The 111,921-nt window shown below is 66.5% G+C and carries 100 protein-coding genes, 2 tRNA genes, 1 rRNA gene and 3 riboswitches (1 of these 106 only partly in view); of the genes, 32 read left to right on the top strand and 71 right to left on the bottom strand.

Annotated features, from left to right (window positions below):
* Positions 1 to 228: the 3' portion of a MarR family winged helix-turn-helix transcriptional regulator gene (locus tag MRBLMD1_RS21570; protein WP_159635744.1), read on the top strand. The gene continues 222 nt to the left of window position 1, outside the view; the window shows 228 of its 450 coding nt (coding positions 223-450); its start codon lies off the left edge, out of view; it ends in the stop codon at positions 226 to 228.
* Between the two features lie 70 nt (positions 229 to 298).
* Here MRBLMD1_RS21570 and MRBLMD1_RS21565 read toward each other — a convergent pair whose 3' ends face one another.
* The 9 genes from MRBLMD1_RS21565 to MRBLMD1_RS21525 form a co-directional block, all read right to left on the bottom strand.
* Positions 299 to 1,738 (bottom strand): sugar porter family MFS transporter, encoded by a 1,440-nt coding sequence (locus tag MRBLMD1_RS21565; protein ID WP_364403590.1) that lies wholly within the window; start codon positions 1,736 to 1,738, stop codon positions 299 to 301.
* On the bottom strand, positions 1,735 to 2,610 hold the full coding sequence (locus MRBLMD1_RS21560; RefSeq protein WP_364403587.1) for a sugar phosphate isomerase/epimerase family protein: 876 nt from the start codon (positions 2,608 to 2,610) through the stop codon (positions 1,735 to 1,737). The genes MRBLMD1_RS21565 and MRBLMD1_RS21560 overlap by 4 nt, the downstream gene beginning before the upstream one ends.
* A gap of 77 nt (positions 2,611 to 2,687) precedes the next feature.
* The gene (locus tag MRBLMD1_RS21555) at positions 2,688 to 3,701 is read right to left on the bottom strand and encodes a Gfo/Idh/MocA family protein (RefSeq protein ID WP_364403584.1); all 1,014 of its coding nucleotides are present in this window, start codon (positions 3,699 to 3,701) and stop codon (positions 2,688 to 2,690) included.
* A gap of 30 nt (positions 3,702 to 3,731) precedes the next feature.
* Positions 3,732 to 4,643: a sugar phosphate isomerase/epimerase family protein gene (locus MRBLMD1_RS21550; RefSeq protein ID WP_159632819.1), complete on the bottom strand. Its 912-nt coding sequence runs from the start codon at positions 4,641 to 4,643 to the stop codon at positions 3,732 to 3,734.
* A 138-nt stretch (positions 4,644 to 4,781) separates the two neighbouring features.
* Positions 4,782 to 6,296, bottom strand: a complete 1,515-nt coding sequence (locus tag MRBLMD1_RS21545) for a CoA-acylating methylmalonate-semialdehyde dehydrogenase (protein WP_364403581.1) — start codon at positions 6,294 to 6,296, stop codon at positions 4,782 to 4,784.
* Positions 6,297 to 6,328: 32 nt separating this feature from the next.
* Positions 6,329 to 8,287, bottom strand: coding sequence for a 3D-(3,5/4)-trihydroxycyclohexane-1,2-dione acylhydrolase (decyclizing) (iolD, locus tag MRBLMD1_RS21540; RefSeq protein WP_414703722.1), 1,959 nt, complete (start codon positions 8,285 to 8,287; stop codon positions 6,329 to 6,331).
* 29 nt (positions 8,288 to 8,316) lie between these two features.
* Entirely contained in the window at positions 8,317 to 9,255 is a 939-nt protein-coding gene (locus MRBLMD1_RS21535; RefSeq protein ID WP_275181842.1) for a Cgl0159 family (beta/alpha)8-fold protein, read from the bottom strand.
* Positions 9,252 to 10,268 (bottom strand): 5-dehydro-2-deoxygluconokinase, encoded by a 1,017-nt coding sequence (gene iolC, locus MRBLMD1_RS21530; RefSeq protein WP_364403575.1) that lies wholly within the window; start codon positions 10,266 to 10,268, stop codon positions 9,252 to 9,254. Before iolC ends, MRBLMD1_RS21535 begins: the two co-directional genes overlap by 4 nt.
* A gap of 190 nt (positions 10,269 to 10,458) precedes the next feature.
* Positions 10,459 to 10,863, bottom strand: a complete 405-nt coding sequence (locus tag MRBLMD1_RS21525; protein ID WP_159632824.1) for a tautomerase family protein — start codon at positions 10,861 to 10,863, stop codon at positions 10,459 to 10,461.
* A gap of 149 nt (positions 10,864 to 11,012) precedes the next feature.
* Here MRBLMD1_RS21525 and MRBLMD1_RS21520 point away from each other — a divergent pair, with 149 nt between their 5' ends.
* Positions 11,013 to 11,375, top strand: a complete 363-nt coding sequence (locus MRBLMD1_RS21520; RefSeq protein ID WP_275181845.1) for an ArsR/SmtB family transcription factor — start codon at positions 11,013 to 11,015, stop codon at positions 11,373 to 11,375.
* Complete coding sequence (locus MRBLMD1_RS21515; RefSeq protein WP_364403571.1) at positions 11,372 to 11,854, top strand: SRPBCC family protein; 483 nt, start codon at positions 11,372 to 11,374, stop codon at positions 11,852 to 11,854. Before MRBLMD1_RS21520 ends, MRBLMD1_RS21515 begins: the two co-directional genes overlap by 4 nt.
* On the opposite strand, the gene MRBLMD1_RS21510 is transcribed toward MRBLMD1_RS21515, so the two are convergent.
* The 16 genes from MRBLMD1_RS21510 to MRBLMD1_RS21435 form a co-directional block, all read right to left on the bottom strand.
* Positions 11,812 to 12,630: a triose-phosphate isomerase family protein gene (locus MRBLMD1_RS21510; RefSeq protein ID WP_364403568.1), complete on the bottom strand. Its 819-nt coding sequence runs from the start codon at positions 12,628 to 12,630 to the stop codon at positions 11,812 to 11,814. The two genes, MRBLMD1_RS21515 and MRBLMD1_RS21510, sit on opposite strands and share 43 nt — an antisense overlap.
* A gap of 28 nt (positions 12,631 to 12,658) precedes the next feature.
* Positions 12,659 to 14,005: an MFS transporter gene (locus tag MRBLMD1_RS21505; RefSeq protein ID WP_159632827.1), complete on the bottom strand. Its 1,347-nt coding sequence runs from the start codon at positions 14,003 to 14,005 to the stop codon at positions 12,659 to 12,661.
* Positions 14,006 to 14,088: 83 nt separating this feature from the next.
* A complete protein-coding gene (locus MRBLMD1_RS21500) occupies positions 14,089 to 14,856 on the bottom strand; it encodes an SDR family NAD(P)-dependent oxidoreductase (RefSeq protein ID WP_364403565.1) in 768 nt (255 codons plus the stop codon).
* Positions 14,857 to 14,887: 31 nt separating this feature from the next.
* Positions 14,888 to 15,841, bottom strand: a complete 954-nt coding sequence (locus MRBLMD1_RS21495; protein WP_364403562.1) for a 3-hydroxyacyl-CoA dehydrogenase family protein — start codon at positions 15,839 to 15,841, stop codon at positions 14,888 to 14,890.
* Complete coding sequence (locus tag MRBLMD1_RS21490; RefSeq protein WP_364403560.1) at positions 15,838 to 16,332, bottom strand: ribose-5-phosphate isomerase; 495 nt, start codon at positions 16,330 to 16,332, stop codon at positions 15,838 to 15,840. The genes MRBLMD1_RS21495 and MRBLMD1_RS21490 overlap by 4 nt, the downstream gene beginning before the upstream one ends.
* Before the next feature lie 12 nt (positions 16,333 to 16,344).
* Positions 16,345 to 18,066: a dihydroxyacetone kinase family protein gene (locus MRBLMD1_RS21485; protein WP_364403557.1), complete on the bottom strand. Its 1,722-nt coding sequence runs from the start codon at positions 18,064 to 18,066 to the stop codon at positions 16,345 to 16,347.
* A gap of 43 nt (positions 18,067 to 18,109) precedes the next feature.
* On the bottom strand, positions 18,110 to 19,108 hold the full coding sequence (locus tag MRBLMD1_RS21480) for a sugar phosphate isomerase/epimerase family protein (protein ID WP_364403554.1): 999 nt from the start codon (positions 19,106 to 19,108) through the stop codon (positions 18,110 to 18,112).
* Between the two features lie 130 nt (positions 19,109 to 19,238).
* Complete coding sequence (locus MRBLMD1_RS21475) at positions 19,239 to 19,928, bottom strand: GntR family transcriptional regulator (protein WP_255174540.1); 690 nt, start codon at positions 19,926 to 19,928, stop codon at positions 19,239 to 19,241.
* A 118-nt stretch (positions 19,929 to 20,046) separates the two neighbouring features.
* Entirely contained in the window at positions 20,047 to 20,823 is a 777-nt protein-coding gene (locus tag MRBLMD1_RS21470; protein ID WP_364403549.1) for an SDR family NAD(P)-dependent oxidoreductase, read from the bottom strand.
* 9 nt (positions 20,824 to 20,832) lie between these two features.
* On the bottom strand, positions 20,833 to 22,182 hold the full coding sequence (locus MRBLMD1_RS21465) for an MFS transporter (protein WP_364403546.1): 1,350 nt from the start codon (positions 22,180 to 22,182) through the stop codon (positions 20,833 to 20,835).
* A 225-nt stretch (positions 22,183 to 22,407) separates the two neighbouring features.
* Positions 22,408 to 23,139: a FadR/GntR family transcriptional regulator gene (locus tag MRBLMD1_RS21460; RefSeq protein ID WP_159632836.1), complete on the bottom strand. Its 732-nt coding sequence runs from the start codon at positions 23,137 to 23,139 to the stop codon at positions 22,408 to 22,410.
* A 179-nt stretch (positions 23,140 to 23,318) separates the two neighbouring features.
* On the bottom strand, positions 23,319 to 24,221 hold the full coding sequence (gene sucD, locus MRBLMD1_RS21455) for a succinate--CoA ligase subunit alpha (protein ID WP_104996906.1): 903 nt from the start codon (positions 24,219 to 24,221) through the stop codon (positions 23,319 to 23,321).
* A gap of 11 nt (positions 24,222 to 24,232) precedes the next feature.
* On the bottom strand, positions 24,233 to 25,402 hold the full coding sequence (gene sucC, locus MRBLMD1_RS21450; protein WP_364403542.1) for an ADP-forming succinate--CoA ligase subunit beta: 1,170 nt from the start codon (positions 25,400 to 25,402) through the stop codon (positions 24,233 to 24,235).
* A gap of 224 nt (positions 25,403 to 25,626) precedes the next feature.
* The gene (locus tag MRBLMD1_RS21445; RefSeq protein WP_307492109.1) at positions 25,627 to 26,334 is read right to left on the bottom strand and encodes a hypothetical protein; all 708 of its coding nucleotides are present in this window, start codon (positions 26,332 to 26,334) and stop codon (positions 25,627 to 25,629) included.
* A 21-nt stretch (positions 26,335 to 26,355) separates the two neighbouring features.
* Positions 26,356 to 28,902 carry a DNA helicase PcrA gene (gene pcrA / locus MRBLMD1_RS21440; RefSeq protein ID WP_370871817.1) on the bottom strand — a complete coding sequence of 849 codons (2,547 nt, stop codon included), beginning with the start codon at positions 28,900 to 28,902 and terminating at the stop codon, positions 26,356 to 26,358.
* Between the two features lie 83 nt (positions 28,903 to 28,985).
* A complete protein-coding gene (locus tag MRBLMD1_RS21435) occupies positions 28,986 to 29,816 on the bottom strand; it encodes an inositol monophosphatase family protein (RefSeq protein ID WP_224025082.1) in 831 nt (276 codons plus the stop codon).
* Positions 29,817 to 29,848: 32 nt separating this feature from the next.
* Between MRBLMD1_RS21435 and MRBLMD1_RS21430 the strand changes: the two genes are divergently transcribed.
* Entirely contained in the window at positions 29,849 to 30,475 is a 627-nt protein-coding gene (locus MRBLMD1_RS21430; protein ID WP_307492105.1) for a hypothetical protein, read from the top strand.
* Here the strand turns inward: MRBLMD1_RS21430 and MRBLMD1_RS21425 are convergent.
* Complete coding sequence (locus MRBLMD1_RS21425; RefSeq protein WP_159632841.1) at positions 30,472 to 31,245, bottom strand: DUF998 domain-containing protein; 774 nt, start codon at positions 31,243 to 31,245, stop codon at positions 30,472 to 30,474. The genes MRBLMD1_RS21430 and MRBLMD1_RS21425 overlap by 4 nt on opposite strands.
* Before the next feature lie 85 nt (positions 31,246 to 31,330).
* On the opposite strand from MRBLMD1_RS21425, the gene MRBLMD1_RS21420 reads away from it, so the two are divergent.
* From MRBLMD1_RS21420 to MRBLMD1_RS21410, 3 genes are all read left to right on the top strand, one after another.
* A tRNA-Arg gene (locus MRBLMD1_RS21420) sits at positions 31,331 to 31,403 on the top strand.
* Position 31,404: 1 nt separating this feature from the next.
* Positions 31,405 to 31,884: a DUF6314 family protein gene (locus MRBLMD1_RS21415; RefSeq protein WP_201302458.1), complete on the top strand. Its 480-nt coding sequence runs from the start codon at positions 31,405 to 31,407 to the stop codon at positions 31,882 to 31,884.
* A complete protein-coding gene (locus MRBLMD1_RS21410; RefSeq protein ID WP_159632842.1) occupies positions 31,881 to 32,297 on the top strand; it encodes an NUDIX hydrolase in 417 nt (138 codons plus the stop codon). The genes MRBLMD1_RS21415 and MRBLMD1_RS21410 overlap by 4 nt, the downstream gene beginning before the upstream one ends.
* A 22-nt stretch (positions 32,298 to 32,319) precedes the next feature.
* On the opposite strand, the gene MRBLMD1_RS21405 is transcribed toward MRBLMD1_RS21410, so the two are convergent.
* Entirely contained in the window at positions 32,320 to 34,233 is a 1,914-nt protein-coding gene (locus tag MRBLMD1_RS21405) for an ABC transporter ATP-binding protein (protein WP_275181856.1), read from the bottom strand.
* Between the two features lie 2 nt (positions 34,234 to 34,235).
* Positions 34,236 to 35,897 (bottom strand): ABC-F family ATP-binding cassette domain-containing protein, encoded by a 1,662-nt coding sequence (locus tag MRBLMD1_RS21400; RefSeq protein ID WP_275181857.1) that lies wholly within the window; start codon positions 35,895 to 35,897, stop codon positions 34,236 to 34,238.
* A gap of 262 nt (positions 35,898 to 36,159) precedes the next feature.
* Here MRBLMD1_RS21400 and MRBLMD1_RS21395 point away from each other — a divergent pair, with 262 nt between their 5' ends.
* Together MRBLMD1_RS21395 and MRBLMD1_RS21390 are read left to right on the top strand one after the other, a co-directional pair.
* Positions 36,160 to 36,891: a hypothetical protein gene (locus MRBLMD1_RS21395; RefSeq protein ID WP_159632845.1), complete on the top strand. Its 732-nt coding sequence runs from the start codon at positions 36,160 to 36,162 to the stop codon at positions 36,889 to 36,891.
* Complete coding sequence (locus tag MRBLMD1_RS21390; protein WP_224025074.1) at positions 36,888 to 37,625, top strand: hypothetical protein; 738 nt, start codon at positions 36,888 to 36,890, stop codon at positions 37,623 to 37,625. The genes MRBLMD1_RS21395 and MRBLMD1_RS21390 overlap by 4 nt, the downstream gene beginning before the upstream one ends.
* A 221-nt stretch (positions 37,626 to 37,846) precedes the next feature.
* On the opposite strand, the gene MRBLMD1_RS21385 is transcribed toward MRBLMD1_RS21390, so the two are convergent.
* The 10 genes from MRBLMD1_RS21385 to MRBLMD1_RS21340 all read right to left on the bottom strand — a co-directional run bounded on the left by MRBLMD1_RS21385 (position 37,847) and on the right by MRBLMD1_RS21340 (position 49,113).
* On the bottom strand, positions 37,847 to 40,879 hold the full coding sequence (locus tag MRBLMD1_RS21385; RefSeq protein WP_364403533.1) for an alpha-mannosidase: 3,033 nt from the start codon (positions 40,877 to 40,879) through the stop codon (positions 37,847 to 37,849).
* 124 nt (positions 40,880 to 41,003) lie between these two features.
* A complete protein-coding gene (fdhD, locus tag MRBLMD1_RS21380; RefSeq protein ID WP_159632848.1) occupies positions 41,004 to 41,882 on the bottom strand; it encodes a formate dehydrogenase accessory sulfurtransferase FdhD in 879 nt (292 codons plus the stop codon).
* 102 nt (positions 41,883 to 41,984) lie between these two features.
* Positions 41,985 to 43,397, bottom strand: a complete 1,413-nt coding sequence (locus MRBLMD1_RS21375) for a molybdopterin molybdotransferase MoeA (protein WP_364403529.1) — start codon at positions 43,395 to 43,397, stop codon at positions 41,985 to 41,987.
* Positions 43,394 to 43,687 carry a DUF6457 domain-containing protein gene (locus MRBLMD1_RS21370; RefSeq protein WP_364403527.1) on the bottom strand — a complete coding sequence of 98 codons (294 nt, stop codon included), beginning with the start codon at positions 43,685 to 43,687 and terminating at the stop codon, positions 43,394 to 43,396. The genes MRBLMD1_RS21375 and MRBLMD1_RS21370 overlap by 4 nt, the downstream gene beginning before the upstream one ends.
* On the bottom strand, positions 43,684 to 44,400 hold the full coding sequence (gene mobA / locus MRBLMD1_RS21365) for a molybdenum cofactor guanylyltransferase (RefSeq protein ID WP_364403524.1): 717 nt from the start codon (positions 44,398 to 44,400) through the stop codon (positions 43,684 to 43,686). Before mobA ends, MRBLMD1_RS21370 begins: the two co-directional genes overlap by 4 nt.
* Before the next feature lie 76 nt (positions 44,401 to 44,476).
* Positions 44,477 to 44,977: an HNH endonuclease gene (locus tag MRBLMD1_RS21360; RefSeq protein ID WP_364403521.1), complete on the bottom strand. Its 501-nt coding sequence runs from the start codon at positions 44,975 to 44,977 to the stop codon at positions 44,477 to 44,479.
* A gap of 265 nt (positions 44,978 to 45,242) precedes the next feature.
* A complete protein-coding gene (locus tag MRBLMD1_RS21355) occupies positions 45,243 to 46,007 on the bottom strand; it encodes an NlpC/P60 family protein (protein WP_159632850.1) in 765 nt (254 codons plus the stop codon).
* A gap of 164 nt (positions 46,008 to 46,171) precedes the next feature.
* Positions 46,172 to 46,852 (bottom strand): C40 family peptidase, encoded by a 681-nt coding sequence (locus MRBLMD1_RS21350; protein WP_159635756.1) that lies wholly within the window; start codon positions 46,850 to 46,852, stop codon positions 46,172 to 46,174.
* 70 nt (positions 46,853 to 46,922) lie between these two features.
* Positions 46,923 to 47,102, bottom strand: a riboswitch (cyclic di-AMP (ydaO/yuaA leader).
* Positions 47,103 to 47,230: 128 nt separating this feature from the next.
* A complete protein-coding gene (locus MRBLMD1_RS21345; RefSeq protein WP_224027277.1) occupies positions 47,231 to 48,052 on the bottom strand; it encodes a M23 family metallopeptidase in 822 nt (273 codons plus the stop codon).
* Positions 48,053 to 48,062: 10 nt separating this feature from the next.
* A riboswitch (cyclic di-AMP (ydaO/yuaA leader) is annotated at positions 48,063 to 48,274 on the bottom strand.
* Positions 48,275 to 48,411: 137 nt separating this feature from the next.
* The gene (locus MRBLMD1_RS21340) at positions 48,412 to 49,113 is read right to left on the bottom strand and encodes a metal-dependent transcriptional regulator (protein ID WP_364403518.1); all 702 of its coding nucleotides are present in this window, start codon (positions 49,111 to 49,113) and stop codon (positions 48,412 to 48,414) included.
* A gap of 295 nt (positions 49,114 to 49,408) precedes the next feature.
* Here MRBLMD1_RS21340 and serC point away from each other — a divergent pair, with 295 nt between their 5' ends.
* Positions 49,409 to 50,539, top strand: coding sequence for a phosphoserine transaminase (gene serC / locus MRBLMD1_RS21335; RefSeq protein WP_275181862.1), 1,131 nt, complete (start codon positions 49,409 to 49,411; stop codon positions 50,537 to 50,539).
* 114 nt (positions 50,540 to 50,653) lie between these two features.
* Here the strand turns inward: serC and MRBLMD1_RS21330 are convergent, their stop codons facing one another.
* Positions 50,654 to 51,199: a DUF3027 domain-containing protein gene (locus tag MRBLMD1_RS21330; protein WP_224025058.1), complete on the bottom strand. Its 546-nt coding sequence runs from the start codon at positions 51,197 to 51,199 to the stop codon at positions 50,654 to 50,656.
* A gap of 6 nt (positions 51,200 to 51,205) precedes the next feature.
* Positions 51,206 to 51,589: a cold-shock protein gene (locus MRBLMD1_RS21325; protein WP_018762148.1), complete on the bottom strand. Its 384-nt coding sequence runs from the start codon at positions 51,587 to 51,589 to the stop codon at positions 51,206 to 51,208.
* A 224-nt stretch (positions 51,590 to 51,813) separates the two neighbouring features.
* Between MRBLMD1_RS21325 and MRBLMD1_RS21320 the strand changes: the two genes are divergently transcribed.
* From MRBLMD1_RS21320 to MRBLMD1_RS21310, 3 genes are read left to right on the top strand one after another with little or no spacing between them, the layout of a single operon-like run.
* On the top strand, positions 51,814 to 52,047 hold the full coding sequence (locus tag MRBLMD1_RS21320) for a hypothetical protein (RefSeq protein WP_364403514.1): 234 nt from the start codon (positions 51,814 to 51,816) through the stop codon (positions 52,045 to 52,047).
* 10 nt (positions 52,048 to 52,057) lie between these two features.
* On the top strand, positions 52,058 to 54,535 hold the full coding sequence (locus tag MRBLMD1_RS21315) for a helicase-associated domain-containing protein (RefSeq protein ID WP_364403511.1): 2,478 nt from the start codon (positions 52,058 to 52,060) through the stop codon (positions 54,533 to 54,535).
* A 13-nt stretch (positions 54,536 to 54,548) separates the two neighbouring features.
* On the top strand, positions 54,549 to 56,195 hold the full coding sequence (locus MRBLMD1_RS21310; RefSeq protein ID WP_364403508.1) for a DNA repair helicase XPB: 1,647 nt from the start codon (positions 54,549 to 54,551) through the stop codon (positions 56,193 to 56,195).
* An 18-nt stretch (positions 56,196 to 56,213) separates the two neighbouring features.
* Here the strand turns inward: MRBLMD1_RS21310 and MRBLMD1_RS21305 are convergent, their stop codons facing one another.
* Both MRBLMD1_RS21305 and MRBLMD1_RS21300 read right to left on the bottom strand, forming a co-directional pair.
* Positions 56,214 to 57,083: an FHA domain-containing protein gene (locus MRBLMD1_RS21305; RefSeq protein ID WP_364403505.1), complete on the bottom strand. Its 870-nt coding sequence runs from the start codon at positions 57,081 to 57,083 to the stop codon at positions 56,214 to 56,216.
* Positions 57,084 to 57,088: 5 nt separating this feature from the next.
* The gene (locus tag MRBLMD1_RS21300) at positions 57,089 to 57,346 is read right to left on the bottom strand and encodes a hypothetical protein (RefSeq protein ID WP_159632858.1); all 258 of its coding nucleotides are present in this window, start codon (positions 57,344 to 57,346) and stop codon (positions 57,089 to 57,091) included.
* A gap of 243 nt (positions 57,347 to 57,589) precedes the next feature.
* On the opposite strand from MRBLMD1_RS21300, the gene MRBLMD1_RS21295 reads away from it, so the two are divergent.
* The 4 genes from MRBLMD1_RS21295 (at position 57,590) to MRBLMD1_RS21280 (ending at position 60,780) form a co-directional block, all read left to right on the top strand.
* A complete protein-coding gene (locus MRBLMD1_RS21295) occupies positions 57,590 to 58,090 on the top strand; it encodes a DUF427 domain-containing protein (protein ID WP_224025051.1) in 501 nt (166 codons plus the stop codon).
* Between the two features lie 73 nt (positions 58,091 to 58,163).
* On the top strand, positions 58,164 to 58,874 hold the full coding sequence (locus MRBLMD1_RS21290; RefSeq protein WP_056331118.1) for a response regulator transcription factor: 711 nt from the start codon (positions 58,164 to 58,166) through the stop codon (positions 58,872 to 58,874).
* 2 nt (positions 58,875 to 58,876) lie between these two features.
* Positions 58,877 to 60,385, top strand: coding sequence for a sensor histidine kinase (locus tag MRBLMD1_RS21285; protein WP_364403501.1), 1,509 nt, complete (start codon positions 58,877 to 58,879; stop codon positions 60,383 to 60,385).
* A 107-nt stretch (positions 60,386 to 60,492) separates the two neighbouring features.
* Positions 60,493 to 60,780: a WXG100 family type VII secretion target gene (locus MRBLMD1_RS21280; RefSeq protein ID WP_159632861.1), complete on the top strand. Its 288-nt coding sequence runs from the start codon at positions 60,493 to 60,495 to the stop codon at positions 60,778 to 60,780.
* A gap of 9 nt (positions 60,781 to 60,789) precedes the next feature.
* On the opposite strand, the gene MRBLMD1_RS21275 is transcribed toward MRBLMD1_RS21280, so the two are convergent.
* The gene (locus MRBLMD1_RS21275; protein ID WP_224025044.1) at positions 60,790 to 61,866 is read right to left on the bottom strand and encodes a ribonuclease HI family protein; all 1,077 of its coding nucleotides are present in this window, start codon (positions 61,864 to 61,866) and stop codon (positions 60,790 to 60,792) included.
* Between the two features lie 196 nt (positions 61,867 to 62,062).
* On the opposite strand from MRBLMD1_RS21275, the gene MRBLMD1_RS21270 reads away from it, so the two are divergent.
* The gene (locus MRBLMD1_RS21270) at positions 62,063 to 63,373 is read left to right on the top strand and encodes an ABC transporter substrate-binding protein (RefSeq protein WP_364403496.1); all 1,311 of its coding nucleotides are present in this window, start codon (positions 62,063 to 62,065) and stop codon (positions 63,371 to 63,373) included.
* A gap of 99 nt (positions 63,374 to 63,472) precedes the next feature.
* Here the strand turns inward: MRBLMD1_RS21270 and groL are convergent, their stop codons facing one another.
* The 5 genes from groL to MRBLMD1_RS21245 form a co-directional block, all read right to left on the bottom strand.
* Entirely contained in the window at positions 63,473 to 65,107 is a 1,635-nt protein-coding gene (gene groL, locus MRBLMD1_RS21265) for a chaperonin GroEL (protein WP_159632864.1), read from the bottom strand.
* 290 nt (positions 65,108 to 65,397) lie between these two features.
* Positions 65,398 to 66,597, bottom strand: coding sequence for an ABC transporter substrate-binding protein (locus MRBLMD1_RS21260; protein WP_364403493.1), 1,200 nt, complete (start codon positions 66,595 to 66,597; stop codon positions 65,398 to 65,400).
* Positions 66,598 to 66,665: 68 nt separating this feature from the next.
* A complete protein-coding gene (locus MRBLMD1_RS21255) occupies positions 66,666 to 66,872 on the bottom strand; it encodes a cold-shock protein (RefSeq protein ID WP_141180812.1) in 207 nt (68 codons plus the stop codon).
* 65 nt (positions 66,873 to 66,937) lie between these two features.
* Positions 66,938 to 67,579, bottom strand: coding sequence for a LytR C-terminal domain-containing protein (locus MRBLMD1_RS21250; RefSeq protein WP_364403489.1), 642 nt, complete (start codon positions 67,577 to 67,579; stop codon positions 66,938 to 66,940).
* Between the two features lie 51 nt (positions 67,580 to 67,630).
* Positions 67,631 to 67,960, bottom strand: a complete 330-nt coding sequence (locus tag MRBLMD1_RS21245) for a DUF3263 domain-containing protein (protein WP_364403486.1) — start codon at positions 67,958 to 67,960, stop codon at positions 67,631 to 67,633.
* 130 nt (positions 67,961 to 68,090) lie between these two features.
* On the opposite strand from MRBLMD1_RS21245, the gene MRBLMD1_RS21240 reads away from it, so the two are divergent.
* Together MRBLMD1_RS21240 and MRBLMD1_RS21235 are read left to right on the top strand one after the other, a co-directional pair.
* Positions 68,091 to 68,861 carry a uracil-DNA glycosylase gene (locus tag MRBLMD1_RS21240; protein WP_364403483.1) on the top strand — a complete coding sequence of 257 codons (771 nt, stop codon included), beginning with the start codon at positions 68,091 to 68,093 and terminating at the stop codon, positions 68,859 to 68,861.
* Between the two features lie 13 nt (positions 68,862 to 68,874).
* Entirely contained in the window at positions 68,875 to 69,714 is an 840-nt protein-coding gene (locus MRBLMD1_RS21235) for a siderophore-interacting protein (RefSeq protein WP_159632869.1), read from the top strand.
* A 20-nt stretch (positions 69,715 to 69,734) separates the two neighbouring features.
* Here the strand turns inward: MRBLMD1_RS21235 and MRBLMD1_RS21230 are convergent, their stop codons facing one another.
* The 3 genes from MRBLMD1_RS21230 to MRBLMD1_RS21220 all read right to left on the bottom strand — a co-directional run bounded on the left by MRBLMD1_RS21230 (position 69,735) and on the right by MRBLMD1_RS21220 (position 73,868).
* The gene (locus tag MRBLMD1_RS21230) at positions 69,735 to 71,222 is read right to left on the bottom strand and encodes a threonine/serine ThrE exporter family protein (RefSeq protein WP_159632870.1); all 1,488 of its coding nucleotides are present in this window, start codon (positions 71,220 to 71,222) and stop codon (positions 69,735 to 69,737) included.
* Positions 71,223 to 71,256: 34 nt separating this feature from the next.
* Positions 71,257 to 72,573, bottom strand: a complete 1,317-nt coding sequence (locus MRBLMD1_RS21225) for a peptidoglycan bridge formation glycyltransferase FemA/FemB family protein (RefSeq protein WP_364403480.1) — start codon at positions 72,571 to 72,573, stop codon at positions 71,257 to 71,259.
* 161 nt (positions 72,574 to 72,734) lie between these two features.
* Entirely contained in the window at positions 72,735 to 73,868 is a 1,134-nt protein-coding gene (locus MRBLMD1_RS21220; RefSeq protein ID WP_364403477.1) for a lipid II:glycine glycyltransferase FemX, read from the bottom strand.
* 121 nt (positions 73,869 to 73,989) lie between these two features.
* On the opposite strand from MRBLMD1_RS21220, the gene MRBLMD1_RS21215 reads away from it, so the two are divergent.
* Positions 73,990 to 74,535 carry a TspO/MBR family protein gene (locus MRBLMD1_RS21215; RefSeq protein ID WP_364403474.1) on the top strand — a complete coding sequence of 182 codons (546 nt, stop codon included), beginning with the start codon at positions 73,990 to 73,992 and terminating at the stop codon, positions 74,533 to 74,535.
* Between the two features lie 49 nt (positions 74,536 to 74,584).
* On the opposite strand, the gene MRBLMD1_RS21210 is transcribed toward MRBLMD1_RS21215, so the two are convergent.
* The 4 genes from MRBLMD1_RS21210 to MRBLMD1_RS21195 form a co-directional block, all read right to left on the bottom strand.
* A complete protein-coding gene (locus MRBLMD1_RS21210; protein WP_364403471.1) occupies positions 74,585 to 76,024 on the bottom strand; it encodes an L-serine ammonia-lyase in 1,440 nt (479 codons plus the stop codon).
* 339 nt (positions 76,025 to 76,363) lie between these two features.
* Positions 76,364 to 77,512: a glycine cleavage system aminomethyltransferase GcvT gene (gene gcvT / locus MRBLMD1_RS21205; protein ID WP_364403468.1), complete on the bottom strand. Its 1,149-nt coding sequence runs from the start codon at positions 77,510 to 77,512 to the stop codon at positions 76,364 to 76,366.
* Positions 77,513 to 77,524: 12 nt separating this feature from the next.
* On the bottom strand, positions 77,525 to 80,371 hold the full coding sequence (gcvP, locus tag MRBLMD1_RS21200; RefSeq protein WP_364403466.1) for an aminomethyl-transferring glycine dehydrogenase: 2,847 nt from the start codon (positions 80,369 to 80,371) through the stop codon (positions 77,525 to 77,527).
* A 192-nt stretch (positions 80,372 to 80,563) separates the two neighbouring features.
* Positions 80,564 to 80,661, bottom strand: a riboswitch (glycine riboswitch).
* A gap of 91 nt (positions 80,662 to 80,752) precedes the next feature.
* Positions 80,753 to 81,289 carry a TetR/AcrR family transcriptional regulator gene (locus MRBLMD1_RS21195; RefSeq protein WP_364403463.1) on the bottom strand — a complete coding sequence of 179 codons (537 nt, stop codon included), beginning with the start codon at positions 81,287 to 81,289 and terminating at the stop codon, positions 80,753 to 80,755.
* An 83-nt stretch (positions 81,290 to 81,372) separates the two neighbouring features.
* Here MRBLMD1_RS21195 and MRBLMD1_RS21190 point away from each other — a divergent pair, with 83 nt between their 5' ends.
* The gene (locus MRBLMD1_RS21190) at positions 81,373 to 82,929 is read left to right on the top strand and encodes an MFS transporter (protein ID WP_364403460.1); all 1,557 of its coding nucleotides are present in this window, start codon (positions 81,373 to 81,375) and stop codon (positions 82,927 to 82,929) included.
* A gap of 83 nt (positions 82,930 to 83,012) precedes the next feature.
* Here MRBLMD1_RS21190 and MRBLMD1_RS21185 read toward each other — a convergent pair whose 3' ends face one another.
* A complete protein-coding gene (locus MRBLMD1_RS21185; RefSeq protein WP_275181881.1) occupies positions 83,013 to 83,492 on the bottom strand; it encodes a Dps family protein in 480 nt (159 codons plus the stop codon).
* A 221-nt stretch (positions 83,493 to 83,713) separates the two neighbouring features.
* On the opposite strand from MRBLMD1_RS21185, the gene MRBLMD1_RS21180 reads away from it, so the two are divergent.
* Positions 83,714 to 85,270: an APC family permease gene (locus MRBLMD1_RS21180; protein ID WP_364403457.1), complete on the top strand. Its 1,557-nt coding sequence runs from the start codon at positions 83,714 to 83,716 to the stop codon at positions 85,268 to 85,270.
* Positions 85,271 to 85,341: 71 nt separating this feature from the next.
* Here MRBLMD1_RS21180 and MRBLMD1_RS21175 read toward each other — a convergent pair whose 3' ends face one another.
* The 7 genes from MRBLMD1_RS21175 to araB all read right to left on the bottom strand — a co-directional run bounded on the left by MRBLMD1_RS21175 (position 85,342) and on the right by araB (position 91,862).
* On the bottom strand, positions 85,342 to 85,893 hold the full coding sequence (locus MRBLMD1_RS21175; RefSeq protein ID WP_364403454.1) for an AMIN-like domain-containing (lipo)protein: 552 nt from the start codon (positions 85,891 to 85,893) through the stop codon (positions 85,342 to 85,344).
* Positions 85,894 to 86,080: 187 nt separating this feature from the next.
* Positions 86,081 to 86,383, bottom strand: coding sequence for a DUF4193 domain-containing protein (locus tag MRBLMD1_RS21170; protein WP_018762118.1), 303 nt, complete (start codon positions 86,381 to 86,383; stop codon positions 86,081 to 86,083).
* 92 nt (positions 86,384 to 86,475) lie between these two features.
* Entirely contained in the window at positions 86,476 to 86,679 is a 204-nt protein-coding gene (locus MRBLMD1_RS21165; protein ID WP_364403451.1) for a hypothetical protein, read from the bottom strand.
* 76 nt (positions 86,680 to 86,755) lie between these two features.
* The gene (locus MRBLMD1_RS21160; RefSeq protein WP_159632883.1) at positions 86,756 to 87,787 is read right to left on the bottom strand and encodes a LacI family DNA-binding transcriptional regulator; all 1,032 of its coding nucleotides are present in this window, start codon (positions 87,785 to 87,787) and stop codon (positions 86,756 to 86,758) included.
* A 39-nt stretch (positions 87,788 to 87,826) separates the two neighbouring features.
* On the bottom strand, positions 87,827 to 89,347 hold the full coding sequence (gene araA, locus MRBLMD1_RS21155) for an L-arabinose isomerase (RefSeq protein WP_364403448.1): 1,521 nt from the start codon (positions 89,345 to 89,347) through the stop codon (positions 87,827 to 87,829).
* Between the two features lie 29 nt (positions 89,348 to 89,376).
* Positions 89,377 to 90,105, bottom strand: coding sequence for an L-ribulose-5-phosphate 4-epimerase (locus tag MRBLMD1_RS21150; RefSeq protein ID WP_364403446.1), 729 nt, complete (start codon positions 90,103 to 90,105; stop codon positions 89,377 to 89,379).
* Positions 90,102 to 91,862, bottom strand: a complete 1,761-nt coding sequence (araB, locus tag MRBLMD1_RS21145; RefSeq protein ID WP_364403444.1) for a ribulokinase — start codon at positions 91,860 to 91,862, stop codon at positions 90,102 to 90,104. Before araB ends, MRBLMD1_RS21150 begins: the two co-directional genes overlap by 4 nt.
* 267 nt (positions 91,863 to 92,129) lie before the next feature.
* Here araB and chvE point away from each other — a divergent pair, with 267 nt between their 5' ends.
* The 3 genes from chvE to mmsB all read left to right on the top strand — a co-directional run bounded on the left by chvE (position 92,130) and on the right by mmsB (position 96,178).
* The gene (chvE, locus tag MRBLMD1_RS21140) at positions 92,130 to 93,257 is read left to right on the top strand and encodes a multiple monosaccharide ABC transporter substrate-binding protein (protein ID WP_224025006.1); all 1,128 of its coding nucleotides are present in this window, start codon (positions 92,130 to 92,132) and stop codon (positions 93,255 to 93,257) included.
* Between the two features lie 106 nt (positions 93,258 to 93,363).
* The gene (mmsA, locus tag MRBLMD1_RS21135; RefSeq protein WP_224025004.1) at positions 93,364 to 94,893 is read left to right on the top strand and encodes a multiple monosaccharide ABC transporter ATP-binding protein; all 1,530 of its coding nucleotides are present in this window, start codon (positions 93,364 to 93,366) and stop codon (positions 94,891 to 94,893) included.
* A 4-nt stretch (positions 94,894 to 94,897) separates the two neighbouring features.
* Positions 94,898 to 96,178, top strand: coding sequence for a multiple monosaccharide ABC transporter permease (mmsB, locus tag MRBLMD1_RS21130; RefSeq protein ID WP_159632888.1), 1,281 nt, complete (start codon positions 94,898 to 94,900; stop codon positions 96,176 to 96,178).
* A gap of 101 nt (positions 96,179 to 96,279) precedes the next feature.
* Here the strand turns inward: mmsB and MRBLMD1_RS21125 are convergent, their stop codons facing one another.
* From MRBLMD1_RS21125 to MRBLMD1_RS21105, 5 genes are all read right to left on the bottom strand, one after another.
* Complete coding sequence (locus tag MRBLMD1_RS21125) at positions 96,280 to 97,530, bottom strand: MFS transporter (RefSeq protein ID WP_224025002.1); 1,251 nt, start codon at positions 97,528 to 97,530, stop codon at positions 96,280 to 96,282.
* A 39-nt stretch (positions 97,531 to 97,569) separates the two neighbouring features.
* Positions 97,570 to 99,741 (bottom strand): elongation factor G-like protein EF-G2, encoded by a 2,172-nt coding sequence (locus tag MRBLMD1_RS21120; protein ID WP_364403440.1) that lies wholly within the window; start codon positions 99,739 to 99,741, stop codon positions 97,570 to 97,572.
* A gap of 85 nt (positions 99,742 to 99,826) precedes the next feature.
* A complete protein-coding gene (locus MRBLMD1_RS21115; protein WP_364403437.1) occupies positions 99,827 to 100,252 on the bottom strand; it encodes a ChaB family protein in 426 nt (141 codons plus the stop codon).
* Between the two features lie 68 nt (positions 100,253 to 100,320).
* Positions 100,321 to 100,397: transfer RNA gene (locus tag MRBLMD1_RS21110), tRNA-Thr, on the bottom strand.
* A gap of 148 nt (positions 100,398 to 100,545) precedes the next feature.
* A complete protein-coding gene (locus MRBLMD1_RS21105) occupies positions 100,546 to 101,433 on the bottom strand; it encodes a DsbA family protein (RefSeq protein ID WP_364403434.1) in 888 nt (295 codons plus the stop codon).
* Between the two features lie 178 nt (positions 101,434 to 101,611).
* On the opposite strand from MRBLMD1_RS21105, the gene MRBLMD1_RS21100 reads away from it, so the two are divergent.
* The 4 genes from MRBLMD1_RS21100 (at position 101,612) to MRBLMD1_RS21085 (ending at position 106,810) form a co-directional block, all read left to right on the top strand.
* Complete coding sequence (locus tag MRBLMD1_RS21100) at positions 101,612 to 103,114, top strand: alpha,alpha-trehalose-phosphate synthase (UDP-forming) (RefSeq protein ID WP_275181889.1); 1,503 nt, start codon at positions 101,612 to 101,614, stop codon at positions 103,112 to 103,114.
* Complete coding sequence (gene otsB / locus MRBLMD1_RS21095; protein ID WP_364403431.1) at positions 103,104 to 103,940, top strand: trehalose-phosphatase; 837 nt, start codon at positions 103,104 to 103,106, stop codon at positions 103,938 to 103,940. The genes MRBLMD1_RS21100 and otsB overlap by 11 nt, the downstream gene beginning before the upstream one ends.
* 217 nt (positions 103,941 to 104,157) lie before the next feature.
* Entirely contained in the window at positions 104,158 to 105,240 is a 1,083-nt protein-coding gene (locus tag MRBLMD1_RS21090; RefSeq protein ID WP_159632896.1) for an ABC transporter ATP-binding protein, read from the top strand.
* A gap of 151 nt (positions 105,241 to 105,391) precedes the next feature.
* A complete protein-coding gene (locus MRBLMD1_RS21085; protein ID WP_364403427.1) occupies positions 105,392 to 106,810 on the top strand; it encodes a DUF4032 domain-containing protein in 1,419 nt (472 codons plus the stop codon).
* 3 nt (positions 106,811 to 106,813) lie between these two features.
* Here the strand turns inward: MRBLMD1_RS21085 and MRBLMD1_RS21080 are convergent, their stop codons facing one another.
* Entirely contained in the window at positions 106,814 to 108,184 is a 1,371-nt protein-coding gene (locus MRBLMD1_RS21080) for an FAD-binding oxidoreductase (RefSeq protein WP_364403424.1), read from the bottom strand.
* Positions 108,185 to 108,373: 189 nt separating this feature from the next.
* Between MRBLMD1_RS21080 and MRBLMD1_RS21075 the strand changes: the two genes are divergently transcribed.
* Both MRBLMD1_RS21075 and MRBLMD1_RS21070 read left to right on the top strand, forming a co-directional pair.
* Positions 108,374 to 110,107, top strand: a complete 1,734-nt coding sequence (locus MRBLMD1_RS21075) for a glycoside hydrolase family 13 protein (RefSeq protein WP_414703721.1) — start codon at positions 108,374 to 108,376, stop codon at positions 110,105 to 110,107.
* A 2-nt stretch (positions 110,108 to 110,109) separates the two neighbouring features.
* Entirely contained in the window at positions 110,110 to 111,165 is a 1,056-nt protein-coding gene (locus tag MRBLMD1_RS21070) for a LacI family DNA-binding transcriptional regulator (RefSeq protein WP_224024992.1), read from the top strand.
* Here the strand turns inward: MRBLMD1_RS21070 and MRBLMD1_RS21065 are convergent.
* Both MRBLMD1_RS21065 and rrf read right to left on the bottom strand, forming a co-directional pair.
* Positions 111,162 to 111,689 carry a hypothetical protein gene (locus MRBLMD1_RS21065; RefSeq protein ID WP_275181894.1) on the bottom strand — a complete coding sequence of 176 codons (528 nt, stop codon included), beginning with the start codon at positions 111,687 to 111,689 and terminating at the stop codon, positions 111,162 to 111,164. The two genes, MRBLMD1_RS21070 and MRBLMD1_RS21065, sit on opposite strands and share 4 nt — an antisense overlap.
* Positions 111,690 to 111,793: 104 nt before the next feature.
* Positions 111,794 to 111,910: ribosomal RNA gene (gene rrf / locus MRBLMD1_RS21060) — 5S ribosomal RNA — on the bottom strand.
* Positions 111,911 to 111,921: the final 11 nt, after the last annotated feature.

Below are 111,921 nucleotides of genomic sequence, written 5' to 3'. Positions count from 1 at the left end.
ACCCGGCTGGTCAACCGCCTGGAGGACCGTGGCCTGCTGACCAGGATTCTGTGCGACGACGACCGCCGCGGCATCTACACCGAGCTCACCGCCAGTGGAAGCAGCCTGCTCGCGGAAGCGCGGCCGGTCCACGACGCCACGCTGGAGCGTGCCCTGGACGCGGCCCTGGCCATTCCGGAACTGGCACCGCTGGTGGATGCGCTGCCGCGGCTGCACGCACGCACCTAGGACAACAGCAACGCCCCCGCGAGGATCCTCATGGGGGCGTTGCTGTGGGGAACCGGGCGTGCTGGTCCGGTCAGGAAACCTGTGCGGTGGACACCTCGGCTTTGCCGCCTGCAACGTTCTTGAAGTAGTGCTCCAGGTCCTCAAGGCTCTTGTCCTTGGTCTCGGGAACGTATTTCGCGGCGAAGGCAATGGCCCCCACACCCAGGACCGCGAAGACGAAGAACGTGTTGGAGATGCCGATGGCGGCCAGCAGCTGCGGGAAACCGAACCCGATCAGGAAGTTCACGATCCACAGCAGGAAGGCGGACGCCCCCATGCCCAGGCCGCGGATCTTCAGCGGGAAGATTTCCGAGAGCATCAGCCACGTCACCGGGGAAATGGCACCCTGCTGGAACGCCAGGAACGTCACGGTCAAAGCCAGGATGACGAAGCCCCGGGCGGAGCCTTCCGGCAGGATCAGCGAGAAGAAGCCGATCAGCAGCAGCGCCGTGGTGGTTCCCACCTGCCCGGTGATCAGCATCCTGCGCCGCCCCACCTTGCCCAGCAGCCAGATCCCCACGAACGTGGCCAGTACCGAAATGACCCCGTTGGCGATGTTGGCCGTCAAGGCAGCTTCCCGGCCGAAACCGGACTGCGAGAGGATCTGGGTGCCGTAGTACATGATCGAGTTCACGCCCGTGATTTGCTGGATCACCGCGAGGCCCAGGCCCACTACGAAGATCCTGCGGAGCCACGGGATGCCCAGGTCCTTCCATGAACCCATTTTGGACTTGTAGTCCTCCACGGCCATGGCCTTGACTTCCTCGAACTCCTTACGGGCCTCCTCCTGCGACCGGATCCGCTGCAGCACGCTGAGCGTCTCGCCGAAGCTGCCGATGGAAGCCAGCCAGCGGGGACTCTCGGGCATGAAGTTCATCCCGATCCACAGCGCGATGGCCGGCAGGGTGGCAATGACCAGCATCCAGCGCCAGATGCCGTGCGATTCACCGAAGGAGTTGCCCAGGTAGGCGTTGAAGATGAACGCAAGCAGCTGCCCGGTGACGATCATGAGCTCGTTCTGGCTGACGATCCGGCCGCGCCGGTGGCTCGGCGAGACCTCCGCCAGGTACACGGGGACCGTCACCGATGCCCCGCCCACGGCGAGTCCCAGGACGAACCGGGCGGCGATCATTACCTCGGTATTGGGCGAGAACGTGCAGCCGATGGTGCCCGCGAGGAAGATGACCGCCAGCACCATGATCATTTTGCGACGGCCGTTGCGGTCGGCCAGGCGTCCGCCGAACAGGGCGCCGAAGGCGGCGCCGAACAGCAGGGATGAGGTGACCAGGCCTTCGGTGAGCGGGGTCAGGCCCAGGTCCTCCTGCATGTACGGCAGGGCGCCGTTGATCACGCCGGTGTCGTAGCCGAACAGCAGGCCGCCGAAGGTGGAGATGATGGTGACGGTCCGCAGGGCCCGCTGATGGTTGCCGGGCTGCTTGACAGCTGCCTTTCCGGAAACAGGCGAACTCATAGGCTTACCTTTTGGACGTACTGCTTCATGGTCTCCAGCTGGTACCGGGACACTTCTTCGGCGTTCTCGTCCTCAGCGAAGACGCTGGACACCATCACCGTGTCCTCCCGGTCGAGGAAGCCGATTTCCTTCAGGCCGCCGAAGAATTCGTCCCAATTGACGTCGCCGTCACCGATCTTCAGGTGCTGGTGGACGCGGACCGGGTTGCCCGGCGGATTGGTGATGTACCGCAGTCCGTGCGAGGCGTGGTGGTCCATGGTGTCGGCCACGTGGACCAGGCGCAGCTTGTCCCCCGCGGCCCGCATGATGTCCAGCGGAGAGTTCTTCATGTGGAAGCTGTGCGAGGCCACGTAGACCATGCCCACGTTCTTCGAGTTCACGCCCCGGATCACGCGGATGGCGGCCAGGCCTTCCTCCACGAAGTCGTCCGGGTGCGGGTCAATGAGCAGGTCGATGCCTTCACGCTCGATGATCGGCAGCAGTTCCTCCATGGACCGGTAGAACGCCCGCTCGGACTCCTCCGCCTTCTCGGGCCGGCCGCTGAACTCGGTGTTCATGGTGCTGACCCCCAGGTCCACGGCGATCTGGATGGCGCGCTTCCAGTAGCGGACGGCGGCTTCGCGGGCGTCCTCGTCGGGCCCGGACCAGCGGAGCACGGGGAGGATGGAGGCGATTTCAATCCCGGCGTCCTTGCAGGCCTTGCCCAGCTGGCCCACCAGTTCGTCGTCCGCTTTGGGGTGGTTGTAGAACGGGATGAAGTCCGCGTGCGGGGTCATCTGCATGTACTTGTAGCCGAGGTCGGCCACCACCTTGGGGAACTCCAGCAGGCTGTGCGAGTGATGGAACGGGGTGGGGTCAAGTGCGATTTTCACGTAAACACTCCATTGTGGATCAGGAAGGGTGGAGACACGAAAGGGGACGGATGGCTCCGCCCCCTTTCCGGTCCTGGTTACTTGTAAAGGTCGGGTTTCGGAGCCAGCTTCACGGCGACCTTTTCGCCGTTCTTCTGCGCTTCGACGCCTGCCTCGCAGCAGGCGGCGGTGGCGTACCCGTCCCAGGCGGAGGGGCCGCCGACTCCGCCCTTAAGTGCCGCGTCCACCCAGGACTGGATTTCGACGTCGTACGCCGCTCCGAAGCGCTCCTCGAAGCCGGGGGTGACGTTGCCGCCCCAGCGGCCGGAGCTGCGGGTGTAGGGGCCCTTGTCGCCGCCGATGCTGACGATGCCGTCTTCGAAGGAGGCCTGGGTAGCCACCTCATAGCCAAACTTGGCGTTGACGTAGATTTCGACGTCGGCCAGGACGCCTGATTCGGTCTCCAGCAGGACGTGCTGGGGGTCATGCTGGCCGGACGGCGCGTTCTTGGTGGCCTTGCCCAGGCGGACCTGGACACTGGTGATTTCCTCGCCGGTGAAGAAGCGGATGGCGTCGAACTCGTGGACCACGGAGTCGTTGATGAGCATCTCGTTGGTGAAGCCCTCAGGGGTGCTCGGGTTGCGGTGCTGGTGGTGCAGCATCAGCAGCTCGCCGAGTTCGTGGTTGCGGATGATCGAACCCAGCGTGGCGTATTCGGCGTCGAAGCGGCGCATGAAGCCCACCTGGATCCGCTGGTGGCCCAGCGCCACCTCGGCTTCGACGATCTTCCAGGACGATGCGGCGTCGGGCGTGAGCGGCTTTTCGCAGAGGATCGGGATGTCCCTGGTGAGGGCCTTGAGCAGGATGTCCTCGTGCAGGAATCCGGGGGTGGCGATCAGGACGGCGTTGACGTCGCCGTTGTTCAGGGCCTCGTCAGCGTCCGCCAGGGCCACGGCGCCCGGGATGCCTTCAATAGCGGCCTGGGCGCGGGCAAGATCCACGTCCACGACGGCGGCAACTTCGGCTCCGTGGATGCGCTTGCTGATGCGCTGGATGTGGTCGGCGCCCATGCGGCCTGCGCCGATGACGGCAACGCGGAGGGTTTCAGTCATTGTTCTGTCCTTTGTGGTGTCTGGGGCGGGTTAGCTGACGGCGGTGCGGGAACCGCAGGACAGCAGGTAGTTGCGGGTGCGCTTGGCGATGGGCATCGGTACATCGAAGGCCACCGGATACATGTCTTGTTCCACGATGCCGAAGATGGGCCGGTTGAGCGCTTCCACGGCTTCGATGACCGCGCGCAGGTCCGGCAGGCCGTTGGGCGGTTCGGTCATGACGCCGGCCAGGTTGGCAGCTGCCCAGGTCATGTTCTCCTCGTTGACCTTCCTGAGGATGTCCGGGTTGATCTGCTTCAGGTGCAGGTAGCCGATCCGGTCCGGGTAGTTCTTGATCAGTTCCAGGCTGGAGGCGCCGCAGTACTCGGCGTGGCCGGTGTCCAGGCAGAGGTTCAGGTACTGGGGATCGGTGGCGGCCAGCAGCGTTTCGATGTCCGTCTGCGCGCCAACGTGGGAGTCGGCGTGGGAGTGGAACTGCTGCTTCAGGCCGAAGTCTTCCAGGAGGGTCTTGCCCAGGCGGTTGTGGCCGGCGAACAGGTCGTCCCAGGCCTTTTCACTCAGCGTGCCGCTTTCCACGGCTTCGCCGGTGACGTCGTCCCGCCACATGGCCGGGATGACCACGATGTGCCCGCCGCCCATGGCCGCGGTGAGTTCGGCGACCTTGCGGGCCGGTTCCCAGGCGGTTTCCCACTGGTCCAGGCCGCGGTGGAAGGCGGTGAAGACGGTGCCGGCGGAGATCTGCAGGTCGCGCTGCTTCAGTTCTTCCGCCAAGCGGGTGGGGTCGGTGGGCAGGTAGCCGTACGGGCCCAGTTCGATCCACTTGTAGCCGGACTCGGCCACCTCGTCGAGGAAGCGTTCCCATGGGGTCTGCTTGGGGTCGTCCGCGAACCAGACGCCCCAGGAGTCCGGCGCCGTGCCGATGATCAGCTTGTTCTCAGTCATTGTCTTTTCCTTTGCATCGGCTGCTCCGTAATTGTCGTTTTGGACGCTCAAAACGACAATTACGGAGCAATCGACGGGTAGGGCCCACGCCGCCAGGGTTCCCTGGCCGAGCTTGCGAGGCGAGGGCGGCGGTGGGGACTAGTTGGAGGGGAAGTTGTAGGAGGCGCCGGAGGCGTGGTGGGTTTCGGGCCAGCGGGAAGTGACTACCTTGCCGCGGGTGTAGAAGCTGACGCCTTCGGGTCCGTAGATGTGCTTATCGCCAAAGAGGGAGGCCTTCCAGCCGCCGAAGGAGTGGTAGGCCACCGGCACCGGCAGGGGGACGTTGATGCCGATCATGCCCACCGTCACGGAGCGCTGGAACTTGCGGGCGGCCGCGCCGGAGGAGGTGAAGATGGCGGTGCCGTTGCCGTAGGGGTTGGCATTGATCAGCGTGATGCCGTCCTCAAGGGTGTCGACGCGGACCACCACCAGGACGGGTCCGAAGATTTCCTCCCGGTAGGCGCTCATTTCGGTTTTGACGTGGTCCAGGACGGTGGGGCCAACCCAGAAGCCGTTCTCGTGGCCGGGGACCACCAGGTCGCGGCCGTCCACCACCATGGCGGCGCCCGCGGTTTCAGCTTCGGTGACGATCTTGACGATGCGTTCCTTGGAGGCGGGGGTGATGACCGGGCCCATTTCGGCGCCGGGTTCGGTGCCGTTGTTGACCTTGACGGCTTCGGCGCGTTCCTGGACCTTGGCGACCAGGGCATCGGCGGCGTCTCCGACGGCGACCGCGACGGAGATGGCCATGCAGCGTTCCCCGGCGGAGCCGAACGCGGCGGCCGCGAGGTGGTCGGCGGCGTTGTCCAGGTCGGCGTCGGGCAGGATGATCGCGTGGTTCTTCGCACCGCCCAGGGCCTGGACGCGCTTGCCGTGCTTGGTGGCGGTTTCGTGAACGTACTGCGCGATCGGGGTGGACCCAACAAAACTAATGCCGTCCACGTCGGGGTGGGTCAGCAGCCCGTCAACGGTTTCCTTGTCGCCGTGCAGGACCTGGAACACACCGTCCGGCAGCCCGGCTTCCTTCCACAGCTTGGCCAGCAGCAGCGAGGCGGAGGGGTCGCGTTCGGAGGGCTTGAGGATGAAGGCGTTGCCGGTGGCGATGGCCATCGGGGCCATCCACAGCGGCACCATCACGGGGAAGTTGAACGGCGTGATGCCGGCGACCACGCCGAGGGGTTCGCGGAAGGAGAAGACGTCGATGCCGGTGGAGACCTGGTCGGAGTAGTCGCCCTTGAGCAGGGTGGGGATCCCGCAGGCGTACTCGACCACTTCCAGGCCGCGGCCGATCTCGCCCTTGGCGTCGGAGAGGACCTTGCCGTGCTCGGCGGTGACCAGCTGGGCGAGTTCGTCCACGTGGGCGGCGACGAGTTCGCGGAACTTGAACAGCACCGCGGTGCGCCTGGCCAGGGAAATGTCACCCCAGGTGTCGGCGGCCTTGCGGGCGGCGGCGACGGCGGTGTCCAGGTCAGCGCGGTTGGCCAGGCGCAGTTCGCCGGTCACGGCGCCGGTGGCCGGGTTGTACACGTTCGTGGTGCGGTCGCCTTCGCCGGCGGTCTCGGCGCCGTTGATGAAGTGGTTGATGACCGTTGTTTCGGTGGTGATGGCAGTCATGGGACTCTTCCTTGAGTAGTGAAAAAGCGTGGTTAGCCGAGCAGTTTGCGCTGGCGTGACTTGTGGTCGACGTAGGTCTGGAAGGCCTGTTTGGTGGAGTCCAGTTCGGAGACCTGGGAGACAGGGACGTCCCACCAGGATTCGGAGGACGGTGCGTCCAGGAGGGGGTCGGATTCGACGTGGATCAGGATCGGGCCACTGTTCTCGGGGGCGGCCTTCGCATCCCGGATGGCCTGTTCGAGTTCGGCGATGACCTTTTCCCCCGGTTCGATCCGGATGACCTTCACGCCCAGGGACTCGGCGTTCAGGGCCAGGTCCACGGGCAGGGTCTCGCCCTCGTCGAAGCTGTGCTGTTCCTCGTTCAGCGCCCGGTACTGGGTGCCGAACCGCTGTGAACCGAGGGATTCGGACAAGGAGCCGATGGAGGCGTAGCCGTGGTTCTGGATCAGGACCACGATCAGCTTGATGCGTTCGGCGACGGCGGTGACCAGTTCGGTGTGCATCATCAGGTAGGAGCCGTCCCCCACCATCACGACGACGTCCCGCACCTGGGCCGCTTCCCCACCAACGCCGCCTGCCGCCGTCGTGCCGGCCGCTTCGGCGATTGCTGCACGCTTGACGCCCAGGCCGCCGGGGATCTCGTAGCCCATGCAGGAGTAGGCATATTCGACGTGGTAGCCGAACGGGTCCCGGACCCGCCACATCTTGTGCAGGTCACCGGGCAGGGACCCGGCGGCGCAGATGACCACGTCGCGGGCGTCCATGGCCCGGTTGGTGGCGCCGATGATCTCGTTCTGGGCCGGCAGCGGGGTGTAGCGGGTGTCGAAGGCTTCGTCCACCGTGGCGTTCCAGCGCTTCTTCTCCGCGGCGATCTTCTGTTCCAGGTCTGCGCCGACCCGGTAGCCGCCCAGGGCGGCGTTGAGCTTGACCAGGGCCTTGCGGGCGTCGGCGACGATCGGCAGCGTGGTGCCGTGCTTGTACGCGTCGATGGGGGCGACGTTGATGTTCACGAAGCGCACGTCCGGGTTCTGGAACGCGGTCCGGGACGCGGTGGTGAAGTCCTCGTAGCGGGTGCCGATGCCGATGATCAGGTCCGCTTCGGCGGCGATGGCGTTGGCCGCCGTCGTGCCGGTGGAGCCAATCGCGCCCAGGGAGTACTGGTGGTCCCAGGGCAGGACGCCGACGCCGGCCTGGGTGTTGCCCACCGGGATGCCGGTCAGTTCGGCGAACCTGGCCAGTTCATCGTTGGCGTAGGCGTAGAGGACGCCCCCGCCGGCGATGATGAGCGGGCGCTTCGCTGCGCGGATGGCTGCGGCGACGCGGGCGATGTCGTCGTCGTCGGCGTCGGGGCGGCGGATCCGCCACTCACGCTCGGCCAGGAACTCTTCGGGAACATCGAAGGCTTCGGCCTGGACGTCCTGCGGCAGCGAGATGGTCACCGCGCCGGTCTCGGCCGGGTCGGTCAGGACGCGCAGGCCGTGGTGGAACGCGGAGAACAACTGCTCGGGCCGGGTGACCCGGTCGAAGAACTTGGACAGCGGCCGGAACGCGTCGTTGACCGTGATGTCGTAGGCGTAGGGCTGTTCGAGCTGCTGAAGCACGGGGTCGGCGGCGCGGGTGGCGAACGTGTCGGACGGCAGCAGCAGCACCGGGAGCCGGTTGGTGGTGGCCAGCGCGGCACCGGTGAGCAGGTTGGAGGAACCCGGGCCGATGGAGGTGCTGATGGCGTAGGTCTGTCGGCGGCGGGTGTGCCGGGCGTAGCCCACGGCCTGGTGGACCTGGGCCTGTTCATTGCGTCCCTGGTAGTACGGCATCAGGGTGGGGTCCTGCTGCTGGTACTGCTTCAGGGCTTGGCCCACGCCGGCCACGTTGCCGTGCCCGAAGATCCCGAACGTGCCCGGGATGAGCCGCTCACGGTAGTCAACGCCGCCCACCGTGTCCACGGTGTACTGCCGGGAAAGGTATTCGACGACGGCCTGCGCCACCGTCATTCTGCGCGTTCCTGTTGGTGTGCCCATGGCTAGTTCTCCGGAAGTTCTGTGGTGTGGTGCAGGAGCGAGGCTGCCGCGGCAACGGCGCCGGCGACGTCCCCGTCTGCGGGGTAGAGCAGCGTCCGGCCCACCGTCAGGCCCTGGACACCGGGGAGGGCCAGCGCGGCACCCCAGGTGGCGAAGACCTCGTCCTGGGACCCGTCCGGGTCACCGCCCAGCAGGACGGTGGGCATGGTGGTGGCGGCCATGACGCGTTCCATCTCCGCCACCACGGGAAGCTTCATCCAGGTGTAGGCGCTGGTGGATCCCAGGCCCTCGGCGATGGCGATGGACTTGATGACGGCGTTGGGAGACAGGTCGTTGCGGACCCGGCCGTTCTCGCGGACCGACAGGAACGGCTCCACCATGGCGATCAGCTTCCGCTCCGCCAGCGAGTCGATGGCCTTGGCGGTCGCTTCCAGGGTCACCACGGTGTCCGGGTCGCCCAGGCAGATACGGGTCAGCATCTTGCCGCCGTCCGCACCCAGGGCCGCCAAAGCGGCGGCGGTGTGGCCGGTGAAGCGGTCATCGAACTCGTTGACCAGGCCGGACAGCCCGCCGCGGTTCATCGATCCGAACACCAGCTTCCCGTCCAGGGCGCCCAGCAGGAGCAGGTCGTCCATGATGTCCGGGGAGGCCAGGACACCGTCCACGGCCGGGTTGGCCAGGGCGATCTGCAGCCGGTCCAGCAGCTGCCGGCGGTCCGCCATGGCCACCGGATCGCTGCCGACAGCCAGGGCGCCGCGGGCGGGGTGGTCGGCGGCGACGATGAAGTTCTGGCGGCCGGCCTTTACGCCGGGGTGGCGGCGGCGTGCCTTCGCGGCACGGGCTACGGCGTCCGGGTCTTCGAGGCGGATGGTGCTCAGGTGCTCATAGCGGCGGGGATCATCATCCACGGCGTGGTTCGAGGCGAGGGGGGTGAGGGTCACAGTGCTGCTCCTTCGGGAATGGAAGCGCCGGAGACCGTACCCGGCACGGTACGTCCGCGTTCGGCCAGCAGCGAGGTGACCTCGTCCGGCGTCGGCATCGCATCGGCGCAGGACAGGCGGGAGGCCACAATGGCGCCGGCGGCGTTGGCGTAGTCCAGGACCTGTTCCAGCGGCCAGCCGGACAGCAGTCCGTGGCAGAACGCGCCGCCGAAGGAATCGCCGGCGCCGAGGCCGTTAAGGGTTTCAACCGGGACGGGGGCGGAGACCACGCGCTCGGTGCGCGTCTTGGCCATCACGCCTTCAGCACCAAGCTTGACGACGGCGATTTCCACGCCGGCGGCCAGCAGCCGGTCCGCCTGCTCGTCAGGGGTTCCCTCCCCTACGGCGACGGCGCATTCCTTGTCATTGCCGATGGCGACGGTGACGTGCGGGAGGACCCTGGCCACCTCTGCGCGGGCTTCCTCTTCGGACGCCCAGAACATGGGACGGTAGTCCAGGTCCAGGACAGTGAACTGCCCTTCGGCCAGTTCGGTGCGGGGACGGGCCTGGTGCGCGGCGATGTGCGCGGACCGGGAAGGCTCCTGGCACAGGCCGGTCACGGTGGACCAGAAGATGCCGGCCCCGCGGATGGCCTCCAGGTCCAGTTCTTCAGCCTTGATCTGCAGGTCCGGAGCGGTGGGGAAACGGCCGTAGAAGTACAGCGGGAACTCGTCCGTGGCGGGCTTGATCGCGCAAAATGTCACCGGTGTCTGCAGGCCGGCGACCGGCGTAACGAATGTGTCGTCGACGTTGAACTTGTGCAGTTCCCGGTGGAGGTAGGTGCCGAACGCATCGTCCCCGGTGCGGGTGATGACGCCGGTCCGGCGTCCGTGCCGGGCAGCGGCAACGGCAACGTTGGACGGTGAACCGCCAAGGTATTTGCCGAAGGAGTTGACGTCCTCCAGGCCAACCCCGATGTCGTTCGGGTAGATATCAACGCTGATGCGCCCGATCGTAAGAAGCTCGTGGGTCACGGGAATCGTGGACCTTTCTGGTGTGGAACTCGGATCCTTTGAGGAGCAGGAGTTCCGGGACTGGCAGGCCGTGGCGTGGGCCACAGGAACTACTTTGCCCTAGATCGAATGTCCTGTCAAAGGTTTGTACTGACATACTTACAACAAGCGTTGGATCGCTCCCATCCCGCCACGGATGGGAACGTTGGCACTACTTCCGGGGAACGGCCAACTCGCCGGTCATGTACTGGGCACGGCCAAACCCGAAGGACCAGTCGCCGGCAGTGTTTTCGACATAGCCAATGAAGACGTCCTCGCCGGCGACCCCCACTTCCGCAAGCTTTTCAGCCACCGCGGCAAAGAGCCGCTGCTTGGCCTCCTGGGACCGGCCACCCTGGGTAAAGATCTGGATCATCACCACTCCCCCGGTGCGCTCGAAGCCCAGGCCGGCGTCCTGGGCGAAGATCTGGCCCTGCGGGTGTTCGGTGAGGATGTGGAAGTAGTCCCGCTCCGGGATGCCGTACTCCGCAAGGATGGCATCGTGGATGCCGCGGCTCAGCTGCTGCAGCTCATCGGCAGTGCGGCCTTCGTTGACGTCAATGCGAACCAGTGGCATGAAGCTTCTCCTCTAATAGTTTGTACTGACATACTAACAAACTCAACTTTGACACCGCAAGATCCCCTTGCGCAGGTAAACGGAGCGGGCGTACTCTTAATCAACCAAAAGATTGATAAAGCTCTAGGTTGATTAGAAGAAAGGCGGGAATGGTGGCAGATGACGACGCGGCTTTGGACGGGGCTTTCCTTGCCCTGGCCGACCCCGTTCGTCGACGCATCATTGCCCGGCTAAGCCGTGGCCCGGCCACGGTTAACGAGCTGGCCGAGCCGTTCGAGATTTCCAAGCAGGCAGTCTCGAAGCACATCCAGGTACTCGAGCAGGCGAATCTGGTCACCCGCAGCAGGGACGCCCAGCGCAGGCCCGTCCACCTGAACCCCGCACGGCTGGAGGCGCTCACTGCCTGGATCGACCAGTACAGGCTGGTCCGGGAAGGGCAGTTCCGCAGCCTCGATGCGGTGCTTGAATCCAGCGCCGGGCAAACGGCGCCCAAGGCAAAGGACAGGAAATGACCAACCAACTGAAGATCACGGCCCCCGAGGGACTCCCCTACATCGACTTCGAGCGGGAGTTCGACTTTCCGGTAGCGGGCGTGTTCCGGGCCCATAAGGACCCGGAACTGGTGGCCCAATGGCTGGGTCCGCGGGGCATGAAAATGGAAATGGACCACTACGACTTCCGTACCGGCGGGAGCTACCGGTACATTCACACGGGTCCGGAGGGGGTGCCGTACGAGTTCCGTGGCATCTTCCATACGGTGCGCGAGAACGAGTTCGCCCTGCAGACCTTCGAGTTCGGCGGCTATCCGGACTCGGTCAGCCTGGAGTCCATGACGTTTGAGGAGCTCGACGGCGGCCGGTGCAGGCTGCGGGGCCACGCCATGTACCAGAGCATGGAGGCGCGGGACGGCATGCTGCACTCAGGCATGGAGGGCGGCATGTCCGAAGGCTATGAGCGGCTGGACGAACTGTTGGCGGGCGCGTCGGTCTGACGCAGGAGGAGGGCTTCGTCCAGCACGCGGCCAAGGTTGGCGGCATCGTGGGCGAAGCGGCCCAGGAAGAGTCCGTCCGCGGCCGGCAGCCGGGGAAGCAGCCCGGGCCCGGCGCTGCCGCCGTAGATCAGCGGGCAGGCAGGGCCAAGGGCTGCGCGGATCTGCGCCAGGACGGCGTTGACGTGACGCGGCGCGGCGGGCTCCTGCGCACCGATGGCCCAGACCGGTTCGTAGGCCAGGACCAGGCGGTTCAGCAGGGCCGGGTCGCCGTCCGTGGCGGCGCGGACCTGCTGGACGCAAAAGGCGGCGGCAGCTCCGGCGTCGAGCCTGTCCGGCTCGCCGATGCAGAGCAGCGGGGTGAGGGAATGGCCGACGGCGGCACGCACCTTGCGTGCCACCACGGCGTCATCCTCGCCAAACAGCCGGCGGCGTTCGGCATGGCCGATCTCGACGAGTGAGACGCCGAGCTCGGCCAGCATGCCGGGGCTGACTTCACCGGTCAGCGGCCCGTCGCCCCAGGCGCAGTTCTGGGCGCCGAGGAGTACGGGCGAACCTGCCAGGATCCGCGCGGCGGGCTCCAGGACAGGGAAGGACGGGATGGCGAAGACCCGGACCGGGGACTCCTTGGCGGATTCCATGCCCAGTCCGGGCCTGTCATCGACGATGGAACGCACCTCCGACAGCCAGCGCAGGCTTGCCTGGTAGCCCAAGTACATCTTGGTGCTGACACCGATGTAGAGGGGGCCCTTGCCTGTGCTGCTGCCGGAGGTGCTCATCGTTTTCCTTGCGTGGGTGGTGGTGTGCTCAGTCGAGCAGGTCGTCGGCCTTGTTCTTGAACCGCCTGGTGGCGAACATCATCGCTGCCGCCACGAACGGCAGGACACCCAGGGCATAGACGCCCATGGACCCCGTTGGTGATTGCGTGGCTTCGTTGACTGCGGTCCGCAGGATGGGTGCCACGAAGCCGCCCAGGTTGCCCAGCGAGTTGATCAGCCCAATGCCTGCCGCGGCAGCGGAACCGGCGAGGAACGCCGTGGGATAGGACCACACCACGGGGCCGACCGCCAGGAAGCTGCAGACTGCCAGGGTTATGAAGATCATGCCCAGGACCGGCTGGTGGTTGGTTCCCGCCCAGGCCGAGCCGAAGATGCACAGGCCGGTGGAGATGAACAGGATGGTGCCGAATTTGCGTCGCTTGGCCACGGTGTTGGCCGCCTTGCCGATGAAGTAGCAGGCAAAGATGCCGAAGAACCACGGGACGGCGATGAGGAGGCCGACGGCGAGTCCCACCTTCTGCCCGGTCAGGGAGGACACCTGCTGCGGCAGGAAGAACGTCACACCGTAGACGGCGATCTGCAGGCAGAAGTAGATGACCGTGAAGTACCAGACGCGGCCGTTGCGCATGGCGGCGAGGATGCCGCGGGGGCCGTGCTCGTCCTTGATGTTGTCCTCAAGTGCCATGACCTCCTTCAGCGCGTACTTTTCCTCGCGGCTGAGGAACTTGGCCTTCTCCGGTCCGTTGATCAGGAAGAAGAACGCCGCAATGCCTGCCAGGACGGCGAGCATGCCTTCGACGAAGAACATGACCTGCCAGCCGCGCAGGCCCGGCACCTGGTCGCCAATGTTGATCAGCCAGCCGGACAGCGGGTTGCCGATCATCTGGGAGAACGGCTGGGCAAGGTAGAAGATGGCGAACATCTGGACGCGCACCTTGTTGGGGAACCATTCGGCGAGGTACATGATGACGCCGGGGAACAGCCCGGCCTCGGTGACGCCCAGGAGGAAACGCAGGATCACGAACGAGGTCTCGCCCTGCACGAACGCGAAGCACGCGGAGACGATGCCCCAGGTGATGGCGATGCGCGCCAGCCAGATCTTGGCACCGACCTTCTTGAGCAGCAGGTTGCTGGGGATCTCGAAGATGGCGTAGCCAATAAAGAAGATACCGGCGCCCAGGGCGAAGGCCGCGGCGGACACCCCCTTGTCCGCCCCCAGTGCCGCCTCGGCGAAGCCGACGTTGGTGCGGTCCAGGAACGAAACGACGTAGAGGATGACCAGCATCGGCATGAGCCGGCGGGCCGCCTTGGAAATCGCGGACTTCAGGACCGGACGGGCCAGGAGTTCCTTGGATGTTGCGGTGGTTTCTGACACAACACTCTCCTTCGAGTGGTGACGTTGGTGGTTCCCCGCAGGCCGGCGGCCTGCGGGGCTTGTGGCATCCGGGGCGGATGCCGTCAGTGCATGTACAGGCCGCCGTCGACGTTCAGCGTCTGGCCGGAGATGTAGCCGGCGTCCTCACCGATGAGGAAGGAAATGGCCGCCGCGATGTCGCGGGTGGTGCCTACCCGGTTCACCACCAGGTCCTTCACGAGTTCATCCTTGCGTTCCTCGCTGAGGGTGCCGCCCATGATGTCGGTGTCGATCGGACCGGGTGAGATGGCATTGACCGTGATGTCGTACTCGCCCAGTTCGCGGGCGGTGGCGCGGGTCAGGCCGATGACGCCGGCCTTCGCCACGGAGTACGGGGTCTTGCTGAAGGTTCCGCCGCCGCGCTGCGCGGAGACGGAGGAGATGTTGACGATCCGTCCCACCCGGTTCCTGGCCATCGATTCGGCCGCGCGGCGGGTGGCGTAGTGGACGCCGTTCATGTTGATGTTCACGACGCGGTCCCACTCGGCGCTGTCCAGCTCCAGGTAGGGAACCGGGGAGCTGACGCCCGCGACGTTTGCCAGTGCCACCAGTTGGGGAAGCTCGGCTTCGATCTCGTCGATGGCGGCACGCACCGAAGCTTCGTCGCCGATGTTGGCGCCGGCGCCATGGGCTTTGACGCCGTGCTTTTCGGCCAGTTCCCTGGCCAGGTCCTTGCTGGCGGCGTCGTCGAGGTCGATCACGCCGATGTTCCAGCCGCGCTCGGCGAGGTAGTCCGCGGTGGCGCGGCCGATGCCGCGTTCAGAGACTGCGCCGGTGACGATCACCGTGCGCTCTGCGGGGAAAACTGTCATGGAATGTTCCTTCTGGTTGAGGAAAGCAGGGCTAGGACAGCGGGGCCGGGCCCAGGTCCTCGATGAGCTTTTGCATGGCGACGTAGGCCTTGTTCCGGTAGGCAACCAGGGCGGCGGTGCGCTCTGCCGGGACATCAAGGAAGCCGGAACCGGTCTTGGTGCCCAGCTGGCCGGCGTCGACCTTTTCCTGGAGGATCTGCGGGGTGGCGAACCGCTCCGGGAAGCCGGTCTGCAGTGACTTGTAGCAGAAGGCGTACACGTCCAGGCCTGCCATGTCGGCGATGGCGAAGGGGCCGAAGAACGGCAGGCGGAAGCCGAAGGTGGTGCGGACCAGGGTGTCCACGTCCTCGGCGGTGGCGATGCCTTCCTCCACCACCTGCGCGGCTTCGTGGAAGAGGGCGTACTGGAGCCGGTTCAGCACGAAGCCGGTGACGTCCTTGACGGTGGCGGTTTCCTTGCCGGTCTCCCCCACGATGGTGCGGGCGGCCTGGACGGTTGCCTCGGAGGTCCCCTCGTGCGGGATGACTTCCACGCCGGGGATGAAGGGTGCCGGGTTGGAGAAGTGGACGCCCAGGAAGCGCTCCGGGTTGTCCACCACTTCGGCGAGCTTGGCGATGGAGATGGTGGAGGTGTTGGAGCCGATAATGGCGTCCCGCCGGGCGGCGGCGCTGATCCTGCCCAGGGTGGCGTGCTTGATTTCGAGGACTTCAGGCACGGCCTCCTCGATGTATTCGGCGTCCGCTACGGCTTCTTCGATGTCCTTGGCTGCCCAGAGGTTTTCCTTGAGCAGGTCCGTGGCGTTGGCCGGGAAGAGCCCTGCTGCCACAAACTCGTCAGATTCCTTCAGCAGCCGTTCGTAGTTGCTTTGGGCGATTTCGGCGGAGACGTCTGCCAGGGCCACGCGGGCTCCGGCAAGTGCCAGGACCTGGGCGATTCCGCCGCCCATGTAGCCGGAGCCGACGACGGCGATGTTACGGGTGCTCATGTGGTTTCAAGTCCTTCCGACGCGCCCTCATAGGAGCAGATGGCGTTTACTTTGGCCGCGGATGCGGAGTTTTCATCGAAGCGGTAGTTGAGCCACTCACCCACCAGCTTCTTGGCCAGTTCCAGGCCGATGACGCGCTGGCCCATGGTCAGGACCTGGGCGTTGTTGGACAGCACGGAGCGTTCCACGGAGTAGCTGTCGTGCGCGGTGACGGCCCGGATGCCCGGTACCTTGTTGGCGGAGATGGCGACCCCCAGGCCGGTCCCGCAGATCAGGAGGGCGCGGTCCGCTTCTCCGGCGGCCACTTTGCGGGCAGCAGCGACGGCCAGGTGGGGGTAGGCGGTGGTGTCATCGGCGCCGACTCCCACGTCCTCCACCGAGGCGACGCGGGGGTCCGCCTCCAGCAGTTCGCGCAGGGCGTTCTTGTATTCGACTCCGGCTTCGTCATTGCCGACGACGATGCGCCAGCCTGGCTGGGATTGCTCTGTCATAAGGGTTCTCCTTTAGTGGCTTTCGATGGTGGCGGCGTAATCGGCCACCCTGCGGGCGATGAGGCCGAAGGACACAGCACCGGGGTCGGGGTGGCCCAGGCTCTTTTCAGCCAGGGGGCGGGCACGGCCCTTCTTCGGGCTGAGCCCGGCGGTCTCGTCAGCGGCTTTTGCTGCCGCCTCCGCTGCCGCACGGAGGCTCCCGGCCAGGCTGCCGCCGTCGTCTATTGCCCGGTTGAAGGTCTCGGCGAACGGAAGCAGCGCGTCCACCATGGTCTTGTCCCCGGCTTCGGCCTTGCCCAGGGTGATAATGGCGTCGCGGAGGGCGTTGACGGCGGCGGCCGCGTCTGCCGCGGTGTAGGAATCCTTGCTGCCAAGGGTCCTGCCGACGGCGGTGACGGCAGCGCCCCAGAGGGCCCCGGAGGTTCCGCCGGCGCGTTCGGCCCACTGCTCCCCCGCTGCGGTGAGGAGTTCCTCGAGCCCCGCGCCGGCCGCGTGGGACTTCTCGGCGGCGGCGACGGCGGCATCAACGCCGCGGCGCATGCCGATGCCGTGGTCGCCGTCCCCGGCGATGGCGTCCAGTTTCCCAAGCGCGTCCTCATGTTCGACGACGACGGACCGGGCTTCCTTCAGCGCGCCCACCGCCGTGGCGGCCAGGGCTGTCGACGCCGGGGTGGCGGCCAGCGCCGGCGCCGTTCCCGCCTCGGCGAGGGACTCCACGGACCGGGCACGGCGCGGGGCCAGGTTGCCTTTGCGGAAGGCGGGGGTGTCGGCCGGCGCGGCCCAGAATTTCTCCAGTTCCGCGTCCAGCCAGAACAGCGTCAGGGACAGTCCGGACATGTCCAGGCTGGTTACCAGTTCGCCGCACTCCGGTTCCACGATCTCCAGTCCGGCCCCGGTCAGCAGCGCCTCGATCTTGCCGAACAGCAGGAAGAGTTCGTCATACTTGACCGTTCCCAGGCCGTTCAGGATCGGCACCACCCTGGTGCCCGCGGCGTCCGGCTTGTCCTTGAGCAGCCCGTCCACCAGGAGCCGGGCAAGTTCGCTGGCGGTGGGCAGGGGCTGCTCGGAGATGCCGGGTTCACCGTGGATGCCGAGCCCCACGGACATCATGCCGTCGGGCACGGTGAACAGAGGTTCGGCTGCTCCGGGCAGGGTGCAGCCGGCAAAGGCAACGCCGAGCGAGCGGGTGTGGTGGTTGGCTTTGATGGCGAGGCGCTCCACCTCGTCCAGGTCCAGGCCGGCTTCCGCTGCCGCGCCGGCCACTTTGAAGACTGTCAGGTCCCCGGCGATGCCGCGGCGCTTGGCGATTTCCTTTAGTGGAGCGCTGGCGATGTCGTCGGTGACCAGGACGGTCCGGGTTTCGATGCCTTCGGCGTTCAGTTTGTCCTGGGCCTGGCCGAAGTGGAGGACGTCGCCGGCGTAGTTTCCGTAGCTGAGCAGGACTCCCCCGCCGGCCTGGGATGCCTTGGCCACGCGGTACACCTGTCCCGCTGAGGGGGACGCAAACATGTTGCCGCAGGCGCTTCCTGCCGCCAGCCCGGCACCCACCAGGCCGGCGAAGGCCGGGTAGTGGCCGGAGCCCCCGCCGATGACCAGTGCCACCTGGCCGGCGGGTGACTCGGTGGAGCGGACAACGCCGCCGTCAACGCGCGCAACATACTGTCGGTTGGCGGCCACGAAGCCGTCGAGGGCGTCGTCTGCGAACTGCGCTGGATCGTCAAATATCTTTGTCATGATTCCTCGTTGAACCGGTTGTCTCGGTTGGGATGCCTGCCGGCTAGCGTGCGGGGACTGCCGCCGGAGTTTGCCGGCCCTGGGCCACCAGGCTGGTGCCCAGGGCGTAGCCGTCGCGCTTGGGGAGGACCTGGCGGCGCAGGTAGTCCTGGTTGGCGGCGGTGACGCTCAGGCCGTCGCCACCGTAGTGTTCCGTGCAGATGACGCCCTGGAAGCCGACGGAGATGGCGAACTGGAAGGCCTCGCGGTAGCTGATGAGGCCTGATTCCATGGGGGCCGGCATGGCGACGTACTGGTTCCGGGCCTGGTTTTCATCGCGGATGTAGTTCTTGACGTGCCAGTAGTTGGAGTACGGCAGGGTCTTGTGCACCAGTTCGCGCCAGTCCTCGATGGGGCGGTGCAGCCGGATCAGGTTGCCCAGGTCCGGGTTCAGCCCCACGTTGGGCAGGTCGATGTCCTGGACCAGCTGCACGGAGGAATCGCCGGTGCCCAGGTAGGTGTCCTCATACATTTCCAGGGATACCAGGAGGCCAAGTTCGGCCGCGTGCTTGCCCACTTCGCGGATGCGGGTGACGGCGTTGTTCCAGCTTTCCTTGTCACCCACCGGATCCTTGTGGCCCTCGACGGTCCAGAACCACAGCTGCTTCCGCTGCTCGGGGGTGATGGCCTGGTGGAGCCCGATCGAGACAACCTCGCAGCCAAGCTGTGCTGCGGCTTCGAGGGTGCGGTGGGTGTAGGCCAGGTTGTCTTCCCAGTTGCCTTCCTCGATCACGCTGCGGCGGATGGCGGAAATGGAGGGAAGTCCAAGGCCGGCGGCCGTGGCGGCGGCCTTCAGTTCGTCCAGGCGGGCGCTGGAAAGGTCGCCGGGGCGGACCCAGCTGTCGGTGAGGTCGGCGTTGGTGAAACCGGCGTCGGCCACTTCTTCGAAGACCTGCTGCCAGTCGCCGGCAGGGGCGTCCTGGGCGGCGGTTCCGTCCGGCCGGGTTCCGGGGAACTGCAGCAGGGCGGCGGCGATGGGCCAGTTTTCAGCGGTGTACGGCATTGTCACTCCAGATCATGAATCACATTTCCTATAGGATCTACGCTGGCAATGGATCCTGTCAAGGGTTTTGTTGGTGGACTCCCCGGGGTGGAGTCGGGGATGAGGGGGCCGCCGGCCCCTGGGCGTGCTGCTAGCTGCGCACTTCGCTGTCGTGCTGCGAGCGCTGCTTGACGCCCTCGATGTGGTCGATCATTTTTTGCCGGGCGAGTTCGGCGTCGCCGGCTTCAAAGGCCTTGAGGATCTCGGTATGTTCCGCGATGGCGTAGTCCGCGTCCGTTACGCCCAGGCCGCCAAAAAAGCGGAAACGCTGCACTTGGCCACCCAGTGCATTGTATGCCGACAGCAGGAACTGGTTGTCCGCCGATTCGGCGATGAGCCGGTGGAACCGTTCATCCGCTTCCCAGTACGCGCGGAACTCGGCGAACGACGGGCCGCGAGGCGCGGCCTTGAGGTCCTCTATGGCCTGCTGGAGCTGCCCGGTCAGCTCCTGGTCCGCGTGCTTGCAGGCCATGAAGGCGTTCGCCGGTTCGATCACCAGCCGGGCGTCCATCAGGTCCGCCAGCTCTTCCGGAGAGAACAGCGGGGCTACCCGGTAGCCGCGCAGGGCCATCCTTCGAACCATGCCGGTGGCTTCCAGCCGGGCAAGCGCCTCCCGCACGGGCGTTGGTGAGACGTCCAGTTCCCTGGCCATCCCGTCGATACTGACCGGGGTGCCTGCTTCCAGCCGGCCGTCCATGAGGGCAACCAAAAGCGCCTCATAGACGTGGTCCGCGAGGACCTGCCTGCTCACCCCGCCGGTGGCCTGGTTCTTGGTTGCCATGTAGAAATCCTATAGCCGCTGCAGGGCGGGACGTTGCGGATGACGCGCCCCGGGCACGGTACCGTGCGGCCGCTGGGCCGTGCGGCACCGTGCCCGGGGCGCCGGGAAAGCAGGGGCGTCAGGAAACCTGCAGGCCGCCATTGATGTCATAGGTCGCGGCCGTGATGTAGCCGGCATCCTCGCTGAGGAGGAACCCGATCAGGGCAGCCACTTCCTCCCGGGTTCCCACCCGGCCCATCATGATCCCCTCGGACATCTGGGCCTTGCGCTCATCGCTCAGCGTTCCGCCCATGATGTCCGTGTCGATCGGGCCCGGTGCGATGGCGTTCACCGTGATGTTGTGCTCACCGACTTCACGTGCCAGGGCGCGGGTGAACCCGAGGATGCCGGCCTTGGAGGCACTGTAGGCAACCTTGGAGTAGGTTCCACCGCCACGCTGGGCGGAGATGGAGGAGATGCTGACGATCCGCCCCAGCTCCCGCTCAATCATTCCCTTGAGCACGCGCTGGGACACCACGAAGGTGCCACGCATGTTGATCGCGAAGACCTTGTCCCATTCCGCCACGGTGGTTTCCATGAAGGGCGTGGGGGAACTGATTCCGGCCAGGTTGACCAGCCCCACGATGGGCGGAAGGGACTGCTCGATTTCCGTGATGGCACGGTCCACCGACGCCTCGTCCGAGACGTCGGCACCCACGCCGACGGCCTTGACGGCCCGGCTGGAGCCAATTTCCGCCGCGGCCGCCTTGGCGTCTTCGGCGTTGATGTCCAGGATGGCGATGGACCAGCCCTGGCTGGCCAGCCGGTCTGCGGTGGCGCGGCCAATGCCCCGGGCGGATGCCGCCCCGGTCAGGACCGCGGTACGTTCTGTGGGGAATTCGTGCTCTTTAGTCATTGCAGTTTCCTAATGGGTTTCGGCGGCAGGAGCGGTGGCTGCGGGGGCGGAGACACCTTCAGGCCGGTTGCGTGCATAGAGGTAAGTGGCGACGGCGGTCACCGCGAGGCAGGCAGCCAGGAACACCAGGCCCGTCTGGCTGTTTCCGGTCGCGTCCTTGAGGATGCCGACGATGTAGGGGGCCACGAAGCCGCCCAGGTTGCCGAGCGAGTTGACCATGGCCAGTCCGGCTGCTGCCGCGGCGCCGGTGAGCGCGGCGGACGGCATGGCCAGGAAGGGCGCAATCGCGGAGTAGATGCCCATGGCTGCCAGGGTCAGGAAGACCATGGCGAGCAAGGCATTGACGGGAAGCAGGAAGCCGGCGCCCAGGAGGCCGACGGCGGCAAGCACCATGCTGACGCTGGCATGCCACACGCGGTTGCCTGTACGGTCGGACCGCTTGCTCCAGAAGTAGACGAACACCGCTGCGATGGCGTACGGGATGAAGACAATGAACCCCACCTGCGTTGAGTCAAACTTGCCCAGCGCCTTGACGATGGTGGGCAGCCAGAGTCCCAGGCCGTAAATGCCGCACACCAGGCCGAAGTACAGCGCCGAGTAGGCAATGGTGCGGGGGTCCTTCAGGCCGGCCAGGAAGTTGTGGTTTCCGGACTTTTGCTTGTGGGCCAGTTCAGCGGCCATGGTGGTGGAGAGCCATTCACGCTCTTCGGGCTTGAGCCACTTGGCGTGTTCGGGGCGGTCCGTCATGACGAACGGCGTGATGATGCCCAGGATGATGGCCGGGATGCCCTCGAGGATGTAGAGCCACTGCCAGCCGTGCAGGCCTGCAACGCCTTCCAGGTTCAGGAGCATGCCCGATACCGGTGCGCCCAGGGCATTCGAGATGGGCTGGGCGAGGATGAAGATTCCCAGCACCGTCACGCGCTGGGCCGCCGGGAACCACAGCGTCAGGTAGAAGAGGATCGCCGGGAAGAAGCCGGCCTCTGCCGCGCCGAGGAGGAAGCGGATGACGTAGAACGTGGTTTCACCGTTCACCAGGAACATGGCAGTTGCGAAGATTCCCCAGGTGATGAGGATCCTGGCGATCCATTTGCGGGCACCATACCGGTACATGCCGCCGTTGCTGGGGATCTCAAGCAAGGCGTAGCCAAGGAAGAAGATGCCGGCGCCCAGGCCGTACGCGGCTTCCGTCAGGCCGATGTCGCCCTGCATGCCGAGCTTGGCAAAGCCGACATTGTTCCGGTCGAGGTAGGCGATGAAGTACAGCAGGACGATCAGGGGCATCAGCCGGTGGCGCACCTTGCGGAGGGTGGTCTCGCCCAGCTGGCTGAGTGCGGGGGCAGTGGTGCGGGAGGTCATCGCAGGCCTCCAGGAGTGGTGTGGGGACCCTCAAAAGGGGAATGCGCGCGCATGAAGACTCCTTTGGCTGGCGGCATTTTGGGGGGTGATATCAGATGTCTGATGTCTGACTGAGATTCTAATCACAGGTGGTTGTGGGCGTCAACATAATCGCCGTGCACGCGGACAGGGAGGCAGGCCACCGGGTCCCGGGCCTGCCGGGCGGGGTTCCTGGCGGGCGAGCCTCTAGCGGCCGGTGGTTCCGCTGCGGCTGGACATGGCAAGGAACTGCTCGTAGTCCTCAAAGGTCTGGGTGATGTGGGCATCCATGGTGGACCGCGCCGTGGCGGGATCGCCCGCAGCGATGGCCGCCAGGACCATCTTGTGGTGGTGGATCGCGTGGCGCTGCACGTCCGGGAAGGCCGAGGTTTCCCGCCGCATGGCGTACAGCAGGGTGGAAAGCTGTCCCAGCAGGGCGGGTACGAACGGGTTGCCGGATGCACGCAGCACGGTGTCATGGAAGGCGATATCGGCCACGGTCAGTGCATCGACGTCTCCGGCCAGGTGCGCGGCTTCCATTTGCTCCACGCTGTCCTGCAGCGCCGCGAGGTCAACCGGGCGGTGGCGGGAGGCAGCGAGTTCGGCTGCCCCGGTCTCCACCATGCGGCGGACCTCCAGCAGGCGGAGCGCCACCTGGTCCGAGGCCACTCCCCTGGAGGCTGCACGCATGATGGCGTCCAGCCCCGTCCAGCGCTCGGGTGGGTTGACGAAAGTGCCCCGGCCGCGCTTTACGTAGACAACGTCCTGCGCTTTGAGCACCTTCATGGCCTCCCGGGCCGTCAGCCTGCTGACACCCGATTCCTTGGCGATGTCGGCCTCCGGCGGCAGGGCGTCGTCGGCCTGTATTTCACCGCTGATGATGTGCTCAAGGACCTTGTCCACGACGGCGTCGACCAGGGTGGGTCGCTTTTCTGCCATCGTCAATCCCCTGCCTGCGCGCCCGGGGCGCCCGTTTTTCCTGTCCCAACATTACTCGACCGGGTTGGGCAGGCGCCGCCCGCCGTCGTCATCCGTTAAAGAGCGAACGCGGGGCCACCCGAAGGTCCGTCCCATGACTGGAAACGGACCGGGGGTGGCCCCGCGTCGTGACGTGCTGCCTAGAGGGCGGCGTAGACCTCGCGGAGCAGCTTGGCGGTCTCGGACGGCGTCTTGCCGACCTTCACGCCGGCAGCCTCGAGGGCTTCCTTCTTGGCCTGGGCGGTACCGGCGGAGCCGGAGACGATGGCGCCTGCGTGGCCCATGGTCTTGCCTTCGGGGGCGGTGAAGCCGGCAACGTAGCCGACGACCGGCTTGGTGACGTTGGCCTTGATGAAGTCGGCTGCGCGCTCTTCGGCGTCGCCGCCGATCTCGCCGATCATGACGATGGCCTTGGTCTCGGGGTCAGCCTCGAACGCGGCCAGGGCGTCGATGTGCGTGGTGCCGATGATGGGGTCGCCGCCGATGCCGATGGCGGTGGAGAAGCCCAGGTCGCGCAGTTCGTACATCATCTGGTAGGTCAGCGTGCCGGACTTGGAAACCAGGCCGATGGGGCCCTTGCCAGTGATGTTGGCCGGGGTGATGCCAACCAGTGCTTCGCCGGGGGTGATGATGCCGGGGCAGTTCGGGCCGATGATGCGGGTGACCTGGTTGCCGTCGGCGTCCACCTTGGACTGGGCCAGGGCCCAGAATTCGGCGGAGTCCTGGACGGGAACGCCCTCGGTGATGACCACGACCAGGCCGATGCCGGCCTCGATGGCTTCGACAACAGCGTTCTTGGTGAATGCCGGCGGCACGAAGACGATGGAGACGTCGGCGCCGGTTTCAGCCATGGCTTCCTTGACGGTGCCGTAGACGTTGATTTCCTTCTCACCGTGCAGGACCGTGGTGCCGGCCTTGCGGGCGTTGACGCCGCCAACGATGTTGGTGCCGGCCTTGAGCATCAGGGCGGTGTGCTTGGTGCCTTCGCCGCCGGTGATGCCCTGGACGATGACCTTGGAGTCTTTGTTCAGATAGATAGACATGGTGCGTCCCTTTACTTCGCTGCGTTGGCGAGCTCGGCGGCCTTGTCGGCGCCCTCGTCCATGGTGGCGGCCAGGGTAACCAGCGGGTGGTTGGCCTCGTTGAGGATGCGGCGGCCTTCCTCGACGTTGTTGCCGTCGAGGCGGACTACCAGCGGCTTGTTGGCGGTGTGGCCCAGTTCGGCCAGTGCGCCGACGATGCCCTTGGCGACCGCGTCGCATGCGGTGATTCCGCCGAAGACGTTGACGAACACGGACTTGACCTGCTCGTCGCCCAGGATGACGTCCAGGCCGGCGGCCATGACCTCGGCCGAGGCGCCGCCGCCGATGTCCAGGAAGTTGGCGGGCTTGACGTTGCCGTGGTTTTCACCGGCGTAGGCGACGACGTCCAGGGTGGACATGACCAGGCCTGCACCGTTGCCGATGATGCCTACTTCGCCGTCGAGCTTGACGTAGTTGAGGTCCTGCGCCTTTGCCTTGGCCTCAAGCGGGTCTGCAGCGTCCTTGTCCTCGAGCTGCGCGTGCTTGGCGTGGCGGAAGTCGGCGTTCTCGTCCAGGGAGACCTTGCCGTCCAGTGCCACGATGTCGCCGGCGCCGGTCTTGACCAGCGGGTTGACCTCCACCAGGGTGGCGTCTTCCTTCTTGAAGACATCCCAGAGCTTGAGGATTACGGCGGCGACCTTGCCGCGCAGTTCCTCGGCGAAGCCTGCGGCTGCGACGATTTCGTCGGCCTTGGCCTGGTCGATGCCCACGGCGGGATCGATGGCGATCTTGGCCAGCGCTTCGGGACGTTCGACGGCGAGCTGCTCGATCTCCATGCCGCCTTCAACCGAGCACATGGCCAGGTAGTTGCGGTTGGCGCGGTCCAGCAGGACGGAGAAGTAGAACTCCTCGGCGATGTCCGCACCCTGGGCAATCATCACCTTTTTGACGGTGTGGCCCTTGATGTCCATGCCCAGGATGTTGGTGGCGTGCTCATACGCCTCATCAGCGGACTTTGCGACCTTGACGCCGCCGGCCTTGCCACGGCCGCCTACCTTGACCTGTGCCTTGACAACGGTCACGCCGCCGATCTTCTCGGCAGCTGCCTTTGCTTCTTCTGGGGTGTACGCCACGATGCCGGCAAGCACGGGTACACCGTGCGCCTCGAACATATCGCGCGCCTGGTATTCAAACAGGTCCACGGTTTAGTGTCCTTCTACGTCGAAGTAGTTTCTGTACAGTCGGACACCATCTGTACGACGATGACCGGGCTGCGGATTGCACGCACCGGCGGCCTGTCTGGAAACGAGCCACGCGGCGTAATGCTCCATGGGGAACTCTAGTCCTTTGGAGGGACCGGGCCGTCCCAGACTACCCCTTATGTGAGTAAGCACACTATTCTATGCGGCGTAGAAAAACCGCGGAATTACGGGGTTTTTTGGCCCTCCTGCTGCGGCGGCTGGCCGCTTTTGGCCGGCCCCTGAATCAGCTCGTAACGTTTGGGCGAAACGAAGAATCCGACGCCGGCGGAGACGTTTCCGCATGCCACGCCGCCGTTGTATGCGGAGCAGCGCAGCCCGTTGCGTTCCAGGTTCTGCCCGTCCGCAAGCACGGGCAGCTGGGTCAGCGTTCCCGCCTTGCTCCCCTTGGGCCCGTAGGTTCCTTCCATGGATGTGACGCCGGAGCGGCATTCACCGTAGCGGGCGGTGTCCGGCGACAGGAGGGCCACTCCGCCCAGGTAGCCAAGATGGGTTCCGGCGCAGTCGTCCTTGATATCGCCTGGCTCGGGCGCCGGGTAGGAGGCGAGCTCGCAGTGGGCCACAGGGACGATGGGCAGCCTGTTGTTGGCGGCGTCGCTGTAGCGGTTCTGCTCGTAGGGCAAGTTGAGGTGTTCCCCGCGGGCGGACGTGAGCGAGCACGCGATGGTCCGGTCGGCGGTGATGAAAGAGAGGACATCTGCACCGCTGGAGAACGTCTTCGCATCGGCCAGTGGCGCCTTTTCCAGCTGTTCCATGGGTTGCAGCGGAGCCGGCGGAACGTAGGCCGGGTCTTTGGTGGTCACCGTGCAGCCCGTGGCGGTGATAAGGAAAAGGGCGGCGAGCATCCCCCATACAGTCCGTCGCATGGCCTCCATTATGCCCGTCCGCGGGCGTTCCTAGGCGTCGAGTTTGGTGAGCGGGGCGTAGCGCAGCAGCAGGCGCTTTTCACCGACGTCGAACTTCACCTTGGCCACGGTCTTGTCTCCTGCACCTTCGAGGGCCAGGACCGTTCCGTTGCCGAAACTGGTGTGGTTGACCTTGTCCCCCACGCTGACGGCGATGATTTCCTTCTGCGGCTGCACCCGGTTCTTGGCGATGAACGCCGGAACGTCGGCATTGAAGCCGGCGGAAGAATCTGCTGCGGCTCCGCGGGCGGTACCGGCGCCCCAGAACGATCCGCTGTACCGGCCCGAGCCGATTGAACCGCCGCCGGCCCACGACTGCCGGCTGGTTCCTTCCCGTTTCCATTCCAGGAGCTCGGCGGGGATTTCCTCGAGGAATTGGCTGGCCGGGTTGTACTGGCTCTGGCCCCACATGCTGCGTACCTCGGACCGGGTCACGTACAGCCGCTTCCGGGCACGGGTGAGGCCCACGTAGGCCAGCCGGCGTTCCTCAGCCAGTTCCTTGGGGTCGGTGGCGGAGCGTTGGTGCGGGAAGAGCCCGTGCTCCATGCCGGTGAGGAACACCACCGGGAACTCCAGTCCCTTGGCGGTGTGCAGGGTCATCAGCGTCACCACGCCCAGCCGTTTGGCCTCGGCGACGGCGGCGTCAATGTCCGCGCCGGGGGCATCCGGGATCTGGTCGGCGTCTGCCACGAGGGACACCTGTTCCAGGAATGCGCCGAGGCTGCCCTCGGGATTTTCCTGCTCGTACTCGCGCACCACGGCCACTAGCTCGGCCAGGTTCTCCACGCGGGACTCGTCCTGCGGATCGGTGCTGGACCGCAGCGCGGCAAGGTAGCCGGTTTGCTCGAGCACTGCTTCGAGTGCCGCGGCAGCCCCGGACCCGGCAGCCACCTCGGCGAGGTCGTCCAGCATTTTCACGAAGCCCAGGACGGCGTTGACCGAACGGGTGGCCATGCCGGGCGCCTGGTCGGCGCGGCGGGCGGCGGCCATGAAGGAGGTGCGTTCGCGGCTGGCGAGGGCCGCCACGGCGCCTTCGGCTCGGTCGCCGATGCCGCGCTTGGGTTCGTTGAGCACCCGGCGGAGGTTGACGTCGTCGTCCGGGTTCACCAGGACGCGCAGGTAGGCCAGGGCGTCCTTGATTTCCTTGCGCTCGTAGAAGCGGGTGCCGCCCACCACCTTGTACGGCAGGCCCACGCGCACCAGCACGTCCTCGATGGAACGGGACTGGGCGTTGGTGCGGTAGAAGATGGCGACGTCGCCCGGGCGGAGGTTCTCCTCGTCCTGGAGCCGGTCGATCTCCTTCGCGATGAACTGCGCTTCGTCGTGTTCGTTTTCGCCGACGTAACCGATGATTTTGTGGCCTTCGCCCTCAGCGGTCCACAGCCGTTTCTCCGGCCGGTTGGGGTTGCGGGAGATGACCGAGTTGGCGGCACTCAGGATGTTCTGGGTGGAACGGTAGTTCTGCTCCAGCTTGATGGTGCGGGCCTCCGGGTAGTCCTTTTCGAACTCCACGATGTTCCGGATGTCCGCGCCGCGGAAGGCATAGATGGACTGGTCCGAGTCGCCAACAACGGTGAGCTCCGAGGCGCCGGGGCCCTCCCCCACGATCTCCCGGACCAGGGCGTACTGGGCGTGGTTGGTGTCCTGGTATTCGTCCACCAGGACGTGGCGGAACCGGCGGCGGTAGGACTCCGCCAGCGCCGGAAAGGCGCGGAACATGTAGACGGTCTCCGCGATGAGGTCGTCGAAGTCCATGGCGTTGGCCTGGCGGAGCCGCTGCGTGTAGCCCTTGTAGACGTCTGCCACCGCATGTTCGAAGGGGTCGTTGTAGTTGGCTGCCGAAGCAAAGGATTCGGCGTCGATCAGTTCGTTCTTCAACGCCGAAATCTTGTGCTGGATGGCTTTTGGCGCGAACTTCTTGGGGTCCAGGTCAAGGGTTTTTGAAACCTGGGTGACCAGGCGGAGGGAGTCGGCGGAGTCATAGATGGAGAAGTTGGATTTCAGGCCGACGTTGGCCGCTTCCTGCCGCAGGATCCGGACGCAGGACGAGTGGAACGTGGAGATCCACATGATTTTGGCGCGGCCACCCACCAGCGCCTCGATGCGCTCCCGCATTTCCGCGGCCGCCTTGTTGGTGAACGTGATGGCCAGGATTTCGCCGTGGTGGGCACGGCCGGTGGCGATGAGGTACGCGATCCGGTTACTGAGCACGCGCGTCTTGCCGGATCCGGCGCCGGCGACGATCAGCAGCGCCGATCCGCCGTGCTTGACCGCTTCCTCCTGCTGCGGGTTCAGTCCCTCCAGCAGCTGGGCGGCGCCGGGGCGGCGACTGCCTTGGTGACCGTCACCGTGGTGCCGGTTGCCGGCGTCGTGGTTGGACTGTTGCCAGCCCCCGGAGGTGTTGTGCCCGCCGGCGTTTGGCTCCGGCATTCCGCCCGGCCCTGCCGTGGTGGCAACGCCCTCAGGCTCCGTCCTTGTCCGGGCGGTGGAGGCGGGAGCGGCCTTGAACGGTCCGTCAGAGTACGGGTCAAACAACATATCCATGGTGCCTACAAGTCTAGGCGGTGGGACCGACAACGCCTTCCAGCCTGTGGATTACTCCCGCTGCGCGGGCAATTGCTTCAGGACACCGAGCCTGACTCGAGGGCCGCACGCAGCTCGCGGACCGCCGTCGTTCCTCCTGCGATGAACCACTCCAGCCCGTTGACCCGGACGGTGTCCACGGCGCCCCCGGCCGCAAGGACGATCGCCTTTCCCGGCAGCCAGTCCCATTCCGGGCAGCTGTGCTGGAACCAGCACCCCAGCTGCCCGTCGGCAACCCGGCCGAGGTCGCAGGAACCGGATCCCAGCATGCGGAGGGATGCGGCGGAGGTGGCTGCAGCGTGCCACGGCATGGCACACATCGGGTCCATCAACCAGGTGGGGTGGATGTAGGTGGCAGCGCCGAGTTCGGCGACGCTGGTGGTGTTGCGCCTGCCTTCGTCGACGGCAAACGAGGTCAGCGCTTCACCGTTCAAGGTGGCCTGCCGGTCATGCCCGCCCAGCCACAGCTTGTCCTCTTCAGGCTGGAAGACGGCGCCCAGCAGCACATCGCGGCGGTCCTTGAGGGCGATGGCTGAGCACCAGTACGTGGAACCGTGCAGGAAGTTGTAGGTGCCGTCCACGGGGTCGATTACCCACGTCCGGCCGCTGGTGCCCTGGACGGAAGCACCTTCCTCGCCCACGATCCCATCGTCCGGCCGGCAGCGCCGCAGTTGTTCCAGGACGTAGGCTTCAGCGGCGTGGTCGGCCGCGGTGACGACGTCGGACACAGAAGTCTTTTGTTCCGACTCAAGCCCGGCCATGCGCATCAGGAGCGCCAGCTGCCCGGCTTCCCGGACCAGGGCGGCTGCCAGGTCGTAGTCATCCAATGAGGGGTCAAGAACAGCTGCGCTGTGTCGGCCAGTGGTCATGGGTTCAGTTTATGGGGCGGGATAATGGTGCCATGGCCAAAACCCCTGCCCAGCGGATCAAGAAGCACGGCGCCAACGCGGCTGTGCCGCAGCACCACCTGCCGCCGGTGGTCAACCCCACCACGTCGCGCACGCCGGAAAAGGCGCAGGGAAACAGCAACCTGATCGTCATTGCCGGTGTGGTGGCCAGCCTGTTCCTGTTCTGGTACCTGCACCTGCTGACCCTGACCCAGCTCACGCAGCTGTCCCAGGACATGGCCATGCCGGATTCCCTGGTCGGCGGTTTTGACGCCGGCTACATCGGCAGGCTCCAGGGCGTTATGAACGGCGATGCCCTGGGCCAGCTGAGTTACGTCCACAAGACCGCCGGGACGCTCTTCCCACTGATTTTCGGCTTCACGTGGCTGCTGCTCATCGGCACCAACGTGGCGAAGAAGTCGTTGCGTTGGGCACTCTGGTCGCTGCCCATGCTCTTCGTGGTGGTCCGGCTGTGGGGCAACGTGGCCATTGACGCCATGATGGGCACGCCGGGTCCCGACGCCGGCCAGGTCGCCTTGGCGTCCACCCTCACCATTGCAGGCTGGGTGCTTTTGGTGCTGAGCCTTCTGGCCGGGGGCGCGGCGGTGTTCCTCAACAGCCGCAAAAGGAAAGAGCCCTAAACGCCAGTTGCCCTTGCGGCAGCGGCCGCAGCCCGCCGTTGCTTCCGGTGCCGGTGCACCCGCTGGGCAATGACCAGCCCCGCGGCGGCCATCCCCACCGTGACCGGGTAGCCCATCAGCCGCTCCAGCGTGCCGGGCTCGGGAACCATCATGCGGGTGAGTCCACCGGTGGCGGTGGCGGCCAGTGAGACGCCGCCGCACACCAGCAGGAACCACGCCATCCCGGTCTTCCGCAGCCACAGGATGCCCAGCACCAGCAATGCCAGCCCACCGGAGATGAAGTACGTGATGGCCCCGGCGTAGTGCCAGGGTGAGCCAGCGTCCTCCGGCACCAGCCCCACCACCATGGTCCCGGCCCCGGCTGCTCCGGTGAGCAGCCGGACGGCGGAGGCCGCAAGCCAGGGTTCCCGGCGCCGCCAGTCCACCCGTGTACCGGGCCGGGCGGCCACGCGCAGCAGCCCCGACGTCAGCAGCACCGCGCCCACCAGCAGCCCCAGGCCCTGGACCACGAAGGACGCATTCATCAGCCAGTTCAACGGCGAACAGACATCCCTGCCGGAATAGATTCCGCAGTGGAGCGCCCCCAGGTCGCTGATGTACCCGGTCCGCAGGTTGTACGGACGGGGCCCCGCCCACGCCATGGCCACGGCAGCCTCGGCGGCGAAGTACTGCAGCACGCTCAGTACTGCCCACGCCCCGATGTACTGCCGGGTGGACGCTACGTTCGGGGTGAAGGCAGTGGCGGGAGCGGCAGTGGGGGCTGGACTCATGCCTTGAGCGTAGTACGGCCCGGCACCTTGTATGCTTGTAACCGTGTCCGGACGGACCGGCCCCGCCGAGCCCCACCGGACACCCGCCCTCGTAGCTCAGTGGATAGAGCACGGCTCTCCTAAAGCCGGTGTCGTTGGTTCGATTCCAATCGAGGGCACTTGAATTCTCCTTCCCCGGAGCCAAGCCTCCGCGCCTACCTCCTGGGCGTCCACGAACCCCACATCGCCGGCCAGCCTGGCCGTTGGCGGCTTGAGCGGGACCTGCTGGACAGGTCGGACGGCACCCGCGGAACCTTTTCCGGCGTCCTGATTTTCACGCCAACGGACGACGGCGGCCTGGCCCTTCGCGAGGAAGGCACCATGCGCTGGCCTTCTTTTACCGGTCCCGCCTCGCGGGAATACGTCCTGAAACCCGTGCCGCAGCCCGATGCGCTGGACGTGTTCTTTCCCGACGGGAGGCCGTTCCACCGCATGAGCTTCACTCCTGACACCAGCCAGGACACCCACTGGTGCGACCCCGACACCTACCGCGTGTCCTACACCCGCCAGGGCCCGGACGCGTTCAGCTACAGCTGGGACGTCACCGGCCCCCGCAAGGATTTGCTGCTGGTCTCGCGCCTGGCAAGGATCACCGCATGAAGGACCGGATTGTGGTCTCCGCTGTCTGCGTGTTTGACGACGCCGGGCGCCTCCTGACCGTGCGGAAGCGCGGGACCGGCATGTTCATGCACCCCGGCGGCAAGCCGGAGCCGGGCGAAACCGCTGTACAGGCAGCCGCGAGGGAACTCGCCGAGGAGGTAGGGATCGTGGTCCGCCCCCAGGAGCTTGAACTGATGGGGGTGTGGATCGCCGACGCCGCGAATGAGGCCGCCACTGATATCGAAGCCACCGTCTTCATCGCCCCGGGCACATGGGAGGCCACTCCCGCGGCTGAGATCGCCGAGATCCGGTGGCTGGACATCAGCGGGCCGGCGGACGCGGCCCTCCCCCGGGACCTCGCGCCGCTGCTGACGGACCACATCCTGCCCCTGTTGGCCTCGCGGGCCCTCTAGGCAGCGGCCGGGCGTCCAGCCCTTAGAACTCGGGGACGGATTCCTGTGCCACTGCCGTGGCCTCGGCGAACTGCGTCTGGTAGAGCTCGGCGTAGCGGCCGCCGGCTGCCAGCAGTTCGGTGTGGGTGCCGCGTTCCACGATCTGGCCGCCCTCCACCACCAGGATGGCGTCCGCCGCGCGGACGGTGGAGAGCCGGTGCGCAATCACGACGGCGGTACGCCCCTCGAGTGCGGCGCCCAGGGCTGCCTGCACAGCGGCTTCGTTCGTGGAGTCGAGCGCGGCCGTGGCCTCATCGAGGATGACCACCCGCGGCTGGGCAATGAGGAGCCGGGCGATGGTCAGGCGCTGGCGTTCGCCGCCGGAAAGCCGGTAGCCGCGCTCCCCCACCACTGTCTCCAGGCCGTCCGGCAGGGACCTGATCATGGTCTCCAGCCGGGCCTGGCGCAGGACGTCCCACATGTCTTCGTCCGTGGCGTCGGGCCGGGCCAGCCGAAGGTTGGAGGCGATGGTTTCGTGGAACAGGTGGCCGTCCTGGGTGACCATGCCCAGGGTGTCCCGCAGCGAATCGAAGGTGGTGTCCCGGACGTCCAGCCCCGTCCCCGGCGCGGTGCCGCCAAGACGCACGGCGCCCGAGTCGACGTCGTACAGCCGCGACAGCAACTGGGCGATGGTGGACTTGCCGGCGCCGGAGGAGCCCACCAGGGCCACTGTCTGGCCTGGTTCCACCCGGAAGCTGACGCCGTGCAGCACTTCCTCGCCGCCCCGCGTGTCCAGGGTGGAGACCTCCTCCAACGAGGCCAGGGAGACCTTGTCCGCGGAGGGATAGGCGAAGCGGACGTTGTCGAACTCCACGGACACGGGCCCGGCAGGAACGGGCACGGCGTCCGGTTTCTGCTGGATCAGCGGTTTCAGGTCCAGGATCTCAAAGACCCGTTCAAAGCTGACCAGCGCGCTCATGACTTCAACGCGGGCGTTGGACAGTGCCGTGAGCGGAGCGTAGAGCCGAGTCAGGAGCAGCGCCAGGACCACCACATCGCCGGGCGCGAGCTGGCCGCCCAGGGCGAGCCAGCCGCCCAGTCCGTAGACCAGCGCGAGTGCGAGCGCGGAGACCAGGGTCAGGGCCGTGACGAACGTGAACTGCAGCATGGCCATGCGGACGCCGATGTCACGGACGCGGCCCGCGCGGGCAGCGAACTCGCGGGATTCCTCATCCGGGCGGCCGAAGAGTTTCACCAGTGTGGCGCCGGGCGCGGAGAACCGCTCCGTCATCTGGGTGCCCATGGCGGCGTTGTGCGCAGCGGCTTCGCGGCGCAGGTCCGCCAGTTTGGAGCCCATGCGCCGGGCCGGGATCAGGAAGATCGGCAGCAGGACCATGGCGAGCACGGTGACCAGCCAGGACTTGTTGAGCATCACGATCAGGGTCAGGGCCAGCGCCACGGAGTTGCTCACCACACCGGAAAGCGTGCCGGCAAAGGCCGACTGCGCTCCGATGACGTCGTTGTTGAGGCGGCTGACCAAGGCTCCCGTCCGGGTGCGGGTGAAGAAGGCAATGGGCATGCGCTGCACGTGGTCGAACACCCGGGTGCGCAGGTCCACGATGACGCCTTCGCCGATGGTCGAGGACAGCCAGCGGGTCAACAGCCCCACCCCCGCTTCGCCCACCGCCACGATGGCGATCAGCACGGCCAGCCAGATCACGGTACCGGCATCTGTCTTGGCGATGATGGCGTCAACCACCTGGCCGGCAAGCACCGGGGTGGCGACGGCAAGGAAGGCCGCTGCGATGGAGGAGAGTACGAAGGCGACGAGCTTGCCCTTGTGGGGAGCGGCGAAGGCCAGCACCCGCTTCAGGGTTTCCTTGGAGAACGGCTTGGAGCCGCTCTTGGCGGTGCTGATGTTGTAGAGCGAGCTCCACGCCACGCGGTCCATGCTCATGGTTATTTCTCCTGGCTTGCAGTGTGGTGGAGCTCCTGGACCGTGCCGTTTTCCAGGTGCCACCGGTAGTCGAGTCGGACGTTTTCGAGCAGCCGGCGGTCGTGGGTGACCAGCAGTAGCGCTCCGTCGTAGCTTTCAAGGGCCTCTTCCAGCTGCTCGATGGCCGGCAGGTCGAGGTGGTTGGTGGGTTCGTCAAGCACCAGCAGGTTCACGCCGCGCGCCTGGAGCAGGGCCAGGGCTGCCCGTGTCCGCTCCCCCGGCGACAGGGAATCCACGGTCCGCGACGTGTGGTCCGCCTTGAGGCCGAACTTGGCCAGGAGGGTACGGACGTCCGCGCTGTTCCAGTCGGCCAGCACGGCTTCGACGGCGTCGCCCAGTGGCTGGGCACCGTCCAGCAGTCCCCGGGCCTGGTCGATTTCGCCGACGGCGACGGTGGCACCCATGGAGGCGTCGCCGTCGTCCGGTGCCTGGGTTCCCAGCAGCAGGCGCAGCAGGGTGGACTTTCCGGCACCGTTGGGGCCCGTGATCCCGATCCGCTCACCACCGTTGAGCTGGAGGTTCACCGGTCCCAGCGTGAAGCTGCCCTGGCGTGCCACGGCGTTGCGCAACGTGGCGACGACGGCGCTGGAGCGCGGTGCCTGGCCGATGCTGAACTGCAGCTGCCATTCCTTCCGGGGCTCCTCCACCACGTCCAGCCGGGCGATGCGGGATTCCATCTGCCGGACCTTCTGGGCCTGCTTCTCGGAGGACTCGGTGCTGGCGGCGCGCCGGATCTTGTCGTTGTCCGGGTTCTTCTTCATGGCGTTCCGGACGCCCTGCGAACTCCACTCACGCTGGGTCCGTGCCCGGGACACCAGGTCTGCCTTGGTGGCGGCGAACTCGTCGTACTTTTCGCGGGCGTGCCGGCGGGCCACTGCGCGTTCCTCGAGGAAGGCGTCGTAGCCGCCGTCGTACACGGCAACGCTGTTCTGTGCCAGGTCCAGCTCCACCACCCGGGTCACGCAGCGGGCAAGGAATTCACGGTCATGGCTGACCAGGACCACCCCGCCGCGCAACCCTGTCACGAAGCTTTCGAGGGTGGCCAGGCCGGCGAGGTCGAGGTCGTTGGTGGGCTCGTCCAGCAGCACCACATCGAAGCGGCTCAGCAGCAGGGCAGCCAGTGCCACCCGTGCCGCCTGGCCGCCGGAAAGCCCGGTCATCAGCGCGTCCGGGCCGGCGTCCAGCCCCAGCTCCGCAAGCACGGCAGGGATGCGGTCATCCAGGTCTGCCGCGCCGGAGGCCATCCAGCGGTCAAAGGCCCGGGCATACGCATCATCTGCGCCGGGAGCACCCGAACCAAGGCCCTCCGCGCTGGATTCCATCTCAAGGGTGGCTTCTGCGCAGCCGGTCCGGCGGGCGATGTAGGCTGCCACCGTTTCACCTGGAACACGTTCGTGTTCCTGGGGCAGCCAGCCGACGAAGGCATCGGCCGGGGCAAGGCTGACGGAGCCCTCATGGGGCTGGTCGACGCCGGCAAGGAGGCGCAGCAGCGTGGATTTCCCCGCCCCGTTGGCACCCACGACGCCCACCACGTCCCCGGGCGCCACTGTCAGCGAGAGCCCGGAAAAAAGCGTGCGGTGCCCATGGCCACCGGAGACGTCCTTGGCAACAAGGGTTGCAGTCATCGATTCGTCCTTTCGCCGCTGCCCGGACAGCCGTCGACGGCCGGCAGAGGCGGCACAATTGCGGCCGCGGCGCCGCTGGGGCTGCAGGACATAGAAGAACCCGCTGGTCCGGACTTGGGGGGTGTACGGACCAGCGGGCTCGACCAACAACTATAGAGGAAAGTGGCCCTGGGGCAAAATCCGCGGCATGGCGGGCACGAGCCGGCAGGGCAGGCGGGCACGGTAAAATCGTCGTCACCACCCGTTCTGCAGAGAGCACCCCATGACCCTTTCCGCCAAGGCGTTCCAGCGCTGGCTGCAGGGCATCGCACCCGATGCCAGCACTGCCGACGTCTGCCGGGTCTCGGGGATCAAACGGACCACGTTGGCCCAGCAACTGGTCCGTGGCAAGGTCTCGGTGAGTACGGTGGTCAGCATCAGCCGCGCCTACAAAATCAACCCGGTGGCAGCGCTGGCCGGGTTCGATGCCTACAGCGCCCTCGCCGGTCCGCCCCGCCCGCCCACCAGGAACGAGCTGGTGAGCCAGATCTCCAGCGCAGACCTCCTCCGGGCCCTCCTGGCCCGTCCGGCCATGGACGCCGCGCGGGGGGCGGCCGCTCCCGCCCTCAGCGCTGCCCCGCACGCCACCTCCGTGAAGAACTGGGTTGACGCCATTGACGACGGCGAGGTGCGGCACCGTGTTTCGGCCGCCACCGGCGTGGCCCCACAGAATTATTCCGCCCAGCTGACCGCCAACCGCTTGTCACCCGAGCTTGCCATGGCCACGGCGTTGGCTGCAGGGGTGGGACCAGCCGGCGGGTTGGTGGCCACCGGCCTCATCACGGAGGAGGAGGCCGGCTGGCCCCCGGGAGCCCGGCAGGCGGCGCTGGACAGCCTTTCTGACGGAGAACTAACCGCGCTTGCAGGAGACAGACTCCAGGCACTGGGCAAAGTATTGCGCCGGCAGGAGCAGGACCAGGCGCAGACAGAGAAGATTTGGGAGAACCTGGGATGATCGAGACCCTTCAATGGACCACGCTGGCCGTCTGCGCATTCGTTGCGGCGGCACGCATTCCCAGCACCCTCCGCGGTGAGAACCGCTCCCTCTTCGGCATCTTTGCCATGATGACCCTGGCCATCCTGTTGAGCATCCAGGGCCCGTACCTGGTGATCGACCAGGCGCTGGGGGGTTTCAACCTGGCCAATCTGCTGCTCCGGTTCGTGATCTTCGGTGCCATCTTCTTCATGGGCATCCGCATCTCCAAGGGGTTTGATGCAAAGGACGCCTACCGGTTCATCACCGGGCGGACAGGAATGGCAGTCCTCGCAGTCATATCCGCGGTCGCTGTGACACTGTTCTTCCTGATGGACACCAGTGGTTCCTCCGCAGGTCTTACGGGCGTGGTGGGCACCGATCCATGGAACTCCGCGCTGCTCGAATATTACGGGGCTGCGGGCAGGGCGTACCCCGCCTATGTTGCGTTGGCCCTGCTTCCAGCCATGGTCCGCGCCGTGTCGAGTCGCCTGCCCGGTTTAGTCCGGGCTGCCGCCGCCCTGCTGGGCCTTGGCGCCGTGGCGACGGGGCTGAGCTTGTCGTTCCCCCTGATCCCGCCGGCCCTCGGCCAAATTGAGTTCATCATCAACTACACCGCGGTGCTGTGCTTCGTCGTTGGACTGGCGCTGATCTGGGCGGCCAAGGTGGTCAACGCGCGTACGGTCCGCAGCCGCAGGACATCTACCGAAACGTAACCTTCGCGGGCTTTCACAAAATCATTAGTGTGTGACACAATCATGAATGTGTGAAGGCGGGGCTGCCAAGCGTTTTCGAACGGGGATAAATTCCAAAACGCGGGAGTCCCGGGGGCCTTTGCACACATTGGGGGGATGAGTGGTGGCGGATCGTTGGGGACCGCCCCCACTCAGCCTATTTAAGGCCCTTTTCGGCAGCCCGCGGCCTGCACGCCGCGCATCTACGCCCGGGCAAACCTCAGGGTCACCAGCTGGAACGGCCGGAGCCTGAGTACGGCACCCGCGCCGGTGGGCTGGACTCCAGCAGCTTCGGTGGTGCGCTCCAGGAGGTCCGTAGGCACAACGTCCCGCACCGGGAAGTTCGCCGTAATGTTTCCTTGGGAGCGCTGCCCCAGCGACTCATACAGCCGGACCACCACGTCCCCGGATCCGTCCTGCGCCAGTTTCACCGCTTCGATGACCAGGGCAGGATTGCTGACGGAGAACAGCGGCTCAACGCCGGCGCCTCCGCTGACCAGCCGGGGCGCCAGGTTTGTCCGGTACCCTTCCTCGACGGCATCGGCAATGTCAGCACCCGGGCGGATGGTCACGGTCAACTCGTGCCGCCCTCGGTCTGCGTCCGGGTCGGGGAACTTGGGCGCCCGCAGCAGGGACAGGCGCACCGTGGTGGTGGTTCCGCCGTCGGATTCCCTGATGTTCCTGCCCACGTCATGGCCGTAGGTGGAGGAGTTGGACACGGCCACGCCGTAGCCGGGTTCACCCACGTGGATCCAGCGGTGGGCGCAGATTTCGAACTTCGCGGCCTCCCACGAGGTGTTGGTGTGGGTGGGCCGGAAAACGTGGCCGAACTGCGTTTCGGCAGCCGACCTGTCAGCCCGGACGTCGAGGGCAAAGCCGAGCTTCAGCAGCTTTTCGCGCTCCTGCCAGTCCACTGACGTGGTGATCTCCAGTGACGGGCTGCCGGGGGCAAGCGTGATGCGCTGGGTCAGCGGGGAGGCGCCGGCCACCCGTTCCACCACAACGACGGCGCTGCCGCCTTCGGTGGCAAGCCGGACCGATTCTGCGTGGACCAGCTGCGTAACGTTGCGCCGGTAGAACTCGTCGATATCCCAGGCATCCCACTCATTGGGGGTATCCCGGTGAAGCTGCAGCAGATTGCCGTGCTGGCCCGGAGCGATTGCCTCACGGCCGCTGGCGTGGTCGCACAGGGAGGAGAGCAGTCCGTCGGCATCCACCACGGCGCGGATGATCCCGTTGTCCAGGATGTAGCCACCTTCATGCGGTGTGGCCTGCACCGGCTCCCGGTCCACCGCCGCTTCAGCCGCCGCCAGCGCGGGAACTCCATCCCGGGCATGCGGTGCGGCGTTCAGCAGGAACCGGCGGTCGCCCGGGCCCAGCATGGCGGCGGCAGCACGGCCGATCAGCGACTCGAGGGCGGCTTCGATGGCCTGGTAGTTCCGCTCGGCATCCTGGTGCACCCAGGCAATGGAGCTGCCGGGAAGAATGTCATGGAACTGCTGCAGCAGGACCAGCTGCCACAGGCGCTTGAGCTCGGCGCCGGGATACTCGTAGGCACCGGCGGCGCGGACGGCAGCCGTGGCACACCACAATTCGGCTTCACGCAGCAGGTGCTCGCTGCGCCGGTTGCCCTTCTTGGTGCGCGCCTGGCTCGTGTAGGTGCCGCGGTGCAGCTCCAGGTACATCTCGCCCACCCAGACCGGCAAGGCTGGATAGTCTTCCTCGGCCTGCCGGAAGAAACTTTCCGCGGAGCCGATCCTGACCTTTGGCGATCCTTCCAGGTCCGCCGTGCGTGCAGCGGCGGCAAGCATTTCGCGGGTGGGGCCGCCGCCGCCGTCGCCATACCCGAACGGCACCAGCGACACGGTGCCGCGGCCGTGGTCCCGGTAGTTGCGCTCGGCGTGGGCCAGGTCCCTGCCGCTGAGGTCGGAGTTGTAGGTGTCCACCGGGGGGAAGTGGGTGAAGAGCCGGGTGCCGTCGATCCCCTCCCAGTTGAACGTGTGGTGGGGCATCCTGTTGGTCTGGTTCCAGGAGATCTTCTGCGTGAGGAACCAGCGGCTGCCCGCAGCCTTCACGATCTGGGGCAGGGCCGCGCTGTAGCCGAACGAGTCCGGGAGCCACGCCTCCCTGCATTCAATGCCGAATTCGTCCAGGAAGAAACCCTTGCCCTCCACGAACTGCCGGGCCATGGCTTCGCCGCCGGGCATGTTGGTGTCCGATTCGACCCACATGCCGCCGACCGGGACGAACTGCCCGGCGCGGACTTTTTCCCTGATCCGGCCGAACAGGTCCGGGTACAGCTCCTTGATCCAGGCCAGCTGCTGCGCGGAGGAGCAGGAGAAGACAAAGCCGGGGTCCTCGTCCATCAGGGCCACCACGTTGGAGAACGTCCGGGCGCATTTGCGGATGGTTTCCCGGACCGGCCAGAGCCAGGCGGAGTCGATGTGCGCATGCCCGGTGGCAACCAGTTGGTGCGCGGAGGCATAGGCGGGCCTGGTCAGGACGTCGGTAAGCGCCCGCCGCCCTGCCGCCGCGGTCCCGGCAACATCGTCAGGGTCCATCACGTCCATCATGTGTTCGAGCGCCCGGAGGATCTCGTGGCGGCGCGGGAGCTCCAGCGGAAGCTGCTCCATGAGGCCGGCAAGGGTCCAGATGTCCTGCTGGAGTTCCCACACGGTCTGGTTCAGTTCGGCGATGGCGATGTTTCCCAGCCGGTACTGCGGGGCTTCCCCAGCGGTCGCCCTGTCCCCCAACGGGGTGGCGGCAAACGTCCAGCCCTGGGCCATGTCCGGGTTCGCGGCCGCCTCAACGTAGAAGTCCACGGCCATGCCGCTGCCCAGCAGCTTGAGCGGGATGTACTGGTTGCGGGGTGATATTGCCTTGATGATGCTGCCATCGGAGCGCCAGGCGATGCCCTCGCACTGGAACCCCGGGGCCTCGGTGGTGAACCCCAGGTCCACCACCACCTCCACCGTGGTGTCCGGGCCGCCGCCCCAGGATTCGGGCACTTCCCCCTGCAGCCGCAGCCAGGTAGTACCCCACGGCCTACCCCAGGGGGCACCGTGCTCCTGCGGCTGGAACTCCTGCCTCATCGCCTCGAGCGCGGGGACCGGCTCACCGGGCACTTCCCAACTGCTCAGGGCAAGCGGGACTGTCCTGCTGTAAACGGCAGGGACAATGCGCTCCCGCACAAACCTGGCCAGGCGGACTTCCGTGATCCTGCGGTCGTCATGCAATATAGGTCCTCTTTAAGCTGGAGACTGGATCATCGAGTCCATTCGATGGACAAATCTACCCGCTGACAGCACTGCAACCAACCCCCTGCGCCCAGGCAGCGGGCCGGCCCGGGCGTTGGCGCCGCTACGTCCTTGGGACGGCGGGTTCGGGCCTCAGGATCCGGGAGTCCCCGGCATAGATGTTGAAACTGGTGCCGCGGCTGAATCCCGCCACGGTCAAACCGTTCGCTTCTGCCAGTTCCACGGCGAGGCTGGACGGGGCACTGACGGCGGCCAGGACGGGAATTCCGGCGAGCGAGGCTTTCTGCACCAGCTCGAAGGATGCCCGGCCGGACACTTGGAGGACCGTCCCGGTCAACGGCAGGAGCCCTTCGCGCAGCGCCCAGCCCACCACTTTGTCCACCGCATTGTGCCGCCCCACGTCTTCGCGCAGGCACAGGAGCCGTGGCGCGCCGTCGTCGTCGATCCTGAACAGGCCCGCCGCGTGAACGCCACCGGTGTCATCAAAGACGCGCTGGGACTCCCGCAGCAGGTCCGGCAGGGAGGCCAGGACCTTGGCGTCCACCGTCAGCGGGTCCGCCTGCGGGCTGTGGTGCGAGGACTTCTGCACGGCTTCGATGGAGTCCGTCCCGCAAATGCCGCAGGAGCTGGACGTATAGACCCTGCGGCCGGTGTCGGGGAGTGGAACGTCCGGCCGCAACTGGGCCTCCACCACGTTGAATGTCTGGACGCCGTTTTCGTCCTCGCCGGCGCAGAACCGCAGCGACACCAGCTGTTCAGGGGTCCAGATAACACCTTCGGACACCAGGAATCCGGCCACCAGGTCAAAATCGTCGCCGGGCGTGCGCATGGTGACCGAATAGGACAGCCCGCCCAGCCGGATTTCCAGCGGTTCTTCCACGGCGAGGACATCCTCGCGGTGGCGGACCGGGTACTCCAGGGCACCCGGAGAACCATCCAGGAGATATTTGTGCACCTTGCGGCGCTGGGTTACTCGTCCCATGTTCCACCCTGCCTGTTCATTACTCCATCATGGCACCAACAGAGCCTGCCCCGGCCCACGGGACCAGCCCTGAACCGCTCAGCCAAGGACCGGCTTAGCCCATTAGCCCAGGAGGGCGCTCCAGTCCACGGGTCCACTGGGTGCCGGCTTGGCCTTGGGCTGGCCGGTCCGGGCAGTGCTCCGCGGTTTGGCTTTGGCCTCCCCGTCACCGCGGCGCGGAATGGGCGGCCCCCAGGGCAGCGCGAAGGCCGGCACCAGTTCGCCCAACTGCACTCCGTGCGGCGGCACCACCAGGACCCCATCGGCAGCGGCCAGCCCGCGCATCATGCCCGGTCCCGTATGCTGCGCCGGAGACGCCATGCCGTACAGCAGCCGGAACGGCATCAGCCTGGTGCGTCCGGGGTCCGGCTCAACCATCGTCCCGCAGGGCACTTCCTCCACGGGCGGCATGGGGCGGTGCCCCAACGCGGCCAGCAGCGGAGCACCCACGGTGGAGAGGGCCATCATGGCCGCCAGCGGGTTGCCAGGAAGCCCCAGGACGAAGCGGCCGTCCGGAAGTTCGGCGAGAACCGCGGGGTGTCCCGGACGCATTGCCACGCCGTCGATGATGAGCCGTCCGCCGAGCTCCGCCACAGCCCGCCGCAGGTGGTCCGTTCCGGAGCGCCCGGTACCCCCGGTGGTGATAACGACGTCGGCGGGCAGGTCCGGCGCGCCGGGCACCTCCGGCAGCACGTCCTCAAGCGCCGCCAGCCATTCGTCGTAGGAATCGCCGATCCGCTGCTGTCCGCCGGTGATGCCGCCCAGCATGGCAACGACGTCGGGCAACTGGGGGCCGAACGTGTCGCGCACCTGGCCCGGGGCCGGCGTGCCCTGTTCCACCACCTCTGACCCCGTAAGCACCAGGCGGACCACCGGCTTCCCCTGGACCTGGACTTCGTCGTAACCGGCCAGGGCGGCCAGCGCCAGGTGTGCCGGGTTGAGCTCCACCCCTGCCTTGACCAGGGTGTCCCCTTCCAATGCTTCCTCCCCGGCCTTGCGGATGTGCTCTCCGGCGCGGGGCTCACCCGGGCGCGCCTTGCCGCCGGTCATCAGGATGGGGAGCCCTTCATCGTCCGTGCCGAGGACAGCATTTTCGGTGCGAAGAACTGCCTTGGCGCCGGGCGGGATGAGGCCTCCCGTGGCGATGGGACTGGCCTGGTGGGGTGCCAGCCGCGTTCCGGGCTCCACGGGGATCCACGGGCCGCTGCCGTTGACCGCCCAGCCGTCCATGGCTGAGGACGCGTAGTGGGGCATGTCCTGAAGGGCCACGATGTCCCGGTCAAGCCGGCGGCCCAGGGCTATCCGGAGCGCCACCGGCCCGGGGGGTATGGGGGTTGCTGCATCGAACGCAGCTTGCCGGGCTTCTTGCCAGGTGTGGGCCGCATGATGGTGGGCATCATGCGGCTGTTCAGTTTTGTGCGCCTCTGCATCTCTGCCCGGTGGCGCCTCCGGATCGCTGTGGGGTTCTGCCGTCATTCGCCGGGAGTCCCGGCGGCTTCAGCGTCGTAGTCTTCGGCCAGGGAACGGGCAACGGCCAGCGCCTCGTCCATCGATGCTGCGTCCATTTCCCTGCCGGGAGCAGCCGCCAGTCCCGCGGCGAAGCCTGCGATGAAGGTGGTCAGCGGCGCGGCCGGCCTGACAACCGCATGGGCAGCGACGCCGGCCAGCGCCAGCACGGCGTTGACATCCACCTGGACATCTTCAAGCTGGTAGGCCTGGAGAAGCGCCCTGCACCACTCTTCCAGCGTCTCGTCCTGGCTTTTCACGACTTGCCTCCCACGTTAGTTCCGCCCATGAACTGGTCCTGGCCCGCGCGCTGGTTCCCGGCGGAAATCCCCAGCGCGGCAGCATCGTCCCAGGTATCCACATCGGATGTGGACCCGGCGGGGACCGTGACAAGCTGCACGTCCAGACTAGCAAGGAGCGCCCTCACGGATCCGTTGACCAGGGCGTTGCGGGCTGCCAGGTCCGCGCAGGCTTTTGTTAACCCAGCCGTGCTGTAAAAACCTGTCAGGGGCTGGGCCCTGCCATCCCCGGAACAAGCCATCACGCCGCCCCCACCGTCCGCCACATCGGAGCGCGCCAGGGCATCCTTCAGCACAGCCACCGCCTGGAAGGCCAGCGGCATGTCGCACGCCAGCACCAGGCAGTAGGGCGCCCCTTCGCCTCCCTTGGCCAGCGCGGCCAGGCCTGCGGCTATTGCGGCAGCAGGCCCGGCGAACCGCGGCTCCTCGCGGCACATCAGCAGGGTGGACGGCCGGGTGGACGGGGCCGGAAGACCCGCAGCCCCGGACTCCCCCGGCAGGGATCCCGCATCACCGACCACCACGGTGCGGCGGGCGCCGGCTGCCGCGGCCACGGCACGCTCGAGGAGGGTCTGGCCCTGGAAGACCAAGGACTGCTTGGGTACCCCGCCCAGCCGGGACGACCGTCCCCCGGCCAGGATCAGGGCATCGAAAACCAACATGCTCTCTTGCACTCCCCCAGCCTAGCGATCAGCGGCGCTGCCGGGCAGCGCGAGGCGTCAGGCGGCGCTGCCGGGCAGCGCGAGGGCGTCAGGCGGCGCGCTCCGGGAGCAGGAACGGATCCCACGCCGGCGTCGGCTTCTCCAGTTCCTTGATCTGCCAGATCGTTCCGTGCGGCGGCTCGGGCACGAACCGAAGGGTCCAGCCCATTTCCGCGGGAGTGTGGTCGCCCTTGACGTTGTTGCACCGCAGGCAGGCGGCCACAAGGTTCTCCCATGTATCGGCACCGCCCCGGGACTTCGGGTGAACGTGGTCGATTGTGTGCGCCGCCTTGCCGCAGTAGGCACATTTATGTCCGTCGCGCCGGAGCACACCCCTGCGGCTGACTGCCGTCGAGTGGTTGTACCGGGGCCGGATGTAGCGGTTGAGGAGGATCACGGACGGGCGGCCCAGGACGTCAGTGGGCCCTACCACCGGGTCATCCCCTTCGGCCACCACGCTTGCCTTGCCCGTGAGCACAAGCACCAGCGCCCGGCGGAAAGTGATAACCGCCAGCGGTTCATATCCAGCATTCAGAACGAGAGTGCGCATGCACTTACCTCTTCACGGCCGCACCCGTCAGGGGCACGAGGGCCGGCTGCCCTCGGCATGTCCGGGCTATGGATCGACATCACAAGAGTAAACAAAGAATTGCAGAATCAGGTAATCGCCGCCCAGGAGCCCAACCGGGCGCGAAGACGGGCAAGGCAAGGGCTCCACTGGAGAAGCCCATTAAGACGCAAGGGACCCCCGCCTGGTGGCGGGGGTCCCTTGCCCAATTCGCGGCCGGCGCTGGATCAGGCAGCCACTGGAATGATTAGTTGACGCGGATGAAGACGGGGCCGGAACCCACGTTCGCGCTGAAGACCACGGTCTGGTTTCCGTTGTAGCCACCGTGGACGGCCATGCCGTTGCCGGCGTACACAGCGATGTGGGCCATGCCCGAGCCGCCGTTGGCGTAGTAGATAAGGTCGCCCGGCTGCGCTTCGGCTGCACTAACGGTGCGGCCCAGGGACAGGTAACCGGCCGGCCAGTCGTGGAAGTGGATGCCCACGGCGGCCAGGGAGTTGGTCACCAGCATGGTGCAGTCCTGCATGACACCGAGCTGTGCGTAGGCTGCGGACAGGATGGCAGCACCCTTGCCGCTGGCCGAAGCCTGGGCTGCAGGGGCGGCCGGAGCGGCAGCCGTCGCAACCTTGGCGGTGACCTTGGGAGCAGCCGGCTGGGCGGCAGGTGCAGCTTCCTGTACCTGAACCTCGGGCTCAGGCTCGGCGACGGGAGCCGGCGTGGTGGTAACGGCAGGCTTCTCGTAGCTGATGGCAATGGTGGAAGCCGCGGAGATCGGGGCGTCGACGACGGATTCAACTTCCATCTGGGATGCGGGAGCGGAATCGCGCTTGACGTTGGTGTCGGCGGCGTTGGCTGCAATGCCGCTGGTCAGGACCAGGCCGGAAGCAGCAGCGATGACAGCAGCCTGGCGGCCCATGCCACCGGCATTGTCGCTGACAGCTTTGGCAATGACAGCGATCGAGTTGGTTTTGGTGACCTCGGCGCGGTGCCGTGCGGTAGCACGAGTCGTCATCAGTTCTCTCTTTCGTTTTTCCTTCGAACCGCGTGTAGGCAGGCAAAGGGAAGCTGGATGCGCCGGCATCTTGGGGGTACGCCGGCGCATCCCGAACGGGGATGTGGTTTCTAGCGAAAAAGCTTTGGGCAAAGAAATAGCCCTTGGAGCGTGAAGCCCAAGAACTACTTGTTGAGGTGGTAGTACGACGAGGTACCGGTGGCTGCAGGCGAGTGGAGCAGCGTGCCCTGGGAAGGGTTGAGTGCGCTGACCATCATGCCGTTGCCGACGTAGATGCCCACGTGCGCGCCACCGTTCTGGACCACAAGGTCGCCCGGCTGCGGGGTGGAGGTGGGGGTCATGATGTTCCACGCGTTGGTGCGGGGGATGCTGATGCCGGCCTGGGCGTAGACCCACTGGACGAACCCGGAGCAGTCCCAGCCGGTGACGGGGCTGGTGCCGCCCCAGACGTAGGAGTGGCCAATGCCGGTGTAGGCGATTGCTGCAATACCGGAGGTTGCGGCGGAGACAGTCTCGGCAGCCTTGGCGGCAGGGGCAGCGTCCTGGCCTGCAGTGGCAGCGGCGTCGCGCACGGCCGGTGCGGTGGACTGGGGACGCACCGCTTCCACCTTTGGAGCTGCGGTGGTCTTGACGGCGGGACGCTCGAAGGAAACCGTAGCCGTGGGGGCGGCGGTGACGGCGAGGGCCGTTTGGGCCGAACCGGACTCGGTGGATGCGGAGACACCGGCGGTGGTGTCAGCTGCGGTGGCGGGCAGGCCCATGCTCAGGATAAGGCCCGATGCGGCTGCCACAACGGCAGCCTGGCGGCCTACGGTCCCGGCATTTGCACTGACGGCCTTGGACACGGCGTCCAGGGGGTTGGTGCGAACCGTTTGCGCACGGTGGCGCGCAGAATGATGGCGTGAAGACACGAAGGTAGCCTCTCCCAATGCCTGCGAGGTGAGCTGTCGGATTCGGATGGGAGTCACCCGGCCACTCTGCTTCCTGGGAAGCTCATGACTTAACCCCAAGGCCTTCAGGAAATGAAGGCCAAAATTGGTTCCCCCGCCCCTGCCAGACGATGAAATGCGAACGGACCTTGAGCGGTGGCAGAGTTAGGCAATCCACTCAAGAGCGTCAACTTCGGAAAAGTTGACGCGAGTTAGACGGTACAGCAGTTTTGTTTCAATGTCACATTCAGGTCACGGCAGGTCACTGCGATCTGAGAGTGCACACTCATTCGGTTACAGCCAGCCCATGGGATCGACCACTTCGCCGTTGACCTGGACCTCAAAGTGCAGGTGGCAGCCGGTGGAGGCGCCCGTGGTGCCGCTGAGCGCCACGACCTCGCCGCGGGAGACGGTCTGTCCGACCTTGACGTTGAACGACGACAGGTGGTTGTAGGTGGTCTCCAGCCCATTGCCGTGATCGATGACCACCCGGTTCCCACCGCCGTACTGGTGCCAGCCTGCGAAGGTCACGGTGCCGGTTGCGGCCGCCAGGACGGACGTTCCGCACTGCGCCACGAAGTCCTGGCCGCGGTGGAAGTCTCCGGAGCCGCCGGTGATGGGGCTCACCCGGTAGCCAAAGGGCGACGCGGTGGTGAGGGATGCCAGCGGTGCGGCCAGGGTGCCGGCCGAGGCTGCCCGGGTGACGGAGCCGGCGGACTGGGCGCTCAGGAGCTGCTTCAGCTTCCCGTCGGGGTCGGCCTGGGTCACCACTGCCGAGCGGCTGAAGTCGATCTGGGCGCCGATATCAGCGGAAATCTGGGGCTGCGGACTGACGGCGGAAGCTGCCAGTGGCGCGTTGCCGGCGGCATCGGTGGCCATGACGGGGCTGGTGGCGGGCACCGTGACCGTCAGCACCAGACCGGTGGCGGCCAGGGCGATTCCGGCTTTCTGGCCGATGCCGCTGGCGGCGGCAAACTCCGTCACCTGCCGGAACGGACCCCGGCGGCGGCGCGCGTCACGATGCAGATCGCGGGGGCGCTCCGCTGCGACATCTTCGACAACCCGCGGTGCCGAAGGGGGGCCTGCCGCGCGGCGGCGGCCCCGGGAGGTCTGCATGGTCAAGAAGGGTTCCTCTCTGGAAAAGCCTGCGGAGTTAGCTGTCGGATTCGGGTCAGAGAGATCAAAGACCCGGCCCGCCATGGGCAAGCTTCTGCACAGGGGTATTCCCGGAAGAATCCTTCACTGGAGAGGCTTGCTGCTGACGGACTTCACCCCAAGGCAGTCCCCCGCTGCCAATTGTGGTTCCCCCGCCTCTGCCAGTAACGACTCATGCACCCGATCCGCTGGCAGAGCTCGGCTCCGGATCGGGTAACGCTTAAGTATCAACGATTGGTTCCACTATAGGGCCTTAAGACCCTAGGTAACAATTCCGTTATCTTTGCGTGGAAGCGCTTCGCTGGGGTATGAGGAGCGGCTCAGGGCTGGGTGACGGCGACGAAAACATGAGCGGCAACCTCGGGCGGCAGCTCCAGTGCCCCTTCGATTCCGGACACCCGCACGGAGATGTAATCTCCCACGCGTTCCAGTGCAACGGCGGCGCCGGGCCGGATCCCGCCTTCGTCCAGCTGCGCCAGCAGTTCGGGCTCCACCTGGATGGGTTCGGCCAGCCGGCTGATGGTCACGGCAGAGGCGGGGCCGTAGCCCTTCATGGCCTCCACCAGGCTGATGACCGTGTCGGCAAAGCCGGTGGCCGGCTGTCCGCCCAGGGCGGCGAGGCCGGGGATCGGGTTGCCGTAGGGCGATTCGGTGGGGTGGTCCAGCATCTCGTAGATGCGCCGCTCAACGCGCTCGCTCATGACGTGTTCCCAGCGGCAGGCTTCGTCGTGCACGTAGGCCCAGTCCAAACCGATGACGTCAGCCAGCAGTCGTTCGGCCAGCCGGTGCTTGCGCATGACCTCGGTGGCCCGCTTGCGGCCCGTGTCCGTGAGTTCCAGGTGCCTGTCTCCGGAAACGACGACGAGTCCGTCGCGTTCCATCCTGCCGATGGTCTGGGACACCGTGGGGCCGGAGTGGCGCAGACGCTCGGCGATACGGGCCCGAAGGGCAACGATGTTTTCTTCCTCAAGCTCCAGGATGGTCCTGAGGTACATCTCCGTAGTGTCGATCAGATCCGTCATCCAGCTCAGCTCCTCGAGCGCAGTACCTTGCGTTGTCCCACCGTACCGCTCTGTTCCCGCGAGGTAGTCCGGGGCTAGCTTAGCCTATTTTGACTTTGTCCGAATAGCTGGCTCCTGCGCAGCCACGCCTGGACAGGACCGTCTCATTGTCTGGACTTTGCCCCCTCCGGCTCCCGCACCCACTGCCCTTCAGGCAGAATGGAACAGGCCTGCCGCGCAGCCACCGAGCGCTGCCGGCCACCCCTTACCCGCCCGTCCGGACCAAAGTTTTCGTCCCCGCCGAATTGGAGCACCTGTGAGCGACACCAGCATCACGATCCCCGCCGACCTCCTGCCCAAGGACGGGCGGTTCGGCGCCGGCCCGTCAAAGGTCCGCCAGGAACAGATTGATGCCCTGGCAGCAGCGTCCAAGACCATCCTCGGCACCTCGCACCGGCAGGCGCCGGTCAAGAACCTGGTGGGATCCGTCCGCGACGGGCTGAGCCAGTTCTTCCGTGCCCCGGAGGGGTATGAGGTGGTCCTCGGCGTTGGCGGCTCCACGGCGTTCTGGGACATCGCAAGCTTTGGCCTGGTGGAGAAGAAGGCCCAGCACCTCTCCTTCGGTGAATTCGGGTCAAAGTTCGCCGCAGCCACCAACAAGGCGCCCTTCCTGGAGTCCTCCTCGATCATCAAATCCGAGCCCGGCACCCGTCCGGCGGCGCAGGCCGAGGCCGGCGTGGACGTCTATGCCTGGCCGCAGAATGAGACCTCCACCGGCGTGGCGGCGCCGGTCACGCGCGTCTCCGGGGCCGACGAGGGATCGCTGGTGCTGGTGGACGCCACCTCGGCGGCCGGCGGCCTGGACGTGGACGTTGCCCAGAGCGACGTCTACTACTTCGCCCCGCAAAAGAACTTCGCCTCCGACGGCGGCCTCTGGCTTGGCCTGTTCTCCCCCGCCGCCATCGAGCGTGCCGCGCGGATCAAGGCCAGCGGCCGGTGGATCCCGGATTTCCTGGACCTCCAGACCGCCATCGACAACTCCCGCTTGAACCAGACGTACAACACTCCCTCGCTGTCCACGCTGGTCACCCTGGACGCCCAGGTCCAGTGGCTGAACTCCAACGGCGGCCTGGACTTTGCCGCCGCGCGCACCGCTGACTCCGCAGGGCGCATCTACAGCTGGGCCGAGGCCTCCGACTTTGCCACCCCGTTCGTGGCCAACCCGGAGGAACGCTCCAACGTCATCGCCACCATCGACTTCGACGAATCGGTTGATGCGGCAGCTGTTGCCAAGGTCCTGCGCGCCAACGGCATCGTGGACACGGAGCCCTACCGGAAGCTGGGCCGCAACCAGCTGCGCATCGCCACCTTCGTGGCCATCGAGCCGGACGATGTCTCGGCCCTGCTGTCCAGCATCGACTACGTGGTGGGCGAGCTGCGGAAGTAAGCACGGCCTGCGCGTATGCATAACGTACGACGGCGCCGCCCGGGTTCTCCCCGGACGGCGCCGTTTTTCGTTGTCCCCGGCCAGGGGGTGGCCGGTTTCCCGGCGGAGGTGCGGTCAGGCTCCCGCCTGGGTGCCGGCGTCGTCCGTCGAATCCCGGGCCTCTTCCGCTGATTCCTGGCCATACCCTGCAGGGGCGTCAACTTCAGGGCTGTCCGTTTCAGGGGCATTCGCTTCAGGGGCGTCTGCTTCGGACTCCTGCTGCTGGTCCTCAGGGCGGACGCGCTCGGCCCAGGGCACCCACTCGGGGGCGAGGATCGAATCCTCGGACGGCAGCAGGCCCAGCTCATTGACCGTAACCACCTTGGAGCGCGAGTTGCGGGTCAGCACCGCGTACCACTGCCACCCTGCGTAGCCGGGCAGCCTCGACTCGAACAGGTGCGTGACCAGCCGGTCGCCCTCGCTCTTGGCCGCCAGGTGCGGGCCAATGGTGGCCGCCGGCGTGATGCCCTCCAACGCGGTCCGGGCAGTGTCCACCGCCGCGGCCAGGAAAGCGTCCGGCTTGCCTGTGCGCCACACGGGCACCCCGGCCTTGCGCTTGGCCGGAGTCTTGGCGGCCTGCTCCTGCACTGGGGTGCCCAGCTGTTCAGAATCGGGAGTCATGGGCGCCTAAACGTCCAGCTCGTCGGCGACCTTGCGCAGGGCGGCAGCAATGGCCTTGCCCTTGTTGCCGTCCGGGTACTTGCCCTTGGACAGGGTCCCGGACAGGTTGTCGAGGACGGTCACCAGGTCCTGCACCAGCGGGGCGAGGTCCTTGGCGCTGGGACGCTTGGCCTTGGCAATGGACGGCGTCTTGTCCAGCACCCGCAGGCCCAGTGCCTGGGCGCCCTTGCGCCCGTCAGCTACGCCGAACTCCACCCGGGTGCCGGCCTTCAGCTCCGTGACGCCCTCGGGCAACGATGACTTGGGCAGGAAAACCTCCTGGCCGTCTTCGCCCGCGAGGAACCCAAAGCCCTTGTCCTTGTCATACCACTTGACCTTGCCGGTAGGCACGTAATCAACCTTCTTCGTTCTGCTGTCATGAGACACGGCCGGCTGCCACCGCATCCGCATTGTTGTGCGGGTTCAGGGTATGGCAAACGGAAACCGTGTTGGTCTGTATGCTTCAAGGTTATCCTGCCGCATGGCCTATTGATGCTTTGGGCAGCACTGTTCCGCCGCAGGCGCAAGGCCCCGGCTTTTACCCGCACCGCTGCGGGCGCGGTAGCGTTGCGTCCATGACTCCCTCGCGCTACCGGCGGCCGTTGATGGTCCTCGCAGCAGTTGTTGCCGTCCTGTCCCTGATAGCCGTGGCAGCTGTCATGGCGCTTGCCTTCGCCGGCTCGGTAGCTCCCGCCTGGATCACCTACACCGCGCTTTACGGCCTGCCGGTGGCCTTCATCCTGATGCTCGTGCTGGTCCTGGACGGTGTTGCCGCCCGGCGGCGGGCGGGAAGGGCGCAGCAGCGGTAACGTTGGACTGATGTCCCTCATTCGCGCGCTTGGCAAGGACCTGGAGGCACGCAGCGACGATTCGTTGCGGGCGCTGTTCGCCGCGCGGCCGGACCTCATATCCCCATCCGTGCCGGACTTTGCCGCACTGGCGGCACGCGCCAGTTCCCGCGTCAGCGTCCAGCGCGCCCTGGAGCGGCTCGACCGGCCGCACATGCAGGTCCTGGAAACCCTCTATCTGTGCACCAACACCGACACCGGACACAGCGCCTCCGCTGAAGGAGTGCACAAACTGATCCACGGCTCCGCCCTGGCTACCGTCACCCAAATCCTGGGCACCCTGCAGGAGCTGGCCCTGGTGCACCCTGCCCCTCCCCCGCACGGCACCCCTTCCCCGGCCGCCGACCAGCCGTTCTACCTCCCGGTGGGCTCCCTCAAGGACGTGGTGGGGATCTATCCGGCCGGCCTGGGCCGCAGCTATACCGAGCTGGTCCGCCTGCAGCCGGCCTTCGCCCAGCGCGCCGTGCAGCTGGTCTCGGAGCTGCACCACAGCGGGTTCGCAATCCAGGAAGCCACCACGCCCATGGAGGCGGCCCTGGCCCTTCAGCACTGGACCTCCTCCCCGGAGGCACTGCGGGACATCCTCGCCGGCGCCCCGGAACGGACGACGGCGCTGCTCGCCAGGTTCCGGAACTGGGCCATGGGTGCCGTCCCCCAGGCGCAGCGGAAAGCGTCGGTCACCACGGAGGGCGCCGACGTCGGGCCCGTTGACTGGCTCCTTGCCCGCGGGCTGCTGGTTCCGCTGGACGCCGCCCACGTAGAACTGCCCCACAGCGTGGGGCTGGCCCTGCGCGGTGGCGCGATCATCAACGATTTCACCCTGGCGCCACCGGTCCCCGAGCTGGGCCGGACCACGGCGGCGCTGCGCAGGAATGCGGCCCTGAGCTCCATCTCGGAAACCCTGCGGCTGGTCTCGGAACTGCTGTATGCCGTCAGGGAACACCCGCTGGCCACGCTGCGCAGTGGAGGTGTGGGCGTCCGCGAGATACGCCGCCTGGCCGAGCACCTGCGGATTGACCAGGGTGCGGTAGGTCTGCTGCTGGAACTGTGCGGCCTGGCCGGGCTGATCCGGCTCGACGTCGACTCCTCATCGTGGGTGCAGCCGCCGCAGCTGGAATGGCTGGTCCTTCCCCGGCAGGAACAATGGCTGTGGCTGGTGAACGCGTGGCTGGCCAGCGAGCGCGTGCCGTCCATGGTGGGCCAGCCGGTGAATTCGGCGCCGGGCGCGGCGGCCGGCCGGTCGGCGTCGGGAACAACCATCGCCGCACTGTCCGCCGGGGCGCAGCGGCCCGACGCCCCAGTGGTCCGCAAACGGATCCTGGAGATCCTGCACGAGCTCACCCAGCAGGCGGCCGCGTCCGACGGCGCCGCTCCCGTCCTTGACGCCGCCGCCGTCCTGCAGCGTGCGGAGTGGTCGCAGCCTCGGATGGCCCGGCGGTTCAGCTCACTGATCCGCGGGGTCCTGGCCGAAGCGGAGATGCTGGGCCTGGTGGGTTCGGGTGCCCTGAGCCAACTCGGCAGCGCCGTCGCCGAGGACGAGCCTGATGCCGCCCTTGCCATCCTGGGCGAGCACCTGCCTGCGGCCCTGAACCATGTGCTGCTGCAGGCGGACCTGACCGCTGTGGCCCCCGGCTACCTGGCACCGTCGCTGACCGAAAAGCTCCTGGTCATGGCCGACGCCGAGGGGCAGGGTCCGGCCACCATCTACCGCTTCTCCGCGGAGTCCATCAAACGGGCACTCGACCACGGCTACGACGCCGCGGCCCTGCTGGCGTTTCTTCGCGAACACTCAGCCACCGCCGTGCCGCAGCCGCTGGAGTACCTGGTGGAAGACACAGCGTCCCGGCACGGCCGGCTCCGCGTGGGCCAGGCCGCCAGCTTCATCCAAAGCGACGACGAAGCAGCCCTGCGCGAGCTGCTGGCAGGACCGAAAGCCGCCCAGCTGGGCCTGGCCAGCCTGTCACCCACGGTTGTGACCTCATCGGCGCCGCCGCGCGAACTGGCCGCCGCACTCCGGAGCCTGGGACTGTCCCCGTCCGTGGACGGGGCCGAACCCGCGGCCCACCTGCGCCGGCCTTCCACGCCGCAGGAAAGCTCCCGCCCCGTCTACACCGCCCCGCGGATGGCGCCCCCGGCGGAGGAGGTTGAAGCCCAGCTGGGCGTCCTGCGGCAGGCGGGCGCCGGCGTCGGACACCACCCCGGCGCCGTTGCCGGCAGCGAGGCAGCCACCCAGCTGGGGCTTGAGGCCCTGCAAAGGGCCATCCGGCTGAAGCAGCGGATCCACATGAACGTGGTGGACAGCCTGGGGAATGCCAGCCTGGAGGTGGTTGTTCCGCTATCTGTGAGCGGGGGCAGGGTCCGTGTCTTCGATCCCGCCAAGGACACAGAACGGGTCCTGTCCGTGCACCGCATCATCGATATCGAGGCCGCAGAGGAACTGCGCCAGTGAAGGATCTCCCCGCGTGACCGACGGACCCCTGATCGTCCAAAGCGACAAAACCATCCTCCTTGAGGTGGACCACGAGCTGGCCACCGAAGCCCGGCACGCCATCGCGCCTTTCGCCGAGCTGGAGCGGGCACCCGAGCATATGCACAGCTACCGGCTGACCCCGCTGGGCCTGTGGAACGCACGGGCCGCCGGGCTGGACGCCGAAAAGGTACTGGACGCCCTGCTGAAGTACTCCCGCTTCCCCGTGCCGCACGCCCTGTTGATTGACGTCGCGGAAACCATGTCCCGGTACGGCCGGCTGCGGCTGGAAAAAGATCCCCGCCACGGGCTGGTCATGCGGACGGACGACTACCCCGTCCTGGAGGAAGTGATCCGGGCCAAGAAGATCGCGCCGCTGCTGGGACCCAGGATCGATGGCGAGACGGTGGTGGTGCACGCCTCCCAGCGCGGCCAGCTCAAACAGCTGCTGCTGAAGATCGGCTGGCCGGCCGAGGACCTGGCAGGCTACGTGGACGGCACCCCGCACCTTATTTCCCTCAACGAGGACGGCTGGGAACTGCGGCCATACCAGCGCCTGGCCAGTGAAAACTTCTGGGCGGGCGGCAGCGGCGTGGTGGTCCTGCCCTGCGGTGCCGGCAAGACCCTGGTGGGAGCGGCGGCCATGGCCACTGGGTCCACCACCACGCTGATCCTGGTCACCAACACGGTGGCTGCCCGGCAGTGGAAGGACGAACTGATCAGGCGCACCTCCCTCACGGAGGATGAGGTGGGTGAATACTCCGGCGCCCTCAAGGAGGTCAGGCCGGTGACCATCGCCACCTACCAGGTGCTCACCACCAGGCGCGGCGGCATCTACCCCCACCTGGAACTGGTGGACGGCCACGACTGGGGCCTGATCATTTATGACGAAGTCCACCTCCTCCCGGCACCGATCTTCCGGATGACCGCCGACCTGCAGGCCCGCCGCCGGCTTGGGCTCACCGCCACCCTGGTCCGGGAGGACGGGCGCGAGGGCGAGGTTTTCAGCCTGATCGGGCCCAAGCGCTATGACGCCCCGTGGAAGGACATCGAGTCCCAGGGCTATATCGCGCCCGCGGACTGCGTGGAGGTCCGCGTGGACCTCCCAGGTGATGAACGCGTTGCCTATGCCATGGCCGATGATGCAGACAAGTACCGGCTCTGCGCTAGCTCGGAGTCCAAGACCCAGGTGGTGGAGCAGCTGGTGGCACGGCACGCCGGGGAGCAGCTGCTGGTGATCGGCCAGTACATCGACCAGCTGGATGACCTTGGCGCACGCCTGAAGGCACCCGTCATCAAGGGCGATACCCCGGTCAAGGTACGGCAGAAGCTTTTTGACGCATTCCGTTCCGGGGAACTGCAGACCCTGGTGGTGTCCAAGGTGGCCAACTTTTCCATCGACCTGCCCGAAGCCTCGGTGGCCATCCAGGTGTCCGGCTCCTTCGGGTCACGGCAGGAGGAAGCGCAACGGCTGGGCCGGCTGCTGCGGCCCAAGAAGGACGGCCGCGCCGCCCGCTTCTACTCCCTGGTGGCACGGGACACCCTGGACCAGGATTTCGCCGCCAAGCGCCAACGGTTCCTTGCCGAGCAGGGCTATGCCTACCGGATCATGGACGCCAAGGACGTGCAGGCCGCGGAATAGCCCGCGGCCTGCACGTCCTCAGCTGATGCCCTCGGAGCTGTCACGCTCCATGGTTCCCGTCCGTGGGTCCAGCTGGGGGCGTTCGTAGGCCAGTTCGCCGCCGCTCCGGCCGCCATAGGGGCGGCCGTGGTCGGCGAATTCCTCCCGGAAGAAGGCAAGGCACCACTGCCCCATTTGGATCCTTGCCCCGGTCCGCAGTACGGAAGGCCCTGTCCTGGAAACACTTCCGCTGACCGGCCCGTAAGGTACCAGGACGTACTCATCCTGCTCGTCGTGCCTGATTTCGGCGTGGAGTGCCTCCAGGCCCTCCAGCTGGACATCCGACCCGGGGCTGCCGCCTATGGTCGTGACCTCCCCGGAGAGGGCCACCTCCCGCGGAATCTGGCCGGTCCAGGTGGCGGCATCCTGGACAAAGATCAGCCGCGGCCGGCCGCCACCCCTGGCGTAGTGGGTGGTGGTGATGCGCCGGATGATGTTCCGCTGGACTGTGGGGACCAACGGCAAGGGCGTGGCTGGGGGCAGCAGTGGCATGCCCCTGGGCCTCCGCCTGCCCTGCCTGACCAGCGGCAGCAGGGAGCCGAGCTTGCCCAGTTTGATATGGGGCGAGCGCGTCACCAGCCGCTGTGACGCCGGGCTGTCCACGTTGCCCAGGCTGAGGATGGTTCCGTCAGGTCCGGCAACGGTGACGCTGATCCCTTTGCGGGCCAGCAGCTCCGCCAGCGGTTTAATCTCTTCAAGCGATGGCAGGCCGCCGCCGGTCAGCGGGGCGAGGCCTTCCAGTGACACGGTCACCTCCGTACCGGCGGACTTGGCACGGCCGTTGGTGACAGCACCCGACCCGTCCGTGTACGAAAAGTCCAGATCGATGTCCAGACGGTTCTCCGCCATGTCCGTCAACCGCGGTTCGAGTCCGCTCCGGCGGCGTCCCGGTCACTGGTGGTGACGCGCAGGCTTCCGTTGAGCTTCCAGGTGGCACGCGGTGCGTCGGGGCCGATGTCACGCGGAACCTCAACGGTCATGTCGATGAACTGGTAGTTGATCGCGGCACCTTTGCCGGTGAGATAGGACCACATCTCCTCGGCAAGGTCCGCCCAGTCCCGGATGCTGCGTTCATTGGCAGCTGGTTTGTCAGTCGCACTCAGGTCAGTCATGATGGTCAATCCCCTTCGATGGGCCAGGAGCTATCGGAAAACTACCGGTGGTGGGGTGGAGCCACGGGTGTGCGGAAAACAGATGCCGGTGCTCCGTTGGAACGCTGGTGCCGGGCTTGCCCGCCAGGCAAGCATCACTGTATTCCCGCAGCAGGGGCGGGGGAAGACGCGGGACGCGGAACGTTCTTGCCGCGAATTGGGTTCCCGGGTGCGGAACGCCGCGTCCGGACGCACACTGGAAGCATGACTACAAGAATTGTCCCTGCCACGCCCGGACCCGGGCAGGAGTCGGCCTGGGACTATCCCCGGCCGCCGCGGATCGAGCCCAGCACTGAACGGATCCGCATCGTCCTGGGCGGTGAACTGATCCTCGATACCACCGATTCGCTGCGCGTCCTCGAAACCAGCCACCCACCGGTGTACTACATCCTCAAGTCAGCTTTCGCCGCCGGTTCCCTGGAGCCCGCCTCGGGCAGCAGCTTCTGCGAGTTCAAGGGTTCCGCGAAGTACCTGACCGTGCGTGGCGGCGGCAAGGAAGCGGACAGCGCCGCCTGGTCCTATCCCGAGCCGGCCTCCGGCTTCGAGGCACTCGCTGACCGGGTGGCGGTCTATCCCGGCCGGATGGATTACTGCGAAGTGGATGGCGAACGGGTGACGGCCCAGCCCGGCCGCTTCTACGGTGGCTGGATCACCAGCCGGGTGGTGGGCCCGTTCAAAGGCGAGCCGGGGACCATGGACTGGTGACGGCAAGCCCACCATCACCATGCTCACAACTAATATCCAGACAACTCCCAGAGACTGGGAGCATGATGGGAGCATGAACAAGAACGGTCCAGAAGCCCGGCTGCTCGTCGTTGATGATGAACCCAACATCCGCGAGCTCCTCTCCACGTCGCTCCGGTTCGCCGGCTTTGAAGTGGTTTCGGCCGCGAACGGCCGCGACGCCCTCGCCGCGGCCGATACCCACGCCCCCGACCTGGCCGTGCTGGACGTCATGCTCCCTGACATGGACGGCTTCACCGTGACCCGGCGGCTTCGTGCCTCCGGCAAGCACTTCCCCGTTCTCTTCCTGACCGCCAAGGACGACACGGAGGACAAGGTAACGGGCCTGACCGTGGGCGGCGACGACTACGTCACCAAACCCTTCAGCCTCGACGAAGTGGTGGCCAGGATCCGTGCCGTGCTCCGCCGCACGCAGCCCCTGCTCGACGACGACGCGGTCATCCGCGTGGACGACCTCGAACTCGACGACGACGCCCATGAGGTGCGCCGTGGCGGCACCGTCATTGAGCTCTCCCCCACCGAGTTCAAGCTCCTGCGCTACCTCATGCTCAACCCCAACCGGGTCCTGTCCAAGTCGCAGATCCTTGACCACGTCTGGGAATACAACTTCAACGGGGATGCGTCCATCGTGGAGTCCTACATCTCCTACCTGCGGCGGAAGGTGGACATCGACCCCGAGGCGCCGGCCCTGATCCAGACCAAGCGCGGCGTGGGCTACGTCCTGCGGACGGCCGAAAAGCGCTGACCTTGCTGAAGCGGTGGAAGTCGGCCTCACTCAGGTCGCAGCTGGTGGCCATGATCATGGCCCTGCTGATTGTGGCCCTGACGGTGACCGGTGCGGTGACCCTGACACTGCTGCACAGCTACCTTCAGGGCCAGGTGGATGACAAACTGAACGCCGCCGTCGACTCCGCCCGGAAACAACGCTCCTTCACCCAGCTGCAGGCTCCCAGCTCCATACCCACCGACTACTCGCTGATGCTCTTCGCGCCGGGCGAGCAGCCGTACACGTTCGGCGGTGATCCCGACGACCACCCGGACATCAGCTCCATGACGGTGGAACAGGCGCAGGCCCGCGACCTGGCCCCATTCCAGGTCCGCGGGACGGACGGGGAGAACTGGCGCGTGGTGGCCGTGACGGTCCAGAACGGCCAAACCACTGCCGTGGTGGTAATTGGGCTGCCGCTGGAGAGCGTGGACGACGTCCTCAAGCATGCCACCCTGGTGGTTACCGGGGTGGGCCTGCTGACGCTGCTGCTGGCCTCGCTCATTGCGAGCTGGACCGTGTCGCGTTCCTTCCGGCCTCTTGCCAGGGTGGAAAAAACGGCCGCCGCCATTGCCGCCGGCGACCTCTCCCGCCGCGTGGAAGTGGAGAACCCCACTACAGAGCTGGGCCGGCTCAGCAGTTCGCTGAATGCCATGCTGGCGCATATTGAAACCGCCTTCGCAGCGCGGACCGCCTCCGAAGCCAGGATGCGCCGCTTTGCCGCCGACGCCTCCCACGAGCTGCGTACCCCGCTGGTGACCATCCGCGGGTTCTCCGAGCTGTACCGCCACGGCGCCCTGGCTACGGACGAGGACGTGGCCACAGCCATGGGCCGGATCGAAAGCGAAGCCAAGCGCATGGGGTCGATGGTTGAGGACCTGCTCCTGCTGGCCCGCATCGATGAGCAGCGGCCCCTGCAGCAGAAGCCGGTGGACCTGCAGCTGATCGCCCACGATGCCGTGGTGGACACGCAGGCGAGCGACCGTTCCCGGGTGATTTCACTGACCGGGCTCGACGGCGGACCGGCGGCACCTGCCCCGGCGCTCGGGGATGAGGCCAAGCTGCGCCAGGTGGTGGGAAACCTTGTGGGCAACGCCTTGCGCTACACCCCGGAGGGCAGTCCTATCGAACTCGCCGTTGGGGTGCGCAGTGCCGACGGCGGGGAGCGCTCCGTCATCGAAGTGCGGGACCACGGACCGGGCATTTCCGAAGAGGAGGCGGCCAAGGTCTTCGAACGCTTCTACCGTGCGGACACCTCCCGCACCAGGGAGACGGGTGGCAGCGGCCTGGGGCTCGCCATCGTGGCGGCAATCGTGGGATCCCACGGCGGCTCGGTGCGGGTTGAGAAGACCGACGGCGGCGGCGCCACCCTGGTGGTCAGCCTGCCGCGGCGTGAAGACCCACCCCGGGATGGCGGCGCAGACGGCCAGGAACCAGCCGGAAGCACCGCCGGCGCGAGGGGGAGCGACGGATCGGTTATCCACATATAGCCGGCCGGCAATGGCTCCGGCCCGCCGCCGCTCCATAGGCTCGTCCCAGCAGCCCGGAACCGCCGGGCGCGGGGGCCACTCCCCCGCCCTATCTGAGAGGCACAGCCATGAGCATCATTTCCGTCGACACAGAATTACTTCAGCTGAAGTCCGCCAACGTGCAGGCCACGGTGGACCGGATCAGCGCCGACGTGCAAACCATGAAACGCGGACTGGATGAACTCCAGGGTTCATGGCGGGGCTCCGCCGCCACCAACTTCCAGGCACTCGTCACCGAATGGACCATCACCCAGGGCCGGGTGGAGGCTTCACTGGCATCCATCAACACCGCCTTGGCCTCTGCCGCCGCCACCTATGCCCAGGCGGAGCAGGGGAACGCGCAGCGGTTCAGCTGACACCTGGACTCAGGCCTCCGGAGTCCCCTGGTGGAACCGCAACCGCCAGCGGTCCCCATCGAGGACCCACAGCGAACTGCGGAGCGTAGTGCCGGATCGCGCAAAGCTTCGGTACGTCAGCAGGACCGCACTGGTGCCGATGCGCTCCGCACCCAGGATTTCAATGTCGGTCCGTTCCCCCGGGTCCTCTTCCAGGGCCATCATCATGGCGTCCCGGGTCCAGACCCTTCCGGAACTCCCGATTTCCATGAAGTCCGGGTGAAGGAGGACGGCGGTCCGCCCGATATCCCCCCGCACCAAGGGACCCAGCAGCTCACGTTCGAGCTCTTCCACCAGCGCCTCGGGCGGGACTGAGCCGGCCTGCTGGGTTGCCTCGGCCACTTCGAGGGCTTCGTTGTCCAGTTCGCTGAACAGGTCAAGTTCCTCGAAGGCCGGGACGGGCGCCGGAGTGGCCCGCGGCCTCCCCGAAGCATCGGCGCCACGGACTGCCTGAACGTCGCCAGGCGCCGCTGCAGGACGGGCCGGTGCGGCGGGCGGGATGTCCAGCGTGGCGGGCGGAAGGCCCGCGCCGGAGGCAGGCTGCGGGGCCGCGGCGCGCCCGGAGGTGCCCGGGTGCTGGCCGCCGGGGAAGCCTGGACCCGACCTTGCTGCCACTCCCTGCTGGTAGGCGGTTGCCGCAGCCCTGGCGCGCTCGTCGGCTGCCTCATTGAGGTCGTGGCCGGCGTGCCCCTTGACCCATTCGAAGGTGTAGGTCCTGCCGGCCAGTTCGCGGTCAAGTTCCTTCAGCAGTTCCACGTTCAGGACAGGCTTTCCATCGGCCTTGCGCCAGCCTTTGCGCTTCCATCCCGGCATCCATTTGGTAATGGAGTTGATCACGTACTGGCTGTCGCAAAGGATGCGCAGGTCTTCCCCGGGCAGGTGCGCTGTGGCGCGCAGGAGGTCAAGGACAGCCATCAGCTCCCCCTGGTTGTTGGTCCCGTGGGGCCATCCGCCGGCGCGCCAGCAATCGTCATTCACATACCAGGCCCATCCGGCCGGGCCGGGGTTTCCCAAGGCCGAACCATCAGCCGCTGCAGTAATCGTCACCGGTCCATCCTGCCAGAAGCGGCCGACAGCGGCCCGGCGAAGATGTGGGAAAACGTTTACCGAAAATTCTTGACGGGGGTGCCGGATGCGCGAAACAATCACAGCATCACATGAGAAAGCGGTTTCTCTCATCCTTGGACTACGCCGGGCGACCGTGCTGGGCCGCGCCGGAGAAGCCAACCCGGAAGGAACATCAATGACGATTCCAGTCGTAAGCCGCCGCAGTTTCCAGCTTGGCGCTGCCGCCCTTGCCCTGTCCATCCTGGCCACAGGCTGCGGAGCCCCGGGCGGATCGGGCGACAACGGCCAGGTAACCCTGCGGTTCGCATGGTGGGGCAACGAGTACCTCAACGGACAGACAGACAAGGTCATCGCCGCGTTTGAGGCGTCCCATCCAAACATCAAGGTCAAGGCCGAGCCCGGCGAATGGTCCAGCTACTGGGACAAGCTGGCCACAAAGACCGCCGCCAATGATGCGCCCGACGTCATTCAGATGGACCAGAAGTACATCGCCGAATACGGCGGCCGCGGCGCCCTCATGGACTTGTCCAGGCAGGACGGCATCGACACGTCGAAACTGGACAAGGAAGCCCTCGCGTCCGGCCAGTACAGCGGCGCACAGTATGGCCTGAGCACAGGCCAGAATGCCTACGTCATCATGGCCAACACCAAGGTATTTGAAGCGGCCGGCATACCCGTCCCGGATGACAAGACGTGGACGTGGAAAGAATTCATGGACACCGCCGCGAAGCTCAGCGCCGCGAGTGACGGGAAGACCTATGGTGCCGCCTACGGCAGCAACGAGGCCGACCTGATCATCTGGCTGCGCCAGCACGGGGAAAACCTCTACTCCGCTGACGGCAAGCTCGGCTTCGAGGCCGGCACGGCCGCCTCCTTCTGGGAACGGCTCAAGGAACAACGCGATTCCAAGGCCAGCCCGCCGGCGAACGTGGCGACGGAAGACGGCGGGGCCAGCCTTGAGCAAAGCCTCTTCGGCACCAACCGGGTGGGTATGGCCTGGTGGTGGACCAACCAACTTGGATCGCTTGAGGCCACCACCGGCAGCAACATCAAAATGCTGCGCGCTCCGAGCGTCGACGGCGCGGCGGCCAGTAACGGCATGTACTACAAGCCGACGATGTTCTGGTCCGCCTCGTCCCGTTCAAAGCATCCCAAGGAAGCCGCGGAGTTCATCAACTACCTCACCAACAGCCCGGAGGCCGGGGCCATCCTGATGACGGACAGGGGTGTACCCACCAACAGCGACATCGTTTCCGGCATCACGTCCTCGCTCAAGCCGGCAGACACCACCGTGGTGGGGTTCCTGAAAGACATTGCGCCGGATATAAAGGACGCGCCCCCGGTTCCTCCTGTGGGTGCGGGAAGCGTCCAGAATGTCATCAAGCGCTACACGGATGAAGTGCTGTATGACCGGCAGACCCCCCAGGCTGCCGCCGAAGCCTTCAAGAAGGAAGTCCAGGGGATGCTGGATTCGGCCAGGAAGTAGATCCCGGCAGGATCCCGGCAGCGGGACAAAAAAGTGCGGCCCCCTCCGAAGAGGGGGCCGCACTTTCGTAACTGGCGGGGCAGGTCCCGGCCGGGAGGCTTAGAAGCCGCCCATGCCGCCCATGCCGCCCATGTCGTCGCCACCGGCGGGGGCGGAAACCTTCTCCGGCTTGTCAGCCACCACTGCTTCGGTGGTGAGGAACAGGCCGGCGATCGAGGCAGCGTTCTGCAGGGCAGAGCGGGTCACCTTTACGGGGTCGTTGACGCCGGCAGCCAGCAGGTCGACGTACTCGCCGGTTGCTGCGTTCAGGCCGTGGCCTGCGGGCAGGCCACGGACCTTGTCGACAACTACGCCAGGCTCCATGCCGGCGTTGAAGGCGATCTGCTTCAGCGGAGCGTCGATGGCAACGCGGACGATGTTGGCGCCCGTTGCTTCGTCGCCGGAGAGCTGAAGGTTGGCAAATGCCTTGGCACCGGCCTGGATCAGGGCCACGCCGCCACCGGCGACGATGCCTTCTTCAACTGCAGCCTTGGCGTTGCGCACGGCGTCTTCAATGCGGTGCTTGCGCTCCTTGAGCTCAACCTCGGTTGCAGCTCCGGCCTTGATAACTGCAACGCCGCCGGCCAGCTTGGCCAGGCGCTCCTGCAGCTTCTCGCGGTCGTAGTCGGAGTCGGAGTTCTCGATCTCGGCGCGGATCTGGGACACGCGGCCGGCGATCTGGTCGGCGTCGCCGGCACCTTCGACGATGGTGGTCTCGTCCTTGGTGACAACAACCTTGCGGGCCTGGCCCAGGAGCTCCAGGCCGGCAGTCTCCAGCTTGAGGCCAACTTCCTCGGAGATGACCTGGCCGCCGGTGAGGACGGCGATGTCGGCGAGCTGGGCCTTGCGGCGGTCACCGAAGCCGGGAGCCTTGACGGCGACGGACTTGAAGGTGCCGCGGATCTTGTTCACGATCAGGGTGGCCAGGGCCTCGCCCTCGATGTCCTCGGCAATGATCAGCAGCGGCTTGTTGGACTGCATGACCTTTTCCAGGACAGCAACCAGTTCCTTGACGTTGGAGATCTTGGAGTTGACGATCAGGATGTACGGATCCTCGAGGACCGTTTCCTGGCGCTCAGCGTCGGTGACGAAGTAGGCGGAGATGTAACCCTTGTCGAAGCGCATGCCTTCGGTGAGTTCCAGCTCCAGGCCGAAGGTGTTGGACTCCTCGACCGTGATGACGCCTTCCTTGCCCACCTTGTCCAGGGCTTCGGCGATAAGGGCACCGATCTCGTCGTCACCGGCGGAGATGGAGGCGGTAGCCGCGATCTCTTCCTTGGTTTCGATTTCCTTGGCGGAGTTCAGCAGCTCGGCGGTGACGGCCTCAACAGCCTTTTCGATACCGCGCTTGAGGGACAGCGGGTCGGCGCCGGCGGCAACGTTGCGCAGGCCTTCCTTGACCAGGGCCTGGGCCAGGACGGTTGCCGTGGTGGTGCCGTCACCGGCAACGTCGTCGGTCTTCTTGGCAACTTCCTTGACCAGCTCTGCGCCGATCTTCTCGTAGGGATCGTCCAGCTCGATCTCCTTGGCGATGGAAACACCATCGTTGGTGATCGTGGGGGCGCCCCACTTCTTTTCGAGGACGACGTTGCGGCCACGCGGGCCGAGGGTGACCTTAACGGCGTCGGCGAGGGTGTTCAGGCCACGCTCAAGGCCGCGGCGTGCCTCTTCATCAAATGCAATGATCTTGGCCATAACGGCAGTAGTCCTTTCGGGACAGTCGTTAAGAATGAACCTTCGCTGCAGTGCCCGCGACGGACGATCCTTTGCCGGCGGCCTCTGTATGCCTCCGGGCGGGGATCTCACTGAAGTGAGGTGTTTCTTTCGCTCCTCGACCGGTGCCGTGCGCCGCCGGCCGGAACCAGGCATTGCTTTAGCAGTCGGTGCGTCAGAGTGCTAAGTCAATAATTAGCACTCCCCAGGTGAGAGTGCAAGCGAAAAGACGCGTGACACCCCGCAGGGCGGGGCCGCTTCGCCCAGGGCGATCAGCCGGAGTGTCCGGCTGTCTCCCGTCCGGACAGGGTGGGGTTGTTGTCGGGTCCGAAGGTGTACACGGAGAAGAGGGCCGTGGTGATATCGCCCTTGGCATCGAAGGCCACCGGGCCCGATTCGCCGTCGTAGTTGATGTCCGGGCCGGCAGCAAGGCCGCCCAGGCACTCCTTGTAGCTCAGGCATGGGGCGGCTGGCACTCCGGCGCCGGGGCCGGCTGCCCCTCCGGAGACGGCAATCAGGTTGCCGGCAATGGAGCGTCCGGCGTCATCCTGGGCACGTGCTGCGGCGAGGGCCGCCAGCGTGACGGCGTCGTAGGTTTCGGCAGCGTAGGAGACGTCCTTGAGGGCAGGGTCCACCGCCAGCAGTTTTGCCTGGAAGGCAGCGGTGGGCAACTGTCCGGGGACGACGGCGCGTGTGCCCTTGAGGGTCCCGGAGGCGAGCCTGGAGCCGTAGCGGGCAAACGCGCCGTCGCTGAGGATGATCCGTGAACCGGTGAGGCCGGCGCTGTCCAGCGCGGCCAGGGCGTCCTGCGCGCCCTCGCGGGCAATCAGGACGACGGCGTCAGGCTTGGCCTTTGCAGTGGAGCGCGCGGTTTCGGCGGCGGCACCGTCCTTGAAGCCGGCCCCGGGCAGGACCGTGAGTCCGGACTTTGTCGCAGCGTCCGTGACGGCAGCGGAGAGGTCCTTGCCGTAGGAGCCTTCCTGGTACAGCACGGTGATGGTGGCGGCCCCGGAGTCCTTGGCGAGTTTGGCCAGCACGGGGCCCTGGGCGACGTCGGCTGCGGCGGTGCGGAAATAGTAGCCTCCGCTGGCGAGCCCTGACAGGCCTGCAGCTGTGTTGGCCGGCGAGATGACCGGTATGCGCGCGTGGGACAGAACGTCCACCGCGGCGGCCGCATGGCTGGAATCGGTGGGTCCGATCACCACATCCGCTTTGGCGGCGGCGAGGTCCTTCGCCTGCTTTCCCGTGTCCTGGTCCGGGTGCACCGGGAGGAGCTCCACCGGCCGGCCTTTGTGTCCGCCGGCGGCGTTGATGTCCTGGATGGCGAGCTTGGCGGCTGCCAGCTGGGGAGCGTTAAGGAAGGCATTGTCACCGGCATTGTCCAGGATCATCCCCGCCCGCAGGACGCCGTCGCCGGAGGCCTCCGCCGTTTCCACCCTGGCGTTGCCGCCGGTACCGGCGCATGCTGTCATCGAAAGAACTGCTGCCGCGGACAGGGCGAGGGCCGCCCGGATGCGGCCATCTCGCCGCAGAGCAGGCATCACTGGGCCGGCCGGACGTTTTCCGCCTGCGGACCCTTTTCACCCTCGCCCACATCGAGCTGCACCCGCTGCCCTTCGGCCAGGGCACGGTACCCCTCCCCCTGGATTGCGGACCAGTGGACAAAAATGTCATCACCGGAGCCGTCAACGGTGATGAAGCCGTATCCCTTTTCAGCGTTGAACCATTTCACGGTTCCCAGTGCCATGATGAACAACTCTTTCCGTTTGGGGCCAGGTGGAGACCGGACCGGCGTTACTGGACGGCGTGCGGCTACCGGTAACCCGGGCCCAGGACCACAACGAGCGGCGACTGGAATTCGGTACTGTCCACTACGGTGGGGATGTTCAGCAGACCGGCAAGCGCCTGGGCGCTGGCCAGGTGCTGGGGGCCCGCGTAGAAAATCACGGAGGACTTTTGCGGGGCTCCAGACCAGTTGCCAACCTGGCCGAGCCGCCAACCGTCACCCTGGACGGTTCCGCCTACCCGGCTGGCCAGCCCCGCCGTACCGGCGGCGTTGTAGATGGCAACGGCCTGGGTCCTGTCGACGACGGCCTGCTGGCTGGCAGGGGCCGTGGACTCCGGAGAGGGGCCGGCATCCTGGGTTGGCTCGGAAGAAGCGGAGGGCACCGTGGAAGCCACGGGCGCGGAAGCGGAAGGCGTGGCCGAAGGGGCTGTGCCGGTGCCGGCCAGCGGAGCTGACTCCACGCTGGCCGAGGCCTGGCTGGCGGTGGTGTTGAAGCCAAGTTTGGGAAGGATCAGGAAGGACACCAACCCTATGGCCAGGGCCGCTACTCCCATCGCCAGGATGGGCCACAGCCGCACGCGGGACGGGGCCGAGGCCGTCCGGTGGACACCTTGTCGCGACGCAGCCTCCGGGACTTTGTCGAATTCATCGCGGGCGTATCTGGTCATGGTGGAAGGACATCCTTGTTGATTGCGGCTGTTGTCCCGGCCTGGGGCGTCTTAAGCGTCGGATCCCAGGCGCCGGGCAGTACGTGCACGGTGGCGCGACGTACGTAGTCTACGCAATCTCTTGACCAGCATGGGATCGTGGGCCAGCGCATCCTCGCGGTCAATTAATGCGTTCAGGAGCTGGTAGTAATGGGTGGCGGAGAGGTCAAACAGGTCACGGATGGCCTGCTCCTTGGCTCCCGCGTACTTCCACCACTGCCGTTCCAGCGCCAGCATTTGTTGTTCACGCTCGGACAGGGAGGACTCACGAAGGGTGAAATCCGCCAGGAGGGAGTTCCTTGGATCCTGCTCCGGCAGGTGTTCCCGGGCCGGTTCCGCCACGGCGCACTCCTTCGCTGGTAAGGGTCAATGTCTTACCCCTATGCTAGCCGCCGAATAACAAGGGTGTCATTTACGCCCGCCCGGCTGGATGTTCCCGGCCGGCCTGCTCCGTCCCTGCAACAATGGAACGATGGTTGAATCGGATGCCCTCTTCGAGCTGCAGCAGGACCCTGCGGACGCCGCCGGCTTCGCCGATCTGGCGCAGCTGCCACTGGCAGAGCTGATGGCTCCGGACTGGGCCGCGGCGCTGCAGGGCGTCGAAGCCCAGCTCCGGAAGGTCCTGGCGTTCCTCGCAGACGAAGAGGCGGCCGGGCACCAGCTCCTGCCGCCGCCGTCGAACGTCCTGCGCGCCTTCCGCCAACCCCTCGCGGACGTGAAGGTCCTCATCGTGGGGCAGGACCCCTACCCCACGCCGGGACACGCCGTCGGCCTGTCGTTTTCGGTTGACCCGCACGTCCGGCCCCTCCCCCGCAGCCTGGTCAACATTTACCGGGAGCTGGAATCGGACCTGAGTATTCCCCCGCGCGTCCATGGGGATTTGTCCGCCTGGACGGAGCAGGGGGTGCTGCTCCTGAACCGGGTGCTCACCGTCCGGGCCGGCGCGGCGGGCTCCCACCGGGGCAAGGGCTGGGAGGAACTTACGACGGCGGCAGTCACCGCACTGGCCGCCCGCAAGTCCCCCGACGGGTCAGGGATGCCCCTGGTGGCGGTGTTGTGGGGCAAGGAGGCTGAGGGCGTCCGGCCGCTCCTGGGCGGGGCTCCCGCGGTCACCAGCCCGCACCCCAGTCCACTGTCCGCGTCCCGCGGGTTCTTTGGTTCCAGGCCGTTCAGCCGCGTAAACCAGCTGCTCCGGGAACAGGGTGCGCGGGACGTAACCTGGGAACTCCCGCCGCTGCCCTAGCTAGGCTTGCCTTATGAGCACTGTCCCCGCCGCCACCAGCGCAACCAAGAAGAGCCGTCCGCAGGTCAACCTCACCGTGCTGCGGAAGGAACAGCTCTCCCCGCACATGGTCCGGATCGTGGCCGGCGGAGAGGGCTTCGGTGATTTCGTCAACAACGGGTTCGTTGACCGTTACGTGAAGATCGTCTTTCCACAGCCCGGCGTGGAGTACCCCTCCCCGCTGGATCTCTGGACGGTGCGGGAAACCATGCCGCGTGAGCAGTGGCCGTTCACCCGCACCTATACGCTGCGCTGGGTTGATCCCGGGGCCCGGGAACTGGCCATCGACTTCGTGGTCCACGGCGATGAAGGGTTCGCCGGTCCGTGGGCGGCCAACGCCCAGCCGGGTGAGCCGCTGATCTTTACCGGCCCGGGCGGCGCGTACAACCCCAACCCCGGGGCCGACTGGTACCTCTTTGCCGGTGACGAGGCGGCCCTGCCCGCCATCGCCGCCTGCATCGAGTCACTGCCGGCAGGGGCAACCGGGCTGGCCTTCCTGGAGGTCGGATCCGAGGCGGACATCCAGCCCATTGCCGCCCCGGCAGGACTGCACATCACCTGGCTGCCCCGCAACGGCGCTCCGGCGGGTTCCAGCGACCTGCTGGTGAACGCAGTGGCGGACGCGGAATGGCCCGATGGCACGGTGGATGTCTTTGCGCACGGCGAACGCGGCTACATGAAAGCCCTGCGCGAGGTCCTGTTCAAGCAGCGCGGACTGGAGCGCCGGCAGGTGTCCCTCTCCGGGTACTGGGCGCAGGGCCGGGTAGAGGACGACTTCCAGGCCGAGAAGAAGCTTCCGGTCGGCCAGATCTAGCCTGGACAGGCGGCCGTGGCCTAGCGGCGGCGGGCCCGGCGCCGCTCGTTGCTTGCCAGGCTGCGGGTCAGTGGACGGGCCAGCACGTCGCCCAGCACAATCCCGCCCGCCGTGCCCAGCACAATGGCGCCGGCGCTGAGCATCCCGCCGGCACCGGCCAGGACTTCAGACTCCTCAACGGTGAGCACATACATGGACCGGAAAATCGTGAGGCCCGGCAGCAGGATGAGTGCCGCGGGGACTGCCACCACCAGCTGCGGTGCGCCCATGCGCAGGGCTACCACTCGTGCCAGCAGGCCAATGACGACGGCGGCCATGGCAGGTGCAAACCGGTCCCCGATGCCCAGCTGGCCGCAGCCGAGCAGCACCAGGTAGCCGGCCACGCCCACGGCTGCCGTGGGCAGCAGGAGCTTCCACGTGGTCTGTTCCGTGATGCCGATGGCCATCACAGCGGCGGCCACGAAGAGGATCAGGACCCACAGATCGTAGGCGGGCGGGAAGGTCTGCGTGACGTCGATGCGCTGCAGCCCGGTCAACTCCCCCACCACGAAGGCAACGGCGATTCCCGCCACGATGGCGCCGAAGGTCAGCAGGGTGGACAGGAACCGGCCCGCCGCGGTCACGGGGAAGCCGTTGATGGCGTCCTGCACGGAGGACACCAGGCGCCCGGTGGGCAGGAGGAGCAGGATGCCGCCCACCACCACGATGGACGGCGACGTGGTGAGCCCCAGCTGCCAGAGCAGCAGCGCCAGCATGGTGACCACGAAAGAGCAGCTCGCGGTGATGAAGAAGTCGGGAACCCGCCAGCGTCCCAGCTGCCGGGCCAGCAGGCTGATGCCGATATTGGCCACGAACGCGATCACCGACGACACCGGCCCGCCGCCCAGGACCCCCACGAACACCGCGGCGAAAATGCCGAACGCCACGGTGACCATCCACCGCGGGTAGGGCTTGGGGCTGGTGATGGCCTCGTTGAGCCTGCGGATTGCTTCGTCACGGCCCACACCCCCGGCCACGATGTCGGTGACCAGCTGGTGCACCTTGGCCAGCCCGGCGTAGTTGTTGGTCCAGGACCGCACCACGCGCAGCAGGGCGATGGGGGTCTGGTCCTTGGGCGCGTAGTTGATGCCCACGGACTGGTTGGTGATGTCCACTTCGATGTTCTTCAGCCCCAGGGCCGCAGTGACCGCGATGATGCTGGTTTCGACTTCCAGGGCGCCCGCGCCGTAGCGGAACATGGTCTCAGCCAGGTGCAGGGCGAAGTCCAGGGTTTTGCGCGCGGACGTATCCACGCCGCCCACCTGGATGGTGGGGTTGGCGTACGGGCTGCCCGCCAGCCGGTCCACGATGCTCAGCGGAGCCGTGGGAGGATTCTCGCCCTGCACCAGGCGGCGCAGCATCCTCTTGGCGGCGGCGTCCTGCCGAAGCTGTGCAGGGGTCAGCGGTTCAGTCTTGGGCAGGCCATCAGTCTTCGGCCTGGACCCTGGCCGTTCGGGCCGGTTGGTCATGCCCGTTTCCTCCCTGTGCGCGGTTGATGGACTCTCAGGATGCGCGCTTCAGCGGCAGTTTACCCAGCAGTGTGCGGGCGGCAGCGGCAGCGGACCTGGCCAGCCGGTTGGCGTGGAAGACGGCGGGGCGGACCGGGAGGACGAAGTCCCCCACCAGCTGGACCACTTCCCCGCCGAATCCCTTCTTGAATTCGTAGCCGCCGTGGCCTTCCTCGTCCTGCCCGGAGATGCCGAACGTGCCGTAGAAGTTGTACCGCGGGTAGCCCTTCTCCAGGGCGTGCAGCATCATTCCCCAGTAAAGGGAGGTTGCGCCATTGAAGTAGATGTAGTCCTGGACGGTGCCGCCGATCACGCACACCACCTCGTCGCCGTAGCAGACGAAGTGGATGGCCGCGACGGTGGCCGTTCCCACGGAGTCGGGGAAGCGTTCGATGTCCTTCAGGCTCCGCTCGTAGCTGTCCACCAGGTCCTGGACCACTTTGAGCCGGTTGGCCTTCTTCTTGCTGCCGGTCTCCTCCACCTCGCGGCGGAGGTCCGCCGCTGTGGCCGACTCCGCGGCCAGCCGTTCGGTGATGGATTTGCGGTAGGCCGGGATGTCGATCTTGGCCATCATCAGCTTGGTGAACTCCGTGGAGGTGGTGCGGAGCAGGTTCTCGTAGTAGGCGCGTTCGCGGTACACGAACCCTTTTTCGTCGCCTGCCCGGCTCAGGGCGCCGTAGAAATCGTCGAGGGTTTCCAGGGTGGCCTGTTCGAGGAAGACGCCGTTCTTTTCCGCCTTGCGGATGGCTTTGCGGGTGCGGTAGCTGGTGCCCATGATCAGTTCTTCGGCGTCCTGGATCCCCACCAGGTTCTTGATGAACATCCAGTTGACGTTGATGAAGTTCATGTCCAGGCCCTGGTGCTGGAATCCGAGCTGTTCCAGGTCCGCCACCAGCGGCCTGTTGTCTTCGACGTCCGGGTGTTCGGCGCCATCAGCGTCGCGTGCGATGTACCTGATGTTCGGCGAGATCAGCAGTTCAGCCGCCTTGCGCTCAGCGGCATGGTTGCGGAGAAGCCCGACGACGGCGCGCACCAGGTCCCGGTCCGAGTAGTCCATGAGGGGGCCCTTGGCACACTCGCAGACGGTGTAGCCCAGGCGGGTGGTGGTGTAGTTGAGCTTTCCTGCGGCCACGAGTTCGCCGTCGCGACGGACCCCGAAGAGTTCCACCTGCTGGCCCCGGGCACGCTGGAAGCGGGCGAAGTCGATGGACTGCAGGAAGCTGTTCTGCGGGTGCTTCAGGGCGAAGGCCTCGAATTCGGCCTCGCTGAGGTTGGCGTATTCAAGCCCGGTCGCGGCGGAAACTGGATTCAAGGGGTGACCTTCTTCTGGACTCTTCGCGGCCTGTGGGCACGCACTGGGTGGAGGGTGTTCAGGGTGGAGGGTGTTCAGGGCGGACGGCGTTCGGGCCGGCCGGGTTCCCGCAGCGTACGGGCCGCGCGGGGCGCTCAGGAGAGGGCCCTGGCGGCAGCGGGTCAGTAGAACTGCTGCCCGGTTCGTGCGGTCTCGATCCGGCGGAACACTTTCTCTCCACCGTTGACCCAGAGCCGGTGCCGGAGCGGGGACAGGATGTAGTCGTGGCAGCCCACAAAGTCGGTGACCGTCTTGGTGAAGCTGGTCTTGAACATGCCCATTCCGTAGAGGTTGTGGGTCTTGTCCTTGATGCGGGCAGCCGGCGGGGTGCCGCAGAAGTCGTATTCCGTGCAGCCAAGTTCCTGCATCCGTCGGATGGCCGTCCACTGCACCAGGTGCGAGTCCCCGTACTGCTTGCGGTTCTGGGTGGAACCGCCGTCTTTGTACGTTGCCTTGCCCCCGTAGTTGATGACGAAGGCACCAACACTGGGTTTTCCGTCCTCGTAGGCGAAGAAAAAGTTGCCCTGGCCGCGGTTGCAGAACTCGTCCCAGAACCGCTCGTAGTACTCATAGCTGCGCAGGGGCATGGAACCCTTTGCGTTGACCGTGTTGGCCATCAGGTCGTACAGGGCCCGGTAGGTTTCCGGTCCCTGTTCCTTCCGGACCACCTGGCAGCCCTCGCGCTCTGCGCGCCGGATTGCGTTCCTGGCCCGGGAAGAGATGGCCTTAAAGACTTCCTCTTCCGTGCCGGAGATATCCAGCAGGGCGGTGGAATCGTTGGACTGGATGTTGGGGGCTTTGGCCAGGTGGGCTGCTGCCAGTTCCCGCTGCGCTTCGTCTGAGTCGATGATGTCCGGTTCCACTTTGATGGTGAACACGTTCAGCTTGCTGCTGCGGACCAGCTGCTCGCACGCTGCGAGGGCAGCGCCCAGGTCTGCTGCCCCTGCCAGGTCGGGGCCCTTGATGAGGTACCAGAGCCGTCCCAGGACGGGAAAGCTTTTCTCCAGCACCAGGTTATAGCTGGCGTTCCCGCCGCCTTCCAGCACCAGGAACCGGACTTTCCAGCCGCTTCCGTTCTTGACCGATGCGTAGGCGGCGGACTGCAGCATGTTGCCGCCGTTCGGGTTGGCCGTGACGTGCTTGTCCCAGTTTTCAATTTCCTCGGCTGTGGCAAAACGTGCGGTGAATTCTCGCAAGGGGGCCGTGTCCAATCGGGTTTGTGCGCGGTTTCGGTACTTCTGGATGCGTGCGGACATGCAGCCTCAAGTCTAAAGCCTCAGGCGCTCCCGGCTTTTCTCCGGCATGCCCGGGACGGCGGCCGCCCGGGTGTGGAGCGTCACCTTGACGGAGCTCAGGATGTTCAACAAGGGTGGGGGTATGAGGCCGGATGGGGAACAGAGCACCGCTCCCGCGGGCAGCGGCGGGAAGCCGTACAGTGCCGGGGTGCAGTCCGCCGCGCTTGCCGGTTTCCTGTTGGCGTCCTTGGTGGTGGCGGCGCTGGGCGGTTTGGCATCGGCGGCCAATGTCACTGGCTGGTATGCAGCCGCGGACAAGGCCCCCTGGTCCCCGCCCAATGGCGTGTTCGGTCCGGTGTGGACCATCCTTTATGCGGCAATGGCCCTCGCTGCATGGCTGGTTTGGCGTAAACGCACCGCTGGGACACGGCAGGCCATGGTGGTTTACGCCATCCAGCTGGCCCTCAATCTCACCTGGACCCCGGTCTTTTTCGCCCTTTACCCGGCTCTTGGCACGGCGGCCCTGTGGCTGGGCCTGGCCATCATCGTGGCCCTGGTCGCTGCGGTAACGGTGACGGTGCTGCATTTCGGTCCGATCAGCCGGACGGCGGGGCTGCTCCTGCTCCCCTACATCTCATGGCTGGTGTTCGCTGCCAGCCTCAATTGGTGGGCGGCAACTCACAATTAGGCGCACGGGCACCGCCCGTCCCGCCATTCGGTCAGGTGTCAGCGGGGTGTCAGCATTCGACGACGTTGACGGCGAGGCCGCCCATGGCGGTTTCTTTGTATTTGTCGGACATGTCTTTGCCGGTTTCGCGCATGGTGATGATGACTTCGTCGAGGGAGACGCGGTGGGTGCCGTCGCCCCAGAGCGCCATTTTCGCGGCGTTGATGGCTTTCGCGGCGGCGATCGCGTTCCGTTCGATGCAGGGGACCTGGACCAGCCCGCCGATCGGGTCACAGGTCAGGCCGAGGTTGTGTTCCATCGCGATTTCCGCGGCGTTCTCCACCTGGGCCGGGGTGCCGCCCATGACCTCGGCCAGGCCCGCGGCGGCCATCGAGGACGCGGACCCGACCTCGCCCTGGCAGCCCACCTCGGCCCCGGAGATCGAGGCCTGTTCCTTGTAGAGCACCCCGACCGCGCCGGCGGCGAGCAGGAACCGCACCACCACATCGTCGCGGTCGGCCTGGGTGGCCTGGTCCATGCCCGGGGCGAAGTGCAGGGCGTAGAACAACACCGCCGGGATGATCCCGGCCGCCCCGTTCGTGGGGGCGGTGACCACCCTCCCGCCGGAGGCGTTTTCCTCGTTCACGGCCAGCGCCACCAAGTTAACCCACTCCTGCCAATACCTGGGGTCGTAGTGGTCCTGCCCGTCCTGGTCGTCATTGTCGGTGTCTTCGGGGCGGGCGGTTTCCTTCTTCAGCCGCTCGTACCAGTCCGGGGCGCGGCGGCGGACCTTCAACCCGCCCGGCAGCACCCCCTCGCGCTTGAGCGAGGTGGCCACGCAGTTCTCCATCACCGACCAGATATGCCCCAGCCCGGCCCGAATCTCCTCCTCGGACCGGGAGGCCTTCTCGTTCACGAACATCACGTCCGCGATGCCCAGCCCGGTCACCGCGCAGTGCTCCAGCAGCTCCGCCGCGGTCCGGAACGGCAGCGGCAGCACCTCCTTGGACGCGTCCAGTTCCTGCTGCGCGGCGTCCTCTTCACCCTCGCGGACGATGAACCCGCCACCGACCGAGAAGAACGTCGCCGCGTGCACCACATCCCCGGCCGCGTCGGTAACGGTGAACGTCATCCCGTTCGTGTGCCGCGGCAACACCGTCAACGGCCGCAACACCATGTCGCCCACCCCGTAGGGCAGCGCCACCGCACCGGCCAGGTTCAGGATCCCGGTCTCCGCGATCGAAGCCAGCCGCTCCTCCACCTCCTCGGGCAGGATCAGTTCCGGATGGAACCCCTCCAACCCCAACAGGATCGCGGTCATCGTCCCATGCCCATGCCCCGTCGCGGCCAGCGACCCATACAAATCCACCCGCAGCGACACGACCTCAGCCAGCCTGCCGGAGGCCTTCAACTCCTCAGCAAACACAGCAGCAGCCCGCATCGGCCCCACCGTATGCGAAGACGACGGCCCAATACCGATCGAAAAGAGGTCAAAGACACCAACAGCCATGTGCGTGGTTCCTAACTAATACAAGTGGTCGGGATGGAGCGGGCAGGACATCCTCTGCGTGCTCGGTCGCGAAGACGCCCGCTGCGCGGACGTGACGCTCCCTTAGACGCACGCTGCCGGATGCCCGCCCACTCCGCAAGCACGTCACCAAGGCGACGCGGCAAGCAGGTAACGTCGTGCCCACGAGCGCCGGCGGAGCCGGACTTTTCGAAAGCGTGCTCCCCACCGTCTCCCTAGCCTCGCAAGCTCGGCCAGGGAACCCTGACGGCGTGGGCCCAACGCACGCGTGAAAATGTCCGGTCCGCCGTCGCGAAGGTGACCACGGGGTGGAACAAGGGACTACTCGGCGCGGCGGTAGAACGGGAGGTCGACAACTTCGAAGGGTTCTGCCTTGCCGCGGAGATCGATGTCCAGGGCTGTGCCGGGTGCCGAGTACTCGACGTCGACGTAGGCCATGGCGATCGGGTAGCCGAGGGTGGGCGAGGGCTGGCCGGAGGTGACTTCCCCGACCGGGGCGCCGTCCTTGAGCACGGGGTAGTGTGCCCGTCCGGCGCGGCGGCCTTTGCCTTTGAGCCCCACGAGGCGGCGGCCGGAGGTGGTGCCGGCACCGGCTTCCTTCTTTGCTGCCAGCGCAGCCTTGCCAACAAAGTCGCCTTCCTTGGAGAGCGCGACGACGGGGCCGAGGCCTGCAGCGAACGGGTCACCCTGCAGGGACAGTTCGTTGCCGTACAGCGGCATCCCCGCTTCCAGCCGAAGCGAGTCGCGGGAGGCAAGGCCGGCCGGGGTCAGCTCCCCGTCGTCGGCGATGGCGACCAATGCCTGCCACAGTGCCGGGGCGTCTGCGTTGTCCACGAAGATCTCGAACCCGTCCTCACCGGTGTACCCGGTACGCGCGAGTAGGAGTTCCTTGCCGGCGCCGCCCACCAGGAACGGAACCTCCACGGCGGCGTAGTACTTCAGCTCCGTCACCAGGGAGTGCTGTGCGGCCGGGACCAGGCGAAGCAGGAGTTCCTGGGCCTTGGGGCCCTGCACTGCGATCAGCGATGTCCGGGCCGAGGCGTCCTCCACCTGCACGTCGAACCCTGCGGCCCGTTCGTGCAGGGCCGCCGCCACCACCGCGGCGTTGCCCGCATTGGGCACCACCAGGAAGACGTCCATTCCGTCTTCAGCGGCGGGACGGCGGTAGGCGATGAGGTCGTCGATGATGCCGCCGTCCTCATTGCAGATCAGCGAGTACTTGGCCTTGCCCACGGCCATGGCGGAGATCTTGCCCGCCAGGGCGTAGTCGAGGAAAGCGGCGGCCCGGGGCCCGGTGACCCAGACTTCGCCCATGTGGGAGAGGTCGAACAGGCCGGCGGTGCTGCGGACGGCATGGTGTTCAGCCAGTTCGGAGCTGTATTTGAGCGGCATCTGCCAGCCACCGAAGTCGGTGAAGGAGGCGCCAAGCTTCTTATGTTCGTCGTAAAGGGCGGTGTATTTCTCGGTCACGGTGCCGGTCCTTTAGTTTTCGAACTCTTCGAGCGGCGGGCAGGAGCAGATGAGGTTCCGGTCTCCGGCGGCGCCGTCGATCCGGCCCACCGGCGGGAAGTACTTGTCCTGCTTGTGGTGGGCAGGGAACGCGGCCTGCTCGCGCGGGTAGGCACGGTCCCAGTCGGAGCTGACGACGGCGGCTGCCGTGTGGGGTGCGCGGCGCAGGGGTGAGTCCGCTACGGCGAAGTCGCCGTTGGCCACCTGGTCGATTTCCTTGCGGATGGTGATCATGGCTTCGATGAAGCGGTCGATCTCGGCCAGGTCCTCGGACTCGGTGGGCTCCACCATCAGGGTGCCTGCCACCGGGAACGCAAGGGTGGGGGCGTGGAAGCCGAAGTCGATGAGGCGCTTGGCCACATCCTCGGCCGTGACACCGGTCTTGGCGGTCAGTTCGCGCAGGTCCAGGATGCATTCGTGCGCCACGAGGCCGCCTTCGCCGGTGTAGAGCACCGGGAAGTACTCGTTCAGCCGGGCTGCGACGTAATTGGCAGCCAGCAGCGCGGACTTGGTGGCCTCGGTGAGCCCTTCCCCGCCCATGAGCTTCACGTACGCCCAGGAGATCGGCAGGACGCCGGCCGAACCGAAGCGGGAAGCCGAGATCGCGACCCCGTGGCCTTCCTCATGCGCTGCCTTGTTGGCGTCGCCGGGCATGAACGGCGCCAGGTGGGCCTTGGCTGCCACGGGTCCGACGCCGGGTCCGCCGCCGCCGTGGGGGATGCAGAAGGTCTTGTGGAGGTTGAGGTGGGAGACGTCGCCGCCGAACTTGCCGGGCTGGGCCAGTCCCACCAGGGCGTTCAGGTTGGCGCCGTCGATGTAGACCTGGCCGCCCGCCGCGTGCACGGCGTCGCAGACCTCACGGACGTCCCCGTCATAGACGCCGTGGGTGGACGGGTACGTGATCATGATGCAGGACAGGACGTCCTTGTTCGCTTCGATCTTGGCCGTCAGGTCATCGTGGTTGATGGTGCCGTCAGCGGCCGTGGCAACGACGACGACCTTCATGCCGGCCAGGACGGCGGAGGCGGCGTTGGTGCCGTGGGCGGAGGCGGGGATCAGGCAGACGTTGCGCTGCTCTTCGCCGCGGGAGTGGTGGTAGCCGCGGATGGCCAGCAGGCCGGCGAGCTCGCCCTGGGATCCGGCATTGGGCTGGATGGACACCTGGTCGTACCCGGTGATCGCGGTCAGGTCCGCCTCCAGGTCGGCAATCAGTTCACGCCAGCCTTCGGTCTGGGAGTCCGGGGCGAAGGGGTGGATGGAGGCGAATTCCGGCCAGGAGATGGCTTCCATCTCGGCGGTGGCGTTCAGCTTCATGGTGCACGAGCCCAGCGGGATCATGGTGCGGTCCAGCGCCAGGTCCCGGTCCGACAGCTTCCGGATGTAGCGCAGCAGCTGGGTTTCGGACCGGTGCGTGTTGAACACCGGGTGCTGCAGGTAGTCGGAGGAACGTCCGACGGCGGCCTCCAGTCCGAAGCCTTCAGCCGCGGCAACGGAGGCCCCAAAGACGTCCGCGACGTCGGCGACGATGGCCGCCGTCGTGGTTTCATCGAGCGAGATGCCCACGGTATCGGCGTCGATGGAACGCAGGTTGATGCCGCGCGCTTCGGCATCGGCGACAAGCGCGGCAGCGCGTCCGGGGACGCGGACGGTAAGGGTGTCGAAGAAGCTCGTGTGCAGCACCTCCACACCGGCAGCCGCCAGCGAGGCCGCCAGCACCCGGGCGTGGCCGTGCGTCGTTTCCGCAATCGCCTTCAGCCCGTCGGGGCCGTGGTAGACGGCGTACATCGAGGAAACGATGGCCAGCAGGGCCTGCGCGGTGCAGATGTTGGACGTGGCCTTTTCGCGGCGGATGTGCTGCTCGCGGGTCTGCAGCGCCAGGCGGTACGCGGGAACCCCTGCGTCGTCCTTTGACACACCCACCAGGCGGCCGGGCAGCGACCGCTCCAGGCCCTTGCGGACCGCCATGTATGCGGCGTGCGGGCCGCCGAAGAACAACGGCACCCCGAAGCGCTGCGTGGAGCCGACGGCGATGTCGGCGCCCTGCTCGCCCGGAGGAGTGATCAGGGTCAGTGCAAGCAGGTCAGCGGCCACGGTGACCAGTGCGCCGCGCTCCTTCGCCGCCGCAATAGTGGCGGACTGGTCCCAGACCCGCCCGGAGGCACCGGGCTGCTGGAGCACGATGCCGTTGATGTCGCCGTCGGGCAGGCCGTTGGACAGGTCGGCGACCTCAACTTCGAAGCCGAGCGCCTCGGCGCGGCCCTTGACGATGGCGATGGTCTGCGGCAGCACGTCGATGTCCAGGACAGTCTTGCCGTCCGCTGCAGGCTTGGTCTTGTTGGAGCGGCGCATCAGCAGCACGGCCTCGGCCACGGCGGTGGCTTCATCCAGCAGCGAGGCGTTGGCGATCGGCAGGCCCACCAGGTCCTGGACCATGGTCTGGAAATTCAGCAGTGCCTCGAGCCGGCCCTGGGAAATCTCGGGCTGGTACGGGGTGTAGGCGGTGTACCAGGCCGGGGCCTCGAGGATGTTCCGGCGGATGACAGCAGGGGTGATGGTGTCGTAGTAGCCCTGGCCGATCAGTTGCACGGCGGTCTTGTTCTTGGCGGCGAGCCTGCGCAGTTCCGCAAGGACTTCAACTTCGCTGAGGGCATCCTGCAGGCGGAGGGCTGTTTCCTGGCGGATGACTTTGGGTACGGCGGTGTCCACCAGGGAATCGACCGTGCCGTAACCAACGGCTTTGAGCATGGCGTCGACGTCGTCCTGGCGGCGTGCACCAATGTGGCGGTCTACGAAGGTGGTGGAGGCTGGGGTAACCGACACGAAGGAACTCCATTTATTCAGGCGGCGCAGGGTACGCCACAGCTATTCGGGTCCCTCCCCGCTCTGTATTGGACCTGAGAGTTTCCGCGTTGCCTGCCTGGGCAGGACCCGCTTGCACCGTCGGTGAGCACAACAGCCGTCTCGCTTCCCCCAAGGGAGGCCGGACAACTGCCTGCTGCTTTCCAGAGGTGCCTCGCCGCGGCGGTACAGGGGCCTGCGAGATTCCTGGGGAGGATTTGCTCCTACGGCGCCTGCCTGTACTTCCGGCAGAACTCTCCCGCCGCAGATCAAAGGCTATTCATTTGTTGATGCTGACGGCCGGTGACAGCCCTCACAACTCTCCATTGTCCTACGCCACAAGCCCTCCCGGCAAATGGAAAACTACCTGCGGAGCCGTTCCAAAGCAGCCAGGAGTTCCTCCACATCAGCGGCCGCTCCGCCTTCCGGCGCCGGGCCCACGGAAAGCATGGCATTGAAGTACAACCCGTCACCCATATACAGGACAGCCTTGGCCAGGCCGTGCCCCACATCTGCTGCGATCTCGTCCAGCCACCGCTGCTGGATGGCGGCGAACCGGCGGCGGGTCTCTTCATGTGCCACCTCGGCAAGCCGCGTGGCAGCCACGATGACCCGGTCAAGCGGAGTATCCGCCCAGACGGAGGAGCGGATGAAATACGCGGCAGCACCTTCGCTGGCCGAAGCCATCGCGTCGGCGTCCGCCTTGGCCAGGCCTTCCAGGCGGTCAAGCAGCACGGAGATGAGCGCTTCCTTGTTGGGAAAGTGATAGAGGAGGCCACCTTTGGACACCCCGGCCTTCCGGGCTACGGCGTCGAGGGTTGCAGCGCGCTCCCCCACGTCGATCAGCAGGGACTCGAAGGCGTCAAGGACCGCATCACGGGCTACAGGCTTTCGGGGCATGCCTTCCATCATGCCCTTCACCGGCAGGGAAGAAGGAATGCCCGCGTTTTCAAACTGTACCGTCCAGACGGTACAGTTATTGCATGACGACTTCCATCAGCCCGGCCCCCACCCAACGGGACAGCACCGCCGCGCGGCCTCCGTGGCGGGATTGGCTTGCGCTGGGGCTGCTGATGTTTCCCGTGCTGCTGGTGGCAGTGGACAACACGGCCCTGACGTTTGCCCTGCCCGCCATCGCACGCGCCCTGGAACCGACCGGCCTGCAGCTGCTGTGGATCGTGGACTCCTATCCGCTGGTCCTGGCCGGGCTGCTGGTGTCAATGGGAAGCCTCGGCGACCGGATTGGGCGGCGGCGGCTGCTGGTCATCGGCAGCCTGGGCTTCGCCGGACTGTCCGCCGCCACAGCCTTCGCGCCCACCCCGGAGTGGCTGATCGCCGGCCGCGCGGCGCTCGGGTTCTTCGGCGCCATGCTGATGCCGTCCACCCTGTCGCTGATCCGCAATATATTCCCGGAACCCAACCGCCGGCGGCTTGCAGTGGCCATCTGGGCGGCCGGATTCTCCGGCGGCGCCGCCCTGGGCCCCATCCTGGGTGGATGGCTGGTGGAGCACTTCTGGTGGGGCGCCGTCTTCCTGGTGGCCGTGCCGCTCATGCTGCCCCTGCTGGCTCTGGGGCCGGCCTTCATTCCGGAATCAAAGGATCCCGCGCCGGGCAGGGTGGATATCCCAAGCGTCCTGCTCTCCATGCTGGTCATGGTGCCCGTGGTGTACGGCATCAAGTCAGTAGCCACCGAAGGCCCGGGCACGGCCGGGCTGGGCAGCATCGCCTTCGGCGTGGTCATGGGGATCGTGTTCGTGCGCCGCCAGCAACGCCTGGAATACCCCCTGCTGGACATGTCGCTGTTCCGGAACAGGGTGTTCAGCATGGCCATCAGCGCCAACATCCTGGCCCTGTTTTCCTTCAACGGATTCATCCTTTTCCTTGCCCAGCACCTCCAACTCCTGGAGGGGATGACGCCGTCCGCGGCAGGCATTGCCATGCTTCCGGCCCTGGCAGCCACAGTGGCGGCAGGCCTGGTGGTAGTCCCGCTGGTCCGGAAGGTCCGCCCGGGGTACGTAGTGGCCGCGGGCCTGTCCTTCAGCGCCGTCGGCTACAGCATGGTGGCCTTCGGAAACCACGACGGCGGGCCTTCCCTGCTGCTGGCAGCACTGCTGGTCCTGGCGCTGGGCGTCGGCACGGCGGAAACCATCTCGAACGACCTCATCCTCGGCTCGGCCCCGCCGGCGAAATCAGGCGCTGCGGCGGCGATTTCCGAGACGGGCTACGAGGTGGGCTCGCTGCTGGGGACTGCCGTGCTGGGCTCCATCCTGACCGCGTCCTACCAGCAGAACCTCCGGCTGCCGGCAGGGCTGGAGGCCATGCTGCCCGGAGCCTCACTGCACAACGCCGGGGAAACGCTGGCCGGCGCGGTGGAGGCGGCCGGCCTGCTGCCGGAATCAGTCGCGGGGGCAGTCCGGGATGCCGCGGCCGCCGCGTTCGATTCCGGCGTGCACATCACGGCCGCAATTGGGCTGGCACTGATGGCGACGGCGGCAGTGCTCGCCGCCGTCGTGCTTCGGAAAGTTCCCAAAGCGGCCTAGCAGTACAACGGCAGTGCTGTCCGGGGCAAAAAAGCGTCCTGCGCCGGGGCAACCCCGGCGCAGGACGCCCTGACGGATGTCCGCTACTTGGAGTCGGGGGCCGTGACCTTGGCGGTGGGCTTCATCTTCTCGGCCTGCACCATCCAGGCGAACTGCTCCAGCCTGGCGATGAACTCGTGCAGGAGGTCCGCGGAGGTGGGGTCTTCCTCATCCACTTCGTCGTGGACCTTGCGCATGGTGCCAACGGCAGCTTCCATGGCGGCGACAATTAGCTCAATGGCATCCCCGGTGCTGATGAGCCCGTCAGGGAACTGGGCCAGGCTGGTGGTCCCGGCCACGGTGGAGCTGCGGCCGTCCGGAAGCGCGTGCAGGGCACGCATGCGCTCGGCGGTGTCGTCGGCGAACTGGCGGGCGGCGTCGACGATCTCATCGAGCTGCAGGTGGAGGTCGCGGAAGTTGGTGCCCACGATGTTCCAGTGCGCCTGCTTGCCCTGGATGTGGAGCTCGATCAGGTCCGCCAGGACGGCCTGCAGGTTGTTGGTCAGTGTCGGTGAAGCTTTCATGCGTCCTCCTCAATTGGTCCAGTACGGCAGACGCTACCAGCCGTGGACGGCGCGGCGGCAGGGCTAAAGACAATTTCTCAGTGGGCTTACTAATTTCGAAAACCAGTCATAAACGAACGTGATTCATATTGCGTCTTGCATCACACGCCCGCCACCCCCATACTAAATGAACGCCATTCATATAGTGACCTCCGTCTCACAGCCTTCCAGAAAGTGGTGCCATGACAGAGACAATCCGCACCAGTACTGCCAAACCCGGTCCGCACGCCCACGCCCCCTCCGCGGACGGCGTCAGTGCCAAAGGACTCAAGGGCGGCCAGCTCGGGCTCCTGGCCGTCGTCGTGCTGGGCATTTCAACCATCGCCCCCGCCTACACCCTCACCAGCGCACTGGGACCCACCGTCAATGAAGCCGGCCTCCAGCTGCCCGTCATCTTCCTCATCGGGTTCATCCCCATGATCCTGGTCTCGCTGGCCTACCGGGAACTCAACGCCGACTCTCCGGACAGCGGCACCACCTTCACCTGGGTCACCAAGGCCTTTGGCCCGTGGGTGGGCTGGATGGGCGGCTGGGGCCTGCTGGCAGCAAACATCATCGTGCTGTCCAACCTGGCGGGCGTCGCCGTCGACTTCTTCTACCTCTTCCTGTCACAGCTCACCGGCTCCCCCGAACTGGCGGACCTGGCGGACAACAAAGCCCTGAACGTCATTACCTGCTTCGTCTTCGTGGCGCTGGCCGTCTGGGTCAGCTACCGCGGCCTGCACACCACCAAGCTGGTGCAGTACAGCCTGGTGGGCTTCCAGTTGCTGGTGCTGGGCCTGTTCGTCGTGATGGCCTTTGCCAACTGGTCCACCTCGGAAACGGCCATCCCGTTCAGCTGGGAGTGGTTCGATGTCACCAAGATCGAGACGTTCGGTCAGATTGCCGCCGGCATCTCCCTGTCGATCTTCGTGTACTGGGGCTGGGACGTCTGCCTCACCGTGAACGAGGAAACGGCCAACGGCAAGAAGACCGCCGGCGTGGCAGGCACCCTGACCGCCGTCATCGTCCTGGCCATCTACCTGCTGGTCAGCATCGCCACCATGATGTTTGCCGGCGTCGGTGATACCGGCAACGGCCTGAACAACGCTGAAAACCACGAAAACATCTTCACCGCACTGGCCTCCCCCATCATGGGCCCGTTCGCCATCCTGATGTCCCTCGCCGTGCTCTCCAGCTCCGCTGCGTCCCTGCAGTCAACCTTCATGTCGCCGTCGCGCAGCCTGCTGGCCATGGCCCACTACGGCGCACTGCCGGAACCCTTCAGCAGAATGAGCAGGAAGTTCGCCACGCCGGGCTTCGCCACCATCGCCGCCGGCGTGATGTCAGCGGGGTTCTACGCAGTGATGCACGTGGTCAGCGAGAACGTCCTGAACGACACCATCCTGGCCCTGGGCCTCATGATCTGCTTCTACTACGGCCTCACCGCCCTGGCCTGCACCTGGTACTTCCGCCACAGCCTGTTCAACAGCGTGCGCCACTTCGTGCTGCGGCTGGTATGCCCGGTGGTGGGCGGCGTGGGCCTGTTCGTGGTGTTTGTCCAGACCGCCGTGGACAGCCTGGCACCGGAGTTCGGCAGCGGTTCCGAGGTGTTCGGCGTGGGCCTGGTGTTCATCCTGGGCGTCGGCATCCTGGCCCTGGGCGCCGTGGCCATGCTGGTCATGTCCCGCACTCACCCGGGCTTCTTCCGCGGCGAAACCCTTAAGCAGGACACCCCTGCGCTCGTCGTTCCGGAATAGCCGCCAGCCCAGAAAGGTGCCGTGCCCCCGCCAGGGGCACGGCACCTTTTGTGTTGACGACGCCGGATGGCTCACCAGTAGTGCGCCACGTCGACCACCAGGCGTGAGCCGGAGCCCGGGCCGTCGAGGGTGAACACCCGGAACGGCAGCCGGGCACGGACGCCGAGCCCGATGGTGGTCTGGCCCTCGAAGCTTCCGGCCCAAACCACCTGGCGGAAGGTCTGGTAGCCCGAAACGTTGGAGAGCTCAGCCTTGTCGGCAGGGGTGTAGGTGGGCTGGCCGTTGTTGTCATAGGCCGGCGCATTGACGACGACCTGCAGCCGGGCGCCGCCCCGCGTTGGCACCACTGCTCCCGAGCCGTCCTGGATGATCTGGGGGACGTAGCGGACCGTGTAGCCGGGGGCCGGCGCGCCGCTTAGGTCAACCACCAGCCGGTCAAAGCAATAGTGCTGCCCGGTCCGGACATTGGTCACGGGTGCGCCGCCCATGGCGCCGTCCGACTTCATCAGCGAACCCCACGTGAGTCCGCAGTACGACGTGGTTGCCGAGGCGGCGCCCGGAACCACCAGGCCCAGGCCTGCAGCCAGCAGGACGGCTGCGAGCCAGATGAAGAACTTTTTCATTGCAGTGCCATCCAAAATGAGAGCCATTGGATGCTTCCAGCGTAGGAGCGTTCGAGGGCGGAAACGAGGGGTCATTTTGGTAACGACGGCGGCACCGGGCCAAGCAGCCGGACCAGAGCAGCACAGGACAAAGAAGCGCCGGCCACCTCGTGTGAGGTGGCCGGCGCCGGGAAACCAGGATGGAGATTTAGCCTTCGCAGTCGCGGCAGTACTTCAGGCCGTCCTTTTCGCGGGCAACCTGCGACCGGTGGCGGACCAGGAAGCACGACGAGCAGGTGAACTCGTCAGACTGCTCGGGAACCACAATGACGGTCAGTTCCTCGTTGGACAGGTCGGCGCCGGGCAGGTCGATACCTTCAGCGGTGTCGTTCTCGTCGACATCGATAACCGCGGTCTGCGCGTTGCCGCTCCGTGATGCCTGGAGGGCCTCGAGAGAGTCGGCCGGCGACTCTTCTTCCTGCTTGCGTGGAGCATCGTAATCGGTAGCCATAGCATGTTCACTTTCGTTGCTGCGCAGCGCCATTTCAGGCACCTCAGTGAAGCAGTTTAGGGCATTATCCCGCTACTGGCGCAATAGTGTGCTTAACCAGACATTGGGCCGGTTTCTGCCGTTGTTGCTGCGTGCACCGAGCGGGCGTGGCCGGCTCCGACGGACACCCCGCTCAAGGCCGGCAGCCAGCCCCACCGGGTGGCGTCAGCCATGGCGCCGGCGGCGTCCGTTTCGGAGTCGAAAGTGAGGGTGTCCAGCAGCCAGCCGCGGAGCCGGACGAACAGGGTAGGCGTCATGCCTGAAACCTACGCAGCTATTGTTGTGGCCACGTTTCGCCGCCGTCTCCTCCGGATTAATTCCGCGGCCCCGGCGTTACCGCACCGGCGGGGCCGTGCTGCTGCGCAGGATGAGCTCGGGCTCCACAACAAGGGTCCGCGGGCCGCCCGTGCCATCGAACGCAGTGAGCATCATGTCCATGCACCGCCGGCCCAGTTCTTCAAAGTCCTGCCGGACCACCGTCAGCGGGGGACTGAAATAGCCGGCTTCGGGCTGGTCGTCGAAGCCCACCACGGATACGTCCCCGGGCACCTTGATGCCTGCCTCATTTAGGGCACGCAGGACCCCGAGGGCCATCTGGTCGTTGCCGACGAAGAGAGCCGTGGCCCTGCGGCCGGCTGCCAGCCGCCTGCCGATCCCGTATCCGCTGCCCGCGCTCCAGTCGCCCTCGATGATCAGGTCTGCCTCGAGCCCGGCGGAGACCAGGGCTCCCCGCCAGCCCTCGGCGCGGGCTACGGCGTCGATCCAGTCCTGTGGCCCCGCGACGTGTCCGATCCGGACGTGCCCCTGCCCGATGAGGTGTTCCACTGCCAGTTCCGCGCCGCGGCGCTGGTCCACCTTGACCCCGCCTACGGAGTCATTTCCGTTGGGACCGACGGCCACCACCGGCACTCCAATGGGCAGTTCCGCCAGGGCGGCCAGCGTCTCCAGGTGCGGGACGATCACTACTATTCCGTCCACCGACTGGTCCAGGAAGTGCCGGACGGCGTCCAGGATCGCGTCCCGGTTGACCTCCCGCAGCGCCGCGACGCTGACGAAGTATCCTGCGTCCCGTGCAGCACGTTCCACTCCCAGCAGGGTGTTGGCAGGGCCGTACTGCGAGAGCTCGCTGCCCAGGACGCCGATGGTCTGCGAGCGCCGGGTGACCAGGCTCCGCGCGGCGGTGTTGCGGCGGTAGCCGAGTGCGGCAATCGCCGCTTCCACCTTGCCGCGCGTGCCGGAGCTGACATTGGGGTGGCTGTTGACCACCCGTGACACGGTCTGGTGCGAAACCCCGGCCAGTTCCGCCACGTCCTCGAGCGTTGGCAGCCGGGGTGGCCTGCCGTCCGTCACGGGGTTCCGCTCCATGGCAGCCGCCGGGGCCGGCACCTCAGCCGTGCCACTGGGTCAGATCCCGCCGGCCAGTTTGTAGTAGGCGGCGTTCCAGTTCAGGTCCTTCTTGAACTGGCGGATGGTGGTGCCTTCGTCGATGGTGAGCAGTTCGGTTTTGGCGATTTCGGCGAAGTTCTCGAAGACGTCCATGCCCACCTGGGTGGAGAGCACGGTGTGGTGGGCGGCGCCGGCGGTCAGCCAGGCGGCGGCCGAGGTGGCGAAGTCCGGCTTCGGCTCCCACAGGGCGCGGGCCACGGGGAGGTTGGGCAGCGGCTGGTCCAGGGGAACGACGTCGACGGCGTTGGCCACCAGGCGGAAACGGTCCCGCATGTCGGACAGGGCGACGACGACGCCCGGCGAGGCGTCGGCGTCGAACACCAACCGGACAGGGTCTTCCTTGCCGCCGATACCCAGGGGGTGGATTTCCAGCCGCGGCTTTGCTGCCGTGAGGGAGGGGCAAACCTCGAGCATGTGGGCGCCCAGGATCTTTTCGGAGCCGGGTTCCAGGTGGTACGTGTAGTCCTCCATGAGGGATGCGCCGCCGGGCAGGCCGGCGCCCATCACCTTGGCGGCGCGGACCAGGATGGCGGTCTTCCAGTCGCCCTCGGCGCCGAACCCGTACCCGGCGGCCATGAGCCGCTGCACGGCCAGGCCCGGCAGCTGGCGGAGGGCACCGAGGTCCTCGAAGGACGTGGTGAAGGCGGCGGAGCCATTGCCTTCCAGGAAGCTGCGCAGGCCCAGTTCGATCCGGGCGCCATACCGCAGCGATTCGTGCCGGGCCGCGCCTGCGCGGAGCTCCGGCACCACGTCGTAAAGGTCCTCATACTCGGCCACCAGGGCGTCGACGTCGGACTCTGCAGCACCGTGGACGGCGTCCGCGAGCTCGTTGACGGACCAGGTGTTGACCGCGACGCCGAAGCGCAGCTCGGCCTCGGTCTTGTCGCCTTCGGTCACGGCGACGTTGCGCATGTTGTCGCCGAAGCGGGTGAGCTTCAGGCTCCGGACGGCGGCCCAGCCGGCGGCGGCGCGCTGCCAGGAGCCCACCTGGCGGGCTACCTCGGGGTTGGAGACGTGCCCGACGACGGTCTTCCGGGCGATGCCCAGGCGGGACTGGATGTAGCCGAATTCGCGGTCGCCGTGGGCGGCCTGGTTCAGGTTCATGAAGTCGAAGTCGATGTCCGCCCATGGCAGGTCGCGGTTGGCCTGCGTATGCAGGTGCAGCAGGGGCTTGCGCAGCAGGTCCAGGCCCTGGATCCACATCTTGGCCGGGCTGAAGGTGTGCATCCAGGCCGTCACTCCGATGACCGAGTCATCCGAGTTTGCCTCCAGGGCGGTGCGCCGGATGGCATCGGAGTCGGTCAGGACCGGCTTCCACACGATCCGCACGGGAACCGACGAGGAGGCATTGAGCTGGTTGGCGATCTCCTGCGACTGGGCGGCCACCTGCTTGAGGACTTCCTCCCCGTAGAGGTGCTGGCTGCCGGTGAGGAACCAGACTTCGTAGCCGTCGAGGGAGGTGTTTGCTGCGGTGCTCATGGATTCTCCTGGGAAGAGTCTTGGGCCGGTTATTGGCCGTAAACGTTCTGGTAGCGGGCGTAGAGGGAGTCGATGTGGTCCTGGTTGATGGGCAGCGGCTCGCCCAGTTGCCGGGAAATGTGCACGGTGCGGGCCACTTCCTCGCACATGACGGCGGCCTTCACGGCGGACCGGGCGTCCTTGCCGATGGTGAACGGGCCGTGGTTCTGCATCAGGACCGCCGGGGATTTGGAATTCTTCAGTGTCTCCACGATCCCGTGGCCGATCGAGTCGTCGCCGATCAGCGCGAACGGGCCCACCGGGATGGAGCCGCCGAACTCGTCCCCCATCATGGTCAGCACGCACGGGATGGCTTCGCCCCGGGCGGCCCAGGCGGTGGCGTAGGTGGAGTGGGTATGCACCACCCCGCCCACCTCCGGCATGTGCCGGTACACATAGGCGTGCGCGGCGGTGTCCGACGACGGCGACAGCGGCGGGTTGCCCCAGTCCACCGTGCCGCCCCCACCAAGGTTGGTGCCCCTGACCGGGGTGCCGTACAGGTCGGTCACGATCATCTGCTCCGGGGCCAGGTCCTGGTACGAGACACCGGAGGGCTTGATGACCATGAGGTCGGTGCCGGGCACGCGGGCGGAGACGTTGCCCGCGGTCCACACCACCAGGCCATACCGGGTCAGCTCGGCGTGCAGGGCGCACACCTCCGCCCGGACACGGGCGATGGTTTCCAGGAGGCCGGTTCCGGCGCCTGCTGCGGCGCTCATGCGGACACCTCCACGGGTGATTCGGAAACGGAGCCTGCGCCGGAGAGGCCGGTGCGCGCGGCTTTGCGCTGGATGGCCTTGAGCCGGTGCATGACGTCGTTGCCGCCCCTGCCGAAGTAGTCGTGGAGGGCCTTGTATTCCTGGAACAGTTCTTCGTAAGCGGCCGCGTTTTCGGGAATTGGGGTGTAGACCTCCCCGGGCTCGGCGCCCATGGCCGCGGCGGCCGCACGGATGTCCGCGTATTCGCCCGCTGCGACAGCAGCGTGGATGGCCGATCCCAGGGCCGGACCCTGATCCGAGCCGATGGTGGACAGCTGCAGGCCGGTGGCGTCTGCGTAGATCTGCATCAGGAGTTTGTTCTTGAGCAGGCCGCCGGCCACGATGAATTCCTTGACCGGAACCCCGGCGTCGCGGAAGGCGTCCACGATGGTGCGGGTTCCAAAGGCGGTGGCTTCCAGCAGCGCGCGGTAGGTGTCCTCGGGCCTTGTGGCCAGGGTCTGGCCCACCACAATGCCCGAAAGCTCGTGGTCCACCAGGACCGAACGGTTGCCGGAATGCCAGTCGAGCGCGATCAGGCCGTGCTCTCCGATGGCCTGCCGGGATGCCAGTTCGGTGAGGTACTCGTGGATCCCCAGTCCGGCGCCCTCGGCAGCCTGGTGGTATTCGGGCGGGACGCCGTACTTGGTGAACCAGCCGAAGATGTCTCCCACGCCTGACTGTCCGGCCTCGTAGCCCCACAGGCCCGGCACGATGCCACCATCCACGGCACCGCACATTCCCGGTACCTCGCGCAGCTCGCTGCCGTTCATGACGTGGCAGGTGGAGGTGCCCATGATCGCCACCAGCTGGCCGGAGTCCACCGCCTTCGCGGCCGGGGCCGTGACATGGGCGTCAACGTTTCCCACGGCCACCGCGATGCCCTCCGGCAGCCCGGTCCAGGCGGCTGCCTCCGCCGTCAGGGTGCCGGCGGCGTCCCCCAGCTGGCCGATGGTGTGCTCCAGCTTGGAGCTGACAAAGTCCTTGAAGTCCGGGTTCAGGGCGGCCAGGAAATCCTCCGACGGATACCGGCCATCCTGGTAGATGCCCTTGTAGCCGGCAGTGCAGGCGTTGCGGACATACCGGCCGCAGAGCTGCCAGACGATCCAGTCCGCAGCCTCCACCCAGTGGTCCATCGCGGCGTAGGCCTCCGGGTCCTCCTCCAGCAGCTGCAGCCCCTTGGCGAATTCCCATTCGGAGGAGATCAGGCCCCCGTAACGGGGAAGCCAGTCCTCCCCCCGTTCAGCGGCAAGCCGGTTGATCCGGTCGGCCTGGCCCTGCGCAGCATGGTGGCGCCAGAGCTTTACATAGGCGTGCGGGCGGTTGGCGAAGCCGGGCAGTTCGTTGAGGGGCGTGCCGTCCGACTTAACCGGAACCATGGTGCAGGCAGTGAAATCCGTGGCAATGCCGACGACGGCGGCGGGGTCGATCCCGGCGTCCGCCACCGCGGCGGGGACGGCGGTCCGCAGGACGTCCCGGTAGTCGTTGGGCACCTGAAGTGCCCATTCCCCGGGAAGGCGGGCGCCGGCGTCGCCCGCGGTGTCCCGGGGCAGGACGTCGGTAACCACGGCGTGGGGGTACTCATGGACGGCGCTGCCCAGTTCCTTGCCGTCGCGGACACGCACCACCACGGCACGGCCTGAAAGGGTTCCGTAATCCACCCCGATGACGCAATGGTCATGGCGGGACTCGGAGCCGGGAGTGAACAGCGCATCTGGCATGGGGTTGCCTCCGTCCGGGAGGCTTAGGCCTCATTACCGGGTTTGTAGGGGTCAGGGTGTAGCTATGTGCTGCAGCAAGTGTGAACGCTAACAAAGAAGAAGTCAATGAAGCCGAAAAGTTTCCGAAATTCCTGCCGGGCACTCTTGTTAGCGTTCACAAACCGGTCTATATTGAACCGACACATCAACAATGTGGCCAGGACCAGGGAGCACTGGTGCTGCCTGGTCCACCAACACTTCGCGGCAGTGCTGCCGCGGAAGGAGAAAATGGTGAGAATCAAAAAACTGATGGGCGCGGTGGCCCTTGTCCTCGCCCTGACGGTGGGCGCCACAGGTTGCGGCTCCCGCGGCGGGGCCAGCGAATCCAGCGGTGCCGCCAAGCCCAGTGATTCACTGGTAGGCATTTCAATGCCCACGCAGACATCCGAACGGTGGATCGCTGACGGCGCCAACGTGGAGAAGTCCCTGAAGGACCTCGGCTACAAGACGGACCTGCAGTTCGCCAATGACGATATCCCCACGCAGGTGTCGCAGATCGAGAACATGCTGACCAAGGGCGCCAAGGCCCTGATCATCGCCGCCATTGACGGCACCACCCTGACTGACGTCCTGGCCAAGGCCAAGGAGCAGAACGTCAAGGTCATCGCGTACGACCGCCTCATCAACGGCACGCCCAACGTCGACTACTACACCACGTTCGACAACTACACGGTTGGTGTCCAGCAGGCCACCTCGTTGCTGACCGGGCTGGGCCTGGTCGATGCCAGCGGCAAGAAGGTGGACGGCAAGGGCCCCTTCAACATCGAGCTTTTCGCGGGCAGCCCCGACGACAACAACGCCAACTTCTTCTGGACCGGCGCCATGGACACCCTCAAGCCGTACATGGATGCCGGCACCCTGAAGGTCCCCAGCGGACAGACCAAGTTTGAGCAGGCAGCGATCCTCCGCTGGCAGGCACCCGTGGCCCAGAAGCGCATGGAGGACATCATCACCTCCGCGTACAGCTCCGGCACCAAGCTGAACGGCGTCCTGTCCCCGTATGACGGCCTGTCCATCGGCATCATCTCGGCCCTCACCAGCACCGGCGGCTACGCCAAGGGAAGCCTGCCCGTGGTAACCGGCCAGGACGCCGAAAAGGGTTCCGTGAAGTCCATCGTCGCCGGCGAGCAGTACTCCACCATCTTCAAGGACACCCGCCAGCTCGGCGCGCAGGCCGTCAAGATGGTTGATGCTGTCCTCAAGGGCCAGGAACCGGAAACCAACGACACCAAGACCTACAACAACAAGGTCAAGGTTGTCCCGGCCTTCCTGCTGAAGTCCGTGATCATCACCAAGGACAACTACAAGAAGGAACTGATCGACTCGGGTTACTACAAGGACTCCGACGTCAAGTAGTCAGCACCCGGGGGCTGTGGCCGGACCTCCATCCGGCCACAGCCCCGCCCGCAGCCTCCTGCAGCAGCAGGAAGGCCCAGCTTCGACCAGTCAGTGGGAATTGACGATGAACACACCCATTCTTCAAATGCGAGGAATCACCAAGACGTTCCCGGGCGTGAAAGCGCTGCAGGACGTCACCCTGGATGTGAACCGTGGCGAGGTCCACGCCATCTGCGGTGAAAACGGGGCCGGCAAATCAACGCTCATGAAAGTGTTGTCCGGCGTCTATGCACACAACACTTTCGACGGGGAGATCCTGTTCGAGAACGAACCCTGCAACTTCTCCAGCATCTCGGACAGCGAGAAGCGCGGGATTGTCATCATCCACCAGGAACTGGCCCTGAGCCCGTTCCTCTCCATCGCCGAGAACATCTACCTGGGCAATGAACAGGCCACCAATGGATGGGTGGACTGGCGCAAGACCAACCTCGAGGCAGCCAAGCTGCTGGCCCGCGTTGGCCTGGACGAGAATCCTGTCACCCCCGTGCAGCACATCAGTGTCGGTAAGCAGCAGCTGGTGGAAATCGCCAAGGCATTGTCCAAGGAAGTGAAGCTGCTGATCCTGGACGAGCCCACGGCCGCCCTCAATGACGAGGATTCCGGCCACCTGCTGGACCTGATCCTCCACCTGAAGGGCCAGGGCGTCACCAGCATCATCATCAGCCACAAACTCAATGAGATCCGCAAGGTGGCGGACGCCGTCACCATCATCCGGGACGGCAGGACTATCGAGACCCTGCGGCTCGACGAAGGCCAGATCACCCAGGAGCGGATCATCCGCGGCATGGTGGGCCGGGACCTGGAGAGCCTGTACCCGGACCGCGAGCCGCGAATCGGCGAGGAAGTGCTGCGGATTGAGGACTGGTCCGTGCGCCACCCCCAGGACCACAGCCGCATGGTGGTCAACAACGCCAACCTCCACGTCAGGAAGGGCGAGGTGGTGGGCCTTGCCGGCCTCATGGGTGCCGGCCGCACCGAACTTGCCATGAGCGTCTTCGGCCGCACCTACGGCACCGCCACCTCCGGCAAGGTCTACAAGTACGGCGAGGAAATCAACACCGCAACGGTGTCCGACGCCATCAGGCACGGCATCGCCTACGCCACCGAGGACCGGAAGCACTACGGGCTGAACCTCATCGAGGACATCAAGCGGAACATTTCCCTGGCAGCCCTGCGCAAGCTCGCCAAGCGCGGCTTCGTGGACAAGAACCAGGAAACCGTGGTGGCCAACGGCTACCGCACGAGCATGAACATCAAAGCCCCGTCGGTGGCCGCCATCACCGGGAAGCTGTCCGGCGGAAACCAGCAGAAGGTGGTACTGAGCAAATGGATGTTCTCCGACCCGGACGTACTCATCCTCGATGAGCCCACCCGCGGAATCGATGTCGGGGCCAAGTACGAGATCTACACGATCATCGCCAAACTCGCTGCCGAAGGAAAAGCCGTCATTGTGATTTCCTCGGAGCTTCCCGAGCTCCTGGGCATCTGCGACCGAATTTACACCCTCGCTGCCGGGCACATCACCGGTGAGGTGCCCATCGCCGAGGCCACACAGGAGACCCTGATGCACTACATGACCAAAGAGAAGGAATAGCGAAATGTCCGCCCTACGAGAATCGCTCGGATTCCTCACCAGCCGCCTCCGCCAGGTCGGCATCTTCGTTGCCCTGATCCTGATCGTCCTGCTGTTCCAGGGACTGACGGGCGGGATCCTGCTGGAACCGCAGAACGTCACCAACCTGGTGGTCCAGAACAGCTACATCCTCATCCTGGCCATCGGCATGGTGATGGTGATCATCGCCGGGCACATCGACCTTTCCGTCGGGTCGGTGGCCGGGTTCATCGGCGCCGTGGCCGGTGTCATGATCGTGCACTGGGGCTGGCCGTGGTGGGCCGCCATCCCAGCCTGCCTGCTGGTCGGCGCCCTGGTGGGTGCCTGGCAGGGCTACTGGATCGCCTACGTGGGGATCCCGGCCTTCATCGTCACGCTGGCGGGCATGCTGATCTTCCGGGGGCTGACCCTCATCACCCTGAAGAACCAGCAGATCACCCCCTTCCCCGCCGAGCTGCGGGCCCTGGGCGGAGGATTCCTCCCGGACATCTCCGGCGGCACCTCCGTGCTGGAATGGCTCACCGTCATCCTGGGCGTTGGCGCCACGGTTGCCCTGCTGATCCAGGCGCTCAAGGAGCGCAGGATCCGCCGGAAGTTCGATCTCGAAAGCGAACCCCTGGTCTGGTTCGTCATCAAGACCGCCTTCACGGCCCTGCTCATGCTCGTCATCACCTTCCTGCTGGCGTCCTACCGGGGCACGCCGATCGTCCTGGTGGTGCTGGCCGCACTGGTAATCGCCTACACCGCCCTGATGAACAACAGCGTCTTCGGGCGCCACACGTACGCCATCGGCGGCAACCTCCACGCAGCTGAGCTGTCAGGCATCAAGACCAAGGCCGTTACCTTCCGTCTCTTCGTGAACATGGGCGTCCTGGCCGCACTGGCCGGCCTGGTCTTCACCGCCCGCCTCAACTCGGCACAGCCGGCCGGCGGAACCGGCTTCGAACTCGACTCCATCGCCGCGGCGTTCATTGGCGGCGCCGCCGTCACCGGCGGCATCGGAACAGTGGCCGGAGCCATGATCGGTGGCCTCATCATGGGTGTCCTCAACAACGGCATGTCCATCCTGGGCCTGGGCACCGACTACCAGCAGCTCATCAAGGGCCTGGTGCTCCTTATCGCCGTCGGCTTCGACATCTTCAACAAGAACCGCAGCGGTGGCGGCGGCAACATTGGCAAGCGCTTCAAGCTCAAGACCAGCCCTCCGCCGGCAGCAGAGAAACCGGCGCCTGCCGCCAGCGAAACGGTGGAGGCAGGCATCAAGTAGGAAACACCCCACCCGTGCACCTGTTGGCCCCCGCCGCCCCGGACCGAGTCCTGGCAGCGGGGGCCTTCCTGCGTGCGCCCGTGGCGGTTCCGGGCAACTGCTCAGGGCGCGGCCACGCCGGTTGCCGCATCTGCCGGCGAGCGCCGGCGGCGGCTCAGCACGATGAAGGGGGCCGCCAGCAGCTGCACCGCGCCGCCCAGGGCCAGTGACGCCGGGTAGCCGTAAAGGTCCGCGGTCCTCCCGAGCAGCGGCTGCACCACCACTCCCCCGCTGGACCCCATGAGCGAGGCGAAGCTCAGGACGGTGGCCCGCTGCTTCGAGGCGATCATGTCGTTGAGGTACGCCTGGCGCACGGGGGTGCCGGCGGAGGCAACCACCGCCCAGAGCGCCAGGAGCACCAGGGCCAGCCAGAAGATGTGGGTGGCCAGGAGCACCACCAGGACCACGGAGCTGGTGATGGTGGAGGCGATCAGTACCGTGGTGCGCCGGCGGACCAGCTTCCGGACCAGCGGGGCAAGCCAGCCGCCCACGATGTCCGCGCCGGCAACGATGGCTGCTGCCAGGCCTGCGATGGCGTAGGCCCTGGGATCGCCGAAGAGCTGCAGAAGGTAGGGCTGGAGGGCGTAGAAAACGTAGAATCCCACGCCCTCCGTGAACGGGGCGGCCAGCATCATGAACCGCACCGGGGGGTTCTTCAGTCCGCCGTCCACCGAGGCCTGCAGGACTGCGCGGGTGGCCTGCAGGGGGTGCGCCGACCGCTCGGGGGTGAAGCCGACGTCGTGCATGAGCAGGAAGGCAACAGCGAACATGGCCACCAGCACCGCGACGCGCAGCAGGAACGGCACGCCCAGGTTGGTGGCCTGGGCAATGACCCCGCCCGCAACTGACCCGGCCAGCATGGCGATGCCGGAAACCATCTGGCCCCGGCCCAGGACGACTTCGAGGCCACCGTCGTAGCCGGAAAAGTGGAGGGCGTCCACCAGCCAGGCCTCCACGGCCCCCGAGAAGAAGGTGAAGCCAAGGCCCAGCAGTGCAGACACTGCTGCCCACCACCAGAACGGAGCCGACAACTGCCACAGCAGGTAGTACAGGTAGGTGGACCCGGCCAGGGTCACAGTGCCCAGCAGGAAGGACGTGCGGCGCCCCCAGCTGTCGGCCACCACCCCGGTGGGCACCTCGAAGAGCACCATGCCTGCCGTGAAGAAGGCGTTGGCCGCGAAGGCTTCCAGGTTGGTGAGCCCGGCATCGAGCAGGAAGAGCGTGTTGATGCCCCAGATGAACGACGCCGCAAGGGTGTTTCCCAGCGTCAGCGTCAGGTAGACGTTCTGGATCTTTCGTGCTGCGGCGTTCACCGGCGGCCGTTCCCTTCGGGCTGTTCCTGGCCGGGCGGATCAGGACGGGCTGAAGTTGGGGGGAACGGGGTCGTGCCGCAGGTACTGCCGGCGGAACCGGCCCGTACCTGCCGTCAGGGCCCGCAGTTCCACTGCGTACCGCAGGAGTTCCTGGTCCGGGACTTCGGCGCTGATCTCCGTCAGCCCTTCGCCGGAGGAGGTGGTGCCGGTGAGGCGTCCGCGCCGGCCGGACAAATCGCTCATCACGGTGCCCACATGTTCGTCGGCAACGGTGATGGACACGGAGGACACCGGTTCCAGGAGCTGGATTTTTCCGGCGGCCGCCGCCTCGCGGAGGGCCAGGGCCCCCGCCGCCTGGAATGCCGCGTCGGAGGAATCGACGCTGTGGGCTTTCCCGCCGGTCAGGGTCACCCGCAGGTCCACCACGGGAAAACCCGCAGACACTCCCCTGTCCATTTGGGCCCGGACTCCTTTTTCGATGGACGGGATGAACGTTCCCGGGATGACCCCGCCCACTGTCTTGTCCACGAATTCGAACCCGCCGCCGCGGTCCAGCGGTTCAACCTGGATGTCGCACACGGCGTACTGGCCGTGGCCGCCGGACTGCTTGACGTGGCGTCCATGGCCGGTGGCGGGGGCAGCGAAGGTCTCCCGCAGCGGTGTCACCACGTCCACGGTGTGCAGTTTGACGCCCTGTTCCCGCAGCCGGTCCAGGACCACCTCGGCGTGTGCCTCACCCATGCACCACAACACCAGCTGGTGCGTTTCAGCGTTCCGCTCCACCCGCAGGGTGGGATCCCCGGCCGCGATCCGGCCCAGGCTGCGGGCCAGCGCATCTTCGTCGCTGCGGGAATCCGCTTCCACGGCAACCGGCAGCAGCGGTTCGGGCATCTCCCACGTGGCCAGCAGCAGTGGGCTTTCCCGGGCGGAAATGGTGTCCCCGGTTTCAGCGCTGCCCAGCTTCGCCAGGGCGCACATGTCACCTGCCACGGAGAAGGGAACAGGCCGCAGGCTGGCACCCAACGGGGAGTAAATGTGGGTGACTCGTTCATCGGTGTCGTGGTCCTGGTGCCCGCGGTCAGCCAGGCCGTGTCCGCCTACGTGGACAGGAGTGTCTTCCCGCAGCGTCCCGGAGAAAACCCGCACCAGGCAGATGCGGCCCAGGAAGGGATCGTTTGAGGTCCGCACTACTTCAGCGGCGAGCGGCCCATCGGGATCGCAGGACAGTCTTCCACCCGGTTCCCCCGCGAGGTCGGTCGTGTCCGGCAGTTTGCCTTCCAATGGTGCCGGGAAGGCGCGCACCAGGACATCGAGCAGTTCCGCCGTGCCGAGTCCTGTGACGGCGGACGTTGGCAGGACGGGAAAGAACGAGCCCCGGGCGACGGCGGTTTCCAGGTCGTCCGCCAGCACCCCTGTATCGATGTCCTCCCCTTCCAGGTAGCGGTCCATCAGGGTTTCGTCTTCGCTCTCGGCGATGATGCCCTCGACCAGGGCGCCCCGCGCGGCGCCGGTGGCTGCAAGTTCCTCCGGGGCGGCTGGACGGACCTCCGGTGCGGGATCTCCGGAGGAGTAGTCAGTCACCTCCTGGGACAGCAGGCCGAGGAGGCCGGCTGCCCCGCCTTCGTCCGGCACCGGGACGTACAGCGGGAGCACGCCGTCGCCGAACGCTTTCTGGCAGGCGGCCAGGGCGCCGTCGTAATCCGCCCGCGGGTGGTCCACCCTGGTGATGACGACGGCGCGTGGCAGGCCCATGTGCGCGCACTCGGCCCAGAGCGCGGTGGTGGTCGCGTCGATGCCGTCCACGGCGGACACCACAAAAAGGGCGGCATCCGAGGCCCTGAGCCCCGCCCTCAGCTCCCCGATGAAGTCCGGGTAGCCGGGGGTGTCCAGGAGGTTCACTTTGACGTCGTCGACCATCAGCGGCACCAGCGACAGCGTGACCGAGCGTTGCTGGTGGACCGCTGCCGGGTCCGAGTCGCTGACCGTGGACCCGTCCGCGATGGAGCCCTTGCGGGTAATCACCCCGTTGGCTGCCAGCAGCGCCTCGATCAGCAAGGTCTTCCCGGCGCCGGAGTGCCCCACCAGGGCCACGTTCCGGATCCGGGCCGGGTCCTGCGCCGCGATGCCGGCGGCCTGGTCTGCCCGCTTCGAATCAGGCCCGTTCCTGCCGCCCGCTGCCCGCGCTGACTCCCTGGAGCTCTTCACCGACATTGGAACCTCCTGGCATCATTGCCGACCAGACCGGACGTGTCCTCTGATTCGACACCTTGGGACGGCGGGACGGCAAGAGCACAGGCTATTTGCTGCGGGCTTTGCGGGTAGCGGCGTCATTGGCCTTCTGGAGAGCGTGGACCAGCTGGTCCTTGTCCATCTTCGAGCGGCCCTTGACATCCAATTCCCTGGCGAGCTTGTAGAGGTGCTCCTTTGAGGCGTTGGCATCGACGCCGCCGGCGGTGGGTTCGGACGAACGGATGCCCTGCTCCGCGTGCTTGTCAGAGGGGCCGCGCTTTTCCTTGGGCTCCCAGTGGTCGCCCACCTTCTCATAGCTGTGCTTCAGGGAGGCGTAGGCTGCACGGGCAGCGCGCTCTTCGTCCTGGTCGTAGGACTCAAGGGCGGAATCGTAGGTTTTCGCGAACGTGTCCTGGGCCTTCTGGTCAGAACGCTGCAGGGTCGAGGGAAGCTCGTCCCTGCGGGCATGGTCGTTCTTGCCGGTCTTGGGCATGGCACCCATCCTCCTTTAGTCAGCAGGCTGATTATTCGGATGGATCCAGCTTAGACCCGGAGGTGGCGTGGAGCCCCCTGTCGGATTCGAACCGACGACCCCCGCTTTACAAGAGCGGTGCTCTGGCCAACTGAGCTAAGGAGGCGTGCCCCTGGGGGCGTGCGCCGGGAAGGCGCTAGATAAGGTTAGCCCAACTCCCGCCGGGCGTAAAAACGCGCCGGAACGCCGCCGGACGCGGCAGGGGCCCGCCCCGGAGACGATCCGGAGCGGGCCCCTGCCCTGGCTGTTGGCCCTTAGCCCTTGGCCGTGATGGCTGCCTGCAGGAAGTCCGGGAACGGCGTCTGGGCGCTGTCCCCCTTGCCCCACTGCTTGCCGTCCACGAACACCGTAGGCGTACCGGTCACGCCGATGGCCGCTGCTTCCTTGGTGGTGAACTTCACGAACGGGCGGTACGTCTTGTCATCCACGCAGGAGTCGATGTTCACGCCCAGGTCGGAGGCCATCTTCTTCAGGTCGTTGTCCGACAGGCCTGCGCTGCCCTCCGCGGGCTGCTTGGCAAACAGCGCGTTGAAGAAGTCGGAGTACTTCTCCGGTGACGCGTTGACCACACAGGCCGCGGCGTTGGCGGCGCGGGACGAGTAGTTGGTGGTTGACCGGCTGTCCAGGAAGCCGAGGGCACGGTATTCCACGGTGATCTTGCCGTCATTGCGCAGCGAGGTGAGCTGGTCGTTGTACTGGGCCTCGAAGTTCTTGCAGACGGGGCAGATGAAGTCGATGTAGAGGACAACCTTCACCGGCTTGCCTGCCTCTGCCTCGGCACCCGGGGCCACTACCTCGGCGGGCGGAGTCTTCGGGGCGTCCGCCACGGAAGCCGCGTCAACGGTTGCCGCTTCGGTCTTGGCCACACCCGTGTTGGCCAGCAGGGTCACGCCGCCGTGGGCGTTGGCATTGGCCGGAACGGGGCCCTGGTCCGCAACCGGTGCGTTTTGCTTGAGGCTGTTGGTGACCACCAGGGCCACCACCACCAGGATGGCCACGACCGCCGCCACGATGCCCCAGCCGATCAGCATCTTGTTGCGCTTGTCCTTCTTTACCTGCGCTTCGCGGATCAGGCGCGCTTTTTCCCGCGCCTCGGCGGTTCGCTCAGCCTTGGACTTACGTACTTCGTTTGCGGGGCTCATGAGTTCCTTGGGTCGGTCGACGTAGGGGGACCACTTGGTGGCACCCCAACATTTTAGGGGAGAAAGCTGAGAGCTTGCGGGTTCAACCATTCTTCCGGGTTGACCAACGGACGAATAGCCCCGATGATTCCGTCCGGCTAGGGTGGCTTAGAGGCACAAGCAACCCCAGGGGGCCGCAATGCAAACACCCGTCCAGGAAAAACCAGCCGGAACAGCTACGGCCGGCAGTTCCGGTTCCGGCCACGCCGGCCATACCAAGTACGACTTCATGGTGGTCTCCAACAGGCTGCCCGTCGACCGCGTGGCACCGGGGGACGACAGCGATGACGGCTCCGGCTGGCGCCGGTCGCCCGGAGGGCTGGTGACCGCCCTCGCACCGATGATGACCAAGACGGACGGCGCCTGGGTGGGCTGGCATGGTGCCCCCGACGAGACGGTCGAGCCGTTCAGCCACGGCGGCATGGACCTCGTTCCAGTACAGCTCAGCACCGATGACGTGGAGCTGTACTACGAAGGGTTCTCCAACGCCAGCCTTTGGCCGCTGTACCACGACGTCATCGCCCCGCCGGAGTTCCACCGCACCTGGTGGGACGCCTACCGCCGGGTTAACCGCAGGTTCGCCGACGCCGTGGTGCGCCACGCGGACCAGGGGGCCACCGTGTGGGTGCAGGACTACCAGCTGCAGCTGGTGCCCCGGTTGCTCCGCGAAGCACGGCCGGACCTGCGAATCGGCTTCTTCAACCACATCCCGTTCCCGCCGCCTGAGATCTTTGCCCAGCTCCCGTGGCGCCAGGCCATCATCGACGGCCTGCTGGGTGCCGACCTGGTGGGCTTCCAGCGGCCCAGCGACGCTGGAAACTTCATGCGCTCCGCGCGCCGCTTCCTGGGTGCCAGCGTCAAGCAGCAGCAGGTGCACGTCAAGGACCACAACGGCCAGCTGACCCACATCGCGCGGGCGCAGGCCTTCCCCATCTCCATCGACGTCAAGCAAATCACCGAACTCGCTGCCAGGCCGGACATCATCGAACGCGCCCGGCAGATCCGTCAGGACCTTGGCAACCCCAAGACCATCCTGCTCGGCGTGGACCGGCTGGATTACACCAAGGGCATCCGGCACCGGCTGAAAGCCTTCGAGGAGCTCCTGGCGGACGGCCGGCTCACGGTGGGTGACGCGACCCTCATCCAGGTTGCCTCCCCCAGCCGGGAGCGCGTGGAACAGTACCGGCTCCTGCGCGAGGAGGTGGAAGGCACCGTTGGACACATCAACGGCACCTACGACACCCTCGAAAACACCGCCGTCCGCTATCTGCACCACAGCTACCCCGTGGAGGAGATGGTGGCGCTGTACCTGGCCGCGGACGTCATGCTGGTCACCGCCCTGCGGGACGGGATGAACCTCGTGGCCAAGGAATATGTCACCGCGCGCAACAACAACGACGGCGCCTTGGTCCTGAGCGAGTTCGCCGGGGCGGCCGACCAGCTGAAGCAGGCGCTGCTGATCAACCCGCACGACATCGCCGGCCTGAAGAACACCATCATGACCGCCGTCGAGCTGACCCCGCGGGAGGCCTCGCGCCGGATGAGGGCCATGCGAAAGCAGATCCTGGACCACGACGTGGACCACTGGTCCGCCGACTTCCTGCGCGCGCTGAATGAAAAGGTGGTCCGCGATGACTCCTGAGGGCCGCCGCGCCAAGGCGCCGCTGGCGCTCTCCCCGGAACTGCGGGAGGCCCTGCGCCGGATCGCCGGCACGGAGCACCTGCTCGTGGCCATGGATTTTGATGGCACCATGGCGCCCATCGTGGGCCGCGCACAGGATGCGCGGCCGCTTCCGCGGTCCGCCGCAGCGTTCGCGGGCCTCGCCGTGCTGCCACGCACGACGACGGCCCTCATCTCCGGACGCGCCCTCGCCAGCCTGCGGGAGGTCGCCTCCCCGCCGGTCGACACGTTGCTGATCGGCAGCCATGGCGCCGAGGCGTGGCTGGGGCCGGGCTCCACCGAACTGGCCCTTGAAGAGGACCAGAAGGCGCTCCTTGAAGAGGTCCGCGCCGGGTTGGCCGGCATCGTCGCCGAGGCGCCCGGCACCTCCCTGGAGGACAAGCCTGCCGGCGTCGTCCTGCATACCCGCCAGGCGGAGGACGACGTGGCAGAAGATGCAGTGGCGGCAGCACGGTCGGTGCTCCAGGACCGCAAGGGAGTCTTCCTGAAGGAAGGAAAACGCGTCCTGGAGACTTCGGTTGTCAATGCCTCCAAGGGCGAAGGTGTCACCTTCCTGCGGCAGGCCACCGGGGCCACTGCCGTGCTGTTCGCCGGCGACGACGTCACGGACGAGGACGCTTTTGGCCGGCTCGAACCGGGCGACGTGGGGGTCAAGGTAGGTCTTGATTTCACCCAGGCCCAATACCGGGTGGAGGCTCCCGTCCACATTGCGGAACTGCTGGAGGCCCTGCTCCAGGAGCGGAGCATCGCGGTTGCCGAGGAGGATCCGCAGGCCGCGTCAGGTTAGGACACGGCCAGCGGCACCTGTGACGTTCGTAACATTTTCGCAAGGAAGCGCAACCTCTGGCATACTCTGTGTGTGATGTGGCGCACAACCAGCGTGCGGCGTCATTTTGTGCCCCGGGCTCAGGCTCGGAGCACTTTGCAGGAACAAAACTGAATAAACATGAACCATTCACAACGGATCGTCCGGCACGTACCTGCCGGTGAAGGGATTGATAACTGTGGCTACAGTTACTTTTGATAACGCTACGCGTCTGTACCCGGGCACAGATAAGCCCGCCGTCGATAAGCTCAACATCGACATCGCCGATGGCGAATTCCTGGTCCTCGTGGGACCCTCCGGTTGCGGCAAGTCCACCTCCCTGCGCATGCTCGCAGGCCTGGAGGACGTCAACGCCGGCCGCATCCTGATCGGTGACCGTGACGTTACCGATGTTCCGCCGAAGGACCGCGACATCGCGATGGTTTTCCAGAACTACGCGCTGTACCCGCACATGACTGTGGCCGACAACATGGGCTTCGCCCTGAAGATCGCCGGTGTCTCCAAGGAAGAGCGCGCCGAGCGCGTCCGCGAAGCCGCAAAGCTCCTTGACCTTGAGCAGTACCTGGACCGCAAGCCGAAGGCACTCTCCGGCGGCCAGCGCCAGCGTGTTGCCATGGGCCGCGCCATCGTTCGTAACCCCCAGGTCTTCCTCATGGATGAGCCGCTGTCCAACCTGGACGCCAAGCTCCGCGTCCAGACCCGCACCCAGATCGCGTCCCTGACCCGCCGCCTCGGCGTCACCACCGTCTACGTGACGCACGACCAGGTTGAAGCCATGACCATGGGCGACCGCGTGGCCGTGCTGAAGGACGGCCTGCTGCAGCAGGTGGACACCCCGCGCAACCTCTACGACCGCCCCAAGAACGTCTTCGTTGCCGGCTTCATCGGCTCCCCCGCCATGAACCTGCTGGAGCTTCCCGTGGTGGACGGAGGCGTCCAGTTCGGCGGCACCGTCTACCCCGTGCCGCGCGACGTCCTCGAAGAGGCACACGGCTCCACGGTCACGCTGGGCAGCCGTCCCGAAGACCTGGAAACCGCTCCCCAGGGTGAAGGCCTGAAGGTGGAAGTGGACGTCGTCGAAGAACTCGGCGCCGACGCCTACGTCTACGGCCACACCAACCTCGACGGCAAGGACCACGACATCGTGGCCCGCGTCGACGGCCGCCGTCCCCCGATGAAGGGCGAGGTCATCTACGTCCGTCCGCAGTCGGGCCACGTGCACCTGTTCGACACCAAGACCGGCCTGCGCCTCGGCGACTGATTCCTTGGCTCCGGCGGTTGGGCCTGGCACAACCGCCGCTTGTCCGACGGCGGCCCGCACCTTTTTCGTATACGGTGCGGGCCGCCGTCGGCCTTTAACGATGTCCGGGCGAAATTTAGCCGCCCTGCCCCGAGTACGGAAGAATTGACCCATGACCGAGGAATACAGCGCCCAGTGGCACGATGAACCCACCGACTACGCGCAGATCGGTAAACTGCCGCGGTTTGTGGCAGCCAGTGCCGATGACAACAAGGCAGCCTCGGTAGCATCGTCGCTGAATATCACTGCGGCAGCGGCGGATCCCGAACTGCTGGACCTGCCGTGGCACATCGCCCTCGAGGAGTGGCCGGCGCAGTACCTCGCGGCACTCCCCCGAGGCATCTCCCGGCACATCGTGCGCTTTGCCCACCTGGGCGGCTCTGTCATCGCCATTAAGGAAACCTCCGAGCACGTGGCCCGGCACGAGTACCACATGCTCCGCAAGCTGGCCCGCTTCGATGTGCCGTGCGTGGAGCCGGTTGCGGTGATCACCGGGCGCACCACCCCCGACGGACGCCCGCTCAACCCGGTCCTCGTGACCCGGCACCTGAAATTCTCCATGCCCTACCGCGCCCTCTTTTCCCAGATGCTGCGCAAGGACACCCTCACCCGCCTCATCGACGCGCAGGCCCTGCTGCTGGTGCGCCTGCACCTCATCGGTTTTTACTGGGGCGACGTCTCCCTGTCCAACACGCTGTTCCGCCGCGACGCCGGCGCCTTCGCCGCGTACCTGGTGGACGCCGAAACGGGCGAGCTTTACCCCGACCTCTCCACAGGGCAGCGCGAATACGACCTTGAAATTGCCCGGGTCAACATCGCCGGCGAGCTGATGGACCTGCTGGACGGCGGCCTCATCGAGGAGAAGGTGGACCCCGTGGCCACCAGCGAGCTGATCATGGACAGCTACCGGCGGCTGTGGGCTGAGCTGACCGAGAAGGAATCCTTTGAGCTGGGCGAACGCTGGCGGGTGGGCGCCCGCATCCGGCGCCTGAACGAGCTCGGCTTCGACGTCGAGGAATATGCCATCAAGACCACCCAGAACGGCTCCACCATCCAGCTGCAGCCCAAGGTGGTGGACGCAGGGCACCACCAGCGGCGGCTGCTGCGGCTCACCGGCCTGGATGCGCAGGAGAACCAGGCCCGCCGCCTCCTCAACGACATGGACTCGTTCCGGGCGGACAACAACCCGGACATGGATGAGGAATACAGCGCCCACCTGTGGGTGAGCCAGATCTTCGAGCCGATCGTGCGCTCCATCCCGCGGGACCTCTCGGGCAAGCTCGAGCACGCCGAGGTGGTGCACGAGGTCCTGGAGCACCGGTGGTACATGTCGGAGAAGCAGGAGCGCCATATTCCGCTGGCAGAGGCCGTACAGTCCTACATCGACTCGATCCTCCGGCACCGCAGGGACGAGGCCGCGATTATGCTGAACCCGGACACCGAACTGCTGAAGATCCTCGAGGTGGAAAACGAGGAATCCCGGTATGGTGCCGATGAATCAGACGACGAATACCCGGATTCGGACGACTGAGGCCTAGATCGCCTTTCCGGGGTTGAGGATTCCGGCAGGATCGAACAGCTCCTTGATCCGGCGCTGGAGCTCCCGGATAGGCTCCGGCTGTTCCTGGCCAAGCCAGCGCAGCTTGTACTGGCCCACGCCGTGCTCCCCCGTGATGGTTCCACCCATTGCCAGGGCGGCGGTAATGGACTCGTCCAGGGCCCCCTGGAGCCGCTCCAGGGCGCCGGCTTCAACGTCGGGGCCCTGCCGGTCGATCCAGAATGTGGGGTGCAGGTTCCCGTCGCCCGCGTGTGCCACCACCTTGAGGTGCACCTGCTGGGCGGCGGCCATGGCCTCGAGTGCCGCGACGTAGTCCACCAGGCGCGAGCGGGGAACAGCGACGTCTTCGCCCACACGGTACTCGTCGTCCACCTCGGTGCCCCTGCTGTGCCGTCGCAGCTCCACCAGCCGCTCGGCTTCGGCGCTGGCCTCGGTGCTGACGGCGGCCCCGCCTTCGCGCAGGACCTGCCGCACGACATCGGCTTCCGCGGCAGCCCCAAACCCGTCTGTCTGGATCAGCAGCAGTGATTTTCCGCGTGCGGTGAGGTCGGAGCCATGGATGTCGTCGAGTTGGGCCAGCGTGCCGCCGTCGAGCAGTTCCATGATGGCGGGCTGGACGCGGGCCCTTCCCACCGCCAGGACGCCTGCGGCGGCAAGCCTAAAGTCCGGGTAGAACGCGGCAATGGTGTGTACTTCCCGGGGCAGGTACTTCAGCCGCACGGTGATTCCGACGACGATGCCCAGCGTGCCCTCGGACCCCACGAAGAGGCCCGTGAGGTCATAGCCCGCCACGCCTTTGAAGGTCTGGTGGCCGGTGTGGATGAGGGAGCCGTCCGCAAGAACGACATCCAGGGCCAGGATCGAGTCCCGGGTGACCCCATACTTGGCGCAGCGCAGGCCACCGGCGTTGGTGGCAACGTTGCCACCGATCGTGGAGCTCCGGAAGCTGGCAGGGTCCGGCGCGTACATGAGTCCATGCTCTGCGGCCGCTTCATTCAGGACGGCATTGACCACACCGGGCTCCACCATGGCGGTTTCATCGTCCGGGTTCAGGGCGAGGATCCGGTCCATCCGCTCCAGGGAGAGGATGATGCAGTTGGTGGTGGCATGGGCACCGCCGGATACACCCGTTCCAGCGCCACGGGGCACGATCGCCACCCCGCTGCCGAGGCAGGCTTTCACCACCGCCTGCACGTCCGCCACTGATTCGGGAAACACCACGGCCTGCGGAAGCTGGAAGTCGATCACAGGCGCCTGGTCTACGGCGTACCGGCGGAGCGGGACCTCGCCCGTGTCCACCTGGCCCGGCGCCAGGATGGCTTCCAGCTCGTCAACGATGCTTCCCACAAAGCCTCCACCCGTCGTCGGACATACCTTCCCAGTCTAGGTGCGCTGCCGGCTGACACCGCGGCTACCTGCCCGTGTAATCGTTTCCAGTTCCCTTGCTCTGCATACATTCGCCTGCGCGATGAGCGCCGCGAAACAATTATGGAAGCGTTTTCAGTTAATTGGAACGCCGCAGCTATGCTGACTTCCATGTCTGTCGAAACTGTGACCCAGGACACTCTGGCTTGTGCCGGTCCCCTGACGCTCATCCATGCTGCTGACACGGCTCCGGGCTGGTGGCGCTCTGCTGTGATCTACCAGGTCTATCCCCGGTCCTTCCGTGACTTGAACGGCGACGGCATTGGCGACCTGGCGGGAATTACCCAGGAGCTCCCGCATCTCGCAGACCTGGGAGTCGATGCAGTCTGGCTCTCGCCCTTCTACCGTTCCCCGCAGCGTGACGCCGGCTATGACGTCAGCGACTACTGCGACGTGGACCCGGTCTTCGGTACGCTGGCCGACTTCGACGTCATGATGGCCGAATCCCACCGCCTGGGCCTGCGGGTCATCGTGGACCTGGTGCCCAACCACTGCTCCGACCAGCACCCGGCATTCCAGGCAGCCATTGCCGCGCCGGCCGGAAGCCCCGAGCGGGACATGTTCATCTTCCGGGACGGGACCGGCCACGACGGACAGGAACCACCCAACAACTGGCAGTCCCACTTTGGCGGACCTGCCTGGACTCGGGTGGCAGGAACTGACGGGCAGCCGGGGCAGTGGTACCTCCACCTCTTCGATTCCTCGCAGCCGGACTTCAACTGGGACAACCCCGCCGTCCACGCAGAATTCGAACGCGTGCTCCGTTTCTGGCTGGACCGTGGCGTCTCAGGTTTCCGGGTGGACGTCGCCCATGCGCTGGTCAAGGCCCCCGGACTGCCCGCCTGGGGCGGCCGCGCCGACGGCGGCAGCAGCGACGGGTACCCGGGCCATGAGGCTCCCATGTTCGGCCAACCAGCTGTCCACGACATCTACCGCACATGGCGGCTGATCCTGGACGAATACGGACCCGACCGGATCCTCTGCGCCGAGGCCAGCGTGGACCTGCACCGGCTGGCGCACTGGGTCCGGCCCGACGAGATGCACCAGGCGTTCAACTTCCCGTACCTCCACGCGGGCCTGGACGTCTACCGCCTCCGCTCCGTCATCACCGACTCCCTGACAGTCCTCGACGGGGTAGGTGCTCCCAGCACCTGGGTACTGTCGAACCATGACGTGGTCCGCCACGCCAGCCGGTTCGGGTACAACGGGCTTGGTCCGCGGGACGGCGACGGCATTGGCCCAGCAGATCACCAGCCGGACCACGATCTTGGCCGCCGCCGCGCGGCCGCTGCCTCGATGTTCATGCTGGGACTCCCCGGTGCCGCGTACCTGTACCAGGGCGAAGAGCTCGGGTTGCCGGACGGCATCGACATTCCGGACCACCTGCGCCAGGACCCCACGTTCGCCCGCACCGGCGGCCAGCGGCTGGGCCGTGACGGTTGCAGGGTGCCGCTGCCCTGGCGGGGCGGGGACCCGCACCTGGGGTTTGGCTCGGGCAGCGACCCCTGGCTGCCCATTCCCGCCTCGTTCAAGGCGCTGGCAAGGGACCTGCAGGCGGAATCACCGGCGTCGCATCTGTCCCTGTACCGTGACGCCCTGGCCTTCCGGCGGGAGCTGGACCTGGGCAGGGGATCCTTGTCCTGGGCCGAGGACTGGTGCACCGGCTACTCCCTGGGCTACATGAACGGCACTACGCTGGTGGTTATGAACCTGAACCACGAGCCGCTGGAAATGCCTGCGGGACATGTCCTGATCCGCAGCCTGCCCGCAGGCGCGGGCCGCGCCCTTGCCTCCGGTGAGACCGCGTGGATCCAGCTTGGACCGGACGCCGCAGCAGCCCTCTGACCGTGGCAGGCATCAAAGAAGTTGCCAGCCGGGCCGGGCTGTCGGTGGCCACCGTCTCGCGGGCACTGAGCGGCAAATCCAACGTCTCTTCCAAGAGCCGCCGGCTGGCCCAGGAGGCTGCCCGGGAACTCGGGTTCGTTCCGTCCTACCACGCGTCGAGCCTCGCCTCAGGGCGGAACCACAACATCGGGCTGGTGGTACCCAACGTCCAGCGCTGGTACTTCTCTTCTGTACTGGAAGGCGTTTCCGAAACCCTGCTCGATGCCGGCTATGACCTGACGCTCTATAACGTGGGTGAACAGCCGGAGCGGCGCAACAGCATCCTGACCGACTTCCTGCTGCGGAAACGCCTGGATGCGGTAATTGCCGTGGCGCTGGTGCTCAGTGAGGAAGAGATCGGGCAGCTGCTGGCCGTGCACCGTCCCATCGTGGTGATCGGAGGCGCCCTGCCCGGGGCGTCCACCATCAGGATCGACGACGAGGGCCTGGCGAAGATGGCCACCAGCCACCTGATTGGGCTGGGACATACCCGGATTGCGCATATCACCGGGGACGCGGGGCTGAACAGGGACTTCAAGCTTCCTCAGCTCCGGCAAAAGGGCTTCGCGGCGGCCATGGCGGCAGCAGGGCTTGGGTTTCGGCCCGAGTGGCATGCCACTGCCGACTTCACCATCCAGGGCGCTTACGCGGCAGGCCGCCGGCTGCTTGGAACACCCACCGAACGGCCCACGGCAGTCTTTGCCGCCTCCGATGAGATGGCGGTGGGCGTCATGCTTGCCGCGCGCGACTTCGGCCTTCGGGTCCCGGAGGATCTCTCCGTGGTGGGGATTGATGGGCACGAGCTGGCAGAGACCTTCGGGCTGACCACTGTGAGCCAGGACCCGCGGGGCCAGGGGAAGCTGGCGGCCGCGACTGCTTTGGCCCTGCTGGAGGGCGCCGGCAGGGATCCCGACGGCGGTCCGGCAGTTACGGCAGCCCAGGACCAGGAGTACCCTACGGAATTCGTGATCCGGCACAGCACCGCCGTACCACCGGACGTTGCCGCGAGGATGGCCTAGGACAGGCCTTCGGAAGGGGCGGCATCCGTTGGGTCGCCGGCACCCATGAACCGTGCAAACCGTTCCAGGATCAACGGCCACGCCTCCACATAGGCTTCGCGGGCAGCAACCGGGTCCTCGGCCCCTTCCCAGCCCTCATGGAAGACCCGGACCTCCGTTTCCGCCTCAACGGCGCGGAACACCACCAGGAGCTCGGTGGACCACAGCGCCGTGGTTCCGGGATGCCAAGAGGCATGGAAGGACAGCGGCGGCTGCCAGTCATCGAGGGTCCCCCAGATGCTGGTGCGGCCGTCGTCAGCCGTCTCAAGGATGAGGTTCTCCTCGAACTCCACATAGGAGCCGGCCCCGTAGACGCCGTGCCGCTCCAAGGGCCACCACAGGTGGGCGTGGTCGGTGAAGCCTGCGAAAGCCCGGGCCACCGGTCCTGGTACGCGGACGGTGTTCACCACGGGCTCCAAGGGATCCGAGGCCTGGCGGCCGTCGTCTTGGGAGGGGTCCGGGGCGTGGCTGAAGATGCTGCTCATGAGGGTCAATCCTACCCGCGGACCTTTGGCCGTCCGGCGGCACCGGTCTTGGGGTTAAAGTCGAAGGGCCCTGACAATCCTTGTCAGGGCCCTTCGTAATGTATGTCCGGCGGTGACCTACTCTCCCACACCCTCCCGGGTGCAGTACCATCGGCGCTGTGGGTCTTAGCTTCCGGGTTCGGAATGGGACCGGGCGTTTCCCCCACGCTATGACCGCCGTAACCCTTGTACC

Origin of the sequence: Pseudarthrobacter sp. LMD1-1-1.1, assembly GCF_040676255.1 — a bacterium.
GTDB lineage: Bacteria > Actinomycetota > Actinomycetes > Actinomycetales > Micrococcaceae > Arthrobacter.
Note: the sequence above shows the minus strand (reverse complement) of the source record. Positions and strands in the feature narration are given on the sequence as shown.

Excerpts from the sequence above, each read along its gene's own strand:
- MRBLMD1_RS21565 (WP_364403590.1), bottom strand. The coding sequence starts at position 1,738 with ATGAGTTCGCCTGTTTCCGGAAAGGCAGCTGTCAAGCAGCCCGGCAAC.
- MRBLMD1_RS21555 (WP_364403584.1), bottom strand. The coding sequence starts at position 3,701 with ATGACTGAAACCCTCCGCGTTGCCGTCATCGGCGCAGGCCGCATGGGC.
- MRBLMD1_RS21550 (WP_159632819.1), bottom strand. The coding sequence starts at position 4,643 with ATGACTGAGAACAAGCTGATCATCGGCACGGCGCCGGACTCCTGGGGC.
- MRBLMD1_RS21545 (WP_364403581.1), bottom strand. The coding sequence starts at position 6,296 with ATGACTGCCATCACCACCGAAACAACGGTCATCAACCACTTCATCAAC.
- iolD (WP_414703722.1), bottom strand. The coding sequence starts at position 8,287 with ATGACGGTGGCGCAGGCCGTCGTCGAATACCTTTCCCGGCAGTACACC.
- MRBLMD1_RS21525 (WP_159632824.1), bottom strand. The coding sequence starts at position 10,863 with ATGCCACTGGTTCGCATTGACGTCAACGAAGGCCGCACTGCCGATGAG.
- MRBLMD1_RS21520 (WP_275181845.1), top strand. The coding sequence starts at position 11,013 with ATGGTGGCAGATGACGACGCGGCTTTGGACGGGGCTTTCCTTGCCCTG.
- MRBLMD1_RS21515 (WP_364403571.1), top strand. The coding sequence starts at position 11,372 with ATGACCAACCAACTGAAGATCACGGCCCCCGAGGGACTCCCCTACATC.
- MRBLMD1_RS21510 (WP_364403568.1), bottom strand. The coding sequence starts at position 12,630 with ATGAGCACCTCCGGCAGCAGCACAGGCAAGGGCCCCCTCTACATCGGT.
- MRBLMD1_RS21500 (WP_364403565.1), bottom strand. The coding sequence starts at position 14,856 with ATGACAGTTTTCCCCGCAGAGCGCACGGTGATCGTCACCGGCGCAGTC.
- MRBLMD1_RS21495 (WP_364403562.1), bottom strand. The coding sequence starts at position 15,841 with ATGAGCACCCGTAACATCGCCGTCGTCGGCTCCGGCTACATGGGCGGC.
- MRBLMD1_RS21490 (WP_364403560.1), bottom strand. The coding sequence starts at position 16,332 with ATGACAGAGCAATCCCAGCCAGGCTGGCGCATCGTCGTCGGCAATGAC.
- MRBLMD1_RS21485 (WP_364403557.1), bottom strand. The coding sequence starts at position 18,066 with ATGACAAAGATATTTGACGATCCAGCGCAGTTCGCAGACGACGCCCTC.
- MRBLMD1_RS21480 (WP_364403554.1), bottom strand. The coding sequence starts at position 19,108 with ATGCCGTACACCGCTGAAAACTGGCCCATCGCCGCCGCCCTGCTGCAG.
- MRBLMD1_RS21475 (WP_255174540.1), bottom strand. The coding sequence starts at position 19,928 with ATGGCAACCAAGAACCAGGCCACCGGCGGGGTGAGCAGGCAGGTCCTC.
- MRBLMD1_RS21470 (WP_364403549.1), bottom strand. The coding sequence starts at position 20,823 with ATGACTAAAGAGCACGAATTCCCCACAGAACGTACCGCGGTCCTGACC.
- MRBLMD1_RS21465 (WP_364403546.1), bottom strand. The coding sequence starts at position 22,182 with ATGACCTCCCGCACCACTGCCCCCGCACTCAGCCAGCTGGGCGAGACC.
- MRBLMD1_RS21460 (WP_159632836.1), bottom strand. The coding sequence starts at position 23,139 with ATGGCAGAAAAGCGACCCACCCTGGTCGACGCCGTCGTGGACAAGGTC.
- sucD (WP_104996906.1), bottom strand. The coding sequence starts at position 24,221 with ATGTCTATCTATCTGAACAAAGACTCCAAGGTCATCGTCCAGGGCATC.
- MRBLMD1_RS21445 (WP_307492109.1), bottom strand. The coding sequence starts at position 26,334 with ATGGAGGCCATGCGACGGACTGTATGGGGGATGCTCGCCGCCCTTTTC.
- pcrA (WP_370871817.1), bottom strand. The coding sequence starts at position 28,902 with ATGTTGTTTGACCCGTACTCTGACGGACCGTTCAAGGCCGCTCCCGCC.
- MRBLMD1_RS21435 (WP_224025082.1), bottom strand. The coding sequence starts at position 29,816 with ATGACCACTGGCCGACACAGCGCAGCTGTTCTTGACCCCTCATTGGAT.
- MRBLMD1_RS21430 (WP_307492105.1), top strand. The coding sequence starts at position 29,849 with ATGGCCAAAACCCCTGCCCAGCGGATCAAGAAGCACGGCGCCAACGCG.
- MRBLMD1_RS21425 (WP_159632841.1), bottom strand. The coding sequence starts at position 31,245 with ATGAGTCCAGCCCCCACTGCCGCTCCCGCCACTGCCTTCACCCCGAAC.
- MRBLMD1_RS21410 (WP_159632842.1), top strand. The coding sequence starts at position 31,881 with ATGAAGGACCGGATTGTGGTCTCCGCTGTCTGCGTGTTTGACGACGCC.
- MRBLMD1_RS21405 (WP_275181856.1), bottom strand. The coding sequence starts at position 34,233 with ATGAGCATGGACCGCGTGGCGTGGAGCTCGCTCTACAACATCAGCACC.
- MRBLMD1_RS21400 (WP_275181857.1), bottom strand. The coding sequence starts at position 35,897 with ATGACTGCAACCCTTGTTGCCAAGGACGTCTCCGGTGGCCATGGGCAC.
- MRBLMD1_RS21395 (WP_159632845.1), top strand. The coding sequence starts at position 36,160 with ATGACCCTTTCCGCCAAGGCGTTCCAGCGCTGGCTGCAGGGCATCGCA.
- MRBLMD1_RS21390 (WP_224025074.1), top strand. The coding sequence starts at position 36,888 with ATGATCGAGACCCTTCAATGGACCACGCTGGCCGTCTGCGCATTCGTT.
- fdhD (WP_159632848.1), bottom strand. The coding sequence starts at position 41,882 with ATGGGACGAGTAACCCAGCGCCGCAAGGTGCACAAATATCTCCTGGAT.
- MRBLMD1_RS21375 (WP_364403529.1), bottom strand. The coding sequence starts at position 43,397 with ATGACGGCAGAACCCCACAGCGATCCGGAGGCGCCACCGGGCAGAGAT.
- MRBLMD1_RS21360 (WP_364403521.1), bottom strand. The coding sequence starts at position 44,977 with ATGCGCACTCTCGTTCTGAATGCTGGATATGAACCGCTGGCGGTTATC.
- MRBLMD1_RS21355 (WP_159632850.1), bottom strand. The coding sequence starts at position 46,007 with ATGACGACTCGTGCTACCGCACGGCACCGCGCCGAGGTCACCAAAACC.
- MRBLMD1_RS21345 (WP_224027277.1), bottom strand. The coding sequence starts at position 48,052 with ATGCAGACCTCCCGGGGCCGCCGCCGCGCGGCAGGCCCCCCTTCGGCA.
- MRBLMD1_RS21340 (WP_364403518.1), bottom strand. The coding sequence starts at position 49,113 with ATGACGGATCTGATCGACACTACGGAGATGTACCTCAGGACCATCCTG.
- MRBLMD1_RS21330 (WP_224025058.1), bottom strand. The coding sequence starts at position 51,199 with ATGACTCCCGATTCTGAACAGCTGGGCACCCCAGTGCAGGAGCAGGCC.
- MRBLMD1_RS21320 (WP_364403514.1), top strand. The coding sequence starts at position 51,814 with ATGACTCCCTCGCGCTACCGGCGGCCGTTGATGGTCCTCGCAGCAGTT.
- MRBLMD1_RS21315 (WP_364403511.1), top strand. The coding sequence starts at position 52,058 with ATGTCCCTCATTCGCGCGCTTGGCAAGGACCTGGAGGCACGCAGCGAC.
- MRBLMD1_RS21305 (WP_364403505.1), bottom strand. The coding sequence starts at position 57,083 with ATGGCGGAGAACCGTCTGGACATCGATCTGGACTTTTCGTACACGGAC.
- MRBLMD1_RS21300 (WP_159632858.1), bottom strand. The coding sequence starts at position 57,346 with ATGACTGACCTGAGTGCGACTGACAAACCAGCTGCCAATGAACGCAGC.
- MRBLMD1_RS21295 (WP_224025051.1), top strand. The coding sequence starts at position 57,590 with ATGACTACAAGAATTGTCCCTGCCACGCCCGGACCCGGGCAGGAGTCG.
- MRBLMD1_RS21290 (WP_056331118.1), top strand. The coding sequence starts at position 58,164 with ATGAACAAGAACGGTCCAGAAGCCCGGCTGCTCGTCGTTGATGATGAA.
- MRBLMD1_RS21280 (WP_159632861.1), top strand. The coding sequence starts at position 60,493 with ATGAGCATCATTTCCGTCGACACAGAATTACTTCAGCTGAAGTCCGCC.
- MRBLMD1_RS21270 (WP_364403496.1), top strand. The coding sequence starts at position 62,063 with ATGACGATTCCAGTCGTAAGCCGCCGCAGTTTCCAGCTTGGCGCTGCC.
- groL (WP_159632864.1), bottom strand. The coding sequence starts at position 65,107 with ATGGCCAAGATCATTGCATTTGATGAAGAGGCACGCCGCGGCCTTGAG.
- MRBLMD1_RS21260 (WP_364403493.1), bottom strand. The coding sequence starts at position 66,597 with ATGACAGCATGCGCCGGTACCGGCGGCAACGCCAGGGTGGAAACGGCG.
- MRBLMD1_RS21255 (WP_141180812.1), bottom strand. The coding sequence starts at position 66,872 with ATGGCACTGGGAACCGTGAAATGGTTCAACGCTGAAAAGGGATACGGC.
- MRBLMD1_RS21250 (WP_364403489.1), bottom strand. The coding sequence starts at position 67,579 with ATGACCAGATACGCCCGCGATGAATTCGACAAAGTCCCGGAGGCTGCG.
- MRBLMD1_RS21240 (WP_364403483.1), top strand. The coding sequence starts at position 68,091 with ATGGTTGAATCGGATGCCCTCTTCGAGCTGCAGCAGGACCCTGCGGAC.
- MRBLMD1_RS21235 (WP_159632869.1), top strand. The coding sequence starts at position 68,875 with ATGAGCACTGTCCCCGCCGCCACCAGCGCAACCAAGAAGAGCCGTCCG.
- MRBLMD1_RS21230 (WP_159632870.1), bottom strand. The coding sequence starts at position 71,222 with ATGACCAACCGGCCCGAACGGCCAGGGTCCAGGCCGAAGACTGATGGC.
- MRBLMD1_RS21220 (WP_364403477.1), bottom strand. The coding sequence starts at position 73,868 with ATGTCCGCACGCATCCAGAAGTACCGAAACCGCGCACAAACCCGATTG.
- MRBLMD1_RS21215 (WP_364403474.1), top strand. The coding sequence starts at position 73,990 with ATGAGGCCGGATGGGGAACAGAGCACCGCTCCCGCGGGCAGCGGCGGG.
- MRBLMD1_RS21210 (WP_364403471.1), bottom strand. The coding sequence starts at position 76,024 with ATGGCTGTTGGTGTCTTTGACCTCTTTTCGATCGGTATTGGGCCGTCG.
- MRBLMD1_RS21195 (WP_364403463.1), bottom strand. The coding sequence starts at position 81,289 with ATGCCCCGAAAGCCTGTAGCCCGTGATGCGGTCCTTGACGCCTTCGAG.
- MRBLMD1_RS21190 (WP_364403460.1), top strand. The coding sequence starts at position 81,373 with ATGACGACTTCCATCAGCCCGGCCCCCACCCAACGGGACAGCACCGCC.
- MRBLMD1_RS21185 (WP_275181881.1), bottom strand. The coding sequence starts at position 83,492 with ATGAAAGCTTCACCGACACTGACCAACAACCTGCAGGCCGTCCTGGCG.
- MRBLMD1_RS21180 (WP_364403457.1), top strand. The coding sequence starts at position 83,714 with ATGACAGAGACAATCCGCACCAGTACTGCCAAACCCGGTCCGCACGCC.
- MRBLMD1_RS21175 (WP_364403454.1), bottom strand. The coding sequence starts at position 85,893 with ATGAAAAAGTTCTTCATCTGGCTCGCAGCCGTCCTGCTGGCTGCAGGC.
- MRBLMD1_RS21170 (WP_018762118.1), bottom strand. The coding sequence starts at position 86,383 with ATGGCTACCGATTACGATGCTCCACGCAAGCAGGAAGAAGAGTCGCCG.
- MRBLMD1_RS21165 (WP_364403451.1), bottom strand. The coding sequence starts at position 86,679 with ATGACGCCTACCCTGTTCGTCCGGCTCCGCGGCTGGCTGCTGGACACC.
- MRBLMD1_RS21160 (WP_159632883.1), bottom strand. The coding sequence starts at position 87,787 with ATGGAGCGGAACCCCGTGACGGACGGCAGGCCACCCCGGCTGCCAACG.
- araA (WP_364403448.1), bottom strand. The coding sequence starts at position 89,347 with ATGAGCACCGCAGCAAACACCTCCCTCGACGGCTACGAAGTCTGGTTC.
- MRBLMD1_RS21150 (WP_364403446.1), bottom strand. The coding sequence starts at position 90,105 with ATGAGCGCCGCAGCAGGCGCCGGAACCGGCCTCCTGGAAACCATCGCC.
- araB (WP_364403444.1), bottom strand. The coding sequence starts at position 91,862 with ATGCCAGATGCGCTGTTCACTCCCGGCTCCGAGTCCCGCCATGACCAT.
- chvE (WP_224025006.1), top strand. The coding sequence starts at position 92,130 with ATGGTGAGAATCAAAAAACTGATGGGCGCGGTGGCCCTTGTCCTCGCC.
- mmsA (WP_224025004.1), top strand. The coding sequence starts at position 93,364 with ATGAACACACCCATTCTTCAAATGCGAGGAATCACCAAGACGTTCCCG.
- mmsB (WP_159632888.1), top strand. The coding sequence starts at position 94,898 with ATGTCCGCCCTACGAGAATCGCTCGGATTCCTCACCAGCCGCCTCCGC.
- MRBLMD1_RS21120 (WP_364403440.1), bottom strand. The coding sequence starts at position 99,741 with ATGTCGGTGAAGAGCTCCAGGGAGTCAGCGCGGGCAGCGGGCGGCAGG.
- MRBLMD1_RS21115 (WP_364403437.1), bottom strand. The coding sequence starts at position 100,252 with ATGCCCAAGACCGGCAAGAACGACCATGCCCGCAGGGACGAGCTTCCC.
- MRBLMD1_RS21105 (WP_364403434.1), bottom strand. The coding sequence starts at position 101,433 with ATGAGCCCCGCAAACGAAGTACGTAAGTCCAAGGCTGAGCGAACCGCC.
- MRBLMD1_RS21100 (WP_275181889.1), top strand. The coding sequence starts at position 101,612 with ATGCAAACACCCGTCCAGGAAAAACCAGCCGGAACAGCTACGGCCGGC.
- otsB (WP_364403431.1), top strand. The coding sequence starts at position 103,104 with ATGACTCCTGAGGGCCGCCGCGCCAAGGCGCCGCTGGCGCTCTCCCCG.
- MRBLMD1_RS21085 (WP_364403427.1), top strand. The coding sequence starts at position 105,392 with ATGACCGAGGAATACAGCGCCCAGTGGCACGATGAACCCACCGACTAC.
- MRBLMD1_RS21075 (WP_414703721.1), top strand. The coding sequence starts at position 108,374 with ATGTCTGTCGAAACTGTGACCCAGGACACTCTGGCTTGTGCCGGTCCC.
- MRBLMD1_RS21065 (WP_275181894.1), bottom strand. The coding sequence starts at position 111,689 with ATGAGCAGCATCTTCAGCCACGCCCCGGACCCCTCCCAAGACGACGGC.